Annotated in this window: 95 protein-coding genes, 3 tRNA genes and 10 pseudogenes (1 of these 108 running past the window's edge); 63 read left to right on the top strand and 45 right to left on the bottom strand. The window is 32.7% G+C overall.

The window, feature by feature from the left end:
- The first annotated feature begins 7 nt into the window (after nt 1-7).
- Nucleotides 8-658 (top strand): endonuclease III, encoded by a 651-nt coding sequence (locus AD998_19090; protein ID KOY87960.1) that lies wholly within the window; start codon nt 8-10, stop codon nt 656-658.
- Between the two features lie 11 nt (nt 659-669).
- Here the strand turns inward: AD998_19090 and AD998_19085 are convergent, their stop codons facing one another.
- Both AD998_19085 and AD998_19080 read right to left on the bottom strand, forming a co-directional pair.
- Nucleotides 670-1,368, bottom strand: coding sequence for a hypothetical protein (locus AD998_19085; protein ID KOY88283.1), 699 nt, complete (start codon nt 1,366-1,368; stop codon nt 670-672).
- A 103-nt stretch (nt 1,369-1,471) separates the two neighbouring features.
- Nucleotides 1,472-2,395 carry a hypothetical protein gene (locus AD998_19080; protein KOY87959.1) on the bottom strand — a complete coding sequence of 308 codons (924 nt, stop codon included), beginning with the start codon at nt 2,393-2,395 and terminating at the stop codon, nt 1,472-1,474.
- Between the two features lie 53 nt (nt 2,396-2,448).
- Between AD998_19080 and AD998_19075 the strand changes: the two genes are divergently transcribed.
- Nucleotides 2,449-3,783 (top strand): dihydroorotase, encoded by a 1,335-nt coding sequence (locus tag AD998_19075; protein KOY87958.1) that lies wholly within the window; start codon nt 2,449-2,451, stop codon nt 3,781-3,783.
- Nucleotides 3,784-3,869: 86 nt separating this feature from the next.
- Here AD998_19075 and AD998_19070 read toward each other — a convergent pair.
- Together AD998_19070 and AD998_19065 are read right to left on the bottom strand one after the other, a co-directional pair.
- Nucleotides 3,870-4,430: pseudogene (locus AD998_19070) on the bottom strand (hypothetical protein).
- Between the two features lie 661 nt (nt 4,431-5,091).
- Nucleotides 5,092-6,276 carry a 2-amino-3-ketobutyrate CoA ligase gene (locus AD998_19065; protein ID KOY87957.1) on the bottom strand — a complete coding sequence of 395 codons (1,185 nt, stop codon included), beginning with the start codon at nt 6,274-6,276 and terminating at the stop codon, nt 5,092-5,094.
- Between the two features lie 121 nt (nt 6,277-6,397).
- Between AD998_19065 and AD998_19060 the strand changes: the two genes are divergently transcribed.
- The 3 genes from AD998_19060 (at nt 6,398) to AD998_19050 (ending at nt 12,905) form a co-directional block, all read left to right on the top strand.
- Complete coding sequence (locus AD998_19060; GenBank protein KOY87956.1) at nt 6,398-10,630, top strand: hypothetical protein; 4,233 nt, start codon at nt 6,398-6,400, stop codon at nt 10,628-10,630.
- 95 nt (nt 10,631-10,725) lie between these two features.
- Entirely contained in the window at nt 10,726-11,670 is a 945-nt protein-coding gene (locus AD998_19055) for a hypothetical protein (GenBank protein ID KOY87955.1), read from the top strand.
- A 284-nt stretch (nt 11,671-11,954) separates the two neighbouring features.
- On the top strand, nt 11,955-12,905 hold the full coding sequence (locus tag AD998_19050; protein ID KOY87954.1) for a hypothetical protein: 951 nt from the start codon (nt 11,955-11,957) through the stop codon (nt 12,903-12,905).
- 38 nt (nt 12,906-12,943) lie between these two features.
- Here AD998_19050 and rocD read toward each other — a convergent pair whose 3' ends face one another.
- Nucleotides 12,944-14,179 carry an ornithine--oxo-acid aminotransferase gene (rocD, locus tag AD998_19045; GenBank protein KOY87953.1) on the bottom strand — a complete coding sequence of 412 codons (1,236 nt, stop codon included), beginning with the start codon at nt 14,177-14,179 and terminating at the stop codon, nt 12,944-12,946.
- Between the two features lie 65 nt (nt 14,180-14,244).
- On the opposite strand from rocD, the gene AD998_19040 reads away from it, so the two are divergent.
- The 4 genes from AD998_19040 to AD998_19025 all read left to right on the top strand — a co-directional run bounded on the left by AD998_19040 (nt 14,245) and on the right by AD998_19025 (nt 16,797).
- The gene (locus tag AD998_19040; GenBank protein KOY87952.1) at nt 14,245-14,430 is read left to right on the top strand and encodes a hypothetical protein; all 186 of its coding nucleotides are present in this window, start codon (nt 14,245-14,247) and stop codon (nt 14,428-14,430) included.
- Nucleotides 14,431-14,505: 75 nt separating this feature from the next.
- Nucleotides 14,506-14,745 (top strand): 50S ribosomal protein L28, encoded by a 240-nt coding sequence (locus tag AD998_19035; GenBank protein ID KOY87951.1) that lies wholly within the window; start codon nt 14,506-14,508, stop codon nt 14,743-14,745.
- Between the two features lie 98 nt (nt 14,746-14,843).
- Nucleotides 14,844-15,023 (top strand): hypothetical protein, encoded by a 180-nt coding sequence (locus AD998_19030; protein KOY87950.1) that lies wholly within the window; start codon nt 14,844-14,846, stop codon nt 15,021-15,023.
- A 121-nt stretch (nt 15,024-15,144) separates the two neighbouring features.
- The gene (locus AD998_19025; protein KOY88282.1) at nt 15,145-16,797 is read left to right on the top strand and encodes a peptidase S41; all 1,653 of its coding nucleotides are present in this window, start codon (nt 15,145-15,147) and stop codon (nt 16,795-16,797) included.
- A 360-nt stretch (nt 16,798-17,157) separates the two neighbouring features.
- Here the strand turns inward: AD998_19025 and AD998_19020 are convergent.
- Nucleotides 17,158-18,216 (bottom strand): annotated as a pseudogene (locus tag AD998_19020) (hypothetical protein).
- 61 nt (nt 18,217-18,277) lie between these two features.
- On the opposite strand from AD998_19020, the gene AD998_19015 reads away from it, so the two are divergent.
- Both AD998_19015 and AD998_19010 read left to right on the top strand, forming a co-directional pair.
- On the top strand, nt 18,278-21,250 hold the full coding sequence (locus AD998_19015; protein ID KOY87949.1) for a hypothetical protein: 2,973 nt from the start codon (nt 18,278-18,280) through the stop codon (nt 21,248-21,250).
- A 32-nt stretch (nt 21,251-21,282) separates the two neighbouring features.
- Nucleotides 21,283-22,041 carry a hypothetical protein gene (locus AD998_19010; GenBank protein KOY87948.1) on the top strand — a complete coding sequence of 253 codons (759 nt, stop codon included), beginning with the start codon at nt 21,283-21,285 and terminating at the stop codon, nt 22,039-22,041.
- Nucleotides 22,042-22,638: 597 nt separating this feature from the next.
- Here the strand turns inward: AD998_19010 and AD998_19005 are convergent.
- Nucleotides 22,639-22,715, bottom strand: a tRNA-Arg gene (locus AD998_19005).
- A gap of 144 nt (nt 22,716-22,859) precedes the next feature.
- Here AD998_19005 and AD998_19000 point away from each other — a divergent pair.
- The 6 genes and pseudogenes from AD998_19000 to AD998_18975 all read left to right on the top strand — a co-directional run bounded on the left by AD998_19000 (nt 22,860) and on the right by AD998_18975 (nt 26,924).
- Nucleotides 22,860-23,630: a hypothetical protein gene (locus tag AD998_19000; protein ID KOY87947.1), complete on the top strand. Its 771-nt coding sequence runs from the start codon at nt 22,860-22,862 to the stop codon at nt 23,628-23,630.
- A 370-nt stretch (nt 23,631-24,000) separates the two neighbouring features.
- Nucleotides 24,001-24,258: pseudogene (locus AD998_18995) on the top strand (hypothetical protein).
- Complete coding sequence (locus AD998_18990; GenBank protein ID KOY87946.1) at nt 24,251-24,955, top strand: hypothetical protein; 705 nt, start codon at nt 24,251-24,253, stop codon at nt 24,953-24,955. Before AD998_18995 ends, AD998_18990 begins: the two are co-directional and overlap by 8 nt.
- Before the next feature lie 51 nt (nt 24,956-25,006).
- The gene (locus tag AD998_18985; protein KOY87945.1) at nt 25,007-25,474 is read left to right on the top strand and encodes a YHS domain protein; all 468 of its coding nucleotides are present in this window, start codon (nt 25,007-25,009) and stop codon (nt 25,472-25,474) included.
- A 19-nt stretch (nt 25,475-25,493) separates the two neighbouring features.
- The gene (locus AD998_18980; GenBank protein ID KOY87944.1) at nt 25,494-25,886 is read left to right on the top strand and encodes a DoxX family protein; all 393 of its coding nucleotides are present in this window, start codon (nt 25,494-25,496) and stop codon (nt 25,884-25,886) included.
- Between the two features lie 9 nt (nt 25,887-25,895).
- Nucleotides 25,896-26,924: a hypothetical protein gene (locus tag AD998_18975; GenBank protein ID KOY87943.1), complete on the top strand. Its 1,029-nt coding sequence runs from the start codon at nt 25,896-25,898 to the stop codon at nt 26,922-26,924.
- Here AD998_18975 and AD998_18970 read toward each other — a convergent pair whose 3' ends face one another.
- The 3 genes from AD998_18970 to AD998_18960 are packed head-to-tail and all read right to left on the bottom strand — an operon-like array spanning nt 26,925 to nt 29,175.
- Nucleotides 26,925-27,293 carry a hypothetical protein gene (locus tag AD998_18970; protein ID KOY87942.1) on the bottom strand — a complete coding sequence of 123 codons (369 nt, stop codon included), beginning with the start codon at nt 27,291-27,293 and terminating at the stop codon, nt 26,925-26,927.
- 3 nt (nt 27,294-27,296) lie between these two features.
- On the bottom strand, nt 27,297-28,217 hold the full coding sequence (locus AD998_18965; GenBank protein KOY87941.1) for a hypothetical protein: 921 nt from the start codon (nt 28,215-28,217) through the stop codon (nt 27,297-27,299).
- A 7-nt stretch (nt 28,218-28,224) separates the two neighbouring features.
- Entirely contained in the window at nt 28,225-29,175 is a 951-nt protein-coding gene (locus tag AD998_18960; GenBank protein KOY87940.1) for a hypothetical protein, read from the bottom strand.
- Between the two features lie 93 nt (nt 29,176-29,268).
- On the opposite strand from AD998_18960, the gene AD998_18955 reads away from it, so the two are divergent.
- The 4 genes and pseudogenes from AD998_18955 (at nt 29,269) to AD998_18940 (ending at nt 38,618) form a co-directional block, all read left to right on the top strand.
- Nucleotides 29,269-30,297, top strand: coding sequence for a phenylalanyl-tRNA synthetase subunit alpha (locus AD998_18955; protein KOY87939.1), 1,029 nt, complete (start codon nt 29,269-29,271; stop codon nt 30,295-30,297).
- Between the two features lie 376 nt (nt 30,298-30,673).
- Nucleotides 30,674-31,648: a hypothetical protein gene (locus AD998_18950; protein ID KOY87938.1), complete on the top strand. Its 975-nt coding sequence runs from the start codon at nt 30,674-30,676 to the stop codon at nt 31,646-31,648.
- An 828-nt stretch (nt 31,649-32,476) separates the two neighbouring features.
- Nucleotides 32,477-33,526 (top strand): annotated as a pseudogene (locus AD998_18945) (hypothetical protein).
- A gap of 2,992 nt (nt 33,527-36,518) precedes the next feature.
- Entirely contained in the window at nt 36,519-38,618 is a 2,100-nt protein-coding gene (locus AD998_18940) for an ATP-dependent DNA helicase RecG (protein KOY87937.1), read from the top strand.
- Between the two features lie 40 nt (nt 38,619-38,658).
- Here the strand turns inward: AD998_18940 and AD998_18935 are convergent, their stop codons facing one another.
- Genes AD998_18935 through AD998_18925 form a run of 3 tightly spaced genes read right to left on the bottom strand, consistent with a single transcriptional unit; the run spans nt 38,659 to nt 41,135 of the window.
- Nucleotides 38,659-39,132, bottom strand: a complete 474-nt coding sequence (locus tag AD998_18935; protein KOY87936.1) for a hypothetical protein — start codon at nt 39,130-39,132, stop codon at nt 38,659-38,661.
- Between the two features lie 5 nt (nt 39,133-39,137).
- The gene (locus AD998_18930) at nt 39,138-40,553 is read right to left on the bottom strand and encodes a hypothetical protein (protein KOY87935.1); all 1,416 of its coding nucleotides are present in this window, start codon (nt 40,551-40,553) and stop codon (nt 39,138-39,140) included.
- A 24-nt stretch (nt 40,554-40,577) separates the two neighbouring features.
- Nucleotides 40,578-41,135 carry a hypothetical protein gene (locus AD998_18925; GenBank protein ID KOY87934.1) on the bottom strand — a complete coding sequence of 186 codons (558 nt, stop codon included), beginning with the start codon at nt 41,133-41,135 and terminating at the stop codon, nt 40,578-40,580.
- A gap of 142 nt (nt 41,136-41,277) precedes the next feature.
- Between AD998_18925 and AD998_18920 the strand changes: the two genes are divergently transcribed.
- The 9 genes and pseudogenes from AD998_18920 to AD998_18880 all read left to right on the top strand — a co-directional run bounded on the left by AD998_18920 (nt 41,278) and on the right by AD998_18880 (nt 51,593).
- Nucleotides 41,278-41,352 (top strand) — tRNA-Glu (locus AD998_18920).
- Between the two features lie 98 nt (nt 41,353-41,450).
- Nucleotides 41,451-42,230, top strand: coding sequence for a hypothetical protein (locus AD998_18915; GenBank protein ID KOY87933.1), 780 nt, complete (start codon nt 41,451-41,453; stop codon nt 42,228-42,230).
- 50 nt (nt 42,231-42,280) lie between these two features.
- Nucleotides 42,281-43,558 carry an enolase gene (gene eno / locus AD998_18910; protein ID KOY87932.1) on the top strand — a complete coding sequence of 426 codons (1,278 nt, stop codon included), beginning with the start codon at nt 42,281-42,283 and terminating at the stop codon, nt 43,556-43,558.
- A gap of 250 nt (nt 43,559-43,808) precedes the next feature.
- Complete coding sequence (locus AD998_18905; GenBank protein ID KOY87931.1) at nt 43,809-44,363, top strand: hypothetical protein; 555 nt, start codon at nt 43,809-43,811, stop codon at nt 44,361-44,363.
- Between the two features lie 281 nt (nt 44,364-44,644).
- Nucleotides 44,645-48,439, top strand: coding sequence for a hypothetical protein (locus AD998_18900; GenBank protein ID KOY87930.1), 3,795 nt, complete (start codon nt 44,645-44,647; stop codon nt 48,437-48,439).
- A 14-nt stretch (nt 48,440-48,453) separates the two neighbouring features.
- On the top strand, nt 48,454-49,161 hold the full coding sequence (locus AD998_18895) for a DNA-binding transcriptional regulator (GenBank protein ID KOY87929.1): 708 nt from the start codon (nt 48,454-48,456) through the stop codon (nt 49,159-49,161).
- A gap of 48 nt (nt 49,162-49,209) precedes the next feature.
- On the top strand, nt 49,210-49,671 hold the full coding sequence (locus AD998_18890; protein KOY87928.1) for a transcriptional regulator: 462 nt from the start codon (nt 49,210-49,212) through the stop codon (nt 49,669-49,671).
- 6 nt (nt 49,672-49,677) lie between these two features.
- Entirely contained in the window at nt 49,678-50,187 is a 510-nt protein-coding gene (locus AD998_18885; GenBank protein KOY87927.1) for a hypothetical protein, read from the top strand.
- An 803-nt stretch (nt 50,188-50,990) separates the two neighbouring features.
- A pseudogene (locus tag AD998_18880) lies at nt 50,991-51,593 on the top strand (hypothetical protein).
- A gap of 158 nt (nt 51,594-51,751) precedes the next feature.
- On the opposite strand, the gene AD998_18875 reads toward AD998_18880, so the two are convergent.
- Nucleotides 51,752-51,828 (bottom strand) — tRNA-Asp (locus AD998_18875).
- 78 nt (nt 51,829-51,906) lie between these two features.
- On the opposite strand from AD998_18875, the gene aroE reads away from it, so the two are divergent.
- The 9 genes and pseudogenes from aroE to AD998_18830 all read left to right on the top strand — a co-directional run bounded on the left by aroE (nt 51,907) and on the right by AD998_18830 (nt 59,647).
- Nucleotides 51,907-52,644, top strand: a complete 738-nt coding sequence (gene aroE, locus AD998_18870) for a shikimate dehydrogenase (protein KOY87926.1) — start codon at nt 51,907-51,909, stop codon at nt 52,642-52,644.
- Nucleotides 52,645-52,710: 66 nt separating this feature from the next.
- Nucleotides 52,711-53,145, top strand: a complete 435-nt coding sequence (locus AD998_18865; protein ID KOY87925.1) for a hypothetical protein — start codon at nt 52,711-52,713, stop codon at nt 53,143-53,145.
- Between the two features lie 23 nt (nt 53,146-53,168).
- Nucleotides 53,169-54,809, top strand: a complete 1,641-nt coding sequence (locus AD998_18860) for a hypothetical protein (protein ID KOY88281.1) — start codon at nt 53,169-53,171, stop codon at nt 54,807-54,809.
- A gap of 33 nt (nt 54,810-54,842) precedes the next feature.
- The gene (locus AD998_18855; protein KOY87924.1) at nt 54,843-55,301 is read left to right on the top strand and encodes a hypothetical protein; all 459 of its coding nucleotides are present in this window, start codon (nt 54,843-54,845) and stop codon (nt 55,299-55,301) included.
- A gap of 183 nt (nt 55,302-55,484) precedes the next feature.
- Nucleotides 55,485-55,742 carry a hypothetical protein gene (locus AD998_18850; protein KOY87923.1) on the top strand — a complete coding sequence of 86 codons (258 nt, stop codon included), beginning with the start codon at nt 55,485-55,487 and terminating at the stop codon, nt 55,740-55,742.
- A 57-nt stretch (nt 55,743-55,799) separates the two neighbouring features.
- On the top strand, nt 55,800-56,936 hold the full coding sequence (locus tag AD998_18845) for a hypothetical protein (GenBank protein ID KOY87922.1): 1,137 nt from the start codon (nt 55,800-55,802) through the stop codon (nt 56,934-56,936).
- 173 nt (nt 56,937-57,109) lie between these two features.
- Nucleotides 57,110-57,526, top strand: a pseudogene (locus AD998_18840) (hypothetical protein).
- Nucleotides 57,527-57,971: 445 nt separating this feature from the next.
- On the top strand, nt 57,972-59,084 hold the full coding sequence (locus tag AD998_18835) for a hypothetical protein (GenBank protein KOY87921.1): 1,113 nt from the start codon (nt 57,972-57,974) through the stop codon (nt 59,082-59,084).
- Complete coding sequence (locus AD998_18830; GenBank protein ID KOY87920.1) at nt 59,081-59,647, top strand: hypothetical protein; 567 nt, start codon at nt 59,081-59,083, stop codon at nt 59,645-59,647. The genes AD998_18835 and AD998_18830 overlap by 4 nt, the downstream gene beginning before the upstream one ends.
- A 234-nt stretch (nt 59,648-59,881) precedes the next feature.
- Here AD998_18830 and AD998_18825 read toward each other — a convergent pair whose 3' ends face one another.
- Nucleotides 59,882-60,712: a 2-dehydro-3-deoxyphosphooctonate aldolase gene (locus tag AD998_18825; GenBank protein ID KOY87919.1), complete on the bottom strand. Its 831-nt coding sequence runs from the start codon at nt 60,710-60,712 to the stop codon at nt 59,882-59,884.
- Between the two features lie 212 nt (nt 60,713-60,924).
- On the opposite strand from AD998_18825, the gene AD998_18820 reads away from it, so the two are divergent.
- From AD998_18820 to AD998_18805, 4 genes are all read left to right on the top strand, one after another.
- On the top strand, nt 60,925-62,376 hold the full coding sequence (locus AD998_18820; GenBank protein KOY87918.1) for a hypothetical protein: 1,452 nt from the start codon (nt 60,925-60,927) through the stop codon (nt 62,374-62,376).
- Nucleotides 62,377-62,442: 66 nt separating this feature from the next.
- Complete coding sequence (locus AD998_18815) at nt 62,443-63,639, top strand: hypothetical protein (protein KOY87917.1); 1,197 nt, start codon at nt 62,443-62,445, stop codon at nt 63,637-63,639.
- Between the two features lie 50 nt (nt 63,640-63,689).
- Nucleotides 63,690-64,436, top strand: a complete 747-nt coding sequence (locus AD998_18810; protein ID KOY87916.1) for a hypothetical protein — start codon at nt 63,690-63,692, stop codon at nt 64,434-64,436.
- On the top strand, nt 64,436-65,206 hold the full coding sequence (locus AD998_18805; protein KOY87915.1) for an alpha/beta hydrolase: 771 nt from the start codon (nt 64,436-64,438) through the stop codon (nt 65,204-65,206). The genes AD998_18810 and AD998_18805 overlap by 1 nt, the downstream gene beginning before the upstream one ends.
- Nucleotides 65,207-65,227: 21 nt before the next feature.
- On the opposite strand, the gene AD998_18800 is transcribed toward AD998_18805, so the two are convergent.
- The 3 genes from AD998_18800 to AD998_18790 are packed head-to-tail and all read right to left on the bottom strand — an operon-like array spanning nt 65,228 to nt 66,832.
- Nucleotides 65,228-65,647 (bottom strand): hypothetical protein, encoded by a 420-nt coding sequence (locus tag AD998_18800; GenBank protein KOY87914.1) that lies wholly within the window; start codon nt 65,645-65,647, stop codon nt 65,228-65,230.
- A 14-nt stretch (nt 65,648-65,661) separates the two neighbouring features.
- Entirely contained in the window at nt 65,662-66,279 is a 618-nt protein-coding gene (locus tag AD998_18795; protein ID KOY87913.1) for a hypothetical protein, read from the bottom strand.
- Nucleotides 66,280-66,292: 13 nt separating this feature from the next.
- On the bottom strand, nt 66,293-66,832 hold the full coding sequence (locus tag AD998_18790; protein ID KOY87912.1) for an RNA polymerase subunit sigma: 540 nt from the start codon (nt 66,830-66,832) through the stop codon (nt 66,293-66,295).
- A gap of 171 nt (nt 66,833-67,003) precedes the next feature.
- On the opposite strand from AD998_18790, the gene AD998_18785 reads away from it, so the two are divergent.
- Nucleotides 67,004-68,434, top strand: a complete 1,431-nt coding sequence (locus tag AD998_18785) for an MBL fold metallo-hydrolase (GenBank protein KOY87911.1) — start codon at nt 67,004-67,006, stop codon at nt 68,432-68,434.
- A gap of 22 nt (nt 68,435-68,456) precedes the next feature.
- Complete coding sequence (locus AD998_18780; protein ID KOY87910.1) at nt 68,457-69,407, top strand: hypothetical protein; 951 nt, start codon at nt 68,457-68,459, stop codon at nt 69,405-69,407.
- Here AD998_18780 and AD998_18775 read toward each other — a convergent pair.
- From AD998_18775 to AD998_18765, 3 genes are read right to left on the bottom strand one after another with little or no spacing between them, the layout of a single operon-like run.
- Nucleotides 69,398-69,808 (bottom strand): thioesterase, encoded by a 411-nt coding sequence (locus tag AD998_18775; protein ID KOY87909.1) that lies wholly within the window; start codon nt 69,806-69,808, stop codon nt 69,398-69,400. The two genes, AD998_18780 and AD998_18775, sit on opposite strands and share 10 nt — an antisense overlap.
- A gap of 42 nt (nt 69,809-69,850) precedes the next feature.
- The gene (locus AD998_18770) at nt 69,851-70,456 is read right to left on the bottom strand and encodes a hypothetical protein (GenBank protein ID KOY87908.1); all 606 of its coding nucleotides are present in this window, start codon (nt 70,454-70,456) and stop codon (nt 69,851-69,853) included.
- Nucleotides 70,453-71,022, bottom strand: coding sequence for a phosphoribosylglycinamide formyltransferase (locus AD998_18765; GenBank protein KOY87907.1), 570 nt, complete (start codon nt 71,020-71,022; stop codon nt 70,453-70,455). The genes AD998_18770 and AD998_18765 overlap by 4 nt, the downstream gene beginning before the upstream one ends.
- A 105-nt stretch (nt 71,023-71,127) precedes the next feature.
- Between AD998_18765 and AD998_18760 the strand changes: the two genes are divergently transcribed.
- Nucleotides 71,128-72,195: a hypothetical protein gene (locus AD998_18760; GenBank protein KOY87906.1), complete on the top strand. Its 1,068-nt coding sequence runs from the start codon at nt 71,128-71,130 to the stop codon at nt 72,193-72,195.
- A gap of 65 nt (nt 72,196-72,260) precedes the next feature.
- The gene (locus AD998_18755; protein ID KOY87905.1) at nt 72,261-73,106 is read left to right on the top strand and encodes a hypothetical protein; all 846 of its coding nucleotides are present in this window, start codon (nt 72,261-72,263) and stop codon (nt 73,104-73,106) included.
- Here AD998_18755 and AD998_18750 read toward each other — a convergent pair.
- Both AD998_18750 and AD998_18745 read right to left on the bottom strand, forming a co-directional pair.
- A complete protein-coding gene (locus AD998_18750; protein ID KOY87904.1) occupies nt 73,081-73,533 on the bottom strand; it encodes a hypothetical protein in 453 nt (150 codons plus the stop codon). The genes AD998_18755 and AD998_18750 overlap by 26 nt on opposite strands.
- 61 nt (nt 73,534-73,594) lie before the next feature.
- Nucleotides 73,595-74,473, bottom strand: coding sequence for a GTPase Era (locus tag AD998_18745; GenBank protein KOY87903.1), 879 nt, complete (start codon nt 74,471-74,473; stop codon nt 73,595-73,597).
- Between the two features lie 98 nt (nt 74,474-74,571).
- Between AD998_18745 and AD998_18740 the strand changes: the two are divergent.
- The 3 genes and pseudogenes from AD998_18740 to AD998_18730 all read left to right on the top strand — a co-directional run bounded on the left by AD998_18740 (nt 74,572) and on the right by AD998_18730 (nt 77,112).
- Nucleotides 74,572-75,339 (top strand): annotated as a pseudogene (locus AD998_18740) (tryptophan synthase subunit alpha).
- Nucleotides 75,340-75,435: 96 nt separating this feature from the next.
- The gene (locus AD998_18735) at nt 75,436-76,212 is read left to right on the top strand and encodes a stationary phase survival protein SurE (GenBank protein ID KOY87902.1); all 777 of its coding nucleotides are present in this window, start codon (nt 75,436-75,438) and stop codon (nt 76,210-76,212) included.
- A 138-nt stretch (nt 76,213-76,350) separates the two neighbouring features.
- The gene (locus AD998_18730) at nt 76,351-77,112 is read left to right on the top strand and encodes a pseudouridine synthase (GenBank protein ID KOY87901.1); all 762 of its coding nucleotides are present in this window, start codon (nt 76,351-76,353) and stop codon (nt 77,110-77,112) included.
- A gap of 117 nt (nt 77,113-77,229) precedes the next feature.
- On the opposite strand, the gene AD998_18725 is transcribed toward AD998_18730, so the two are convergent.
- From AD998_18725 to AD998_18715, 3 genes are all read right to left on the bottom strand, one after another.
- On the bottom strand, nt 77,230-78,462 hold the full coding sequence (locus AD998_18725; protein ID KOY87900.1) for a hypothetical protein: 1,233 nt from the start codon (nt 78,460-78,462) through the stop codon (nt 77,230-77,232).
- An 89-nt stretch (nt 78,463-78,551) separates the two neighbouring features.
- Nucleotides 78,552-79,565, bottom strand: coding sequence for a UDP-galactose-4-epimerase (locus AD998_18720; protein ID KOY87899.1), 1,014 nt, complete (start codon nt 79,563-79,565; stop codon nt 78,552-78,554).
- Between the two features lie 6 nt (nt 79,566-79,571).
- Complete coding sequence (locus AD998_18715; GenBank protein KOY87898.1) at nt 79,572-80,180, bottom strand: hypothetical protein; 609 nt, start codon at nt 80,178-80,180, stop codon at nt 79,572-79,574.
- Between the two features lie 309 nt (nt 80,181-80,489).
- Between AD998_18715 and AD998_18710 the strand changes: the two genes are divergently transcribed.
- Nucleotides 80,490-82,643: a peptidase S9 gene (locus AD998_18710; GenBank protein ID KOY87897.1), complete on the top strand. Its 2,154-nt coding sequence runs from the start codon at nt 80,490-80,492 to the stop codon at nt 82,641-82,643.
- A 100-nt stretch (nt 82,644-82,743) separates the two neighbouring features.
- Entirely contained in the window at nt 82,744-83,670 is a 927-nt protein-coding gene (locus AD998_18705) for a hypothetical protein (protein KOY87896.1), read from the top strand.
- Nucleotides 83,671-83,679: 9 nt separating this feature from the next.
- Here the strand turns inward: AD998_18705 and AD998_18700 are convergent, their stop codons facing one another.
- The 8 genes from AD998_18700 to AD998_18665 all read right to left on the bottom strand — a co-directional run bounded on the left by AD998_18700 (nt 83,680) and on the right by AD998_18665 (nt 91,394).
- Entirely contained in the window at nt 83,680-84,627 is a 948-nt protein-coding gene (locus AD998_18700; GenBank protein ID KOY87895.1) for a hypothetical protein, read from the bottom strand.
- A gap of 66 nt (nt 84,628-84,693) precedes the next feature.
- Nucleotides 84,694-84,936 (bottom strand): hypothetical protein, encoded by a 243-nt coding sequence (locus AD998_18695; protein KOY87894.1) that lies wholly within the window; start codon nt 84,934-84,936, stop codon nt 84,694-84,696.
- Nucleotides 84,937-84,985: 49 nt separating this feature from the next.
- A complete protein-coding gene (locus tag AD998_18690) occupies nt 84,986-86,194 on the bottom strand; it encodes an intradiol ring-cleavage dioxygenase (GenBank protein ID KOY87893.1) in 1,209 nt (402 codons plus the stop codon).
- An 86-nt stretch (nt 86,195-86,280) separates the two neighbouring features.
- Nucleotides 86,281-86,853: a hypothetical protein gene (locus tag AD998_18685; protein KOY87892.1), complete on the bottom strand. Its 573-nt coding sequence runs from the start codon at nt 86,851-86,853 to the stop codon at nt 86,281-86,283.
- A gap of 345 nt (nt 86,854-87,198) precedes the next feature.
- Entirely contained in the window at nt 87,199-88,257 is a 1,059-nt protein-coding gene (locus AD998_18680; protein ID KOY87891.1) for a fructose-bisphosphate aldolase, read from the bottom strand.
- An 82-nt stretch (nt 88,258-88,339) separates the two neighbouring features.
- Entirely contained in the window at nt 88,340-89,593 is a 1,254-nt protein-coding gene (locus AD998_18675; GenBank protein ID KOY87890.1) for a hypothetical protein, read from the bottom strand.
- A 5-nt stretch (nt 89,594-89,598) separates the two neighbouring features.
- On the bottom strand, nt 89,599-90,366 hold the full coding sequence (locus AD998_18670) for a hypothetical protein (GenBank protein ID KOY87889.1): 768 nt from the start codon (nt 90,364-90,366) through the stop codon (nt 89,599-89,601).
- Nucleotides 90,367-90,422: 56 nt separating this feature from the next.
- Complete coding sequence (locus AD998_18665) at nt 90,423-91,394, bottom strand: biotin synthase (protein KOY87888.1); 972 nt, start codon at nt 91,392-91,394, stop codon at nt 90,423-90,425.
- Nucleotides 91,395-91,490: 96 nt separating this feature from the next.
- On the opposite strand from AD998_18665, the pseudogene AD998_18660 reads away from it, so the two are divergent.
- From AD998_18660 to AD998_18635, 6 genes and pseudogenes are all read left to right on the top strand, one after another.
- Nucleotides 91,491-92,057 (top strand): annotated as a pseudogene (locus tag AD998_18660) (hypothetical protein).
- A 116-nt stretch (nt 92,058-92,173) separates the two neighbouring features.
- Nucleotides 92,174-92,716, top strand: coding sequence for a hypothetical protein (locus AD998_18655; protein KOY87887.1), 543 nt, complete (start codon nt 92,174-92,176; stop codon nt 92,714-92,716).
- Between the two features lie 280 nt (nt 92,717-92,996).
- Entirely contained in the window at nt 92,997-93,350 is a 354-nt protein-coding gene (locus tag AD998_18650) for a hypothetical protein (protein ID KOY87886.1), read from the top strand.
- Between the two features lie 81 nt (nt 93,351-93,431).
- The gene (locus tag AD998_18645; GenBank protein KOY87885.1) at nt 93,432-93,800 is read left to right on the top strand and encodes a hypothetical protein; all 369 of its coding nucleotides are present in this window, start codon (nt 93,432-93,434) and stop codon (nt 93,798-93,800) included.
- Between the two features lie 61 nt (nt 93,801-93,861).
- Nucleotides 93,862-94,578 carry a hypothetical protein gene (locus tag AD998_18640; protein ID KOY87884.1) on the top strand — a complete coding sequence of 239 codons (717 nt, stop codon included), beginning with the start codon at nt 93,862-93,864 and terminating at the stop codon, nt 94,576-94,578.
- On the top strand, nt 94,575-96,905 hold the full coding sequence (locus AD998_18635; GenBank protein ID KOY87883.1) for a penicillin-binding protein 1C: 2,331 nt from the start codon (nt 94,575-94,577) through the stop codon (nt 96,903-96,905). The genes AD998_18640 and AD998_18635 overlap by 4 nt, the downstream gene beginning before the upstream one ends.
- Here AD998_18635 and AD998_18630 read toward each other — a convergent pair whose 3' ends face one another.
- From AD998_18630 to AD998_18605, 6 genes are all read right to left on the bottom strand, one after another.
- Complete coding sequence (locus tag AD998_18630; protein KOY87882.1) at nt 96,906-97,382, bottom strand: hypothetical protein; 477 nt, start codon at nt 97,380-97,382, stop codon at nt 96,906-96,908. It lies immediately after the preceding gene.
- A 3-nt stretch (nt 97,383-97,385) separates the two neighbouring features.
- Nucleotides 97,386-98,189: a hypothetical protein gene (locus tag AD998_18625; protein ID KOY87881.1), complete on the bottom strand. Its 804-nt coding sequence runs from the start codon at nt 98,187-98,189 to the stop codon at nt 97,386-97,388.
- Nucleotides 98,179-99,573 (bottom strand): UDP-3-O-[3-hydroxymyristoyl] N-acetylglucosamine deacetylase, encoded by a 1,395-nt coding sequence (locus tag AD998_18620; protein ID KOY87880.1) that lies wholly within the window; start codon nt 99,571-99,573, stop codon nt 98,179-98,181. Before AD998_18620 ends, AD998_18625 begins: the two co-directional genes overlap by 11 nt.
- A 7-nt stretch (nt 99,574-99,580) precedes the next feature.
- Nucleotides 99,581-100,630 (bottom strand): UDP-3-O-(3-hydroxymyristoyl) glucosamine N-acyltransferase, encoded by a 1,050-nt coding sequence (locus tag AD998_18615; protein KOY87879.1) that lies wholly within the window; start codon nt 100,628-100,630, stop codon nt 99,581-99,583.
- A gap of 81 nt (nt 100,631-100,711) precedes the next feature.
- Nucleotides 100,712-102,550 carry a hypothetical protein gene (locus AD998_18610; protein ID KOY87878.1) on the bottom strand — a complete coding sequence of 613 codons (1,839 nt, stop codon included), beginning with the start codon at nt 102,548-102,550 and terminating at the stop codon, nt 100,712-100,714.
- 50 nt (nt 102,551-102,600) lie between these two features.
- Nucleotides 102,601-103,116 (bottom strand): hypothetical protein, encoded by a 516-nt coding sequence (locus AD998_18605; protein KOY87877.1) that lies wholly within the window; start codon nt 103,114-103,116, stop codon nt 102,601-102,603.
- A 118-nt stretch (nt 103,117-103,234) separates the two neighbouring features.
- Between AD998_18605 and AD998_18600 the strand changes: the two genes are divergently transcribed.
- Nucleotides 103,235-104,134, top strand: coding sequence for a hypothetical protein (locus tag AD998_18600; GenBank protein ID KOY87876.1), 900 nt, complete (start codon nt 103,235-103,237; stop codon nt 104,132-104,134).
- Here AD998_18600 and AD998_18595 read toward each other — a convergent pair.
- The 3 genes from AD998_18595 to AD998_18585 all read right to left on the bottom strand — a co-directional run bounded on the left by AD998_18595 (nt 104,126) and on the right by AD998_18585 (nt 108,253).
- The gene (locus AD998_18595) at nt 104,126-104,911 is read right to left on the bottom strand and encodes a hypothetical protein (protein KOY87875.1); all 786 of its coding nucleotides are present in this window, start codon (nt 104,909-104,911) and stop codon (nt 104,126-104,128) included. The genes AD998_18600 and AD998_18595 overlap by 9 nt on opposite strands.
- 83 nt (nt 104,912-104,994) lie before the next feature.
- A complete protein-coding gene (locus AD998_18590; GenBank protein KOY87874.1) occupies nt 104,995-107,250 on the bottom strand; it encodes an aconitate hydratase in 2,256 nt (751 codons plus the stop codon).
- A 124-nt stretch (nt 107,251-107,374) separates the two neighbouring features.
- Nucleotides 107,375-108,253 (bottom strand): hypothetical protein, encoded by an 879-nt coding sequence (locus AD998_18585; GenBank protein KOY87873.1) that lies wholly within the window; start codon nt 108,251-108,253, stop codon nt 107,375-107,377.
- 231 nt (nt 108,254-108,484) lie between these two features.
- Here AD998_18585 and AD998_18580 point away from each other — a divergent pair.
- From AD998_18580 to AD998_18565, 4 genes and pseudogenes are all read left to right on the top strand, one after another.
- Nucleotides 108,485-108,907, top strand: a pseudogene (locus AD998_18580) (hypothetical protein).
- A 654-nt stretch (nt 108,908-109,561) separates the two neighbouring features.
- Nucleotides 109,562-110,467 (top strand): annotated as a pseudogene (locus tag AD998_18575) (hypothetical protein).
- A gap of 106 nt (nt 110,468-110,573) precedes the next feature.
- Complete coding sequence (locus tag AD998_18570) at nt 110,574-111,299, top strand: hypothetical protein (GenBank protein KOY87872.1); 726 nt, start codon at nt 110,574-110,576, stop codon at nt 111,297-111,299.
- Nucleotides 111,300-111,383: 84 nt separating this feature from the next.
- Nucleotides 111,384-112,355, top strand: a complete 972-nt coding sequence (locus AD998_18565; protein KOY87871.1) for a hypothetical protein — start codon at nt 111,384-111,386, stop codon at nt 112,353-112,355.
- Nucleotides 112,356-112,375: 20 nt separating this feature from the next.
- Here the strand turns inward: AD998_18565 and AD998_18560 are convergent, their stop codons facing one another.
- Together AD998_18560 and AD998_18555 are read right to left on the bottom strand one after the other, a co-directional pair.
- Nucleotides 112,376-114,487, bottom strand: a complete 2,112-nt coding sequence (locus AD998_18560; GenBank protein KOY87870.1) for a hypothetical protein — start codon at nt 114,485-114,487, stop codon at nt 112,376-112,378.
- Between the two features lie 21 nt (nt 114,488-114,508).
- Nucleotides 114,509-115,343 carry the 3' portion of a hypothetical protein gene (locus tag AD998_18555; protein ID KOY87869.1) on the bottom strand. Its footprint extends 29 nt past the window's final position, so only the last 835 of its 864 coding nucleotides appear in the window; its start codon lies beyond the right edge, outside the window; it ends in the stop codon at nt 114,509-114,511.

Raw genomic sequence — 115,343 nt, 5'->3', positions numbered from 1 at the left:
ACCAGCTATGACAAAGAAACAACGCTATCAATTTTTAATGGATTATTTCACAGAAAATTTTCCTGAGCCACAAACAGAACTTGCTTACGAAAACCCTTTTCAGTTACTTGTAGCAGTGGTTCTTTCTGCACAATGTACCGATAAAAGAGTCAATTTAGTTACTCCAACACTTTTTGAAGCTTTTCCAACTCCCCAAGATTTAGCCAAAACAACCTTTGATGAGCTTTTTCCTTATATCAAAAGCATTTCTTATCCCAATAACAAAACCAAACACCTGATTGAAGCAGCCAAAAGGCTTGTAGAAGTCTATAACAGTGAAGTTCCGAGTACCATCGAAGAACTCCAAACACTTCAAGGTGTGGGTAGAAAAACAGCCAATGTGATAGTTTCAGTGATTTATAATCAGCCTGCTATGGCAGTAGATACACATGTTTTCAGGGTTTCGCATCGTCTGGGACTTGTAGGCAAAAAAGCAACCACTCCTTTGGCAGTAGAAAAAGAACTGGTAAAATACATTCCAGAGGAATTGATACCCAAAGCACATCATTGGCTTATTTTGCATGGCAGATATATTTGTGTGGCTCGTAAACCCAAATGTAAAACCTGTGCATTACAAGAGGCTTGTCATTATTTCAATACAGAGCACGAAGAAGATTAAAATACTATTGTTTAAAAAATAATTTCACAATTTGGCAAAAGCATCTTGATTTCAGAAATGTTATCAATATGATTGTATTCTAAATGCAAACGTCGCAGATTTTTTAGTTCTCCAATTTCTACTGGGAGATTTGTAATAAAATTACTACTCAATCGTAATTTTATCAGGTTTTTGAGTTTTCTAATCTCTTTTGGTACTTCTTGGATTATGTTATTGCGTAAATCCAATTCCTGTAAATTTTTGAGTTCAGTAATTTCTACTGGAACTTCTTGAATGCGAGTGTTTTCTAAACTTAAATATAGCAAGTTTTTAAGCTTTACGATTTCTTTGGGCAATTCTTCTATAAGATTTACAAATAAGCATAGTGTTTTTAGATTTGTAAGTTCGCCAATTTCTTTTGGAATCTCTTGAATTTCGTTACAACCTAAAAATAATAATTGTAAATTCTTCAATTCAAAAACTCCTGTAGGAATATGTTGGATTTGATTTTCCTCTAAATTTAAGGTGTGTAGATTTTTGAGCAAGCTAACCCCCTTTGGAATATTTGTAATATGTTTATGATTTAAATCTAATTCCTGAATTTCCAACAAAGGCATTTTTAAATCCAAAACTTCATTTGCCAATAAAAAGTCTATCAACTCTGTGGTATTTTTGTTGTATTCAAAACCAAAATGACTTTCAAATTCCTCTTTGTAGTGTTGAAATTGCAGGAAAGCTAATGCCCTATTTTGTTCATCTTTGCTTTCTAAAAGCAAAAGAAGGTTTTGAAACTCTGGTATCATGGATTATAAAAAATGATTTCAATTTTTATAGCTAAAAATACAACCAATGCCATTTAACTTTATCTATTTTATTAAATTCTAAAGCAGGAGCAGGTAAACGAATAGTGCCTAAAGTCCAAAAAACTTTCTTCAAGAATTTACTTCTTGTTCTGATGTTGGGTAAATGAATATCAAAACTCAAATAATATTGACGATAAGAGCTGTATCCATTCAGATTATTTTCAGGTTCTCTAGCAAATACCATTCTGTTGGCACCTGTACCCACAGCCAAATTGAGCCAGCGTGGGAATTTTTCTTTTCTTAAAAAATGGTGTAAATCTACAGATAACCAATAAGTTTGACCATTATAATCTTTAAGCAACTGTTCTCTCAAGTTTTTACCTAAAACATTAGGACGAAATTGTGCATAAGGGCTTTGCTGAAATGAGTATTTGAAATGAATGTGTGGCTCATTCCAAATCTGGTGTTGTCCCCACCAAAGCAACCCACCCGAAAAGTTAGCCACCACATCGCCCCAAGAAGCCCCATATTCAGCCGAGAAACCATCAAAAATCTCAATGGGTGTCATCATGAGTTGGCTGGTGATCGCTCCCCACAGCACAGCATTTTTGGGTTTTAAGCCAGACCATCTGAAAAGCTCTGTACTCAACCTACTAACGTGATAAGCTGAATAAGCATGCCCGATTTTATCAATTTGTCGCCATTGAGCATTGTCATTAAAAAAATGAAAGGAGGTTCTGGGACTGTTTTTATACCAAAGCTCATTTAAACCAACTAAAGTTCCACTATACAATACTGTGGAAGTACCAACTACCCAAAATAATCGTTTTTTGTTGAGGGTATCTTTGTGGGTAGTAGAATCTTGTTGAGCATATAAAGTATTAGAAAACACAAACAAAAACACAAATAAAAGAGTTGTGGTTAAAATCTGTATTTTTTTTCTGTGCATTTTCATAGTCTTGTTCTAACTTTACGACTGCTAATCTACCTAAAAATCTTCAAAAATATATGAGCTTACTATTAACCAATTGTCAAATTGTAAACGAAAATAAAATTTCGCAAGCTGACATCCTGATTAAAAACGGACGAATTGAAAAAATTGCTCCTCAAATTGCTGCTTCTGAAGCTCAAAAAGTTTTGGATTTGAGTGGAAAAATGGTGTTACCTGGGGTGATAGATGACCAAGTACATTTCAGAGAACCAGGGCTTACACACAAGGCAACTATCTACTCCGAAGCCAAGGCTGCTGTGGCAGGTGGAGTAACAAGCTTCATGGAAATGCCCAATACTGTACCCAATGCCCTCACGCAAGAACTTTTAGCAGATAAATATGCCATTGGAGCAAGAACATCTCTTGCCAATTATTCATTTTATATGGGTGTATCGAATGATAATTTGGAGGAGGTACTCAAAACCAACAGAAGAGATGTGTGTGGAATTAAGATTTTTATGGGAAGTTCTACAGGAAATATGCTTGTGGATAATGCCAGTATTTTAGAGAAGGTTTTTAGCCAAACGCCTATGCTTATTGCCACTCATTGCGAAGATGAAGCAACTATCAAGGCTCAAGTGGCTATTTATAAAGAACGTTTTGGAGATGATGTTCCTGCGTATTGTCATCCCGAAATCAGAGATGAAGTAGCTTGTCTCAAATCTTCTTCGTTTGCAGCAGAATTAGCTAAAAAATACAAAACTCGTTTACACATTTTGCATATTTCAAGTTCTGAAGAAATTAAGGTGTTTCAAAATGATATTCCTTTGAAGCAGAAACATATTACTTCGGAGGTGTGTGTACACCATTTGTGGTTTAATAAAAATGATTATGAACGTTTGGGACATAATATTAAATGTAACCCTGCCATCAAAGATGCTAGACATCAGCCCTTGTTGTTTCAGGCTCTTTTAGACGACCATTTTGATGTAATAGCCACTGACCATGCTCCTCATACTGCTCAAGAAAAATCTCAAAAATACTGGCAAGCACCTGCTGGTCTGCCACTTATCCAGCATCCGTTGCTTATGATGCTCGATTTCTACAAACAGGGCAAAATTTCTTTAGAGAAAATTGTACAAAAAATGGCCCATAATGTGGCTATCTGCTTTAAAATTGAGAATAGAGGCTACATCAGAGAAGGATACTGGGCAGATTTGGCAGTAGTAGATTTGAACACGCCTTTACAGGTAAATAAAAGTAATATTTTATACCAGTGTGGCTGGTCGCCTCTGGAGGGGCATACTTTTGGAGCAAGTATTTATGCTACAATTGTCTCAGGGCATTTGGCATACCACAATGGTGTTTTTGATGAAAGCAAAAAAGGCGAAAGAATGTTGTTTGAGAGGTAAAAAAGTAAGGCTGAGAATTTTCTCAGCCTTGTTTTTTATGGAGTATATTCCCAAAAATCGTATATGTTATAATAGGGTTGAGGGCTTCCTATAGGGGTTTTAGCAGTTCCACCAAATATATACCCTTTCCCATTTATGCTAAATGAACCAGCCCAAATACGAGCTATACTAGGAAAATCAGTTTTACGAATCCAAGTATCTGTTGTGGTGTTGTATTCCCAGAAATCTTTGAGAAAACCAGCCCCAATATTATCTCTTTGTTCCCCACAACCCATAAAACCTCTATTACCAATAGTAAAAGCAAATGCATCACCTCTTTTTGTACCAGGAAAATCAGATTTTTTACGCCAAGTATTATCTTCGGGGGTGTACTCCCATGTATCTTGAGTACCTTCTAAGGCTGTTATATATGCTTTTCCATTGCTTATAAAATTAATACCTCTTCTTGTGTAACCTACTGGAAAATTTGCTTTACGTATCCACTGATTTGTAATTGGGTCATATTCCCAAAAACTAGTAATAGATTCTGGTGGTACAGTTGAATCACCTAAACCGACATATCCTTTATTTCCAATAGAAAAAGCAATAGGAATGTTTCTACATGAACCTGCAAAACTTGTTTTTTGAATCCATAAATTAGTATCAATATTATATTCCCAAAAACTGCCTACATTATTACAGTTTCCTGCGATTATTTCTTTGTTTCCTACATATAATTTATTACCAATTAAAAAACTAAAAGTATGCCAAGAAGCCAAAGAAGTTGGAAGAGATGTTTCTTCTTCCCAAATATTTGAAACAGGAGTATATTCCATTATTTTACTTTGAGTGACTATATATCCTTTTCCATTATATTCATAGAATATGTTCATATGAGTTATACTGGCTAATGGGATATTTGTTAAATTATCATTTTTCAACACCCATTTATCTTGGATAACTCTAAACTCTGTTGGACTATTGGCTACATTAGAAGCATCCGTACTTACAGAAATTAAACCTGTAGTAGCTCCTATGGGTACAATAGCTTTAAGTTGGGTCGTATTTGCCTCAACAACAATGGAAGACTCTCCATTAAATTTTACTACATTTTGAGAAAGCAGATTACTGAAGTTTTCTCCTACAATAGTAATGGTATCACCTATTTTTCCCTCAATAGGAGAAAAACTTGTAACAACTGGAGGTAGTATGGGTTCATCTAACTCTTCAGGGGTATTTTTTACACAAGAAAATACCCCCATACCCATCCAAATGAAAACAAAAACTTTTTTTAGAGTTTTCATAGAGAATTTATGTTTAGATTTTCAATTATTTCAAAACTCCCAACTCTTTGCCAACTTCGGTAAATGCTGCGATGGCTTTATCGAGGTGGTGTCTGTCGTGTCCTGCTGAGATTTGTACACGAATACGGGCTTGCCCTTTGGGTACAACAGGGTAGAAGAAACCAACCACATAAATACCTTTATCCAAAAGTTTTTCAGCCATTTTCTGAGCAAGTACAGCATCATAGAGCATAATAGGTACAATGGCATGTTCACCTGGTTTTATATCAAAACCTGCTTCTGTAATTTTGCTACGGAAATATTTGGTGTTTTCTTCAAGTTTATCTCTGAGGGTTGTCGTTTCAGAAAGCATATCCAATACAGCAATCGAAGCACCTACAATGGCAGGAGCAAGGGCATTCGAGAACAAATAAGGTCTTGAACGCTGGCGTAAAAGCTCAATCATTTCTTTTTTACCACTTGTAAAACCACCCATCGCTCCACCCAAAGCCTTACCCAAAGTACCTGTAATGATGTCAATTTTACCCATCACGCCTCTGTGTTCGTGTGTACCTCTGCCTGTTTTTCCCATAAAACCAGAAGCATGGCATTCGTCAATCATCACAAGGGCTTGGTATTTTTCGGCTAATTCTACAATTTTATCTAATTGGGCAATCGTTCCATCCATCGAGAAAACGCCATCTGTTACAATAATCTTGTTTCTTGTATTTTTAGCTTCTTGGAGTTTGGCTTCCAAATCTGCCATATCGTTATGTTTGTAACGGAAGCGTTGAGCTTTACAAAGTCTTACACCATCAATGATAGAAGCATGATTGAGTTCATCGGAAATAATAGCATCCTGTTCGTTGAACAAAGGCTCAAAAACACCTCCATTGGCATCGAAGGCAGCAGCATACAAAATGGTATCTTCTGTACCCAAAAACTCAGAAATCTTCTTTTCGAGGGTTTTATGAATATCTTGTGTTCCACAAATAAAACGAACAGATGACATTCCAAAACCATGAGAGTCAATGGCTGCTTTGGCTGCTTCAACTACTTTTGGGTGTGATGAAAGCCCCAAATAGTTGTTTGCACAAAAATTAATCACTTCTTTACCATTGGCTTCAATATCAGCTCCTTGTGGAGTAGTAATAATTCTTTCTTTTTTGAAAAGACCATTGTTTTCAATGTCTTGCAACTCTTGTGCTAAGGTACTTTGATTGGTGTACATATCAATAAGTGAGTTTAAATTTGCGTATGTCCGAAAGGCTTGTAAATATCAGAAAAATCATGTAAAAGACAAAATATCAGAAACTTTTGTAAATTGCATTAAACAAAACTACACTGAATTTATGAAATGGATTTACACCCTTTTCTTCGTTAGTTTATTGGGTACTTCTTTTGCCCAAACTTACGAAAATGCCTATGCCAAGACGCTTAAAAATTATCAATCGGGTAAGTACGACAAAGCTCTTGCAAGTTTAGAAAAAGAATTGAAAGAAAATACCAAAGAAAAATTGCCAGAATCGTGGTATTGGATTCTGAAATCTATGATTTATGAATCTCAAAAGAACTTTGTGGGATTTGAAAAATCTTTTTCGAAAATTAAGTTAGATGATAAAGAGCCTTATCTGGCAAGTATGACGGCTTTGCGTTATGCTGATATGCTCATGAAAGCTAATAAATACAAAGATGCCTCTTTGTTGCTAGAAAAGCCGATGAAACTTCCTGCTCAAGATTCTTTGTTACTCGCAGATGCACGTACTCGTTATGTGAAAATTTGTTTGGCAACAGGGAAACTCAATGAAGCAGAAAAACAAATTGCTTGGCTGATTCCTTTTTGGGAAAAAGCTCAGAATAAAAAAGTAAACTATTTGGGTAATAAAGAAAAAACCTCTAAAAATGATATCAATTACAGGGAGCAACAATTTGTTGAATTGCAAATAATTAAATTACAGATAATTGCAGAGAAAGGTGATTATCTGCTTGCAGATTCTTTGTTTAAAAAAGATGCTGAAAGAATTAAAAAACTGGCGGGAAAAAGTAGCCCTGAACTGGCTCAATATAATTTTTGGATAGCTCAAAACTACGAAAACCTTTCAGAACCTCAAAAGGCTATCCCATTTTATAAATTAGTTGCACAAAGCCTAAATCCTACTCACACACTTAGTTTAGAGGCACAACTGAAAGTTTTACAACTTCAAAAAAATAATAAAAAACTAAGCAGTTCGGAAGTTACAGATAAAGATGAACCTGATAATGATAAAGATGATGATACAGACACATTAGAAGTAAAACAAAATGTAGATACAACTATCACACAACCACTTGAAACAAAAGAGAAAAAAGATAAAATAGCTGCATTATTCCAAAAAACGATGGATAAATACTATCCTCAAAAAAATCATTATTACAGAATTAAAAAAGAATTTCAGGAAGCTGAAAATCTTTTTGTAGCCCAAAAATCAGATAAAGCCAAACCTGTTTTTCAAAATATTATCAGCCTTTCGGATAGCTTACTACCTCAAAAACACGCTTTACGTATAACAGGCTACGAATACTTATCTCAAATACATGATTTGAAAACAGAGCAAGACATCAGTCAAGCTGATGAAGAGTTAAAAGGAGCATATTTGGGGTATTTAGAAAATTTTGGAGAAGATGCTTTGAATACAAATCTGGCTCGTATTCGTTGGGCTGATTTCCAAATTTCTCATACATCGGCATTACCAGAAGTAAAAGAATATTATGCCAAAAAGCAGTATTTATTTTTTGTGGAAGAGTGGTTGCCATCACATAAAAATTATATTGAGGTAAACGACCATTTGCAACGTTATTTGGACATTACTGAAAGTTATGAAGAGGCGGGTAAATATCTTGCTTTTGTAGAAAATGAGATACTTAAAAGATATGGAGAAAAGGGAGCAGCTTTTGGAGAACACCTTCTGAAAAAAGCAGGCTTGTTGCTTAGAAAACATAATTATACTGAAGCAGAAGAAAACGCTCAAAAAGCAGGAGTTTTACTTCGTAAAAAATATGGAAAACGTTCAGTTCAGTATGCCAATGCTCTTTCCCTAAAAGCAAGAGTATATGCTAAAATGGGTTTGTACGAAGAATCTGAAGACCTTTTGCGTCAGGCAGGGCGTATTTATCAACGTAAAAAAGAAAAAGCACTTACTGAATCAACCAAATCAATGGAAGATTTAGCTCAGATTTATATGGTAAAAGCAGATTTTAAGAAAGCTGAAAATTTACTTCGTCAAGCCATTAACAATTATGAATTGCGTTATGGCAAAAAAACGCCTAAACTAATCGCACCACTCAATTTGTTAGCTAAACTGTATTTAATTCAAGGGAAATATGATGCAGTAGAGAAACAGATGAGAGTTTCGGAAGAAATCACAGAAAAAGTATATGGCAAGAATACACTCATTTATGCTGATTATTTGGAGCAAATGACAGAGTTTTATCAAAATGTATTTAGTTTATACAAAGCTGAAAAAGCACTTTTAGACATTTCTACTATCAAAAAAAATACACTTGGAGAAGAAAGTGTAGCCATGATTCCAACACTTACAAGTTTGGCAAATGTTAGGTTCTTGCTTAAAAAAACACCTAAAGAAGAAATTATAAACCTTTTAGAAAAAAGTAAAGAAATAGCTCTGAAAAAACTTGGAGAGAAACACCAACTTTATGCCGAAACACTCAAAAATTTGGCTGTTATCTATGCTGATGCAGATAGTTTGACAAAAGCAGATGCATTACTGGCACAAGCTTCTGCTATTTGGGTAGAAAAAACAAGTAAACGAAACATAGAAAAAGCTGAAATAGATTTATTGAGAGGTGATATTGCTCTTAAAAATAAGAAAAATACAGATGCTGAACGTTATTACACACAAGCAGGAGAAATTTACAAAAAAGCTTTTGATAAATCACATCCCTCTTTTGTAAAGGCTCAAAGCAAAATAGCCCGATTGGCATTTAGCAATCAGGATTATGCAAAAGCCAATCAAATTACACTTGAAAATCTTAAAAAATATCAGGGTTTTGTGCAAAGTTATTTCCCTGCTCTTAGCGAACAAGAAAAAGAACGTTACTGGCAAGAAATTCAAAGTGACTTTGAGTTCTTCCATAGTTTGGCTTTTGCTCAGGCAAAAACAAATCCAGAGCTTTTGGGAGAATTATACAACAATACTTTGGCAAACAAGGGTTTACTTTTAAAATACTCAAATAAACTTCGTCAGAGCATTAATCAAACAGAAAATGATTCTGTAAAGGTTGTTTATCAGCAATGGATTGACCAAAAAGAGGAATTAGCATCTTTGATGGCAAATGTAAAAGAAGAAGATAAAGAAGTCGAGAAATTAATTATATCAGTTGAAAAGCTTGAAAAACAGCTTCTTGAAAAATCTACAACGTTCAAAAATAGTTTCCAGAAAAATGTGGTAAAATGGCAAGATGTTCAGAAAAACCTGAAAAAAAATGAAGTGGCAGTAGAAATTGTACGTTTCAGATGGTTTGAAAATGGATTTACAGATTCGGTGCATTATGCAGCCTTAATTTTAACACCTAATACACAAAAAGCTCCTGAATATGTATTGTTATCCAATGGAAATGAATTAGAAAAAGAAGCTTTGAATTTTTATCGAAATTCCATTCGTTTCAAGAAAAATGATAAAAACTCTTACAATAAACTTTGGAAAAATATTGAAGAAAAAACAGGAAAAAACAAGAAAATTTATTTTTCTCCTGATGGTATTTACAATGAATTGAATGTAGCGACATTACTCAATGGAAAAGTATATGTTTTTGATTATCAGGATATTTGGTATTTAAGTTCAACAGAAGAATCTCTGAAGCCCGAATCGCCTATCAACAAAGAAAATCAAAGAGCATTTTTAGTAGGCAATCCAAGTTATTATTCCAAAATAAAAGGTTCAAAAGTGGTAGATTTGAAAGGTACAGAAAAAGAAGTAAAACAAATTGGAAATATTTTGAAAGGTAAAAAGATTGATTTTGAGCTCTTTACTGGTAAAGATGCTTCTGAACAAAAAGTAAAAAGTGTACAAAATCCTACTATTTTACATTTGGCTACACATGGTTTTTTTGAAGAAAATACACCCGAATCAGATGAATTTGGTTTACAGAAAAACCAAACAAGTCAGAATCCTTTATTGAGAGCAGGTTTGCTTCTAGAAGGAGCAGGAGATTTAATGGAGTCTGAAAAAACAGATTATCATACAAAAGAGGGCGTTTTGACAGCCTACGAAGTAATTGATTTACCTCTTTCCAAAACAGAATTGGTAATTATTTCGGCATGCGAAACAGGTGTAGGACAAAATAAAGTAGGAGAGGGCGTTTACGGTTTGCAACGTTCATTTATGATTGCAGGAGCTAAAACGGTTATTTTCAGTTTGTTTAAAGTAGATGATGAAGCCACAGCCAATATGATGATAGCATTTTATCAGAAATGGGCAAAAACAGGTAATAAACGAGAGGCTTTCAGAGAAGCTCAAAAAGTGATAAAACTCAAATATAAAAACCCATTGTATTGGGGAGCATTCAATATGATAGGGATGAACTAAAGTACAAAAAGCCAGCTAAAAGCTGGCTTTGTTGTTTTATAAAACTTAATTTTGTAAGATAGCTATAAATCAACATATTTATAAAAATATGGTCTATGCGAAAATCTCAATTATACACTTTTTATAATGAGAAAATGGTTTTGAAAGAGAGTGAAAAAAACTTTTCTAAATCGCCTCAAAAACCTAAGTGGTTTCTCGACTTCCTTGAAAAAAATGAACTTCTCAAATATCTTGAAATCCATCAAAACTTTGAGTCTTTCACAAAAGAAGAGTTTTATATAGCTCATACTCAGAATTATGTAGATAGTTTCTTTGTAGGTAAAAAGCCTTTGGCGGAAAGTAATAATTTGGAATGGTCACCTCAATTTGTAGAAACCGTTCAATACACCAATGCGAGTTTATATGAGGCAATTAAGTTTGCCTTAAAAAATCCAGAAAGTGTTTGTTTTAGTCCTGTGAGTGGTTTCCACCATGCTCAACCCATGTATGGTATGGGGTATTGTACTTTTTCAGGACAGGTGATAGCTTCTATAAAAATATTCAGGGAAACAGGTATGAAAGGAGCTTATATAGATTTAGACGGGCATTTTGGTAATAGTATTGAAGATTCTAGAAATTTTGTAGAAGATTTGAATGAGGCTATTCCCAAAGGTTTTGGAAATATCAATCCTTCTGGAAGCCACGAGAGATACATTGATAATTTTAAGAGAGAGTTGAACATTCTTGAAACAGCTATTTTAGAAGATCAAATTAACTATCTTGTTTTTTGTCATGGTGCTGATAGTCATGAAGATGATGATACTAGAGGACAATGTAATACGCAAGAATGGATAATGTGTGCTGAGATATTCTATGATTTTGTCAAGAAAATAGATGAAAAGCTGAACAAGTCTATTCCGCTTGTATTATGCTTGTTTGGAGGCTACCGTAAAGACGATTATGATTCAGTTTTGGGTTTACATGTCAAAGATTTAGTAATTTGTCTCAATACACTTTGTGGGCAAGAAATTAAATTTGAGCCTGTTTTGATGCCTAAGTAGATTGCTAATAATAACAAAATAATTTGTAGATAATTGAGAAAGCAATTATCTTTGCAACATAAAAGTGTATAACTATGAAACAGTTTTGTATTATTCTCGGCTTTGCCCGTCTTTTTCCACCCGATAGTTCAAACAAATAGTACCTTGTTTGAGCATTTCATTTTCTTTTAAGTAATTTTTATCACTGACAGATTTTAGCTGTTTCAGGCAAGGTATTTCATTTTTTCATCTCTATATGCTTATGGAGATGTATTTCCTATTTGAGATATTTAAACCTGAAAATCATGCGAAATGCACAAATATATACCTTCTACCATGAAAATATGGTATTGAAGAATAATGGGAAGAATGTGTCCAAATCTCCCCAAAAGCCTAAATTGTTACTGAACTTTCTTGAAAGAAACAAACTATCTGGGCATTTTACCATCAAAGACGATTTCAAACCCTTCTCACAAGAAGAGTTTTATTTAGCTCATACAAGAGAGTATGTAGATGGTTTCTTTGCAGGAAAACGTCTTTGGACTAAAAGTAGCAATCTGGACTGGTCGCCACAATTCGCCGAAACTATTCGATACACCAATGCCAGTTTGTATCATGCTATTAAATTTGCTTTGGAAAACCCAGAAAAAGTAACTTTTAACCCTGCTTGTGGTTTCCACCATGCCTTACCAGAGCATGGTTTGGGATATTGTACTTTTTCGGGGCAGGTAATTGCTTCTGTCAAAGTTTTTAGGGAAACTGGCAAACGAGGTGCTTATATAGACCTTGATGGGCATTTCGGAAACAGCATCGAAGATGCTCGAAAGTTTGTTTCTGATTTGAATTTGGCTATTCCCAAAGGAATTGGTAATATCAATCCTGAAGACAAACACCAAAAGTTTATCAGCAATTTAAGGCGTGAGTTGGGTTTGTTGAGAGATGCTATCAACGAAAAACGCATTGAATATGTGGTTTTTTGTCATGGAGCTGATAGCCATGAAGATGATGATACCAAAGGGCAGTGTACCACAGCCGAATGGATAGAATGTGCCCATATTGTCTATGACTTTGTCAAGAAATTGGATGAAAAGCGACAAAAACCTCTTCCCTTGATACTTGGTCTGTTTGGAGGCTATCGAAAAGATGATTACAATTCAGTTTTGGGCTTACATACCAAAAACTTGGTAACTTGCTTAAATACTCTTTGTGGACAGAATATAGTTTATGAGCCTGTTTTGAAGCCTAAAAAGAGATAGTCAATAAAAAAGCCAGCTAAAAGCTGGCTTTTTGTAGTTTAGTAATTTGCAATGATTGTTTCAATAATACTACAAGCTTCATCCATTTGGCTTTCAGTAATGATAAGAGGAGGAGCAAAACGAATTTTATCTCCATGAGTCGGTTTGGCAAGCAAACCGACTTCTTTCATAGCCAAACAAACATCCCAAGCTGTTTTTCCATCTTTTTCTTTGATATCAATGGCATTGAGCAAACCTTTTCCACGAACAGCTGATACTTTTTCAGGGTAACGTTGCATCAAAGCTCTCATTCTGCCTCTAAATATCTCACCCATTTTATCTGCATTCTCTATAAGTTTCTCATCCTTAATCACTTCTAAGGCAGCCATGGCTACAGCACAAGCAATTGGGTTACCGCCAAATGTAGAACCATGTTCACCAGGTTTGATACAAAGCATCACTTCATCATTTGCCAAAACTGCTGAAACAGGATAGGTTCCTCCAGAAAGAGCTTTTCCTAAAATAAGCATATCGGGTTGTACATTTTCATGATGAGAAGCAATCAGTTTTCCTGTTCTGCCTACACCAGTTTGTACTTCATCTACCATGAATAAAACATTATGTTTCTTACATAATTCGGCAGATTTAGCCAAATATCCATCATCTGGTACAAAAACTCCTGCTTCACCTTGAATAGGTTCTACCCAAAAACCACAAACATGAGGATTTTGGAGAGCTGTTTCAAGAGCTGTGATGTCATTATATTCAATTACTTGGAAACCATCCATAAAAGGACCAAAATCTTTGGTAGCAGTCTTGTCAGTAGAAGCAGAAATAATAGCAAGCGTTCTACCATGAAAATTGCGTTTTACAGCCAAAATAATGGCTTTGTTTTCAGGAATACCTTTTTTCTGATAACCCCATTTACGAGCTAACTTTAAAGCTGTTTCATTGGCTTCAGCACCAGAGTTCATCATCAGAACTTTGTCGTAACCAAAATATTCTGTGATATATTTTTCAAAAACGCCTAACTTGTCATTATGAAATGCTCTTGAAGTAAGGGTAAGTGTTTGAGCTTGCTCTATAAGAGCCTGAATAATACGAGGATGACAATGACCTTGATTGACAGCACTATATGCCGAAAGAAAATCGAAATAACGTTTTCCTTCTACATCCCAAAGAAAAACACCCTCTCCTTTAGAAAGCACCACAGGCAATGGGTGATAGTTGTGAGCTCCATAACGGTCTTCTAAAGCAATAGCCTCTTGTGTCGAAATGTGTGTAGTCGTTGTCATAAAATTTTAAACTTTTGCGTTGTATTTTGTGTTAGACACAAAACGTTCACAAAGATACAAAAATTATGGATTTTTTATATTCGGGCAAGAAAAAGTCCAATAATAACCCAGTGGCTGAGGAGGGAGATTTCTATTTTAATGAACAAGGTTTCATGGTCTTTACAGAACAATATCACCTGAAAAGGGGATATTGCTGTCAGAATGGATGTAAGCACTGTCCTTATGGATTTAAGAGAAAAGAAAAAAAATAATATTTTTTTGTAATTTCCAAAACAAAGACTATATTTGCACTCCAATTTGTAAAAACATTTATTAATTATAAGGTTATGGCGAGAGTTTGTCAATTATCAGGAAAAAAGCCTAGGGTAGGGAATAACGTTTCTCACGCTAACAATAAAACAAAAAGAAGGTTTGATATCAACCTTAAAACTAAAAAGTTTTATTTAGCAGATGAAGACCTTTGGATAACTCTTAGAGTTTCTGCCAAAGCACTTCGTACTATCAATAAAAAAGGCATTGAACAAGCAATCAGAGATGCTGCGAAAAAAGGTACTTTACACGCATAATTTGATTCTTAAAAAGCATTGAAAAGGCAAGAATTTGTATAAATTCTTGCCTTTTTGTTTCAAATTTATCATATTCAAAAAGAAAATTTAAAACAAATATGCTTATGAAAAAATTAGCTCCTATTCTTGCTGGTGTATGTTTCTTTGCTTCAGCAGCCATGTACCAAATTGGTTCAACCAATAGCAATCTCACAGAACTAAAAGATACTTTTTGGATACCCTTACCTTTAGGGATTGTATTTGCTTTTTTAGCTTTTAAGAATAGAAAACCCTCATAATCTTTAAAAAATCATTATTGTACATCACCAGTGGTAAAACTTACTGCTGGTGATGTACTTTTTGATACAATAAATTTATTATATTTGAGTTATTCTGAAAAACATAAAGCCTATGAAAACTATTAGGAGAAATCTAACTACTTTGGTGCTATTAGCACTGGCTGTTACTACTTTTTTAGCATTTAAAAAAGACCCACAAGACAATGCCTTCGAAATAGCCAAAAACATTGATATTTTCACAACACTCTACAAAGAAGTGAACAATTATTATGTGGATGAAGTGAATCCCAATAAAATTATGCGTACTGGCTTGGATGCCATGCTCAAATCTTTAGACCCTTATACGGTCTATATTTCTGAAGACCAAATAGAAGATTACAGGACCATGACCACAGGCGAATATGGAGGTATTGGGGCAACTGTAGGCACACGAAATGGAAAAGTAACAGTTATTATGCCTATGGAAAACTCTCCAGCTCTCAAAAGTGGATTAAAAATTGGAGACGAAATATTGCAAATCGGCGAAGTAAAAGTAACTGGTAAAAATCAAAGTGATATTAGCCGTTTGCTCAAAGGGCAACCTGATACTGAAATAGAATTGCTTATCAGACATTATGGTTCTACACAAACAGAGAAAATCAAAATAAAAAGAGAAAGAATTAAAGTTGATAATATTCCTTTTCATGGAATAATAGAAGATGGTATAGGATATGTCTATTTAAGTGAATTTACACAAGGTGCAGCAGAGAGTATTCGTAAAAGTGTAGAAGAATTAAAAAGTAAAGGAGCCAAAAGTATTATTTTAGATTTGAGAGGAAACCCTGGAGGACTTTTAAATGAATCTGTAAATATATGTAATTTATTCTTACCCAAAGATTTAGATGTTGTTTTCACGAAAGGGAAAATTGCAGAATGGAATAAAACTTACAAATCACTTAGGCAACCCATTGATACAGATATTCCATTAGTAGTACTTGTAAACGGCAGAAGTGCATCTGCATCCGAGATTGTTTCAGGAGTAATTCAAGATTACGATAGAGGAGTACTTGTGGGACAACGTTCTTTCGGAAAAGGCTTGGTACAAAGTACAAGACCACTTACTTATAATTCGCAAGTAAAAATAACAGTAGCTAAATATTATGTGCCTAGTGGCAGATGTATTCAGGCTTTGGATTATAGCAACAGAGATGACCAAGGTAAAGTAGCTAAAATACCTGATTCATTACGAAGAGCTTTCAAAACTAAAGGTGGAAGAACAGTTTATGATGGTGCTGGTTTGGAGCCAGATGTAATTATTGAGAAAGAAAATCTAAGCCCCATTGCTCAAAGTCTTGTAACTAAAAACCTTATTTTTGAATATGCCAATGAGTATGCTCTTAAAAATAGTCAAATCAAACCTGCAAGAGAGTTTGCTCTTTCAGATGCAGAATATCAGGCATTTGTAACATGGGTAAAAAATAAAGATTATGCTTATACCACCGAAATGGAAAAAAGCTATAAAGATTTGATAGATGCAGCTAAAAAAGATAAAACTTATGATTTAATACAAAACGACTTGAATACGCTTAAAGGACGTATTTCTAAAAATAAAGAAGTTGATTTGATAACTTTCAAAAATGAAATTAGAGAGCTTCTGGAAGAGGAGATTTGTACAAGATATTATTTAGAAAAAGGAGAAACTGAAGCTAAATTTGATAATGACAAAGAACTACAAGAAGCTGTTAAAATATTAAAAAACCCTGCTAAGTATAAAGAAATTTTAAAGAAGAAATAACAAAAGCCTCGTTTAAACGAGGCTTTTGTTTTACACAATAATATCTTTCCACATAGGAAGGCTTAGTTCCTTACAAATGGCTGTAACATCATGATAACCCTTGCCCTGAGCAATGTAGAAGTTTCTCAGTGTCCTATAAAATTTTTCTCTGTCAAATACATAAGCTTTGTCTGTTGTATCTTCTAAAGCTTGAACTTTACAATAACGAGCAAAACTCTTTATCCAAGCTCCATTCATATCTTTGAGTTTTTCTGCTGTATACTCCATGGGTACATTGTTGAAATAAAATTCCTCAAATGCCTTTGCCCATATTTCAAAACGAATAGAAGAAAAGGGCTGACTAAACTCAAATCTCAAATGAAAACGTCTTTTGAAAGCCTCATCCAAATTATCTCTTTTGTTGGTACACAAAAACAAAATCCCATCAAAATCTTCCATTCTTTGAAGTAAATAGGCAATTTCTTGGTTTCCATAACGGTCATTGGCTGATTTGTTATCAGTTCTTTTACCCAATAAAGCATCTCCTTCATCAAAAAATAAAATCCAATCTTTGTTTTGAGCCAAATCAAACACATATTTAAGGTTTTTCTCTGTTTCTCCCACATATTTAGACACAATTTGAGAAAGGTCAATTCTATACACATCTTTACCAACTTCTTTTCCCAAAATACCCACACTGACAGTTTTCCCAGTTCCAGATTCACCCCAAAAAAGAGCCTTGAAACCTTTAGAACCTTTGTAGTTTTCATCTTTATTGAGAGTGGGATAATGTTTCATCCAAGCCTTTACATCCATCAAACATTCTCTCACAGAAGGGTTGAGAATCAAATCATCCCAAGTTTCTTCTGTAGTGTATAGGCTGGCAGGGAACTCTTGTGAGTATTTTGGAGAAAAGGGTTCATTGGAGGCAATAAGATGTAAAATTTCAATAGAAATTACTAATCTACCATGAATTAAAGAATTGTTAGATGGGTTACTTGGATTTTTTTCTAAATTGATAAATCCTCTATCAAGCAGTTTTTTGATGATTGGGTAATTATAAAAATAAGCTTCTCCCATGTCTTGAGGGTTATTGGCTAATAGAAATAAAGCAGTATAACCAGAAGGAATAAAGCCTAACTTTGAGTTATCTTGGTATCTTCCCAATGCTGTTAAATTCTCTGAAAGTAAAAAATCTAATAAATCAGGTTGTATTTCAGGAATAATCGCTAACATTAAAACAAGCCTCTCTTGTTCAGTTAGGCTGTTTTTTATAATAAATTGATTATAGAGTGTTTGAAAACTAGATAATTCTGGACTTGGTAATATAGATAAATCCTCTTGGGATTTAAGTAAAAATAATTGTCTCTTTATAACACTAAAAAACCAAAAGCTTTCTTGCTTGAAAAAATTATAAAAATTCTCTAAATTGTCAGTCATAAATAAGTATGTAAAATTGGAGTAATTTTAGAACAAATTTATAGAAAATAATTTAAGGAATATGTACTCTTTAGATACCAAACAAAATATTGTTGATAGTGGGGTAGTTAATAACCAAGAACAAAAAGTTCCAATGGTTACTAACAATATGGATAAACAATTAGCAACAGCTTTAAAACAGCAAGAACAAACCACAAAAACTTTAAAAGGACAAGAATTACCTAAAAAAGAAATTGAAAAAGGAAAGGAAAATGAATATTTTGCAAAATACGAACAGGTTGCTCAAAATCAGTTAAATATATGGTATTCAAAAAAAAATATAAATGCTGATTTACAACTAAAAGGTTCACATTTTGCGAATGCAGCAAGAAAAGTATATGACAAATATGGAGATTTGAATTATGTTGTTCCCGTTGAAATAGCTCTTGCTCAAGCATATTTAGAGGGTGGTGTTTATAGGCATGAACGTGGAAGTTCTGGTAATATTTTCCATATGGGTGCTACTGATGCAGGTGATAATAAAACAGCTAAAAGTATTAAAACGATTGAAGATGGATTTGATGTATATTATCTGGGTATGGCAAAAGGATGGCTTGGAGGAAAGCAAACAGGAAATGATATTATCAAAAATAATGGTATGCTCCGACATGATAACAAAGGAGTTTTTGCCTCAAACCCTCATTATGAAACACATATTAAATCTGAAGTAGGTAGAATGAATAGAGATTTTTCTTTAAAAGGAAGTGTTGGTAAGGGAGGTAAAAATTTTCTTGAAGATGTAAAAAAAGTTGGCTCAATGCTTGTAAAACTTGGGTATCTTAAAAAAACAGAAATAGAAGATGTGGATAAAGTATCAGAAGCTATACAAACTTTTCAAGATACTGAACTTGCTCCTGTTACAGCAGAATGGTATAAAAAGAGAATAAAAATTATAGAAGATGCTGGAAAATCTCATCCTTCTGCTACTAAAAAATCATTAGAAGATATTGAAATACAAAGAAAAGGTTTAACAGATGGAGTTGTAGGTAAAAATGGAACAACACTTAATATTCTGTACTTTTTGGCAGAAATGGGAGGTACTATCCCTGACTTAATGTCTAATCAGAAATACAGTAATCTTAAACCAGAAACTACTACACCAAATACTAACTCACAAACCATTACGCAAAATAAAAGAGGAATTGTTCAAAAGGGAGAAAACATAGATAAACTATCAGATAAATATGGTGTAAGTGCTCAAGATTTGACAAATGCTAATAAAACAAAACTTAAAGAAAAAGATGGAAAAAGTTATTTTGAGTCAGGGACAAAACTAAATATGCCTGAAATATTGACAAGCCCTCCAGCTAAATCAAGATGGGGCTTTTCAGTAGGTTTACCTAATGGTACATATAAAGAGGATATGATAAATTTTACAGAAGATGTACTTGTAATACAAGAAAAACTTTACGAAATAGGTTTATTATCAGAAGCAGATTATCAAAAAGAACAACCTGTTAAAAATATTGAATTAGAAGAAGTTCATTTGCCACCTATTATAAATACTCCAGAAATAGTTGATGAAAAACAAGTAGACCCAAATACAACTACTGATATCCCAAAAGAAGAAAAAAAAGAGCAATTATATAGTTATAAAACGTCTGAATATGAACGAAGAATGCTATTGATGTATGGAAAAGTTCCTTCTTTTCCTAAAGATAAAGTAACATCTAAAGATATTCCCAAAACCATTGAGGCTATTAAGATATTTCAGTTGGAAGTGAATAGAAAAGGGGTAGATGGACGAATTGACCCTGACGGAAGTACACTTCAAAAATTAATGAATTCAATCAAAGAAAGTGTAACAAAGGCTCGACAAGAATATGCCTTAGAGCAAAAAAGAAAATTGGAAGAGGAAAGAAAAAGATTACAACTAGAACAAGAAAGAAAAAAGCAAGAACAACAAAAACAAAAAGATAAAGAAAAAACAAAAATAGCAGATGATATATGGGGCGAGTTAAAAAAGTATGGATTAGAAGCTTTTAATTATCTTTTTGAGGGGTTGGGGGTTACAAAACAATATGAAATGCTAAAAGCTTTAATGAAGTATTTTGGGTTTAACAATATTGACAAAAAGCAAACCCAAAAAACAGATGATAGATATGTTGGAGAACAGATTAGTGATAGTGTAGGCAAAAAAGGAAAAAATGTTACAAAAGATGTAAAAATTATACAAAATAAGTTAATAGCCATAAACTATTTGGACAATAATGAAGAAACAATTTATGTAAGTTCTTTAAAGGATACCGATATTATACCTGTTAAGCAATTAACTAAAACTATTCAAGCAATAGAAAAATTTCAAGATGAGCTTATTATGTTAGAAGAAAAAGCTTATATATCAAAAGATGGAACTTTTAGTAAAGGAGGAAGTGGGTATAATGTTTTAAATAAAATATCTACACTATCTATAAACAAAATACAAACAAAGAGTATAAATGCTGTGATGTCTCCTGATGATTTTATTTCTCAATTCCCTGCTTTAGTAAAGGGAACTTCTGGGAGAGGATTATATGAGTCTGAAAAAACATATGCAGGGAAGAAAAATGTAGTTTGTTGTTATGATGCTGCTAGAGCCATGATGAAACAAAAAGGAGGGAAATTAGATATTGCTAATGCTGAGGCTCAGGCAAGTATACAAATAATGGAGCAAATAAATGGAAAAAATCATTATAGAAATCTTGAAATAGGAATTAAATTTATTGATGATGAGTTAAATAATGGACACCCTGTATTTGTAGGAGTTGATGACGGTCGTACAGAAATGTATAATAGAGATAAAACTACTGAACATTTTGTGGTAATTATGGAGAAAATAGTAAAAGAAAATAAAGTTTATTACAGATATTTTGACCCTGCTTGGACAAATTCACAAGGTTATCATGCGGAAAATTTATTTATGATTGATGGAGAAAAATTATTAGGAGACAAAAGATGGGGTGGAGTTAAAAATGCTAAATTTACAGTTGCAGAAATACGAATACCTATTTTTTAATAATTGATACATGAAGATATAATTGTAAAATTATGAACAAAACAATAATACCAATTTTCCTAACTTTATATGCATTTTCTTGTACAAATCAAGAAAATAAAAAACAAATACAAAATACTGATAATGAAAATATGATGAAATCTGAAATTGTATATCAAAAACTTAATAAAAATGGTATTTTATTAGGAGATAATATTAAAATTTTAATAAATGATAGTAATGATAGCAAAGATATATCTTATTTGAATAAGCATAGTGTAGATATATTAGGTGTTAGTGAAAGCTTTTATAAATTAAACTCAAATGATGATACTTGTAAAAGCTTCAAGTATGTGAAAATTAAAGTAGGTAATTTAGAAGGTGTTGTAAATGGAGATTTAGTTTACGAATTAGACATAAATAACAAGCAAAATAAACAATTGAATACAATTCACAATGATATAGAACTCATATTTTCACATAATTATGTAATGAAAGCGTTTGATAATCAAATGCCAACTGGATGTACCAATTTCAATCCAGTCGTATTGAAAAATAAGAAAAAAAACGATATAACACCCATAAAATTAATAAACACTAATGAATACTATAGAAACTTTGATTATTTACACTTTATAGACACTGATGTAGCTTATGATGAAATAGACAAAGTTTATGAAGAAAATGACAAAATAAATTTAATTTGGAAAAGATATGCTCAAGATGGTAGTTATGTTGAGATGCTGATAGCTATTTATAAAAAAGATAACGAATATATTGGAGAAATTATTTATAATAAGAAAAAGGAGTAAAATTTATTATTATGGAATTAAGGTTATCATGATAGTTAGCAGAGTCAAAGTTAAAAAAAGACTTTTTATAATGAAAACGATGTTATAGGACTTTATTTATTTTTTGTATCATGTAAAAATGATAAGACTAGTTCTGTTCAGCAAAGTGAGAAAATAAAAAAGCCTCAAGATACTATACCAAAGCAAAATACAGAAAAAGAAGATACTTATGATACTGTAAGATATACTTACACAGGTAGAGTCGGGAAACTTCCAATTAACTGTACTTCATTTTTTTAAAAAATCAAAAAAAAGAAGAATTTAAAGATTTCTCTCCTATTAGAATAAACATTCAAGAGTACACAAATCAAAAAGAAACAGCTAATATAAGTTTGTTTTATAAAACTGATATGAGTTATATGAAGGGACAGATGGTTAATACAGAAGATGGAAAGGTTTTTGATATTATTTTAGAAAAAAAATAATTAGTCTATATTTTTTATTCCTTCCGTTTTGGTTTTGCATTCTTTTGATTGGAAATATTAATAAGAATCAGAGAGAATATTAGATGAAAGTAAAGAAAAATAAAAAGCCCCAATTCTTAGAATTGGGGCTTTTTCGTGATTCCGATTGGATTCGAACCAATGACCTACTGCTTAGAAGGCAGTTGCTCTATCCAGCTGAGCTACGGAACCAGCTACTATCAGACGATAGTAATTTAGTGGGTGCAAATGTAGATATATATTTTTGTTTTTACAAAAATATTTTCACAAAAATTTGTAAGGAAATAAGAAAAAAACGTCTATTTTAATATAAACTCCAATTAAACGAATAATTATATGCCCAAATTATCTCAAAAACGAATTAAAGAATTGAAATTAGGTTATAATTCTGAGCGTTATACCTTAAAAGGATTAGTAACAGAGTTTTTGAATTCTATTTATCATTTAGGACAAAAAAAAATAGTTCATACAGCTATAGAGCTTACTATCAGACCAGCCAAGGCAATAAAGAATGTACTACGAGGTTTTCGGCAATATTTATATAACTCTTTGGAATACCTGATTGTAATAGCTACACTTATTTCATTACTTAATAATCGTTATCACTTTTTCTCTAATGAGGCAACAGCGATTATGAATAATAATACTCAAACAGGTATTTATCAGATAAGTTTTTTCAATGAATACAAACAATTTTTTAATGATTTTTTTAAATATTCAGAGAATTATCCTTCAATGGTAAATATTGTGGCTATTCCTGTTTTTGCATTTTATACGTATGTTTTTTTTAGAAGATATGGTATTCTTTTAGGCGAAAGTATTGTACTCAACACGTTTATTACAGCCCAACAATTGTTGTTTTTAGTTTTTTTAGTCCCTTTTGATGAATTTTTGCCTACCAGTAAAGAAATTCTTTTAGGAGTTTATACTTTTTCAACGATTCTTTTCAATATTTGGGTTTATATTACTTTTTTTGATGGAAAATTATTACCCAAGTTATTTAGGGCAATTGCAGTTGTATTTGTAAGTTATTTCTTACAATTTGGTCTAAATGCTTTAGTTTACTATATTTTCAGACCAATATTTGATATTTTTTCTACTTTATAAAATGATTTTATTATTTTCGATTATAGCAAGTTTTATTGGTTCATTACAATTAGGACCTGTCAATTTATCTGTGATTGATACTGCTATTCATCAAAATCGAAAAAATGCTTTTTGGGTGGCAGTAGGAGGTAGCTTGCCAGAGTTCATATATTGCTTTTTGGCAGTATTTGCAGGCTCATTTCTGATTAGCAATCCAACATTTTTTAAAACACTTAAAATTATAATAGCCATTATTCTTATTGTATTAGCATTTTTTTACTTCTTTAAGAAAAATAAAGCACCAGAAGCACCAAAAGAAAATAAATACCATCAAAATTTACTGAAAAATCTTTCAAAAGGTTTTTCTTTGGGAATGTTAAATCCACAACTTATGCCTTTTTGGTTATCTGTGCAAGTGGTTTTTAATTCATATAGTTTTTTAGTGATTGATGAAAAAATTGATTATTTTTTCTTTATCTTAGGAGCAGGTTTAGGGGCGTTTTTACTTTTAATATCTATCGTCTTTACCATTACACGATATAAAAATATAATTCTTAAATTCTTAAGTAATAATCTCTATAATAGAATCTTAGCTATCTTATTTCTATTGATAGGACTACAACAAATCTATTCATTATACCATGACTGAAAATATAAAATATTGGTATTTAAGAAATCATAAGTTATTTGAGATGCTCAACGACTCAGAGGTAAAAGATTTGTGTATTATCTCCAATTACAAAAATGCTCAAAAAGAGGAAACTATCAATTTTTCTGATACAGACTCAAAACGCTTGTATATTGTAAAAGAAGGAATAGTGAAGGTTTGTTATCAGGATGATGAAGGAAAAGAAATTATCACAGAAATACTGCAAGACCACGATATATTCGGTTGTATTCACTTCTCAAACATGCACCAAAAGTCTCAACGTTACGAATATGCAAAGGCGTTGAGTAAAACTATTTCTTTATGTAGCTTTGAAATCAATCACTTTAAGCAGGTTTTAGAAAAAAATCCTTGTTTAATGCTCAAATATACATCTTTTATAGGCGAAAAGCTTATATCTTTCCAGCAAAAATACAGTGATATTGTATTTAAAGATGTAGAAACAAGGCTGATGAATTTTTTTCAAGAATATGCCTTCAAACATGGAAAAGAACGCATAGATGGAAGTACCGAAATGTCTATGTTGCTTACACATCAGGAAATTGCTGAATACATAGCCTCTTCAAGGCAATCCGTTACCTCTGCTATCAACAAATTAGAAGAAGAAGGTAAAATATTATGTAAAAGTAGAAAAATGATGGTTATTCCTAATTTAAAAATATTTGATAATGTCAGATAGCTGACAAAAAGATATTTTATAAACCCATAATTTTGTTAAAAAAACAAAATTATGAAGAATATCTTATTGTTAATCATGCTGTTATTGGCTTCAAATAGTATTATAGCCCAAGACGAAACAGCAAAAAGAAAGAAACATTACAATGTTTCAAAAAGTAGTCTGGCTTTAGAAGGTTATGATGTAGTGAGTTATTTCACTCTAACAAAACCTGTAAAAGGAGATTCAAAGTATAGCACCTTTTATCAGGGTGTTACATATTATTTTAGTTCTCAGGCTAACCTTACAGCTTTTAAGGCAAATCCATCTAAATATGAACCTGCTTATGGTGGCTGGTGTGCTTATGCGATGGGAGCAAAAGGAACAAAAGTAGAAGTAGATATAAAAAACTACAAAGTAAAAAATGGACGTTTATTTCTGTTTTATAAAGACTTTTTCAGTAATACTTTAGACGATTGGAATGAGGATGAAACAAATCTGAAAACAAAAGCAGATAAAAACTGGCAAAACGTATATAGATAAGCTTAAAATCTTAAAAATTATGAAAAAATACTTGCCTTGGGTACTTTCTTTAGTAGCTGCCATTATTATGCTACAAACCCTTTATTTTAAATTTACGGCTAATCCTGAAAGTGTCTATATTTTTACAGCAGTAGGTATGGAACCATGGGGTAGAATTGGAACAGGAGTTGCCGAATTGATAGCATCTATTCTACTCCTAATACCTTCTGTAAGATATATAGGTGCTTTTCTAAGTGCTGGTATTATGGCAGGAGCAATAGCTTCACACATATTTTTATTGGGAATAGAAATTCAAGGAGATGGCGGTTATTTGTTTATTTTGGCTTTTGTTGTACTTTTGAGTTCTGGTATTTTACTTTTATTGGATAAAGAAAAAATACTAATGATTATCAAGAGTAAATTAAATAAATAACCCAATATAATGCGTTTACCCTTATTTTTAGTAAAGATACTTAAATTTGAATATTGGACTTGGTGGGCATTTTATTTGCCTATGTTGCCCTATTGGGTATATTGGTCTTTGCGTACACGCTCATTTGCTTATTTTAGTGTAGTAAACCCTGGTATAGAATTAGGAGGCTTTTTTGGCGAAAGTAAAAGAGATATTCTAGATAAAATAGACAAAAATTATTTGCCGAAATATTTATATGTTGAAAATCTTACTTTCGAAAACCTTAAAGAAATTCTTGAAAAAGAACAAATAGAGTTTCCTATTATAGCCAAACCTGATGTAGGAGAAAGAGGCTTTCATGTGGCTAAAATTACAAGTATAGAAGAATTAGAAGAATATCACAGAACGAATACAAATCCATATATTATTCAAGAATACATTTCTTTTGAGGTAGAATTAGGTGTTTTGTACAACAAAATGCCTAACTCTACCAAGGGAAAAGTTACATCCCTCACTGGTAAAGAGTTTCTTTCTGTAGTAGGAGATGGTGTTTCTCCTGTTGCCAAACTGATGGAAAAAGACCCCAGAAGTCAAATGCAAATACCTCGTCTATGGGAAGAAAAAAAGGATTTGATGAGTTTAATTCCTCAAAAAGATGAAAAAATATTGCTTGAGCCTATCGGAAATCATTGTAAAGGTACTCGATTTATCAATTACAATCATTTTATCAACGAAGATGTACATCAGGTTTTTGATAAAATCGCCGAATCCATAGATGGTTTTTACTATGGAAGATTCGATTTGAGAGTAAAAAGTATTGAAGATCTATACGAAGGTAAAAATATCAAGATTTTAGAATTGAATGGCGTAAGTTCTGAACCGGGGCATATTTATGACATCTCTTATACAGTTTTTAGAGCCTATCGCGATTTGATTCGTCATTGGCGTATTATTGGAAAAATTGCTATAGAAAATATTAAAAATGGTATAAAACCAGTACCCTTTTCAGTAATTATCAAAACCTATTGGAAACATTTTACAGTAAGTGTAAAAAAATAGCTATCTATCACCTGCAAGTAACCAAATGCCTTCTAAATGAACTTTGTATCTTGTAGGCTGAAACTCTCCAAAACTAACAATGATAAGGAAACTGTGAAGAGTTGCTTTATCAAGGCGAATATAATAATGCAAACTTAGAGAGTCACTTCCTTTTAGAGGTGAGTATAAATTTTTGTAATAGGTTCTAAGGTATTCAAAAATATCTACTCCAAGCTTTTCTGGAAGAGAATTAAAAGATACTAATTCTGCTAAAGAGAAGTCGAACAGAGTATTTTCTGGCAATAAAACAATTTTTTGATTCCAATCATCAGGCTCTCTACCATCAAAAATATGAAGTTTTTTCTCTAAAATAAAAGGCTGAATTTGCATATTTTAGAGAGTTTTCATTTTTCTATCTGGGTTGTTGGTATCCATCAGGCTTTGTTGTTTTTTTATTTCATCAAAAAGAGTGTTCAAAGAATCATTGTCTCCTGAAACTTGATGATAAAGCGTTTGAATAGGCTCTAAAAATCTGTGATAAGCTACAATTTGAACACAACTATTGACAACACTTTTTTGTGGGTGTTGTAATAAACGATATAAAATATTGATAAATAAATCTTTATCTCTTTTTAAAACTTCCCAAAACCACATCCAAATTAAGTGCATTCTATAACTCACATCTTTTGGAAAATGCTCCATATCAAGACTTTGAGATTCATAGTCTAATACATCAAAATACCATTTTTCAAGAGCTTCATGATTATAAATTACTTCATCAGTGATAGGTGAAGTATGAAAATATATTTTTTGAGTAAGAAGATGCTCTTGATTGGGAGCATAATACTCTTTTACACAAATTTGAAGATTTGTAAACTGCTTAAATTTTAAACCTCCATCAGTAAAATAAAAGAACTCTTCAGATGCTTCTGTATCAGGGTCTACATATTTTTCATAAATCAAAGAACCCTTTTCATCCCATGTTTTAGCTGTATATCTTTCCCAAACAGACTCCTGATGACCATTTTCATACCATGTTTTGCCATGTGTTTCATAGCCATAGTCATAAAATACTTCGGAAAGTAGCATATTATTAGAGAAAAGACAATTTTTGCCTTCCATCAAACCATTCACATATTCTATAACTCTATAACTTTCACCATCTTGATGAATGGTAGATCCAGTAAAATGTATATCTTTATAAAATAGAGGTATGCGATTATAATTGATATTTAAGCCATCATTGTAATTAAGATTTTCATCATTTTCATGAATAATAGGCTTTCTAAAATCTTCTAAATTTAAGTTTGTCATAAAATATTTAAAACCTGATTTCGTAACTGATGTTATTTACATACTCTCGACTCAAACCATCAGGGTTTCGTTCCTTAGTAGTTAATTTACGCCCAAAAAGTACTTTGATTGCAGAATGAGCAGAAAGACGATAGCCTGCTCCAATCAAACCATTGACTGTGAGTCCTTTGCTTTCAGCAATCTCTATTCTTTGTCCTTTAAAATTAGTGGCTTCATCATTAGCCAATCTGTAAATATTTAAAATACCAAGATGTGCATTGAACCGACCCACCCTAAAATTACGTTCCACACGCAACATCACATCAGGTTTACGCTGTAGTTCTTTTGAATTTGCATAGGCATTTCCTTCTTCAGCAAATTCTGTACCATCAAACGAATTATGCAACACACCATTCTCAGTATATCTTAAAAACTGATTTTTCATACGATTAAATGCCATTTGATAACCTGTTGAAAAAAGCCAATCTTTATAACTAACCCCCAAACCAGCTACCAAATCGTAAGTACCCAAACTGGTTTGGTAATAGCTTGGCAAAGGAATACCATTATGGCTTAAGTCGCTTCCATTGGTGGGTATTTTGCCCCCTAATGTACCAGCAATTTGGAAATTTTCTTTTTGTACTAATAATTTGGTTGCACTCAACGAAATATCTCCAATTCCATGAACAGTAGGCATTTTGTTAAAAACAAAAGTATAGGGAAGCTTTAAATGAAGAGTTACCTTTGGGCTTATCTTAAAATCTACATCGGCAATGTATGAAAGGATATAATCGCCAAATTTTGTATATCCAAAGTGTTGTGTAAATTCTAACGAATTTAATTTTAGGTTGATAAACTTACTTCTGTGTTGGTCTGGTCGCATAGCACCCATAGTACAAAAACCAGCATCACTACATCCTTGTCCAAAACTTTTTAGTGATAGAATAAGAGCAAAAAAGAGAGATAATAAAGTTTTCATAAAACTAAAGTTTGAGTTTTCTACAAACAAATAAACATTTTTTTAGTAAAATTGCAAAATGATAATTTAGGAATTTTTTATTGATTGACAGTTATGAATCTTTTTGAACAAATAAGCCAGCTCACGGAAGAAGTACAAAACTATAAAATAGAAACCAAAGATTCGTTGGAGGCATTCAGATTGGAGTTTATTGCCAAAAAAGGTAAAGTTCCAGCCTTGATGGAAGAAATGAAAAACATTGAACCTCAAGACCGTAAGAATTTTGGAATGGAGGTAAATAAGTTAAAACAACTTGCAGAAGGGAAATTTAAAGAACGTCAAGAATACTTTGAAAACACACCCACCAGTGTAGAAGTAAAAGTTGATTTGACATTGCCTGTAATTCCTTATGAGCAAGGCAATGCTCATCCTCTTACAATTGTAAAAAATAGAATTGTTCAGATTTTTGAAAGAATGGGTTTCAACCAATCTGAAGGACCTGAAATCGAAGACGATTTTCATAATTTTACAGGACTCAACTTCCCTGAAAATCATCCTGCTAGAGAAATGCAGGATACTTTTTTCCTAGAAAAGAATCCTGATATAGCTTTGCGTACCCACACATCATCTGTGCAGATTCGTGTAATGAGTACTCAAAAACCTCCTATGCGTACCTTCTCGGTAGGTAGAGTATTTAGAAATGAAGCCATTTCTGCAAGAGCTCATTGCATTTTTCATCAGATAGAAGGTTTTTTTATAGATGAAAATGTAAGTTTTGCAGACTTAAAACAAACTTTGTATCATTTTGTAAAAGAAATGTTTGGAACGGAAACCAAAATTCGTTTCCGCCCTTCTTATTTCCCTTTTACAGAGCCAAGTGCCGAAATAGATATTTCGTGTTTAATTTGTAAAGGAAAAGGCTGTAATGTGTGCAAACAAACAGGCTGGGTAGAAATTGGTGGCTCTGGCATGATTGACCCCAATGTATTTGAGAATTGTAATATAGATTCCCAAAAATATACAGGCTTTGCGTTTGGAATGGGTTTAGAGAGAATTACGATGCTCAAATACCAAATCAAAGATTTGAGGCTATTTACAGAAAATGATGTTCGTTTTTTAAGACAATTTGAGGGTTTGGTGTAATAGATAGAATCATAAAATATATCAAATAAAACACTAAAAAAGAGTATGCTTTTGGGCATACTCTTTATGTATCGATATTTTTACGAGTCAGGTTGCATTGGCTGTTAAGCCGACTAAGTAAAGACTCCCTATTTATTCCCAAAAGGAGAGCCAAATGGATTACCAAAAGGTGTGTTCATGATATTTAAAGAGTTTAAGTTCTTTTGCAAAGATAATAAGTTTTTTTTGAATTAAACCAAATTTTATCTTTTATTTTTTATAAACGCCAATGATTATTACGTGGATGAGATTTTTGTGTTTTTAAAAAAAAAGAATTTAGCCTTCAAATTTTGTTTTATGTTCTTTTTGTAATAGATTTTCACAAAAAATTAAAAATATGGATGAAACTTTAATATTTTTAGGAGCGGGGATTGTAGGCTTCTTCATTTTTCTCTACTTTGTTCCTGTCAATTTATGGGTAACGGCTCTTTTTTCGGGTGTTCAGATTGGACTCTTCCGTCTGATATTCATGCGTATTCGTCGTGTACCACCCAGAGCTATTGTAGAATCGTTGATTACAGCTCATAAAGCAGGGTTAAAACTCACAGCTGATGATTTAGAAACACACTTTTTGGCAGGAGGAAATGTACAAGGTGTTATCAGAGCATTAATTTCTGCTGATAAGGCAAGTTTATCTCTTTCGTTCAGACAAGCTACAGCCATTGACCTTGCTGGACGTGATGTGTCTGATGCTGTGCAAATGTCTGTAAATCCACGTGTTATCAATACACCTAATGTAACAGCTGTTTCTAAAGATGGTATCCAACTTGTCGTAAAAGCTCGTATTACGGTAAGAGCAAACTTAGAGCAATTGGTAGGTGGTGCTGGCGAAGAAACTATCTTGGCTCGTGTAGGTGAGGGTATTGTTACTTCGATTGGTTCAGCTCATAATCATCAAGCCGTTTTAGAAAATCCAGATGCGATTTCTAAAGTGGTGCTTTCCAGAGGATTAGATGCTGGAACAGCCTTCAAAATTCTTTCTATTGATATTGCTGATATTGATGTAGGTGAAAATATTGGTGCAAAACTTCAAATAGACAAAGCTGCTGCCGATTTAAAAGTAGCAGAAGCTAAAGCTGAAGAGCGTAGAGCAATGGCTGTTGCCTTAGAGCAAGAAATGAAAGCAAAAGCTCAAGAAGCGAGAGCCAAAGTAATTGAGGCAGAAGCAGAAATACCAAAAGCTATTTCTGATGCATTCAAATTAGGAAATTTGGGTATTATGGATTACTATAAAATGAAAAATGTAATTGCAGATACTAAAATGAGAGATTCTATTTCAGGCAATTCAGATACAGTTTCGGATAGTGATTAGAAAAAAATAAAATATTAAAACTCTTTTATTTATAAAACTTTATAAAAAAACACAAGAAAATGCTTTCTTGTGTTTTTTAGTTATAAGATTTTCTTTTTTGTAAAAAAAAAAAATCTTAGATTTGATAATTACAATCCTATTTTTAGGAATTATTCTATTCATTTTAATTAGTTTATAGCGATGAGTAAAAATAAAGCGTGGAACATTAAAGCTATTACAGGCTTTTTCTTCTTTTCAGCAATAGCTTTAGTACTGCTTAGCTACATCTTGGTATATATTTCAGGGGTATCATTGCGTAGAGATGCAGCACGTGTTGAAGTCTCAAGAAAAGCTGAAAAAATTTTAGGACAAATCCCTTACAAAGCTGGACTCGTAATAGATGGAGATAAAGAAAATAAAAAGGAACTATATGCTTTTGTATTAGACTATGATGACCACTTAGATATTTTAACTCAAGGAAGAACACTTGTTATTCTTACAAACGAAATATCAATTCAAGCTACAAAAAATACTAAAGCTCTCTTAAAACTAAATAAATTAAAAGATGATTGGGGCTTATACAGAAAAAACCTCAACATTATCATGAATGAGGTAGTGCAGTTAGATACTTTACTACAAACCACCCAAACTCAGATACAAAAAGTAGGTGATACTTTAGAAAAAGAAGTTCCTGTTATTCAGAAAAAGCTTGAAAAAATCGATAATCCTGTTGTTCAAAAAGCCTATGTCAATCTTATTGAAACAACCAAAGGTATACAGGCTTTACACAACGAACTAACCACTCTGTATATTGCTGAATATACAAGTACACAAACGGGTATTCAAATCCTCATTTTCTTTACAATTTTAATACTAATTGTATTTTTAATCGTTGGCTATGTCTATCTAAATAACAGATTTATCAGACCATTAGACAAGGTAGCAGTTATTACACAAGAAATAGCAGAGGGAGACGTAAGTCAGAAAGTGTTGTATGATAGAAAAGATGAGATAGGGATATTAGCCAATAATATCAACCTTTTGGTAAATAACCTTAAAAAAACATCAGAATTTGCTAAAAATATTGGAGAAGGTAAGTTTGAATATCCATATCAGGTTCGTAGTCAGAAAGATGTATTAGGATATGCACTCTTAGGTATGAGAGAAAACTTACTCAAAGTAGCAGAAGAAGATCGAAGACGTAACTGGGCTAACGAAGGTTTTAACTTGTTTGTAAATATTCTTCGTTCTAATTATGATAGCATCAACGATTTAGGATATAATATCATATCCAACCTTGTAAAATACTTAAAAGCAAATCAAGGTGGTTTATTTGTATTGGTAGAAGATAATAAAAACAATCTATACTTGGATTTGAAAGCCTCTTTTGCCTATGATAGACGTAAATTTCAAGAAACAAGAGTAGAAATAGGGCAAGGGCTTGTTGGACAAGCAGTTTTAGAAAAAGACATTCTACATTTAGATAAAATACCAACAGACTATATCCAAATTGGTTCGGGTCTTGGAGATTCTACACCTCGACATTTACTCATTGTTCCTCTTTTGGATAATACAGAAGTCTATGGAGCAGTTGAGATAGCATCTTTTAAACCCTTTGAAGATTATGAGATAGCTTTCGTTGAAAAACTATCAGAAAACGTAGCATCTACATTAGCTTCAGTAAAAAATAATGAAAAAACCAAAGTACTTCTTTTGGAATCGCAACTAGTAACAGAACAGTTGAAAGCTCAAGAAGAAGTGATGAGGGATAATATGGAGAGTTTGGCATTGGCTCAAACAGAAATGGAACGTAGCCAAAAAGAACTTGAAAAAATGCGTGACAATCTTGAGCAACAGGTAAAAGATCGAACGCTTGAACTAAGAGAAAAAGAATCTCAACTTTCTGAGGCTTTACAATTAGCATCATTGGCTGCATGGAAATTGGATGTAAAAAATAAAGTAATCTTTGCTAATGAAGAGCTGTACGGCTTGCTTAAAACTAGTAAGGAATTAGAAAATGGCTATCAAATGCCTTCTAAAAAGTTTGCAGAACATTTTATTGCAGAAAAAGATATAGAATTGGTAAATTCAAAAATTGCTGAAGCTATCAAATCGCATGATCCTAACTACGAAAGTAGTTTTGAATACCAAATGAAAAGGCAAAATGGAGATATCAGAGAAGTGGTTATTTCCATAAAAAGAATCTCTGAAATAAATTCTGAGAGAACCGCCTTCGTTTATGGTACAATGCAAGATATTACAAGGCAAAAACGTATTGAAGAGCAAATTCGTATTCAAAGAGATGCCTTAGAAAAACAACAAATAGAACAACAAAAGTTTGTAGCAATGGTTGAAAATGCGACAGACTTTGTAATTATGATGAACCCAAATCAAGAAATTATCTATGCAAATAAAGTTGGGCAACAACTTTTTGGAGCAGATGACTATATATCTAAAAGACTTTACCTCAAAAACTTCTTTAATGATAACAATTGGCAGAAAGTACAATCAGAAGTATTACCCAATGTAACACAAAATGGCTATTGGGAAGGGGAGTTGGAAATGATAAATCTAAAAACCCAAGAAATAGCTTATATGAGTGGTAACATTGTTGCCATTAAAAATGCTCAAGGAGAGATAACAGCAGTTGCCACCATCATGCGAGATGTAACTGACAAACAGAAGATCTTGCACGAGATGGAAGAAAGTAATATCCGTATGAAAACTATCTTGGATAGTACTTCAGATGAGATAGTTTCTATTGATATGAAATACAATATTCTTTCTTATAATGAAAAATGGGCAAGTTTTATGATGGCAGAAAGTGGCAAACATCCTGAAGTTGGGATGAATTTATTGTCTGATTTTCAATATAGTCGTCAAGAACTTTCTAATGTTTTAAAAGAACAATTTGATAAAGTATTTAATGAAGGAGCGTATTCTTTTGTAGAAAATTTTCAACAAATAGAAAAACAGAAAATAAAAGTAGGCGGAAAAGAAAAAGAAAAAGAAGTAATAGTTGGTGATTATTTCTTTCAGCGTTTCTATAATCCTATTTATGATACAGAAGGTAGAAAAGTTGGGGCTGTATCTTTTACACAAGATATATCAGACCAAAAGAAAATTGAACGAACAATACAAAGAAGTGAAAACCGTTCAAAAGCAATTTCTGATTCAACTTCTGAGGCTATTATTATTCACGAAAAAGGTTATATTCAAGAAGTAAACACAGCTTTTACACAAATTACGGGTTATCAGGCGGATGAAGTAAAAGAGCAGTATTTATTTAATATATTTTCTCCTGAAACAAAAGCTGTTTCCATTATCAACATGCAATTAGGCTATGATAAAGCTTATGAAGGTGTTTTGTTGAAAAAAGATGGTACTGAGGTACAGATTGAAATACATGGTAGAGTTGTTCGATTTGAGGAGCAAAGAATCCGTATTTTTGCTATACGAGATATTACAACACAAAAAGAAAATCAAATTGATTTGCAAAAATCAAAAGACGTTTTACAGAAAATTATAGATGCTCTACCACAAAGTGTATTCTGGAAAGATAAAAACTCTGTATTCTTAGGTTGTAATCGTAGATTCTTGAAATTGGTAGGATTAGATAAAGTTGAGGATGTAGTTGGAAAAACTGACTTTGAAATTTGGAAAAACCAAGAAGATGCTGAGTATTATGTAAGTGTAGATAAAAAGGTAATGGATAATAATTTACCTGAATTAGATGCTCTACAAACAAGAATTCAACCAAATGGGCAATTCTCTTGGATTAGAGTAAGTAAAGTGCCTTTCCACGATACAGAAGGTAATGTAATAGGGGTAATTGGTACATACCAAGATGTAACAGACCAAAAAAGAAATGAAGAGAATATTTTAGCAAGTAAAGAAAGATTGCGTAAGCAAATAGAAACAATTACTCTTTTAGGTTCTCAAAAACTTTATGAGGGTAATGTAAAAGAATATGTAGAAGAAATCAACTCCTCTGTTGCAAGTAATTTGGATATTCCAAGAGTAAGTGTTTGGGAGTTTAAAGATGGAGCACTAAAATGTATCGATTTATACAATCAGGAAGAGAACACACACACTGATGGTTTGGTAATAGGGCAGGCAGAACATCCTATATTTTTCGAGGCTCTTTATAAGCAAAGCTTTATCAATGCAAATCCTGCTCAAATTGGAGAATTTACAAAAGAGCTAACTCCTAGCTATTTATCAGCGGGAAGTGTTACATCAATGCTTGTATATCCTATCCGAATGGGAACAAAACTAAAAGGTATGATGACCTGCGAACATACCAGAACCCCAAGAGAGTGGAGCATTGAAGAGCAAAGTTTCATTACGTCTATGCTCGATTTGGTAACGCTTAAAATGGAAGAAACAGAGAAAAATACCATTGAAGACAATTTGGAGCGTAATCATGTTATTACAGAGCAAATTATAGAAAAGTCAAAAGAAAGTATTTTGGCAGTAGATGAAAATGAAAAAATCATTGTGTTTAATACAAAAATGCAATTAATCTTCCAAAATCTGTATGGCATTGATATCAAAAAAGGCATGAATTGGTTTGAATTGTTTGCCAGCAACGAAGATGATTCCAATAAAATTCGTAAAGATTGGTACACAGCTATTGAAAAGCAAGAGCCTTTTGAAACAGAACAAATGTTTGGAGCTGCTGATAGAAGAAGTAAATTAAGATATATGATAGAACCCATTGTTTCTGAGGGTAAAGTGGCTGGAGTAGCATTTTATGTACGAAGAGGAAGTGCTTTACTAACCATTGAAAGATAAAAATATCAAAGGCTTGTGAACGCTTTATTTCATAAGCCTTTATAATAGGCTAAAAAATAACTTTGAATAATATTTACGAGATAAGCAAATAGATATGAATAACAATTTTTTTGACACCAAAGTAGAATTCCTAAAAGGGATAGGACCTATCAAAGCTACTGTACTGAATAAGGAAATCAATGTGTTTACGTATGCCGACCTTATTCAACGGTATCCATTCCGACACGAAGACAGAACCCAATTTCACCAAATTTCTGATGTAGTGGCAGATATGCCTTATATCCAACTCAAAGGAAAAATCAAATTCATAGAAACAGTAGGAGAGGGTAGCAAAGAACGATTTATTGCTTACCTTAGAGATAGTACAGGCGATATTGAACTCGTTTGGTTTAAAGGTGTCAATTACATTAAAAAGTTTATACAGCTCAATCAAGAGTATATTATTTATGGAAAGCCATCAGAGTTCAATAATAAGATAAACATCAGTCATCCAGAAATAGAATTGTATAACCCCCAAGAAGCCAAAGAGCAAGGGGCTTTGTTTCCTGTGTATAATACCACAGAAACCATGAAAAAGAAAATGCTTGATAGCAAGGCTTTAGCCAAAGCCATCAAGCAACTTGTGCCATTAGCTCTACCACATATCAGAGAAACACTTCCTGATGATGTTCTTCAGGAAAATCAATTTTTAGCAAAGAAAGAAGCCATTGCCAATATTCATTTTCCAAAAAATTTGGAAATGCTTCAGAAAGCTAAGAACAGACTCAAATTTGAAGAATTATTTTATACACAAATTAGACTTCTACAACAAAATTTATATAGGAAAGTAACTTATCAGGGTTTTGTATTCAAAAGTACTCTACTGCTTACAGAGTTTTACAAAAACCATTTAGAATTTGATTTGACCAATGCTCAAAAAAGAGTAATCAAAGAAATTCATAAAGACATGACTTGTGGTAGGCAAATGAATAGGCTTTTACAAGGTGATGTAGGAAGCGGAAAAACGATTGTAGCTTTCATTTCCATGCTCATGGCAATTGATAATGGCTTTCAGGTATGCTTGATGGCTCCTACCGAAATTTTAGCTGAACAGCACTATCAAGGTCTTAAAAAATATGCTGATAGTCTTGGGCTTACCATTGATATTTTAACGGGTTCAAGCTCTTTGGGAGGGAGAAAACTCATACACGATTATTTAGAAACTGGAGATTTAAAGATTCTGATAGGAACGCATGCTCTTTTAGAAGAAAAAGTAAAATTTAAAAATTTGGGATTAGCCATTATTGATGAGCAACATCGTTTTGGAGTAGAACAACGCTCTAAATTGTGGCACAAAAATGCTGATACTTTTCCGCATGTACTTGTAATGACAGCAACGCCCATTCCAAGAACACTTGCCATGACACTTTATGGCGATTTGGATGTTTCGATTATAGATGAACTCCCTCCAGGGCGTAAACCTATCAAAACAGTTCATCGTTACGACTCGCATAGACTCAAAGTTTTTGGTTTTATCAGAGAAGAAATTGAAAAAGGAAGACAAGTTTATATTGTTTATCCACTCATAGAAGAATCTGAAAAACTCAATCTGAAAAACTTAATGGATGGCTACGAAAGCATAGCAAGAGCTTTTCCCGAATACCAAACGAGTGTAGTACATGGGCAGATGAAACCGAAGGAAAAGGATTTTGAAATGCAAAGGTTTGCCAAGAATGAAACCCAAATCATGATTGCAACAACGGTAATTGAAGTAGGTGTGAACGTTCCCAATGCTTCAATCATGATTATTGAAAATGCTGAACGTTTCGGACTTTCACAATTACATCAATTGCGTGGGCGTGTGGGACGTGGTTCGGAGCAGTCTTTTTGTATTTTAATGACCAAATACGAACTGACCAAAGAAGCTAAAGAAAGAATAAAAGTAATGGTTGAAACCAATGATGGTTTTGAAATAGCTAATACCGATTTGCGTTTGCGTGGACCAGGTGATTTGATGGGAACACAACAAAGTGGCATAACCGATTTATTGATAGCAGATTTGGCAAAAGATGGAGCTATTTTGGAACATGCTCGAAATGTAGCCCATAAAATACTGACAGAAGACCCTAATTTGCAGGCTTATAAAAATGCCTGTATCAAACATCAACTTTCTACAATTTCTAAAAATACAACTAATTGGGCAAGAATTAGTTAAAAAAGAAGGCTTTGAAATCTCAAAGCCTTCTTTTATGTCTTTATTTATCCGAACTACCCGTTATTTTTTCGAGTGTCTGGTGGATACTATTGGGTGCAGCTAAATCATGAAATTGCTTGTTCACGCTTTTTTCCGAAGAAAAAACAGAAACTTTTTCACAAGTATTGGACGAAACAATCAAAGCGATATAATGCTTATCTTTGGCAAATTTGATAGCATATTTGCCAAGCATGGGGCATGTTTTTTTGTCTTTGATATAGTTTTTTTCGTCTAACACTACACTTTTAAGGTTTTGAGCATCATCAGAAGTGATTTTTAAGGCTTTAAGAACTTCATAATCACCGATATACTCAACGTCTTTTTTGTGTTGTTTGGAAGCAATTGGTTGCTCCGAAACTTCATACAAAAATACATCTTTGGCTTCTTGGATGATATTTTGATGCTTTTGAAAAATAGGATGACTATCTTTTAAAGCGAAAAAACTCATCAGAAATAAAAAACTAAGAATTTTCATAAAGACTATTTTTGAGTAACACGAACTGATGAAACAGGATTTTGAGGCTTGCAACCATTACAGCTTTTTGCTTTGTACTGAGTGCTTTTTACAGCATTCTGAGCAATATGATCCCAAGTAGGAGCTTCTGTACGCATATAACCAATTTCCTCTTTAAGAGCTTGAATAAAGCTTAAAGTAAAGAAACCTCCGTTTGCATTACACCAAGAGTATTCACCAGGGGAACTACCTGTGATAATAATATTTCCAGAGCTATTGACAAATAGTTTTTTTAGTTTTTCTATTTCTGCACCTTGGAAAGAACGACCTGCCATAAAAGTTTGGCTAGTAACCTGATTTCTACCTACATCTGAGTTACAACAATCACTCAATACAATATTCAATCTACCACCTTTCGATGTAATTTTGGTAAATACAGAAGATAGTGGTAAAGCTGTTTTTTCACTAATAGGAGTATATTCTGATGCTCGCATGTCAAGTTGTGGGTATTTATCTGTTTGGTCAGACCAACGGAAACCATGCCCACTATAATAAAACACAACCACATCATTTTTGCCAACTTTCATGTTACCAAGTGTTTGCTCTGCATTGTCTTTGGTAAATTTCTCTCCATTTACAATGTATTTTTCAAATGGAATGCCAACAGCTTTTGCAATCTCTCTAAACTCTACTTCCATAGCTCTTTGGTCAACACTACAACTTTGTCCAATATCGCTAATCTCGGTATTGATACACAATACCAAATGCAATTTAGCTCCTGCTGTAGTTGCAGTAGAGTTGTTATTATTATTGTTGTTGTTATTGTTATTATTATTGTTGTTATTGTTATTATTATTGTTGTTGTTGTTATTATTGTTGTTGTTGTTATTATTGTTGTTATTGTTTGCATTGGTATTTACACCCAAAGCTGCATCTCTCATTTTTTGAAGAGATTTATATTGAGCTTCATCTGTACGGAAAAATTGTTTTAAATAGCTATCTGTTAGGCTTTTAGCAGTAATTTCTGTATATGTTTTACAGACATGTAGTTTGGTTTCATCAAAATTGGGGTCTTCAGTTACATAAGGTAAACTGGCATTTTCCTTATCATTCCAAATCCATAAAAAATGGTCTGGGTTGTAAGACTGTTGTTCTGCTTTAGTAGTGATAAAGGTAGGATTAGACCCTGCCATAACAAAATAATTATATCCATCTTCTTGTCCTGTGGCAGAAGTATATTGGACGTTTACTACATTATATTTACCTTCATTGGTGTATCCTATACGCATATAGGCATCTTGCTCGTTGAAATACACCAAAAAACATTTGTAGTTTACTTTATCTACCTCGAAGGTAAGTTCATACAGCGACTGAGCCTGTAAATTGAAAGAGAGCATGGCAAATAGTATTGCAAAATGCCAATAAGTACTAATTTTTTTCATAATGTTTGCATTTTTGGTAAAAACTTAATTGGAAAGATTTTCTAATATACTTTTGTTGCGTTCTGTAAGAGCATTGGTTTTTTGTAAAATCATTTTAATTACATTTAATTCTTCATCTGATATGCGTTCTTTTTGGCTTATAGCATCCTCAACAACCAAATCTATCATTTTTTTTGATAATTTCAAACGACTATCAGATTCTCCATACAAAGTTTTTGCTTGCCAAGATTCATAACTCACTTTAGCAGCTGAAAGCATCATATCCATCAATTCATGAGCCAAACCATCTTTTTCTACCAAAATTTTTAAAGCTCCCAACATCAATGGCGACAGTTCCTCAAGATTTTGAGTAATATAACGTACTTCCTCTTTGAGCAATGTTAAGTTTAATTTTTCGTTTTGGTGAACTTTCCTTTGGATTTCTTCCAAATAGAACTCTTTTTCAGCCCCATCAATGTTGTGGTCGGCTGCTACTACAGCCAATATTGGAAATAGGATTGTCAAAGTTTCAAATGATTTTAAATCAACAGGATTAAAACGATTAAAATTATACTCTTCCCAATAGTTTTGTAACTCTTCCATAATATACAATAAAAAGTAAATGTTTTAGTAATGTTATGAAACATACACAAAAACTATGCGAAAAAAAAATAATTATTTTTTTTGTTTTTTATTTGGAGGTTATAAAAAAACATTATACCTTTGCACCACCAAATCTGAAAATGCTCCGTTCGTCTAGGGGTTAGGACACCAGATTTTCATTCTGGTAACAGGGGTTCGATTCCCCTACGGAGTACCAAAAGCCTGATAAGTACGCTTATCAGGCTTTATTTTTTGCTAAAAACTTTTTTTGCTAAATCTGTTTTTTTATCTTCGATAATAAAATAGTTGAAAACCGTGGATGGAGTTTATTTTCAGGTAGATAAAATGCAATGCCTTCGGATTGGTGAAGGCGAAAGAAACCTGTTTGCTTTTCATGGTTTTGGACAAAACCCAGAGGTATTTAACTGCCTGCGTACATTATTACCCAATTATACTATTTACAGTTTCGATTTATTGAGTTTTGGGAAAACACCTCAAAAAGATGATATAAACGAGCTTATTCAGACTTTTTGCAAAAATTACCAAATAAAAAAGTTTTCTGTGGTAGCTTTTAGTATTGGGGCAAAAATGGCATTGAGTATTGTAGAAAAATTGGCATCTCAAATCGAAAAAATTTGCTTGGTTGCTCCTGATGGCTTTAAAAAAACGTTTTGGTACGAATTTGCTGTTTCGTGGATAGGTAAGCCTCTTTTTTGGCGATTTATCCAAAAACCTCATCAAATCTTTAAAATTGCTTATTATCTCCAATCTGTCAAACTGATTAAAAATGAGCAAATCCGAATGGCTCAAAAATATACTGAATCTGCACCCAAACGTTTTTTATTGTGGCGTACATGGCTTGCAAACCAATATTTATATCCCAGTCACAAAAATCTTCAGAAAATATTTGCTACCCAAGAGTTACCTACTCAAATTTTTTTAGCTGAACAAGATGAATTAATCGCTTCAAAGCCTATTCTCCATTTTGCTCAAAAGCATAATTGTATCCAAACTACTCATAAAAACTGCTCTCATTTCAGAGTTTTGGCAGAAGTATTAAAAAGTCAGGAGTTTTTAGACTTTTTCAAAAGTTAATTGCTTACATTTGCCAAAATTTTTTTCATTATAAAAAATCTTTTAAGTATATGACACTTATAGAGCATATTCAGGCTAGACAAATTCTTGATTCTAGAGGTAACCCTACCGTAGAAGTAGATGTAATTACAACAGATGGCTTTTTAGGAAGAGCTGCTGTACCTTCAGGGGCATCTACGGGTACACACGAGGCAGTAGAATTGCGTGATGGAGATAAGAAAAAATATCTAGGAAAAGGAGTTTTGAAAGCTGTAGAACATGTAAATGAAATATTAGGGAGAGAACTCGCTGGTTATAATGTATTTGAGCAAAACCTAATTGATAAGGTAATGCTTGAAATAGATGGAACTGCAAACAAGAAAAAAATAGGAGCAAATGCTATTTTGGGTGTTTCTTTGGCAGTAGCCAAAGCAGCAGCAGCAAGCCTGAATTTGCCTTTATACCGTTATATTGGTGGTGTAAATGCCAATACATTGCCCGTTCCTATGATGAATATCTTGAATGGTGGTAGCCATGCCGATAACTCTATTGATTTTCAGGAATTTATGATTATGCCTGTAAAAGCATCTTCTTTTGCTGAGGCTCTTAGAATGGGAACAGAGGTATTCCATACACTCAAAAAAGTATTGAAAGATAAAAATCACTCTACCAACGTAGGTGATGAAGGTGGATTTGCTCCAAACCTGAAATCGAACGAAGAAGCCATAGAAGTAGTTCTACAAGCAATCGAAAAGGCTGGTTATAAAGCAGGTGAAGATATTTTTATAGCGATGGATGCTGCAAGCTCTGAGTTTTATGATACCAAAACTAAAAAATATCACTTCAAAAAATCTACTGGCGATAAACTGACCTCTTCGGAAATGGCAAGCTACTGGGCTGATTGGGTGAAAAAATATCCTATTCTTTCTATTGAGGATGGTATGGCAGAAGACGACTGGAAAGGCTGGAAACAACTTACAGATGCAGTTGGTAAAAAAATCCAGCTTGTTGGAGATGATTTGTTTGTAACAAACGTAGATTTCTTACAAAAAGGTATCAAAGAGGGTGTGGCGAACGCTATTCTTGTAAAAGTAAACCAAATTGGCTCACTTACAGAAACCATCAATGCTGTGAATTTGGCACACCGTAATCGTTATAAGAGTGTGATGTCGCACCGTTCTGGCGAAACAGAAGACACGACCATTGCAGATTTGGCTGTGGCTCTCAATACTGGTCAGATTAAGACTGGTTCGGCTTCTCGTTCTGATAGAATGGCTAAATACAACCAATTGTTACGTATCGAAGAAATGCTTGGCGAAACAGCTTATTACCCTGGGCTTTCTTTCTAAAAAATAACGAATTATTGTCAGACGATAGTCAGACAACAAATATAAAAAGCATGGCTAACTACCATGCTTTTTTGTTTGTCATTGCGAATGTAATGAAGCAATCTCAAAGGCTTAATGGAGTTAATTTGGTATTATTATTGAGGACTTTATTAAAAGGGGTAAATAGTGACTTGCCCATCATCAAAATATTGAATTTAAAGTTACTTATATACACAAAAACGTATAAATTTAAAAAATTGGAACACGCAATATGCCAACATCACTAAACAAAGGAAAACTACTGATTGCAAGCCCTTTTTTACAGGATGATAATTTTAAACAGACCATTATACTCATTGTAGAACATAACGAAGAAGGAAGTGTGGGTTTTGTGTTGAATAAAGTTTTGGATTTTCATTTGCAAGAAGCAGTAAGCGGAATTATTCTCTACGATTCGCCTATTTATTATGGTGGACCTGTGGGCGAAAATTCTTTGTTTTATATTCATCGTTTCCCTGAAATAAGTGGAGCAATACCCATTACGGATACGCTTTATTGGGGTGGCGATTTTGAAGAAATAAAGCATTTACTGAATACTTCGCCTCCTACAACTGATAGTATTCGTTTTTTTGCAGGCTATGCAGGCTGGGCAGAGGGGCAACTCGATGAAGAACTTGAGGATAAATCTTGGATTGTGCAGTCTATTAGCCATGCTGAGGTAATGAAAGAAAATCTTTTTAATACTTTATGGCAGAAACGAATACGCAAAATGGACGAAGAATACTCTTATTGGGCGAATATGCCCAAAGACCCAACCCATAACTAAATACTCTCTCTCCTCAACCCAAAAAGTTGAGGTTTTTTGATGGCTTTTCTTTTTTATTTCTTACCTCTAAAATAGAAAAAGTAAATTTCTATTTAAAAACTTACATGGTTTTTATTGCTTTTTTCCTTTGTCCACTCTCGTAGAGCGTCTAAAAAAAGCTATTGAATACCTAAAAAAGTGCATAAAAATTATTTTATTACACCACTGCAAAATCAGGGATTCCCTGATGTGTGGTGTTTTTTTATTTTGTAGGTTGGGAAGAAAAATAAAATACAAAAACTATGTGGATAGAACCTGTTTTGAGAAAATTTAAAGATTTTGATGAACTCAGTCAAAATAAAAATAGTACAATCTATGGCTATTTGAATCAGGATAAGATTATCCCATTTGATAAACTTCTTGAGCTAGAAAATATTTTTATAGTAGGAGAACCAGGAGTTGGAAAATCAAGGTTAATGGAAGAAATCAAAATATTAAAAAATGCTACGAAAGTTTATGATTTAAAGAATGGCTTTAATAATATAGACATTAAGGATAATACATTATTATTGGATGGGCTAGATGAGGTAAATACTTTATATTTCAATGAAATAATTAATAAATTATATCATCTAAAAACAGAAAACCCTTCTATAAACTTTATAATCTCTTGCAGACAACATTATATTGAATCAGAACTATATGCTTTTCAGAGATTTAAAGATTTCAGTATAGTTCGTATTGAGCCATTTGGTACCAAAGAAATAAGAGAATATTTGCAAAATACAGGTATAGAAGAAAATATAAGTGCTTCTCTTATTAATAAAACCACGAAATACTTTAAAAACTCTATTTTAAGCATTCCTCGATATTTAGAAATAGCCACCAATTTGATTAAAGAAAAGAAACTATCAAATGTTGATAATTTAACAAGAGTGGAGTTGTTTAACTTATTCATCAATGAAAATCTGAAAAAAGAAAAACAAAAGGGCAATCATAAAAAGATAGTTTTAAATGATGTTGTATTGGTAAAAAGAGTTTTGGAAAAACTTGCTTTGATTATGGAAATTTATCAAACAAACCAAATTAAGAAAGATGAATTAGTTGATTTCTTAGATGCAGTAGAATCCAATATTAATTTGATATTCCTGAATAATTATGATATAGATTCTTTTATAGAAAGAACCCTTAAAAGTATTGGTAATGATATCACATTTGAAAATACAGAGTTTCAAGAATGTCTTGCAGCCCAAGAGTTTTTAAGACTTGGTAATAAAGAACAACTTCTTTTTGATTTAATTTTTGATGCAAAATTCAAACATATTTTTCCAAGTTGGTATAATGTATTGAGTTTTGTAATAGAAATAGAACCTAAAATTATTTTTACTATTTTGGGTTATTTAAAACAAAAACAAGATGATAGAGTTTTTAATGACTTTTATAGTTTTATAAATCAATCATCATTTTATAAATTCTCCTCAGAAGATAAAGCAAAAATATTTGAATCTCTATACACTTATCTCCAAACCACAAGACATTTTGTTAGGGTTATCAATGATACAAAATGGATAGATTTTTACCAAGAGAACAATTATTGCCTATTCAAAGAGCATGAAATAACGCAACAAAATGAGATGTTAATAGCCAATCAAGCTTATATTATGGCTCTATTGATTGAAAATAATAAACTTAATAATGCACAAAAAGAAAAATGGAAAAATTATTTTATTCAAGGAGTAAGATATTTTCAAAGCCCTGCTATTGAAATGCAATCACTAAATGCGTTGGAAGCTTATAAAAATTTATCTTTAATAACTCTAAAAGATTTAAAAAATAGCCAAAGAGGAACAACTGATTTATATTTGGTGTATTGCAAAGGTGCTGACCCAAATAATCAAAAATCTATAGATTTATTTTTAAACTATATACTTAAAAAGAATAGAAGGGCTAAAGATGGATTGAATATGGTTAGTAGTTCCAAGGGGGTGGAATACCTAATAAATCAATTTATTAAAAATATAGAATATCTCGAAAAATATATAGAAACTGATAATTACACCTATACAGAAATACACTTCTGGTATAATTTGGATGTAAATTGGTCTGATAATATTAAAAATAAAATATATCAACTTTTAGAATTAATGTTAAAACGTGTGATTCTTTATGAAACAAAGTTCGAAAAAAATATTTTAAAGTTGTTAAAGGTGCTTAATACTCATAATGAGGACTTTATTCTAGATTATTTGCAAATATTAGAAGAGCATAAAGATGAAATACAATACCATATTTCTTTTTTATCAAAAAGCTTTAAAGAATTATTGGAACAAAAGCCAAATAATATATTTTGGGATGAGTTTAAGAAATCTGATTTAGGAAATATATCTATTATCAAACATGGACTTGTTAGTCAAAGTATAATAGGTAAACAAAATAAAGATAAACATAAAAATAAGATTTATACAGAATTCAAAGAGCTATTGTATCCACCAAAGAATACAATTAAATTTAACGTATTTACCCATTTTTTTTCAGATAGAGAGTATATAAAGAACAAACTAAAAGATAAGGATAAGGAGAAATTAAAGGAGGTCATATTACAGACCTTGGGAAATATCTCAATAGAAAATTTTAATTATAATGCTTGGCTTGTGCTTGCATTGGCTGTGGGTATAGAGTTAGAGTTACAAAATGAGTTTCTACCTTTTAGAGAAAAGATGGTTAAATATTTTGTTTTTGCGTCTAAATACAATGGGGCAGTAAAAGAAATTAATGAAATAGAATTCCTTCTAAAGTTTCTAGATGGTTTGAATGATAAAGATATAACTATACTTATTGATTATTGTAATGAATTGATTGATAATGGGATGGTAGCTCATATAACTAACTTTATTGAGTATATAGGATATAGCAGATTAATTAAATTTACGGCTTTTTTAGAAAAATTATTACAAAAAAAACTCTCAGAAAAGGAAAATTTTATTCAAGAAGAAGCTTTTGATACTTTATATAGAAAATTAAAACATAGCAATAGCGAATTGTTGAATGTGATATATAATGATATATCTGAAAAATATCCAGTGTTTTTGAAAGTAGAGGTTCAAAAATACTTGATAGAGGTTTTACATGACAAAACAGCATTTAATGATAAAATTAAAGAAATCAAGGATACAAAAAAGAAATTTAAAAAAGAGATAAGTTTTGATAAAATGCATCATTCCAGCTATGAAAAAATAGATATTTTACTTTTTGAAAAAATAGGAAAAAATGTATTTGAAAAAGAAATGTTAGATTTATTGGAGGAAGCATTAATATCTCTGAAGGAAGATGTTGAATATGAAGATTATAGTAAGTTTTTGCAAGATATAATAAAGAAATATTATTTGGGTATTGTTGATAAAAGGGAATCTGATTTGAAGAAAATTAGAAATGTACTAAATAAAGATACCTATAAAAATGTAGCTTATAACTTCAAAGAATTGCTAAAAGAAATGGAACTTGGATATTCTAAAGAATTAGGCAAACCTAGCAATATTTTATCTTGTATAAACAAATATACTGAATTGAAGAAAAAACAATACTTACCTATTTATGATTCTAAAGACTTAAAAAGTACTATAAGAGATATTATAGAGGAGTTAAAAGAGAGCATAGAATTAGAGCAACTTTATAAAGTAATAACTGATGAAAAAATGAGTCCTACTGGAGAAACAATTATTCAAAAAACCTTAAAATCTCAACTGGAATTAATAATGCATAAAAGGGGATTTAGAGGCATTGATATTTATAGAGAAGTTGAAATCTATTCTGGTGAAGAAATCGACTTTGTTATAAAATATGGATTTATTTCTCCTGTATTTATAGAAATAAAATTGCTACACAATACAGAAATATCAAGACCTTCCAAAAGAAGCCAATACAAAGAAAAATTGAAAAGCTATTTAGCAGGAATAAAAGCTGAGTATGGGTTTTATGTCATTTTTCGAGTAAAGGAAGAATCGATGGAATCTAAAAAGAAATGGTTTACAGATACTCAAAGTTTGTATAGTGATATGGAAAATATAGAAGTAATTCTAATAGATTGTATAGATTTATAATAACTAAAATAAAAATGCAAGAAAACACCACCAAACGCTTATCTCGACTTACGGCTATACTTACTCAATTACAAGCCAAAAGACTCGTAACAGCTAAAATGCTTGCAGATAAGTTTGGTGTCAATATCCGAACCATTTACCGAGATATGAGGGCATTGGAAGATGCTGGCGTTCCCATTGTCGTAGAGGAAGGCAAGGGCTACAAACTCATGGAAGATTACAGAGTTCCGCCTGTGATGTTTACAGAAAGTGAGGCTTATGCTCTCATCACTGCTGAGCAACTCATCCTTAAAAACAAAGATATATCGTTTGCCAAAGAGTATTCGGAGGCGATTACAAAAATAAAATCGGTACTCCGAAACAGCACCAAAGAAAAAGCAGATTTACTCTCCGACCGTATTTTGTTCAGGCAGAACATCAACAACGATAAAACAAGTGGGTATCTGTCTGTTTTACAAGGAGCTATCACCAATTTTAATATCCTAAAACTCACTTATACTTCTGAAAGTAATGAAACCACTCAAAGAGATATTGAGCCTTTTGCCATGTACAACACCCAAGAAAACTGGCTTCTCATTGCATTTTGCCGTTTGAGAAAAGATTTTAGGGCTTTCAGGTTGGATAGAATTCAGCAATTGGAGGTACTGACAGATAAATTTGAGTCACACAACATGACACTCCCAGAATATTTTGAAATGTGTAAACAAAAAACAAACCCCTGACATAAGGCTGTCGCAAGTGTGTTTTAGATTTGTGAAAAAACTAATCAAATGACACACACAACCACCATCCAAACATTCCACATCATTGGCATTGCTGTCAGAACCACCAACGAAAACGGTCAGATGGGGCAAGACCTTGCGAATCTTTGGGCTAAATTTATGACAGAAGGGATATTGGAAAAAATTCCCAATAAAATAGATAATGCCATTTATAGCATCTATACAGACTACGAAAAAGACCATACAAAGCCCTACACAGCTATTTTGGGCTGTAGAGTAGAAAGCCTTGAAAACATTCCTGATGGAATGGTAGGAAAAACCATCGAATCGACTCATTATAAGCAATATACAGCCAAAGGAAGTATGCAAGAGGGCATAGTATTTGAGGCATGGAATCGTATTTGGTCTGATGATATAGAAAGAGCTTACACTGCTGACTTTGAGGTATATGGTGAAAAAGCCCAAAATCCTGCTGATGCAGAAGTAGATATTTTTGTGGCAATTAGATAAAACAACATGGATGAAAAACCATTGGTAGATAAAGAAATTGTACTCAAGAAATTTCAGGGAAAAGGAGGCTGGGTATATGCCGAAATCCCTGAAATTCTCCAAAATAAACACACTCCTTTTGGTTGGGTACGAGTAAAAGGTTTCATAGACGATTATGAAATTAAAGGATATAATCTGATGCCTATGGGCAAGGGAAGGCTATTTTTGCCTGTAAAAGCTCAAATCAGAAAAGTGATTAAAAAAGAAGAAGGCGACACCATTTGGGTAAAATTATATGCAGACAATGCCCCAACTGAAATTCCTGAAGAGCTTAAAGAATGCCTAATTTTAGAACCAAATGCTTACGAAAAGTTTTTAGAATGTTCTAATAGCGAACAAAAAGCCTTTATTGAGTGGGTGTATAGTGCCAAAACAGATAAAACCAAAGTAGAACGAATCGCAAAAATGATAGATATGGTTTTAAGTGGTGAAAAAATGTATAAAAACTTGATGAAAAACACAGAAGAAATGATATAAACCTGTTGTAAGTCAAAGAGAATCGGATTATATTTGATCATATAAACTGAAAAACTTTGGAGCTAAAATATCTGATATCATCACAACAAAAAAATGAAATACTTCCATTACTAAGAAGCCGACTCATTGATAATCAAGTCAAAGGGGTGTTGTTGTGTGAAAAAATATTTCCGTTGGAATATCATTGCCGAAAAAATGTACTTTTAGAACAGCAAGCAAACTATTGGCGAGTCATGCTCAAAGATGATGAAACTTCACAAACATGGTTTCAAACATTGGATTTGAGTGAAAATTTTTTCAAAGACATCTCTTTAGAAAACATTAAAAAGTTTTTTAGAGGAGGTTTTAATATTATCATGAAAAAAAATGGTTTGAAAGAATTTCCAGCCAATATAAAAGAAATTTTTCCTCACTTGTACTCTTTGGATATATCTGATAATCAGATACAAAATCTCCAAATCGAACTTTCTTTAAATTATCTCAATGCAAACAATAACCAAATAACAGAACTCCAACAAAATGCTGAAAATAACTACCTGACTCGATTGGAACTTTCAAATAATAAAATAGTAGATGTTTCATCTGATTTTTGGATAAAATTTACCAAACTACAATACCTCAATATATCTCATAATCGAATAGAGTATTTTCCTATTGTTCTAAATTGGGTAAATGCCTCGTGGCGATATACAGGACGAAGAGAAGCTCATTTGGTTAGCCTTAATGCAAGCCATAATCAGATGGCATATTTTGATATTATTCATCATGAAAATCAGAATGGAGATAATTATTATTCAAAAAAGAAGGATTTACCTGTATTTTATAATTTTAAGAGATTGTTGTTGCAACACAATTTCTTAAATATGCTTCCACATGAGTTTTTTAGTGATAGATTCAACCAAAATCTACAAATACTCAATTTATCGCATAATCAGTTTAGGACTTTACCCGAAAAATTTAGTACCTTGCCTAAGCTCAAATGGCTCAATATCAGTTATAATCAATTAGAGAATTTGGTTTTGCCCCTTGAATCGCCCATGAAAACTCTTTTGGCTACCCATAATTTTTTGGAGAGTTTGCCCACTGAAATCGGAGATCTGAAAACTCTTGAAAAAATTCATTTACAAAACAATAAAATAACAGAATTGCCCATGAGTATTGGCAATTTGAAAGCACTCAAGGAGCTTCGTTTGTATAATAATCAGTTGCAATATCTACCTGATACTTTTCAAAATTTACAGAATTTGGAGCATTTGAGTTTGGGAAAAAATAATTTTGAAGAAGTTCCTCATGTGTTATCCAAACTTAAAAAGCTTAAAACATTGGATATCGGTGAAAATCCTTTGCCTCAAAAAGAAATAGAAAAAATACAGAAACTTTTACCTAATACTAAAATAAACACATAAAACAGCTTGATACACAAATGTTTATTTTATATTTGTGTTCATCCTTCGTTAGTTTATTGGAAAAACACTGCCCCATCATGGCAGAGTACTGAGTTCGAATCTCAGACGAAGAACTCATAAAAAGCAAAAAGGAGCTTTAAAAGCTCCTTTTATATTTGTTGCGGAATGGACGGGATTCGAACCCGCGACCTCCTGCGTGACAGGCAGGCATTCTAACCAGCTGAACTACCACTCCGTCTTTTGTGTTTGCAAAGGTAGTAATGTTTTATTTACTTGCAAAAAAAACTGCAAAAATTTTCAAAAAAATATTTTTATGAACAAACTCGGACTCATTGGTTATCCTATATCTCACTCATTTTCAAAAAAATACTTTCAATCAAAATTTGAAAAAGAAAATATTACAAACTACGAGTATGAACTTTATCCACTCGAAAAAATAGAAGAATTTCCATTACTTCTCCAAAAAAATCCTGAATTGATAGGACTCAATGTTACCATTCCTCACAAACAAAATATAATTTCTTATTTAGATGAAGTGGATGATTTTGCTCAAAAGATAGGAGCAGTTAATACAATCAAAATTCAAAATGGCAAAACCAAAGGTTATAACACTGATTATGTTGGCTTTATGGAATCGTTAAAAAATTGGACAGGAGAATATAATTCTTTAGAAGCATTGGTTTTGGGTACAGGAGGAGCAAGCAAGGCTGTTCAGGTGGCTCTCCAAACTCTCCAAATTCCTTTTCAACTGGTTTCGAGAAATGGAGATGAGCAAAATATTTTGAGTTATGAAGCTCTGAATGAGGAAATAATACAAAAATACCATCTCATCATCAACACCACGCCTATAGGTATGTACCCTCATGTAGATGATTTTCCAAAAATTCCATACGATTATCTCAATCAGGAACATTTTTTGTATGATTTAGTGTATAATCCTGAAGAAACCATGTTCTTAAAAAAAGGTTCAACACAAAAATCGAAAACCAAAAACGGCTTGGAAATGTTGTATCTGCAAGCAGAAGCAGCTTGGAATATTTGGAACAAATAAGAAAGTATTAGAAATAATTTTTAACTTTCTGCGTTTTTTATTGATGAAATTGAACTAATATTAGTTATGGAAGACTTTGAATTACTAGAGAAGATAGGAGAAAGATTGGTAGATGAACACTTAAGTATCAAGGAAGAAAATTTTCGTCTTAGAGAAATTATAAATAATGAGCATGTAGTACCTTTTGTAATTGACAAAAAAGGCTTCTTTATTCTTCCTAATAAGTACGCCCTCAAAGCAATGGGCATACAAGCCAGAAAGCTCAAAACCAAAAATGCGTATGAGTTTTTTGAGAAAAATCCAAAAGCTATTGAAAATATTCGAAAAGCTTTGAGAGGGGAAAGTGTTGTAGATGTTTTAAAGCTTGATGGAAAGTACTGGAAAGTTTCATATCAGCCTACTTATGACGAACACAATCAGATTATAGGTATCACAGGACTCAGTATAGACGTAACTGATATCATCGAAAATGCTGCCAAAATAAAAAAAGAGAATCCTTAAAACTTACAATTTTGAAAAAATTATTGTTATCACTATTCTTATGTACTTTTTGGGCATATCAATGTCAAGCTCAAACCGTTTCCAAAGAAGATAAGCTTTTGGGAGAACTCACACCTGAGCGTATCTGTTATGATGCCAAACATTATGCTTTAAAGCTTAGAGTAGAGCCTGATAAGCAATTTATCAAAGGTTCAAACACCATCAGATATCAAGTAAATCAGGATTCTAAAATATTTCAAATAGATTTACACCCCAATTTGAAAATTACAGCCATCAAACAAGGGAAAACTTCGTTGAAGTTTAAAAGAGAAGAAAGAGCTGTTTTTGTAAGTTTCAAAAAAACACAAAAAAAAGGCACATCAAGTGAAATAACAGTTTTCTATGAAGGAAACCCAGTTGTAGCTAAAAATGCTCCTTGGGATGGTGGCGTTGTTTGGAAAAAAGATGCTCAAGGCAGACCTTGGGTGGGTGTAGCCTGCCAAGGAGCAGGAGCAAGTATGTGGTATCCTAACAAAGACCACTGGTCAGATAAACCAGATAGTGTTTCGGTGGCTTTAGAAGTACCAAACCCTCTGATGGCTGTTTCTAATGGCAATTTAAAAAATACAGAAAAACTCAACGACAATTTTACTCGTTATACTTGGGCAACCAGTTATCCCATCAATAATTATAATGTAACACTCAATATTGCAGCGTATAAGCATTTTTCAGACACTTATACATCTACAACAGATGGCAGTAAACTGGATTTGGATTATTATGTGCTTGAAGCCAATGAACAACTTGCAAGAAAACAATTTGAACAGGTAAAGCCCATGCTTGCTTGTTACGAGAAACTTTTTGGAAAATACCCTTTTTGGAATGATGGTTATGCCCTTGTCGAAACACCTTATTTGGGTATGGAGCATCAGGGAGCTGTAGCTTATGGAAATAAATACAAGCAAGGCTACTCTGGTACTGATTTGACAGGTACAGGTATAGGTTTACTTTTCGATTTTATTATTATCCATGAAACAGGACACGAATATTGGGGAAATAGTGTGTCAGCAGATGATAAAGCAGATATGTGGATACACGAAGCATTTTGTACTTATGGCGAGGCTTTATATGTAGAATGTTTGTATGGAAAAGAAAAGGCCTATACATACTCAAATGGTTGGAAAAAAATAGTCAGTAATGATAAACCTATTGTTGCTACTCGAAATACCAACACAGAAGGTAGTGGGGATATGTATTTTAAAGGAGCTTTGATGCTTCATACCATCCGTAATATTGTGGATAATGATGAAAAATGGTTAAACACCATGAAATCATTTGCCCAAGATTTTAAAGGAAAAGTTACACAGACAGATGATGTAATCAAATACTTTAATGATAAAGCAGGTAGAGATTTAACATCTGTATTTGAGCAATATCTAAAAACTACCAAAATTCCTGTGTTTGAGTATAAAATTGAAGATGGGAAATTTAAATATCGTTTTGATAATGTTGTTGATAAATTTGCTATGCCTATGGTAGTAGAGTTTGGCACAACCAAGATGCGTTTAGAGGCTTCTAATCAGTGGGAAACACTAGTTTTTGATGCAAGAGGGGGAAATGACAAATTACTTTCTGAGCCTATCAAGGTAAGAACAGATTTGTTTTATGTGAATGTTAAAAAATAAGAAAAAAGTTATTAATCATCATATTAGATATTTATGTTTACAGAAAGACTTTGGGATTTAATCAAGGCTTATATCAATGAAGCTGTAGATTCTGCTTTGGACGAAAGAGGTTATACAAAAAATGATACCCACGAAGAAAAAAAACAAAAAAATCAGAAAACTGGCTTCGATGAGTTTCATGAGAAATACGAAAAATATCGTCAGTATCAGAAACAAAGTAGCTATCAGCAATCTTATCAGAATAATTATAAATCTTCTTATAACAACACCAATACATCTAAAAACACTGACGAAGATAAATATTATAAATGGTTAGAACTACCCAATGGTAGCTCCTTTGACGAGGTGAAGAAATCTTACAAGACTCTGATGAAGAAATATCACCCTGATAACTTCCATAATAACGAAACCAAAAGGCAAACTGCTGAAAAGCTTTCACAGAAACTCAATGAAGCCTATCAATATTTCGAAAAAAAATATTCAAAAAAGTAATATTTCTTAGCACAAAAATATAATTATAAAATTTGTAAAACTCTATCTGTTTTTAATAGATAGAGTTTTTGTTTGTTGTACAAAGAAATGTTGAGCGAAAACTTACATGAGTTATTTGTGTAATGCAATTACACTAAAAGTTATATTTTTTCCTTATACCTTTGCAATACCAAAATTAATGAAATGCTTATGATCGCCAGAAGAAAACACATAGCAGGCTTACACAATTCGCCAAGTGATACAGCTAAACAAGAAATTTTAATGATGTCTTATCGTTTGGCTTGTGTTATGATGAAAAATACTCGTTATGAGCAAGAAAAGGTTTTAAAACTTTTTGATTTCTTCTCAGATGTAGAAGGTAAAAAGCAACCTCCTAAAGTGAATCAGGCAATAGCTGATAAACGTCGTTCTTTTTTAGAGAACCTTAAAAATACTGACTAAATAAGCCATAAAATAGAAAGCTTTGTATAACTTGCTGACCTAATCAGCAAGTTATTTATGTTTATAAGAGTGTTCCTATTGTGTTTTGTGCTTTTCTGGAGTAACTGCAAACAAACACCAAATGAAAAGACAACTATTAATACAAAAAATCAAAAACCCGAATATGCCAAAGGTTTTTTGATAGAAGACTTCAAACAATATCAAGTTCTTTATATCCTACAACCTTATACAGATAAAAAAGATACTATTCGATACATTTTAAGCAAAGACAAATCGCAAGTTCCAAATACTTTGCAGAAACTACCTTTCATCAAAACACCTATCCAAAAAATAATAACAACATCTACAACTCATTTAGCTCTTTTAGAGGCTTTGGAGAGTTTGGATGTACTCGTTGGAGCAAATAGTTTAGATTATATATTTTCAAAAAAAATACAACAAAAAGTATTGGAGAACAATGTCGTAAAACTTGCAGACCAAACTGTGGAAGTAGAAAAAATATTGGCTCTCAAGCCCGATTTAGTGATGATTTCGGGTATGGAATCCTCAAGAATGCCGAATTATCAGAAAATTATAGATGCAGGAATACCTGTTTTTATCAATTCGGAGTGGCTCGAGCAACATCCTTTAGGAAAAGCAGAATGGATAAAAGTCATGGGATTTTTATTGCAAAAAGAGGCACAAGCCGATAATTTTTTCAAAGAAGTATCAAGTAAATATCTTACTATCAGAGAAAAAGCAAATAAGGTTCAAAATAAAAAAAGTATTGCAGCAGGCGTTCCCTATAAAGATACATGGTATGTGCCAGCAGGCGAAAGTTTTGGAACTGTTTTCTTGAGAGATGCAGGTGCTAAATATGTTTTTTCTGACACCAAAGGAACAGGAAGCCTTCAAATGACAAAAGAGGCAGTTTTTGATAAATTTGCAAATGCAGATATTTGGCTCAATGCCGAACCTCCTGCCCAAATTGGAAACACATTTTTTTGTGAATATCAACAGTTCAATTCGGTAAAGCAAAAACAAATTTATGATAGACAAAATCGTTTGAGTACTAGTGGTGGCAACGATTATTGGGAAAGTGGCGTTATTCATCCCGAATGGGTACTTTCTGATTTAGTTAAAATATTATATCCAGAAATATTACCCCAAGAACCTTTCTATTACTATCGAAAAATAGAGGTAAACTGTAAATAATAAATAGGCTATGAGTTTGTAAAATCACTTAGAAATATGTAAGTTTCGTTTCTAAGCGAAAAAATATGCCATTACGAAAAGAACAGTTAGTAGATAGAGAAATTCTGCATCTGCTTTCCTCAAAAAATGATGTTGATGAGAAACTTTTAAAAGAAGCTTTCACAGAATCTCAAGTTTATCATACCAAAGAAAAATGGGCATTGTGGATAGAAAGATTTGTATTAGGGATAGGTATTGCCTTTTTTCTATCAGGAATTTGCTTCTTTTTGGCTTACAACTGGACAGACCTTCATAAGTTTGCTAAACTGGGTTTAGTGCAGGGCATTTTATTGGGCTTATTTGTGACTGTTATTTTTCGTAAAAATATAGATTACATCACACAACTACTCTTGGTTGCAGTTGTCATCATGATAGGCATTTCCTTTGCCGTATTTGGGCAAATCTATCAGACAGGTGCTGATGCTTATGATTTATTTTTAGTTTGGACACTTGCAGCAATTCCTTTTGCTATAATTAGTAAATATCCAACTCTTTGGCTTATTTGGATGATATTGCTAAATACAACCACTATATTGTGGAAAGAGCAAATTTTAGGGTATAAAGAAGATGATAGAGTGATGCTTTTGCTTTTTGTTTTAAATTTACTACCCGTAATTATTTGGGAAATAGGAGTTAGAAAACTAAAATGGTCATTTTCTCTTCGCTGGTTTCCTAGACTTTTGATGGCATTAGCTTTGTTCCATATTACAATGCTTATAGTTATAGGAATGACACGTGGCTCTCACCATGAAAATCAGGGGTATTATGCTATAAGTTATTTAATAGGAGCTGTTTTATATCCAACTACCATCTATTTGTACCTCAAAAACTTTAAAGATTTGATATTTGTATCATTTTCAGTGATTAGTATTTTAGTAATCATTTGTACATTTATTTTAAGATTTGTAGATGATGATTTGGGTGGCTTCTTCCTGACAGGTACATTGTGTATCGCTGTAACTATTTATATGGTAAAAACACTTGTAAAAATACACAGTGAATGGAAAAAACAGGCAAACATCTCTGAAAACTAAAAGCAAGAAACGTATGTATTTAAGTGAATTACTCGCAAAATGGAAAAGTGAACGTCCAGAAATGCTCCCTTACGATTCTGAAGCATTTGAAACATCATTATTTCCCGAAAATAGAAATAAATACACTTTAGCAATTAAATTGCTTGCCTTTGTAGGAGCTTTTATAGGAGCAATTATGTTCTTGGGTGTCCTATTTATTTTAGAATTTTTTAAGAGTGAAGAAACTGTATTATTTATTGGGGTTGCATGTTTGGTTGCTTCTTTGTTGTTTTCAAGAAATAGGCATGTTGAAAATGTTATGTTTGAGCCTATTACTTTGGTTTTGGGTATTATGGGGCAACTCATAACTCCTTGGGGAATTGTGGCTGTTTTTGAACTAAAATTTTCGTCTTTTTATCCCTTTTTTTCAATAACTCTTATCATGGCATCAGTCGTATTGGTTGTATCTAAAAACATAATTCTTCGATACTTTGCCTCCCTAACAGTATGTTTGAGTATTTTAGGTATGATTTGGCAATCTAAACAATTCGATTTGGTTCATATATTGATGGCTTTTGTAAGTGCCTTATTTATAGGAATGTGGTTGAAAGAACCGAAAATTTTATCTCGATATAATTTCTTGTCCGATTATTTTAACCCTGTAGGTTTTGGTTTACTCACAGCCATGATACTTATTTTGTCCATTACAGTCAATAGAGAGTTTTCCCAGCAATATTTTACACATTGGTGGATTTCCTCTATTATATTCTTGGTATTGCTTTTATATGTTACATGGGATACACTTCAACAATTAGATTTACAAAAGTGGTTTTGGCTTGTTTGTGTGGTTATATTATTACTTTTATTGCCAACTATTTCAGCTCCAGGTATTGTAGCAAGTGTAGTTATATTAGTTTTGGGTTTTCGAGTAGGACATTCCTATATTTCAATGATTGGAATAGTTTCTATTACTTATTTTATGATAGCTTTCTATTATAATCTCAATACGACATTACTACTCAAATCTATTTATCTAATGGTTTCTGGAGCATTTTTTATTGCGAGTTTCTTTATTCTTAAAAAACAATTGAAATGATAAAATATTGGAAATATGTTTTTATAGGAGCATTTTTATTGGTATTGGGTGCTTTTAATTATCAGATTTTTCATAAAGAAGAAACACTCAAAAATGGGGATTTGATATTTTTAGAATTAGCACCTGTAGATCCCCAATCCTTAATGCAGGGATATTATATGATGCTCAATTATAGAATAACAAGTGCTGAATGGGATTCTCTAAATAAACATGAAAGTTTACCTAAAAGAGGCTACTTAATTGTTTCAGTAGATGATAAAAAAATTGGGCAAGGAAAGCGTTTTCAGCAAACCCTGAAAGGTTTGAAAAATAATGAATATGCTCTTAAATATTTCAAAAAAGAATTTGGTTTTAATATTGGAGCAGAGTCTTTTTTATTTCAAGAAGGCAAAGGTTATGCTTTAAATAATGCCCATTATGGAGGGCTAAGAGTTGATAAACAAGGAAATAGCCTGATAGTCGGTCTTTATGACAAAGACTTAAAACTTATAGATTTGGAAAAAGTAAAAGTTCAAGAAAAAAATATAGAGCCTCAAGAAGCTATAGAAGTTCCTATACAATAAAATAAAAGAGAGAAGTGTACTTCTCTCTTTTATTTAACAACGAGTATCTTGTTTTTGCTTACTATCATCTTTCAGATATGTAGGGCAAGTATATCTTCTGGTACAAGCAGAAGTAGCAACCAAAGCTACAATGGCTAAAATCGCCATTACTGATTTCAACTTTTTCATAAGGTATTATTTTAAAATGCCAAGTTAGAAATAATTATTCAAAAATCAAGCCAATAGAAATGTTTTTTATCTATACTTCACTTCTATGTTGTGTATTTCAATCAAAGGCTTTAAAAACTCTTCCAAATCATAAACAGATAACTGACTTGCTGCGTCACATAGTGCTTTAGCAGGTTCAGGATGCGTTTCTATGAATATACCATCTACACCAGCAGCTACACCAGCTTTTGAAATAGTAGGCAAAAACTCTCTGGCTCCACCATTAGGGTCTGCACTTGGAATACCATACTTACGAATAGAATGGGTAATATCAAACACTACAGGATAACCAATTTTATTGAGATGGTAGAAACTTCTTGGATCGACAATTAAGTCGTTGTAACCAAAAGTATAACCTCTCTCTGTTAGAATAATTTGGTCATTTCCACTTTCTACGGCTTTTTGGGTAGGTTTATCCATGTTTTCAGGAGCTAAAAATTGTCCATGCTTAATATTGATAACCTTGCCCGTTTTGGCAATAGAAACAATCAAATCAGTTTGCATACACAAGTAGGCAGGAATTTGAAGAACATCCAAAATTTCGGCAGCAGCAGGAACTTGTTCAGGATAATGTACATCAGAAAGTAAGGGAAATCCAAATTCTTTCTTTATCTTTGCTAAAAGTTCTAAACCTTTTTCGAGTCCAGGACCAGTATAATATTTCAAAGAGCTTCTGTTATCTTTTTGGTAAGATGACTTGAATATTACGGGAATGTTTAGTTTTTCAGAAACCTTCTTTAAAGTTTCGGCAGTTTTGAACATGATGCTCTCATCTTCTATCACACAAGGTCCAGAAATTAAAAACAAATTATCAGTTCCGCAGGTAATATTTCCAACCTGAACTATCTTTTTTTTCATACAGATATTTAATAATAAATGGCTTTACTCTTCAAATAGAGATTTTTTTTACAAAAATAATCAATATATAAACTTTTTCAAATGATTTACGTTAGAAAACACAAGAAAAAAAAAAGTATAATTTATTTTTATTTTTTTTTCTTTTATGCAACTTTGCACCAAAGCATTAAAATTAAACCATTCAGCATTTTAATTTAACTAAATTAATCTTTATGAAGAGAATCAAATTACTCTATCTTTTTTTGGTTGCTTGTCTTATAGGCAGCAATGCAAACGCTCAAGATAAGTGGACTGTAGGATTCCATTACTCTGCAATGGACTTCATTCTTCCTTATGCTAAAGAGAAAAAACCTTTTAAGCCAAGTAATTGGAATGAAGGTATTGGTGTTACGGCAGGTTACAGAGTACATCCTTTTGTAAACCTATCTGCTAACTACACTTTAAGCCGTATTGAAAAATTATCAGGCACTACTGTTTTAAATGGTGATTTATCTCACTTCGCTACATTGAACGTAGAAGGGCACCCTCTTGGAAACAAAGAAGGTTTCTGGTTTGACCCATATTTAATTGCTGGTGGTGGTCTTCACAGATTAGGTGAAAACAGCTTTGGTTCAGTAGGTGGTGGTTTAGGTCTAAACTTCTGGTTAAACTCAAGTGTATCTATCAGCTTACAAAGTACTTACAATGCAATGCCTTTAGGTTCTGAAAAAACTACTTTTGGTGGTAACGGTCCTGGTGTTTATTGGAATCATAATGCTGGCTTGAAATTCAAATTAGGCAAAGCTAAAGATACTGATAATGATGGTGTACCTGATAGAAAAGACAAATGTCCAGATGTAGCTGGTAAAAAAGAATTAAACGGTTGTCCTGATGCTGATAATGATAATATCATTGACTCTGAGGATGCTTGTCCTAATGATGCTGGTACTGCTGAGTTCAAAGGTTGTCCTGATAAAGACGGTGACAAAGTAATTGACAAAGATGATGCTTGTCCTGAAGTTGCTGGTTTAGCTGCTCTACAAGGTTGTCCTGACAAAGATGGTGATGGTATCGCTGACAAAGATGATGCTTGTCCTGATGCTGCTGGTAAAGCTGAATTACAAGGTTGTCCTGATAAAGATGGTGATGGTATCGCTGACAAAGATGATGCGTGTCCTGATGCTGCTGGTAAAAAAGAATTGAACGGTTGTCCTGATAAAGATGGTGACAATATCGCTGACAAAGATGACAAGTGTCCAGATGTTCCAGGTGTTCCTGAAGAGCAAGGTTGTCCTAAGAAAGTGATTTCTGAAGATAAATTAGGCGAAATTGCTAAGAAAATCAGTTTTGCTACAGGTAAAGCAACTATCTTGAAAACTTCACTTACTCAATTAGACGAGTTAGCGAAATTGATGGCTGAGTTCCCTGAAACTAAAATTGAAATTGACGGACACACTGATAACGTAGGTAATGCTGCTGCTAACAAAAAACTTTCTCAGCAAAGAGCTGATGCTATCAAGAAATACTTGGTAGGTAAGAAAGTAGCTGCTGATCGTATGACTGCTATTGGTTATGGTTCTGAGAAACCTGCTGATGGAAGCACAGACGTAAAAGCTGCTAACAAAACTAAAGAGCAACAAGCTGCTAACCGTCGTGTTGAAATTCACGGTACACAAAAAAAATAATTAGTAAAATAAACTAATCTACAAAACCACCCTTGCAACTAAGGGTGGTTTTTAGTTTTATAGCCTATGCAACTCTCTCAAGAAATACTAGACTTAGTTGAAAAATATACATTTCTGCCACTCTCAGAAGTTGCTTTAAAATTGCAAAAGTTTCCTATTGCAACAAGAACAATGGTATTAGACCAAATACATGGTGGTCAAAAAGCTAAAACAAAACTACCTTCTTATTTTCAGCAAAAAGAAATTATATATCCACCTAAATTAAATTTAGAACAATGTTCTTCGGAGCAGACAGCTACATTCAAGGCTGGTTTGGTATCAGGCAAATCGTTGGTAGACCTTACGGGTGGTTTTGGAGTGGACTCTTGGGCTTTTAGTAAAAGGTTTGAAGAAGTATGCTATGTAGAGCAAAACGAGAGCTTGGTGGATATTGTGAACCATAATTTTGAAAAACTAAAAAGCCATAATATTCAAATATATAAAGACAACGCTCAACATTTTTTAGAAAACTTTACAAAAACTGTTGATTGGATATATTTAGACCCTGCCCGAAGAGATAGCCAGAATAAAGCTGTTGCTCAAATTAAAGAAACAGAACCTAATGTGATAGAATTAATGACTTTGATGTTTCAAAAAGCAGAAAACATTTTACTCAAAACCTCTCCCATGTTCGATATTGGGCAAGCCATAGAACATTTGAGCTTTGTTAAAAAAGTCTGGGTCGTTAGTCTTGAAAATGAGTGTAAAGAAGTATTGTATTGGCTAAAAAAAGATTGTAATGAGTATCAAGATATTGAAATAGAAGCTGTTAATATTCTGTCTAATCAAAAAAATGATATTTTAAAAGGTACTAAATTAAAAGAAGAAACCGTAACTATTACTTATTCTGAGCCTCAAAAATACATTTATGAGCCTAATGCTTCTATTATGAAAGCTGGTTTTTTTAAAACTGTAGCTCAAATATTTGATTTATCAAAATTGCATCCCAATACTCATATTTATACTTCAGATATTTTGAAGAAAGATTTTCAAGGGAGAATATTTGAAATGATAAAAGTATTTCAAGGAAATACGGCCATGAAAGAACTTCAAACCTACCTGCCTGATAAAAAAGCAAATATTGCCGTAAGAAACTATCCTTTGTCTGTGGAACAAATTCGTAAGCAAACTAAAATACAAGAAGGTGGTGAAGAATGGATTTTGGGAGTAACATTACACAACGAATCGAGAGTTTTGATCCTTGCCAAAAGAATTTTGATTTGAAAAGTAAGGTTTTTGCTATACTTTTGCATTTTCAAAATAAAAATTAAGATATGTCTTTCCAAAAAGTTGATATATTTTCTATTCCTTATGCTGTAGTAAATTATGATAGTGCAGCCTTAGAAATTATTGAACAAGCTAAAAACAAAACAAGTTATGCTGTATATGCTTTGCCTGTTCATGGAGTTGTAGAAAACAAGCAAAACCCAAGTTTTGCAGAAGCAGTCAAAAAAGCTGATATGATTGTTCCTGACGGACAACCTATCCGTTGGGCTATGAATAATTTTCATAAAGTAGGCCTAAAAGATAGAGTTTATGGACCATTACTGACATTGAGAGTTTTAGCTGAAGCAAATGATTTGGGTTTAAATGTGTATGTATATGGAGGAGCAACAGAAGAAACACTTGAAAAATTTGTGGCTTTTATCCAAAATCACTATCCCAACGTTAAAATATGTGGTAAATACAGAGAAGACAAACCTGATGATAATACACTTACTCCAGAAATGGTCAATGATGCAGGAACACATATTTTATTGGTTGGTAGAGGATGTCCCAAACAAGAAATCTGGGTAGCAAGCAATAAAGGCAAAATCAATGCTGTAATGATGGCAGTAGGAGCTGCTTTTGCGTTTCATGCAGGTACTATCAAACAAGCACCCAAATGGATGCAAAAAAATGGTTTAGAATGGCTTTACAGGCTTATTCAAGAACCCAAAAGATTATTTAAAAGATATTTTACAACCAATAGCTATTTTATTTGGTTAGTCATTCAGTATAAACTCTTTGGAAAAAAATAATGCAATTATATCATCAAAAAGTAGGCTCACAAGGGCAAGAGATTGTCATTATACATGGATTGTTTGGTTCTTCGGACAATTGGCTCACAGTTGGAAGAGTTTTAGCAGAAAAAAACCAAGTATATCTGATAGACCAACGCAATCATGGGAAATCGCCACATAGCAATGAGTGGGATTATCAGGTAATGGCAGAAGATTTAGATGAATTTATCAAATCTCAAAATATTCAGAATCCAATTATTTTAGGACACTCTATGGGCGGAAAAACAGCTATGCAATACGCTTGTTCTTTTTTTCCTTCTTCAATTAAAAAACTGATTGTAGCAGATATTGCTCCCAAAGAATATCCACTACATCATCAGAAAATATTGACAGGCTTAAAAGCAATTGACCTTAATACACTTACTTCTCGTAAACAAGCGGAAGATATTTTAGGTGAATATGTAAAAGAATTGGATACAAAGGCTTTCCTTTTGAAGAACTTGTATAGAGATGAACATCAAAAATGGGCTTGGCGTATCAATTTATCTGTTATAGATGCTCAAATAGAAAATGTAGGAGAAGGTTTACTTACCAATTTATCATTTGATGAACCCACTCTTTTTGTAAGGGGAGCAAAATCAGATTATATTTTAGATGAAGATTTTGAGTTAATTCAACATTATTTCCAAAATGTACAAATAGAAACCATTGAAGGGGCTGGACATTGGCTACATGCAGAGAAACCCCAAGAGTTTTTAGAAATTATACAAAAATTTATAGAGCCATAATATGATGGCTCTATTTTTTACTTATCCTTTGTCTCTCAATCCTTTTAACACAACTCGAACAAAATCTTTTTCTGCTTTATACATTTCAACTACTTGTTTGATGTTCAGAATCGTTTTGAATTTATTTAAATACTCTTTTTCTAAATCCAAATCTTTTTGTTTAAGCTCAAGCAGTTTATCTACATCAGCACTAAGCTCTGCATCAGAAAGAGCTAAACTGTTTGCTTCAAAACGAAGTTGCCTAATTTGTTTTTGCAATTCGTGCTGTTTTTTTGAGTATTCATCATATAAAGGTACAAACTTTTTTTCTTGCTCTGCTGTAAGCCCTAGGCGTTTGATAACATATTCTTTTCGAGCTTGTTGTATTCTTTGTCCAGGTTGAGCTAATAAATCTGTATGTCCTATAATTATTGAGCAAATAAATAATAAAATGTATCTCATAAGTGTATTATATTTTAAGGATTTATAATATCTTCTAAATCTTCAGCCTCTAATTCTTCTTCTAAAATTTTTTCTAATTCTTTTCTGTCCGATTCGTTTTCAAGAAGCTCTTCAGTAGTAATGTTTTTTTGTATTTTAGGTGTAGTAGTATCTTGGATAACTTCTACTTTTTGTTGATAAACCTCTTGATTGATAGGCATTTCTTGAGCCTGAGCCAATGCTTCTTGTGGCGTATGATACGCCAAATATTGAATCAGCTCTTCTTTAGAAATAGTTTTTAGGTTTTCAGCAAGTTCTTTATCTGCTTGATGAGCAAAATTCTCTGTTCTGAAAAAATTAAACCATACAAATACACAAACTACAGCTAAATTAGTTCCTGCAAATGCCCATTTGAAACTTGGTTGTTTATACCAAACTTTTGGTAAAAGAGTTTCTATTCTTTTGGCAATATATTGAGGTAATAACTCAAAATAGTTTTCTGGTACTCCAAAAGGTAGTTTTTTGGTAGCTTTTTTAGGGACTGTTTCGCCTTGTATTCGATCTTCTAATTTTCCTATAAAAGCTTCAAAATATCCATCAGGTGTTCCAAATGGAGGTTGTTTTTTATTGTTTTCTAAATCAAACTTTTTCATAATCTTCTCTTCATTAATCTTGTTGCATATATTCTTCTATTTTTTTGACTGCATGGTGATAAGAAGCTTTTAAAGCACCTACACTTGTCCCTAAAACTTCCGAGATTTCTTCATACTTCATATCATCATAATATTTCATATTAAAAACCAAACGTTGTTTTTCAGGGAGTTTTAATAATGCTTTTTGTAATTTTATAGCAATCTCATCCCCTGATATATAATCACTAGTTTCTAATTTTCTTAAAAGCTCTTTACTTACATCTCCGATAGGTAAAAAAAACTTTGTTTTCTTTCTTTTCAAAAATGTAAGACATTCGTTGGTGGCAATTCTATAAATCCATGTAAACAACTGAGAATCACCTTTAAATTTATCTAAGTTTTGCCAAACTTTTACAAAAGTTTCTTGTGTAAGGTCATTGGCATCATCATGATCAATAACCATTTTACGTACATGCCAATAGACTTTTTGTTGATACTTTCGTACCATTTGATTAAATGCATAGTTTTTAGTATCAGGCTGACTAAACTTTTCTAAAAATTCTTTATCTTCCATTTACTCGATATATCTATTAGGCTTTTGAACTTAGATGCAATTTCAAATAAAAGGTTTAATAAACCACAAAAAAAAATGATAAAATCTTGAACCCTTGAATAAAACTTGGTATTTCCATTTTTTTTTCCTTTTTTGCATGTTACATTTTTAGAAAGCTATAATTAATTTAAAATGAAATTAACTTTTTGGGGAGCTGCTCGCCAAGTTACGGGTAGCATGTATTTGTTAGAATTGGAGGATGACTATCGTATTTTGATAGATTGTGGCTTTGATATGGAAAAAGGAAGAAAAAAAGTGGAGGAGGATGAAGAAACAGAATATTCAGGCAATATTTTTCCTTTTGAGGCATCCATGATAAATGTAGTAATACTCACACATGCTCATATAGACCATTCTGGAAACTTACCAAACTTGATTCGTGAAGGCTTTGAAGGGCAAATTATTTGTACTTCTGCAACACAAACTCTTACAAGACTTCTTTTGCAAGACTCAGCACAATTGCATCAAAGAAGACTAAAAAAAATGCAAGGGAAACAGAAAAAAACTAAAAATAAATATACTACAGATACATCTGAGTGGTATTTACCTAAGCATGTAGATGATACAGAAGAGTATTTCTTTCCGTTACAATTTAACAGAAGATTTCAAATTGTAAAAGGTGTTTGGGTTACACTCATTCCCACAGGACATTTATTGGGTGCTGCAAATGCATTTTTAGAAATAGAGGAGAATGGTACAATCAAAAAAACGCTTTTTTCAGGAGATATAGGTCGAAAAAACTATCCATTACTTCAAGACCCACAAACACCCCCACAAGCAGACTATGTACTTTGTGAAACTACTTATGGGAATCGTTTACACAAATCGCAGGGCTCTGCTGAAGACGAAATTTTTGAAATTATTAATGAAGCATGTGTACAAATACCAGGTAGACTGATTATTCCTGCTTTCAGTGTAGGCAGAACACAAGCACTTTTGTTTACATTACATAAATTAAGTATTGAAAACAGATTACCTCCTATCAAAATATTTTCGGATAGTCCTTTGGCTCACCATAGTACAAGAGCTTATGAGACTTATTCAGGGCTTTTGAATGAAGAAGCTCAACAATTCTATGCAGAACATAAAAACCTATTTGATTTTGAGAATCTGATTTATGTAGAAGATTTAAAAACAAGTAAACTCATTTCGAATCATTCGGAGCCTTGTATTATTATTTCTTCTTCTGGAATGATTCAAGGTGGCAGAATAGAACACCACGTAAAAGCTAATATTCAAAATCCTTATGCAACTATCTTAATGATAGGTTTTGCTGCTGAAGGTACATTGGGGCATCAATTGTTATATGGTGATAAAACACTTGATATAGGTGATAAAAAGTTTGCCGTTTTAGCCAATATTCGTTCTATTGATATTTTTAGTGGGCATGGAGACCAAAATGATTTGCTGGAATTTATGAAAGCTCAAAATCCTGAGACTCTGAAGCAAACCTTCTTAATTCATGGAGAAGAAAGTTCTATGCAAGATTTTAAAAAGCTTTTAGAAAGTCATCAGTACAAAAATGTAACAATTCCTGCCAAAGGAGATTTTTTTGAACTTTGATAAAAGAGACATAAAACATGAGATGTTAGATATTAGATTTTTAATGATAATATGGATAAAATTACTTTGTCCTCTAATCTTTTCTCTTTTATCTCTTTTTTTACCTCAAATTTGCCAAGCTCAAAACTGGGCTATACAAGGAGGTATTTGTACTACTTTAGGCACACACCAAAAAAACTTAGGATTTACGCTTAGAGGCTACGTTCAAGCTTCTCCATTTGTACAGTTTAATGGAGAGGTAACAGGTTTGTATCATTACAAACATTATTCAGGAAAAAAAGGCATTGGTTTTAGAACCAGTCTAGGAGCTTTGTATGGCTTTGGAAAAACTGATATATCAAACAAAAACTTTTTAAGTGTAATAAATCACCAAATGTCCAATGCATATGCATTGGGCTATGCTTTTCATTATTATGGAAATAATTTTCAGACTTCTCAATGCTCAGGAAGTGTAACAGCCCATTTTAAAAACTGGCTGATAAGCCTTGAAAATGATGTATTTGGAGGAGGTGGAAAAGATAGATTCAGAACTAGTGCATTGAGTACTACTTTTCAGAAAGACAATTTTCAATATAGTTTTCAAAATATTTTGTGGACAGGTGATACTCAAGGAGCTATGCGAGTAAAAGATAGTTTGTATCCTGCTCGTTTTGGGTATTTGGATATGGAAAATCAGCCTTTTGGAAAAACTTCGGCAGGTATTATCGCTTTTAAAGTCAATTATGCGTGGAATTTTGGGCAAACTTTTCAGACAAGTGTGGGCATAGACAGTGAAAAAATTAGAAATTTCTTTCAAAATGCACTTTTACATGATATGTACTTTGTCCCACAAAGTTGGATTCGTTCAGAAAATGCTCATGTACCCATGATTGATGATAAAAACGAAATCTATTTATACAAATCTCACCAAAAAATACGACCTGCCCGATTCTATGGAGGGATAAGCATCAATCAAACAAGTACTTATGAATAAAAAGGCTTCAGAATGTTTAAAAATACATCAGGGCAAGGGACAGGTTTTAGGGTTTGAGTGTGGACAAATGCCAAAACTGTATGAGCTTTGTGGATAAGCGTATTACTCTGATTGTAAATTTCGTACTCAAAACGAATACGAGTATTGGGCAATTCTGCAATAGAAGTTTTGATAGTAAGCATATCATCGTACATGGCAGGGCGAATATATTTAGAATACTGTTCCAAAACAGGCATCATGACATGATGTACATCTTCCAACGTTTTGTATTCCAAACCCAAATTTCGTAAACATTCTACACGAGCTACTTCAAAATAAATAGCATAATTTCCATAGTAAACATACTTCATTTGGTCGGTTTCTGCGTAACGAACCCTTATTTGTATATCTGATTGAAACATGGTGAGTGATGAGTTATAAATTATAAGTGATGAATGATTTTATTATTTTGCTTCTTGTTCTAAACAAATATCTAGACCTTTAAAATAATTTTTTTTATCTCTACCAAAAAAAGTAAATAAAGTATCTTTATAAATAGGTTGAAAGGTTTTATAATCAGCATTTTCAATTATCTGCCCCATATAATAAACATTATTTCTATGAATTAAAAAATGAGATTTTGGAAAAATGTGTAATGTTTTATATTCTAAACTATCTAAAATATAGAAATGCCCTCCATCACTATTCATGAAAAAATAGAACAAATGATTTTTGTCTGAATAATAACTATTTTGTAAAGGACTAAATGTTGCAATATCAATTTTATTTTTTAATTCATACTGTTGATAATTTAGAGAATCTTCTTTACATCCATAATAAATATTTTTGATAAGTAGTACTTTATTATCTTCCGGATTATAGCTCTTAAAATAAATATTTTTATGAGTATCTTCAAATAAACTATATCCTACTGGTTGAATATCAAGTGTATCTAAGAAAGTATGACATCCTTCATAAATCCAATAAGAATGGTATTGACTGTAGGGCTTTTTAGTTTGAAAGCAACTTTGTAAAGTAAGGCATATAATCAAATAGCAAAATCTCATCATGAACCTAAAACCGTTTTTTCTATGACTTTTGGGAAATGCTCATACTCCAAAGCATGTACTTTTTTTGCAATGGTTTCAGGGGTATCTTGGTCATTGAGAGTTGTAATAGCCTGAAAAATTATTTTTCCTTTGTCGTAATGAGGATTTACATAATGAATAGTAATGCCTGTTTCTTTCTCTTGAGCCTGCCAGACTGCTTCATGTACTTTTTCTCCATACATACCTTTTCCACCATATTTGGGCAATAAGGCAGGATGAATGTTGATAATTTTATTCTCATAAGCTTCTACTAAATTTTCAGGAATGAGCCATAAAAAACCAGCCAAAACAACCCAATCTACTTTTTCTTTTTTCAAAATATTAAGAACAGCGGAAGATTCATAAAAGTCTACTCTATTGAAAGTATAAGTTGTAATCTGAAGATTTTTAGCTCTTTCAAGAGCATAAGCATCTTTTTTATTAGAGAGCAAACAGGCTACTTCAATGGATGCATGATTTTGAAAATAGCGTATGATATTTTCGGCATTGGAACCACTTCCTGAAGCAAATAAGGCAATACGAGGCATAATGAAGTTTTTAATTATGAGGCAAATTTGCAAAAAATACGATAAAAAAAATTTTTTTGAAACAAATTTACTTTTTAATAGTATTACTATTAAATTAAAATATAAATGCGTTCTATTTTCTTTTTTTGGTTATTGTTTTGTACTGCATCAGCTCAAGATAGTTTACAGAACAACATTTTGAGAATAGGTGGGCAGATTCATTATGGAAGTATTTTTGCTCATTCTCCTGCTGTTGAGAATACAGCCAATTCATTCCCTTGGGGTTTGCAAATGGAAATGAACTGGCAGAGAACAAGTCAAAAAGTTTGGGATAACTGTCATTGTTATCCACAAATGGGTTTTTTAGCAAGCTACTATAATTATGACAATATTATTTTAGGAAAAAGTGTTCAGTTGGCATATTTTCTAGAGCCTACATTTAGGCTAACCAAACGGACTTCTTTTTCGGTAAGAGGAATCGTAGGGCTTTCTTATCTTACCAATCCTTATGATTCCATTCAAAATCCAAATAATCGTTCGTATAGCTTGCCTGTAAGTGCTTATCTTACAGTGGCTAGTGGCTTACAAATACAATTAAATAAAAAATGGTATTTGAATAGTCATATCAACTATCAGCATGTTTCCAATGGGGGAATTAAAGACCCTAATAAAGGAATTAACTGGATTACAGGCTCTTTGGGTGTTTTATATACAATCAATCCCATAGATTTGCCATCAAGAAGTAAAAAAACATTTGTAAGAGAAAAGGAACTACAATGGGAAAGTACTGCTTTCCTTTCTAACAAAGGGGCAGGAGTGGGTCAAAAGCGAAGGTTTATGATAGGAGGATTTTCTTTACAAGCTAACAGACAAATTAATCCTCTTCATGCTTTTAGTATAGCAACAGAATTTTATTGGGATGGTGCTTTGGCAGAACGTCTAAGGCAAGATAGTTTGAGTGCAAGTAATTTTCGGTGGGGTTGGATGCTTGGACATGCTTTTCTGCTAGGGAAGTTTCGATTTACACAACAAGTAGGTATATATGCATACAGCGATAGCCCTTATTTTAGTCGATGGTACCATCGGTGGGGTGTGATGTACGATATTCATAAAAATTGGGGAATTGGCTTCAATATGAAAGCTCATGGACAAACTGCCAATTTTCTTGATTTACGAGCTACCTGGAAGTTTTAAACTATTTTTTTTGGTGTTTATAAATTTAGTATATAGTATTGAGTTGATAAACACTTCTAAATAACATGATTTTAATTGCAGATAGTGGCTCATCCAAAACAGACTGGACAGTTTTAGAGAACAAACAAGTACAAGCATGCTTCCAAACTGTAGGCATTAATCCATATTTTTGGACAACAGAACAAATAGTTGAAGAACTTTGGGCAAATGTGGTAGGGCATGTAAACGAACAACACATTACAGAAATTTACTTTTATGGTGCAGGTTGCTCAACTGAATCCAAAAGAAATATTGTTAAAGCTGCTTTTTTGGAGATTTTTAAAAAAGCTCACATCATACAAATAGAACATGATTTGCAAGCTGCTGCTGTGGCTTTGTGTGGAAAAAATTCAGGTGTAGCTTGTATTTTGGGTACAGGCTCAAATGCTTGTGTTTTTGATGGGGAGAAAATTACGAATCAACCTATCAATTTGGGTTTTTGGCTTGGTGATGAAGGTAGTGGGGGCTTTCTAGGAAAAGAGCTAATTAAAGCATATTTGCACAAAGAAATGCCTGAGACTCTGTGGCAAGATTTGAAAAATACTTATAATATAGGCTTAGAAGAGGTTTTAGAAAACGCCTATCAGAAAAAAAGCCCAAATCGCTACTTTGCCTCTTTTTCACCTTTTTTGAGTAAACATATCCAAAATGAGTTTATTCAAAACATGCTTATTCAAAATTTTAATTCATTTTTAGAAAAATATATACTCAAAATGTCTGATGTGCAGACTCTACCTATTCATTTTGTAGGTTCGGTGGCTTTTTATTTTCAAGAAATATTGGGAGAATGTTTAAAACAAAAAGGACTCCAAATGGGTAAAATTATCAAAAGCCCTATGGAAGGACTTATTGAGTTTTATCAAAAGGACTAAAAATTTCAATTTCTTGTTTAAAATTTTCTATTTGATTGTAAAACAACAAAGTTTCAAGTCGCTTTTTTTGCTCTTCAGGAATAGATAGGGTTTCTATTTTTTCATAAAATCTATTAGAGTCATCTAAAAGCTGAATAGTTGATAAGTTAAATCTGATATAATGACTTGTACAACAATCTGTTACTTCTCGAGCTACTTCGGAACTGCAAGCATTACAAACTAAATTTGGCAAACCATATACATAAGGACCACAACACCCAATCATTCTTGAGGTATCTTGATGGTATGGCAGATTCCATTTATCCCATAAAGAAATATACAAATACTTGTCCTCTAAAATGGTGTAGCAATACTTTTCAAGCAAAGGTTGTTCTGTGTATAAATCAACATTTTTAAAATCAATCTCTTTACTCAAAAGCCTACTCAATTTATTGCCACAATTTTTACAAGAAATAAATTTCTTTATCATATAAAACTTCCATAAACACTTAACTCAGAATATATCCAAACCTTGAGAGCTGGCGTTCTTGTTTACGCCAATCTTTTTCTACTTTTACAAATTGTTCTAAATGAACTTGTTTGCCGAAAAATGCTTCCATATCTTTTCGGGCTTCCACACCTACTTTTTTAAGTGATTTGCCACCTTTGCCAATCAAGATACCTTTTTGGCTATCTCGTTCCACAATGATTTCAGCCTGAATTCTGATGATGGTTTCAGTTTCTTTGAAAGAAGTTATTACAGTTTCTGTACTATAAGGTATTTCTTGGTCGTAGTACAAGAAAATTTTCTCTCGGATAATCTCCGAAGCAAAAAAGCGTTCTGATTTATCTGTTAGAGTATCGTTATCATAATATGCAGGATGTTCGGGCAAAGCATCTTTAATTTTTTCTAATAAAACATCTGTATTGAACTTATTAAGAGCTGAAATAGGTACAATAGACATATTCGGGAACTCTTTTTGCCAAAAAGACATAATTTCTTGTGCTTTCTCTTGGGCTACTAAATCTATTTTATTGAGACCAATTACCAAATTGGTATTAGCTCGTTTTATTTTTTCTATGACTAAATCTTGAGCTTCTGGGTCAGTGGCATCAATCACCCACAGCAAAATATCAGCATCTTCTAAAGACTGTTGAACAAAATTCATCATGGCTTTTTGGAGTGGATATTTGGGATCTATGATGCCAGGGGTATCAGAATACACAATTTGGTAATCTTCGCCTGTGAGTACGCCTGTAATTCTGTGGCGTGTAGTTTGTGCTTTGGAGGTGATGATAGAAAGTTTTTCACCCATCAAAGCATTCATCAGGGTAGATTTCCCTGCGTTGGGTTTTCCGATAATATTAACAAAACCAGCCTTATGCATCAAGAATAAATTAAAAATGAAAATAAAAAATACCCGTTCTGAAATTTTTATAACTTTGTGAACTCATTTTTTGGCTCAAATCAAACAGTTATTGCCCTGTGAACCGTATCGAACAATTATTTCAGTCCAAAGATAAGGAAATTCTGACTATTTATTTTACAGCGGGCTTTCCTAATTTACATGATACTACTCAAATCATTCGCCTTTTGGCTCAAAATGGAGTTGATTTGATAGAAATAGGTATGCCATTCTCCGACCCACTTGCCGATGGCGAAGTCATTCAGAAAAGTAGTGAGGTAGCATTAGAAAATGGAATGACCATTGAGTTACTTTTTGAACAACTCAAAGATATTCGTAAGGAAACCCAAATTCCTTTGGTTCTAATGGGATATTTGAATCCTGTTTTACAATTTGGAATAGAAAACTTTTGTAAAGCTTGTGCAGAAGTAGGAGTCGATGGTGTTATTCTGCCTGATTTGCCTCTACAAGAGTATATAGACGAATATAAAACCACATTTGAACAATATGGATTGTTCAATATTTTTTTAATTACTCCACAAACATCAGAGGCTCGAATCCAAAAAATAGATGAAGTATCCAAAGGCTTTATTTATTTAGTAGCTCAGGCAACTACAACAGGTACAAAATCAGGAGTTTCTGAAGAACAAGAAACTTATTTTAAGCGTATTGTAGCCATGAATCTCCAAAATCCAACACAAATAGGTTTTGGAATTTCGGATGCAGAAAGTTTTCAAAAGGCTTGCAAATATGCTAAAGGAGCTATTATTGGTAGTGCATTTATCAAACATATTGCTCAAACAAAAGATTTAGATAAAAGTGTAGTGGAGTTTGTAGAAAGAATAAAAGGTAAAGAAACTCAAAGTAAAGGACTTTTGAGTAATACAATAGATTTAGTAATAAATGGTTTAGATACATTAAACTAAACCTACAAAAATAAAAATATGAAAAAGAAACCTTTAATACTTATTTCTAATGATGATGGCATTACCTCTAAAGGCATCAGAACGCTTACAGAGATTATGGCAGAATTGGGTGAGGTGGTAGTAGTTGCTCCAGATAGCCCTCAGTCAGGTATGGGACATGCTATTACAGTCAATAATATGTTGCGTTTGGATAAATCGGATGTGTTTGAAGATATTGGTGTAGAGGCTTATGAGTGTTCGGGTACACCAGCCGATTGCGTGAAATTAGCCAAACATCATGTTTTAAAAGATAGAAAACCCGATTTGGTAGTAAGCGGAGTAAATCATGGAAGTAATTCTTCTGTGAGTGTTTTGTATTCTGGAACAATGTCAGCGGCGATTGAGGCAGCTATTGAAGGCTTGCCTGCGATAGGCTTTTCATTATGTGATTATGCTCATAATGCAGATTTTTCGCATATCAGACATTACATTAAGAAAATTACTATAGAAGCCATTGAAAAAGGAATTCCTGCTAATGTAGCCTTGAATGTAAATTTCCCTTCAATTATACATGGTGATATTCAGGGTATTAAGATTTGCAGACAAGCAAAAGCTCGTTGGCAAGAAAATTTTGAAGAACGCAAAGACCCTTATGGTAGAGTGTATTATTGGCTGGTAGGTGATTTTATCAATGAAGATTCAGGCATAGATACAGATGTTTGGGCTTTGGATAATGGATTTATTTCTATTGTTCCTTGTAGATACGATATGACTGCTTACGAAAGTTTTCCAGCTATTGCTCAGTGGGATATTTAGTTTAGACATTAGACAAGAGATGTGAGACTTTTTTCAGAAAAGAGAAAGGAAAAAAGAACAACGCTAAAATCTTTTCTCTAGGCTCTTTTTTCTATCAATATTCTAAATACTTACCACTAAAATCTCTATACTATCTCCATGCGTTACTTTATTGAAATAGCCTACAAAGGCACTCACTATGCAGGCTGGCAGATTCAGGAGAATGCTTTGAGTGTACAAGAAAAAGTGGAATATGCTCTTAGGACAATTTTGCGGGAGCCTGTTAGTATTACAGGAAGTGGCAGAACGGATACAGGCGTACACGCAAGCCAACAATTTGCTCATTTTGATACAGAAAAGCCTCTAAGCTCACAAATGCTAAGGGCTTGGAATGCCTTATTGCCCAAAGACATTAGCATTTTGGGGATTTATGAAGTTCCAGAAAATGCTCATACTCGTTTTGATGCTTTCAAAAGAACCTATCAGTATAAAATTGTTACAAAGAAAAACCCTTATCTTGAGAATTTAGCTCTTTTGGTTTCTCGTACTTTGGATGTGGAATTGATGGAACAAGCAGCCCAAAAGCTATTACTTTACGAAGATTTTGAGTCATTTAGCAAGGTAAGAGCCAATGTAAAAACATTCAAATGTAAAATACATGAAGCCTTTTGGTTTGAAACAATTGAGCCTTTTAGCAACCAAAAAATGCTTGTTTTTCAGATTTCTGCCAATCGTTTTTTGTGGGGAATGGTAAGGGCTATTGTAGGGACATTATTGGATGTAGGAAAAGGCAAGATGAGTATTTCAGATTTTGAGCAAATTATAAAAGCCAGAGACCGTAGCAAAGCCTCAGCAGCAGCCAGCCCTGATGGTTTGTATTTGTGTAAAGTAGAATATCCCTATAAGTTAATAGAATTGTAGTAAATATACTACGCTATTCGTGATTTTTTTTCGCCCTTGTTGGTGTTTTAGCATAGCGACACCAACAAGCAATTTATTTTCGTTGGTGAAGAACACCAATGAAGGCATAAAATTTTATTAATTATTTGATACAGTATCATTGTTTTCAGTTTTTGCGTTTTCTGTTTCACTTCTTTCTTTCAATATTCTTCGTCTCTGATTTGCAGTAATTATACTTGTCAAATTTGCTTCCCAATTTACATTATGAACGAATGTACCAAAGGACAGGTATTCAATTAACCTTTCAGCAAAAGAGTCAACCCAATTATGGTAGTTCCATTTTGAGCGATAAAAAAGTGCTAATGGCTTTATCTTGTATCTTAATGTGATATCAAGTTTTCGTGTGTCCAAGTCACGAATGTCTAACCCAAGATAATTTTGTTCAAATCCTTTGGGAAGAGCTGAAGCAAAACCTCCATACTTAATTTCTATTTGTAGAAAAATTCTATTGTTCTCAACTGTTAAGATACCGTCACTTGGTCGTTTAATTGTAGAACCTTTAGGTAAAACAAGGTCAAATCTTGTGAATCGTGAACCATCATTTCCATAAATTGAAATAATCTCTCCTTCTGGTGGATTCTTTGTCATACCAGCCTTTACAAAAATAGCTCTGTCTTCAAAAGGTGTTGAAAGTAAATTCACAATACGATTTTGTAATAATATTTCAGGAAAATCTGTTCTTGTATATTCTTTAATAAATTTGTCTTGCCCATAATTATTGAAATAGGTAGAAAGATGCATTGATAGTTGTTCAATGATTAAGTACTCAACAGTTTCTTCAAGAATTTTATCTGCTTTCTTTTTTTCTTTACTAGATTTATCATCTATGACACGAATGATTGCATAATATCCAGTATCTTCTTTTTTTTGCTCATTGGATTCGCTATTGTTATTGACTTTTTCCTTTTTCTCGTCGTTTGTTTTTTTATTTTTAAAATCCTCTTCCCAATATTGCTTGAGGGCTTCATTTTCTAGAAAGACTGCACTCATTGTATCTGCAAGGTTTTCAGAAAACTCATATCTCAAAATTGGGCATACATTCTTACTTTTTTTCTCAATGGCAATTAATCCTTCAATTTCAATTTCTTTTTCGGCTTCACTAATTATAGTATAAATGAAATATACGACCACCACAATAATTAATATTCCCCCTAAAATTAAAGAAACTATCATCTTGGCTTTAAAATATTCAGTTAAGAAGTTTGCAATTAAACTTGTTCCCATTGCAAGAATGCACGCAGCAAGCAGAAGTTTTATTAATTCCGTTCGTTTGGAAAGAGTAAGGTCAAGTATTCCTGTTTTTTTATCCATATTTTATGAATTTATTATTGTTGCTGGTAATTTTATAGGACCTATTCTCGAAATTTCAGTTAATATAAGTGATATTTTTTAAGAAGAGACTATTCAGAATTCAACTTCTTTTGCCAGTTCCAAGCATCTAAAAGAGCTTGACGAAGAGGTCTTTTAGCTTCCCAATGAAGCATCTGCTTTGATTTGGTGGCATCTGCATAAATTTCAGTAATATCGCCTTCTCTGCGTGGTGCAATGGTATAATTGAGCGTTACACCAGAAACTTCTTCAAATGTTTTTATAATCTCCATCACAGAAACACCATTTCCAGTTCCTACATTTATAAAATCTATCAGACCATTTTGTTGTTTCTGGAGATATTCTAAGGCTTTTACATGAGCTTCTGCCAAATCGCAAACATGGATAAAATCCCTGATGCAAGTGCCATCTGACGTGGGATAATCGTTGCCAAAAACTTGGAGCTGTTTACGTAAACCAATGGCTGTTTGTGTAATATAAGGAATAAGATTGTTAGGAATACCTTTAGGTAGTTCACCTATTAAGCCAGAAGAATGTGAGCCAATCGGATTGAAATATCGCAATGCAATGGCTTTGAGTGTTTTTTGAGCAAAAACTGTATCTTTTATAATTTGTTCGCAAACTTGCTTTGTATAGCCATAAGGAGAAAAAGCAGGTAAAATAGGGGCTTGCTCATTGACAGGAAGCATTTCTGTTTGTCCATACACCGTACACGAAGAAGAAAATACAAAGTTTTCTACTTGATACTTGGGCATGATTTTGAGCAAATGAATCAACGAAAGCAAATTGTTTTCGTAATACCTCAAAGGCTCAGAAACAGACTCACCAACAGCTTTATAAGCAGCAAAATGAATAACACCTTGAATATTATTTTCTTGAAAAACTTTTTCGAGATTTGGATAATCTAAACAATCAATTTTGTAAAACTTGATTGTTTTTTTGGTAATTTCTTGAACTCTATCTAAAATAAAAAGTTCGGAATTACTCAAATTATCTAATATAATAGGCTCATAACCAGCTTCTACCAGTGCAACAACTGTATGAGAACCAATAAAACCCAAACCACCTGTTACTAATACTTGCATATTTTTTTATTTGCTAAAAATGTCAAAAATAAATTCAAATGATTGTCCTATGAGATAACGTAAATGATTTTTTTCATGCATAGGCAACCTTTTTCTAATCAGTAAAGCACACTGCCCATGAATATATGACCAAAAAGTAAAAGCTACTACTTGATGATCTTTGCCTTTAATTTTATCCAAAACCATACAAGCTCCAACAATTTCTTCAATGGTTTTATAAAGTTTGATACCCTGTTCCCATGTTTTCTCTTCATTTAATACCTCCATAGGAGAACGTAAAATAAACATCAAATCGTAATATTGTGGATTGTCGAAGGCAAAGTTAAGATAAACTTTTCCGATAGCTTTGAGTCGCTCAAAAGGATTCATGATAGATTGGGAATCTTTCAAACGTTCATTGAGCAAATCAAATGCTTTGCATTGCATTTGCCAGAAAATATCATTTTTATCCTTAAAATAAAGGTAAATAGTTGCAGGGCTATACTCTATGGCATCTGATATAGTTCGGATGCTTGTACCTTCATATCCTTTTTCTAAAAATAACTCTGTAGCTACTTCTAAAATTTTTGAACGAATAGATTCTTTTTCTCGTTGTTTGCGTTCTGAGATACCCATAATTTTTGTGGCAAAATAATAATGCAACAAGGTAATAAATTCTTATTTTAGACACAAAATTAAAAGAGAAAACCCCAAATCAAAGATTTGGGGTTTTCTGTAAACAATTAAACAACATAAACAAACAAAACTTATATGCTTTGATAGTCTTTTTCTTATTTTGAGAATCTATTATAATTAAAACAATTTTTATGCCAATTTTGCAACTATATCTAAAAAAATGTTTTATTTTAATAACTTATAAGAAAGACAATTTATTGTCGTTAATTCATAAAATATTTTATCTATCTAAAAACATAAAGATTTCTTATGCAGAAAAAAAGCTATTTATGGAGCCTATGGCTGATACTTTGTCTTGTAGGGCAAGTAAAAGCTCAAAAGAAAAATGTAACGATTGAAGATGTTTGGCAAACTTACTCATTTTATCCGAGTGCTGCCGATGGCTTCAATTATATGCAAAATAGCCAATTCTATACCATTTCAGAAGGCAATAAAATTTATAAATATGAAACTAAAACCAATAAAAATGTTGGTTTGATTGCTGAAGTACCAATAAAGTTCGATTCGTACGAATTAAATGCTACTGAGGATAAAATCTTATTGTTAAATTCTCGTGAAGCCATTTACAGGCGTTCTTTTAAGGCTGAGTATTATATTTATGATATCAAAACTAAAAACAACATCAAGGTTTCTAATAATGGAAAACAATCTTATGTTACACTTTCACCTGATGGCTCAAAAGTAGCTTTTGCAAGAGATAACAACTTGTTTATGGTAGATTTGAAAACCATGAATGAAACAGCAATTACTACTAATGGCAAATCCAATTCGATTATCAACGGTTCTACAGACTGGGTTTATGAAGAAGAGTTTGGATTCGCTCAGGCATTTTTCTGGTCGCCTGATAGTAAAAAAATAGCTTTCTATACATCTGATGAAAGTGCTGTGAAAGAGTATAATATGCAGGTTTGGAAAGGCTTATATCCTCAAGATTATAAATTCAAATATCCCAAAGCTGGTGAGAAAAATTCAGTAGTAAATCTTTCAGTATATAATCTGGATAGCAAACAAACTCAACCTATCAATTTGGGTTCAGAAACAGATATGTACATTGCTCGTGTGAAATGGACTCAAAATGCTGATGTACTTTCTATCAGAAAATTAAATCGCCTTCAAAATAAATTAGAATTAATCCATGCTAATGTAGTTAAAAACACAACAGAAACTGTTTATACTGAAGAGAATAAAGCTTACGTAGATGTAGAGTTTAATGAGGATTTACATTATTTGGCAAATGGAAAAGAAATGATTTTGGCTTCTGAAAAAGATGGGTTCAAGCATTTTTATTTATATGATTTGAAAGGAAAACTTATCAGACAAATTACGAAAGGAAGCTGGGAGGCAAGCAAACTAATAGGTTTAGACGAGAAAAAAAGAACTTTGTATTTTACTTCAACCAAAGAATCACCATTAGAAAGATATTTATATTCTATTTCTTTGGACAAAGGTGCTGAAAAACAGATTTTGAATGCAAAAGGCTATCATGAAATAACCATGAGCCAAGATTGCCAATTTTTTATGGATGAGTACAGTACAGCCAATACACCTGCTGTGTTTAGTTTATATGAAATTTCAGGTAAAAAAATCAAGGATTTAGAAACCAATGAGAAGCTAAAAAACACACTAGCAGGCTATCAAATTTCACAAAAAGAATTTTTTCCAGTTCCAGTACCTAATGCAACACTCAATGCATGGATGATAAAACCTCATAACTTTGACTCTAAAAAAGCATATCCAACACTCATGTTTGTATATGGAGGTCCTGGTTCTCAAGAAGTTGAAAATAAATGGGATTATTTTGATTATTTCTGGTATCAACATTTGGCTTCAAAAGGTTATTTGGTGGTTTGTGTGGATAACAGAGGAACAGGAGGAAGAGGAGAGGCTTTCCGTAAGGCTACTTATGGGCAATTGGGTAAATTGGAGGTTCAAGACCAAATAGAAGCAGCTAAATATTTAGCCAAACAAAGCTATGTGGATAAAAGCAGAATAGCGATTTGGGGCTGGAGTTATGGAGGTTATATGTCATCCAATTGTATTTTGCAGGGTGCAGATGTATTCAAGGCTGCTGTAGCAGTGGCTCCTGTCACCAACTGGCGTTTTTATGATACTATTTATACAGAAAGATATTTGGGTTTACCACAAAATAATGCAAGTGGCTACGATGATAACTCACCCATTACACATGTGAAAAATCTAAAAGGCAAATATCTTTTAATTCATGGAACTGGTGATGATAATGTGCATTTTCAGAATGCAGTAGAAATGCAAAATGCTTTGATAAGAGCTGGTAAACAATTTGAAACTTTTTATTACCCCAACAAAAATCATGGAATTGCAGGTGGAAATACACGCCTACACTTATATAACATGATTACCAATTTCTTAGATAAAAACCTATAAAACAAAAAGCCTCTAAATTTTAGAGGCTTTTTGTTTTTAGAACTAAAACTATTACATTTCAGTTCTATCAAAAAAATCATACATATATTGTCAATAATCTATGGCAGCACAGCATGTACAAGACCCTGGTTTTGGGCAAAAATATAGTCAAAAAACCCAAAGAATGATAAATGATGATGGTTCATATAATATAAAGCGTTTGGGTAGTAATTTTGCTGTAAAGGATTTTTATTCATATTTAGTAAGTGCCACAACATGGCAGTTTACAGTTTTTTTTATAGGTTCTTTTTTAATTTTAAATGCTATTTTTGGCTTTTTGTATCTAATGTTGGGAGAAGGGGCATTAAAAGGTACAGAAAGTTACAGTTGGGAGAATGACTATATTCATGGATTTTTCTTTAGCATTCAGACTTTTACAACAGTAGGGTATGGAGGGGTAGCTCCTCATAGTATTACAGCTAATTGGATAGCCTCTGCGAATGCTTTCTTAGGTATTTCTTGGGCTGCACTCATGGCTGGTTTGTTATTTGGACGTTTTTCTAAGCCTTTTCCACGTATCGCCTTTAGTGATAAAATGTTGATTACAGATCTTAGGGATAAGCCTATTACTACTTTACAATTTAGAGTAGTCAATGAAAGAAGTAATGTAATGATGGATACTGAGACTGAGGTAGTTATATCATTTTTGGAGCTAAATAATCAGAAACAATATAGAAGAGAGTACTATGGATTGAAATTAGAGGTTAATAAAATTCGTTTTTTTCCTCTAAACTGGACAATTGTACATTATATTAATGAAGATAGTCCTCTGTTTGGTAAAACAGCTCAAGATTTAGAAGAATTAGATACAGAAATATTAGTGATGATTAAAGGATTTGATAATACTTTTCATCAAACAGTTTATTCTATACACTCTTACCAATATAAAGATATTGAATGGTATCAAAAATTTGAACCTATGTTCAGCCCTGATGAAGATGGAAGAATTGTACTAGACTTAGATAAACTCAATGCATTACAAAACTAACCCAACGGGTTAGTTTTGTTTTTCTACAAACTCTTTGATAATGGAAAAATCAATAGAGTAAATATTGCCTCCTCCATTTAAAATACTTGAGTGTAAGTCCTTAAAAGATTGGTAATTAGTAGCAACGGCTAATTTATTTTTTGGTAAAGCTCCTTTTTCATTAGTAAAATAAAGTGTTTTTCCATCTAGGCTTACAAAAGGACAATAATCCAAACTTTCGGTATTGATGATAGAAAGATTTACAGCTTTTTTCCATTTTCCATTAGCATCTTTGATGCTCATATATAAGTCGCCTTTTCCTTTATCGTCTTTACGCCCGTACGAAGAAAAAATAATGTAACTCTCATCTGAAGCTACAAAAGCATTGAACTCGTATGTTTTGGTATTGACTTCTGTATCTAAAAGAGTAATATTCTGGTATTTTCCATTCTTCCACTCAGCTTTGTAGATGTCTTCTTTACCAACACTCAAGGAGTCTTTGGTAGCAGTAAAATACAAATCTCCTTTTTTTGAAATAGATGGGTAAAATTCATTAGATGAGGTATTTACAGGGCTACCGACATTAACAGGCTCAGACCATTTTTCACCTGTTTTTTCAATATACCAAATATCAAAATCTTTGTGATTGGTGCCTGTTAGAGGTCGATTGGAAACAAAAAATAATTTTTTACCATCAGGGCTGAAGGCAGGTTCTAAATCGCTGTACATGCCAGAGAAAGGAGCAATCTCTGGCTTTGTCCATTGCCCTTTTTTATCTTTTGTACAAACTGCAATACTTTGAAAACCAGAAGATAATTGTAGGGTAAAATACATGGTTTTTCCATCAGGGGAAATAGCCATATCTCGTTCATACAAATGAGTAGAAACATGGTTTGATAAAAACAATTCAGGTGTTTTTTGAGCAAAAGCAACCATACTTGCTAAAAAAGCAAAAGACAGTAGTAATAGTTTTTTCATACATGATAATTTTGGTTTCGTTCAATACGTACAAAACCAATTTATAGTATGTGTATTGAAAAATTATTAAACAGTTTCTTTCTTAGTTTCTAATTCTTCAATAAATTCATCTATAGATGGAAAATCATGATACCAATCATGGTGTTTTGACCATTTATTGCAAGCAAGACATTGAGTATCATGCCATACATGCTTACACTTTGGACAAACACCTTGCGTATCAAAAGTATTCCAAATACATCCACAGGTACATCCCCACAAAGAATGAGCATCAGGTTTCCATTCACATTTAGGACAATAAATTTCCATAATCTTAAATGATTTTAATACCCGAATATATCAATAAAATGCTTAAAAATCAATAATTTACTCCTAAAAGATGATTGTAAGGACTTTTATTTTTATCTAAAAAGTCAGATAGGCTCTGAAAGTTTTTTTGAGTAGCTTCAAAATTAATGAACTTTTGAATAATTTTTCGGTGGTGATATATGATAAAAGTATTTTTTACATCAGGATTGATTTTATTCAGATTTACTTCGCTTTCTGCGTCTTGCAGAGAAGGCACAAAAGTAAGAGCTATATGTCTTAAACTTAACTCCAAACCCAAATTTTCAAGCTCTTTTCTACGATTTTGAGCATGATAATTTTTACTATTTCCATAGACAAAATATACTTTTAATTCCTTAGCTCTTTTTTCACTTTCTTTTTCTAAAAATGTGAGCCATTTTTTTATATCCAGCCAATCAGGGCTTTCACCTACAAATAGAAGAATACCCTGATAACGATCATATTTGCATACAGGACAAGTTCTTGTGGCTTTATCGGCTCCCCATGCATGAAATGGAATAAAAGAAGGGCTATCTTCGCCTATAGAAAGACCTGAACTAACTTTCTGCTCAACTTTTTTTGGATAATTTGGAATATGAAGCCCCAAAATAATATTGTGTTCAGCAATTTGAACATCTTTAGAAATAAGCACTCGAAGTACACCACTTCCTCCTCTATTTTCAGGCTTTTTGCCTGCTTTGTTTTTCTTATATAAAATAGGGTCATCATCAAATACCAAATCGTCAATGTAATATTCTTGCTGTATATCAGGCTCTTTGATAGAAATGTGAATATGTTGTGGCTCTGACTTATCAGGGTATGCAGTTGGTCGGTTGGTATAAATGGTATAATTACCTTGCTCATCTGTTTTTATCCAGCCTCTTAGATTCCCATGCCTTTTGGTTGTACCATTCCAATTAGAATAATACCCATTAACATCTGTATGCCAATAATATAGAACCACATTAGGGGCAGGAGTTGTGCCATCCAGTTGAAATACTTTTCCTCTAATAAGCAATTTTTGAGCATTTGAAGCATGCCAACCCATACTGGTGTCTATGGCATTGATATATTTAGGCATACCTACATACATCAGTTCACAACCATCACAGCCACCACCCACAATTTTGGGAGTTTCTTTCTTGGGTGGTTCGGAATTTGAAAAAGAAGTCTGATGTTTTTGACCTTGACAGCTCCAAAAACATAACAAAAATAAACACAAAAACTTAGAAGAGTTCATAAGACTTAAAATTTGGTTTGTCCCAAATCTCAAGAGTTATGCTTTTATAATCAATGTTTTATATGTTAAGCTGAGGATAAAATATATCAAGATGAGGACTTTGAAAAATACTTCTTGAAAGGTTCTGCATAATTTCTACTCATTCTGAGAACTTCATGGTTTTGCAGAGTGATGTCATAGTCACCATTGAGTCTAGACTGGTATGATAAAATTTTTTTTACATTCAGAATGGTTGATTTATGAATGCGTAAAAAAGTATCAGGATTCAGTTTAGAATGAATCTCTTTCAACGAAGAATTATACAAATATTGATTATCAGATGTTTGAATATTTACATAAGGGCTTGAAGCACAAATACATAAAATATCTTGAGTTTTAATTACTACGTTTTTTCTGCCTAAACTTACACTTAGAGTATCTAAATAGGTGGGTGAAGATGGCAATGTATTGAGATTCTGAGTTCGATTTTCTTTGCTGTTTTTTTGTTTTAAATATTTGTAAACAACTGTAAAAAAGGTGTATATAATCAAGTATAAATAAAAATGTTCTGTAAAAGTTTCTTTAAAAATAACTTGTAAGCCATAGGTATGGTCAAAAAATAGCCAAGAATTTGCAAAAACAGCGAAAGCAAAACTAAAAATGTGAGCAACTGAAATCAAAAATATACTCAGGATGATGAAAAGTATTCTATTTTCTAAAAAATGTAATAGCTTCAGAAACAAGGGAATAAAGAGAATAAAAAGTATCCAAGAAGACTTAAATAATAAGGATTCAGAAAAGTAGAAACTATGTTGATAATGATAAGCATGAATAAAATCTTGTAGAACATGCAAACACACAATTAGAATCACAAAAATTGTGATAAACTTTATATTTAAAAATTTATGGTCTGGACTGAAAGCAAACATATTCATCAGAAAATAAAGCTAATATACTTGAAAATGATGTAAAAAACAAAGCCCCGAATATTCGGGGCTTTGACATAATAATATGTGTATAATGAATTAAGCTAAATCAATTTCTTTAGCTAAATATACATCTTGTACTGCATTTAATAATTCAACACCTTCATTCATAGGTCTTTGGAAAGCTTTACGTCCCATAATTAAGCCTGTACCACCAGCTCTCTTATTGATAACAGATGTTCTTACAGCTTCTGCCATATCTGAAGCACCTTTCGACTCACCACCAGAATTGATAAGACCAATTCTACCCATATAGCAGTTTGCTACTTGGTAACGGCACAAATCAATAGGGTGTTCAGAGCTTAATTGCTCATACATTTTCTTGTGTGATTTTGCAAAATTTATAGCTGTAAAACCACCATTGTTTTCAGGAAGTTTTTGCTTGATAATATCTGCTTGGATTGTTACACCCAAGTGGTTTGCTTGTCCTGTAATATCAGCAGCTACATGGTAGTCAACACCATCTTTTTTGAAAGCATTGTTACGAGCATAGCACCAAAGTACAGTAGCCATACCCAACTGATGAGCTTCCTCAAATGCAGCAGCTACTTCTATAATTTGTCTTGAAGATTCTTCAGAACCAAAATAAATAGTTGCTCCTACTGCCACAGCTCCTAAGTTCCAAGCCTCACGAACTGAACCAAACATAATTTGGTCAAATTTGTTGGGATAAGTTAAAAGCTCATTATGATTGATTTTTACCAAGAAAGGAATTTTGTGAGCATACTTTCTTGACATGATAGCCAAATTGCCGAAAGTAGTAGCCACTGCACTGCAACCACCCTCAATAGCCAATTTGATAATATTTTCAGGGTCAAAGTAAATAGGATTTGGAGCAAAAGAAGCACCTGCTGTATGTTCAATACCTTGGTCAACGGGTAAAATAGATAAAAAACCTGTGTTTGCCAATCTACCATTTCCAAACATTGTTTGTAAACTACGCAAAACAGGAATGTTTCTGTTCGATTTTGCATAAATATCATCTACAAAAGATGAACTTGGAGCATGTAAAAGACTTTTGTCAATAGTTTTTGATTGGTACTTGAGTAAATTATCAGCTTCAGAACCAAGTAATTCAACAATTTTATTGTAAGACATCGTAATGAGGGTTTGATGAAAATAAAACTGGCACAAATATAATAGAATTGTATAAATCTCTGAATGTGAACCAGAGGAAATTTTATTTATTAAAATGTAAAGTTACTCTAGTACCTTTTCCAAGCTCACTATCAATAAAAATATCTCCATGTAACATTTCTACAAATTTGGCCACAATATGTAATCCTAGACCTGTACCTTTGATATTAATAGCATTTTCGGCTCTAAAAAATCTTTCAAAAAGATGTTTTTGGTCTTTCTCAGAAATACCTATGCCTTCATCAGATACCTGAATTATTAAGCCTTGCTCATCTAATATACTTTTTATATGAATATTGCTGTTTTCGGGAGAAAACTTAATAGCATTGGATAAAAGATTGATAAGCACTTTTTTCAAAATAGAGCAATCAGTTACTACAATTTTATCACCTGTATGAGAAAATATAATTTTTTGTCCCTGCTGTGCAATATTTTGCATTTCATTGGTAACTTCATTGAAGCAAATCTCTAAATCGTGTTGAGCAAAATTAGCTTTAATTTTTCCTTCTTCAAGCCTGCCAACAGATAAAAACTCCTCTAAAATGTCATTCAAATGATTTACAGAGCCAATAATTCTCTGAATATGTTTCTCTCTTTTCTCTTGTTGTTCAGTCAAATTATATTTGGAAATGAGTTGTATAGAAGAAAGAATAGTACTTAGAGGTGTTCTAAATTCGTGAGATGCCACTGAAACAAAACGAGATTTCAATTCTCCTAATTCTTTTTCTTTGGATAAAGCTTTTTCTAATTCTTTCTTGGAGGTTTCTAAGTGTTGTAGGGTTTCTAAAAGAGCTTTGGTTCTGTTTTTGATTTGCTCTTCTAAGTTTTCGTTCAAAGCCTTGATTTCAGCAGAGTATTGTTCAATGGCTTTATTTCTTTCTAAAATTTCTAATTCTGCATATTTCTGATTACTTACATCATAAACAAAAGCCATAACGTAGGTATTATCTTGAGTTTTGAAAAAACCAAGACTAACCTCTATATAAAACTTACTCCCATCTTTTTTTACACCTTGTAAATCCAAGTTATTCCCCATTGTTCGTACATGAGGGTCTTCATTAAATTTTTTTCTATGTTGGATATGTTTATTTCTAACTTCTTGAGGAATGAGAACTTCAATATCATTGCCTTCTAATTCTTGAATTCCATATCCAAAAAGCTTTTCAGCATACTGATTAGCTAAAAGTATCTTTCCACTCTGATTGGAAACAATAATTCCAATAGCAGCAAAGTCGAAAATCGAGATAAAAATATCTTTTTCTGAAGAATTAGAAACTTTTTCAATATACTTTCCCATACATACTATCTACAAAATAATAATAATGCTTCTAATGTTTCTTGAGGACGTTCAAACATACCCATGTGTGCTGTTTCTTCTAAAATTAGAGTTTGTATCAAAGGATTACACTGTATTTGTTCTTGATAACTCTCAAAAGTAACTGCACCATCATTTTTGCCGATAATATACAAAATTGGGAAATTTGCATTTTGTATAATATCCAAACGATTTTTTCTATCTCGCATAGCTGCTACTACACTCGTAATGGTTTGTAATGGAGTAGTTTTACCCACTTTTTCTACAACTAAAATACTTTCTTTGAGTTCCTCAAGGCGAGGTTGATAAAAAAGTGGACTTACAAAAGAGTCAATATAACGCTCTACACCAACTTTTTGTACGAACTCAATCACTTTGTTTCTTATATCTTTTTTTTCTGGAGTATCTGCCAAAACTGTTGAATGAAACAAACACATTTTACTTACAATAGAAGAGTACTTTTCTGCCAATGCAAGACTTACATAACCACCCAACGAATGTCCTACAAAAATAGCTTTTTCTATCTTTAGAAAATCTAAAAGATTCTTGACTTGCTCTGCCAAAGCTTCTATACTGCAAGGATTGGGCAATAAATGAGAACTTTTCCCAAAACCTCCCAAATCCAAACTAATAACCTGATTTTTTTTAGCTAACTCAGGTATAAAGTCATTCCAAACAGTCTCGTTTTCACAAAAACCATGAATTAGAACAACAGGATTACCTGAACCAACAATAGAATGATGAAGAATTTCCATAAAGTTAATATCTAAAACTGAAACAAAAAAGTCTTCATTTACGAAGACTTTTTTTGTTATACTGTTTCCAATTCGTTTTTGTAAGCTTGTCTTGGTACAATATTTAATATCTGGAACATTTCTTTATCTGCTACATACGCAGGGTTAGGCGTAGTTAGTAACTTATCTCCTGCAAAAATAGAGTTAGCTCCTGCCATGAAACACAAAGCTTGTTCTTCAATAGTCATTCTGACTCTACCTGCCGAAAGTCTTACCATAGCTTTAGGCATCAATATTCTCGCTGTGGCAATCATACGAACCATTTCCCAAACTGATACTTTTTCTTGGTCTTCAAGAGGAGTACCTTCTACAGGCACTAAAGCATTTACAGGTACAGATTCAGGATGTTGAGGTAGCGTAGCAAGTGTATAAAGCATTCCAATTCTATCTTCAACTTTTTCACCCATACCAATAATACCACCAGAACAAACAGAAATTTTAGCCTTACTCACATTCTCTAAGGTATCTAATCTGTCTTTATAAGTTCTGGTACTGATAATATCATCGTAAAATTCTTCGCTCGTATCTAAATTATGGTTATAAGCATATAAACCAGCGTCTTTGAGTTTTTGGGCTTGGTCTTCAGTAAGCATACCCAATGTACAGCAAACTTCTAAACCCATTGTAGAAACCCCTTTTACCATTTCTAAAACTCTGTCAAAGTCTTTGTTGTCTCTTACTTCTCGCCATGCTGCTCCCATACAAAAGCGTGTACTACCAGCTTCTTTAGCTTCTAAAGCCTTCTGAAGTACCTCTTGAGAGCTCATAAGCTTTTCTACTTTTACATCAGTCTGATAACGAGCAGCTTGAGGGCAATAAGCACAATCTTCTGGACAACCACCAGTTTTAATAGACAATAAAGTACATACTTGTACCTCATTAGGGTCATTATATTGACGGTGTACAGTTGCTGCTTGATAGATGAGTTCTAAAACAGGCTGATGATAAATTTTAGCAATTTCCTCGCGAGTCCAATTGTTTCTTATCATAATATTGTAAATTTGGACGGGCAAATTGCTAATACTTTCGCAAAAAAACAAATTCAAATGGAAGAAAACCTTTCAAAACGCACCCTCTGGGAAGAGATAAAAAATAAACCCTATTTTTTTGTTTTACTTCTTATCTACTGGTTATTTGGTGGTATTTTACTTACAATTTTTTCTAAAAAAGAGATTCATTTAACCTTAAACGAATTGCACACAACTTTTGGAGACTTGGTATTTCCTTGGCTTACTCATCTTGGAGAAGAGTGGGTGTATTTAGTTGTAGCAGGTATCTTTATCTACAAAAAAAAATATAGAGAATTGATAGCTACTGCTATAATAGTTTTATTGCAAATAATTATTGTACAAGGTATTAAACATTTTGTTTTCCCAAGCCAACCAAGACCTAAAACTTTTTTTGAAGGAATTGCCAAACTTAATTTTGTAGAAGGAGTGGATGTACATGGATATCTGAGCTTTCCGTCTGGACATACAGCAACAGCATTTTCAGCATTTAGTTGGATTGTATTTTTTCATAAACACCCTCTTTGGCAATTTATCGGTTTTATAGCATGTCTTTCTGTGGCTATGTCAAGAATGTATCTTCAACAACACTTTTTTATAGATACCTTTGCAGGGTCTATAATAGGAACATTATGTTCTCTATTAGGATATTATTACTATCTTGAAAAAAAGTAAGATTTTTTTTTATTTTTTCATATATTGTTTTATATTGAATTCATAAACTAAACACAAATTAATATATGAAAAAATTATCTTTATTAATGGCATTTTTCATGCTAACGAACATCATTTTTGCTCAAAGCGAAAAGAAGAACATTGTGAAAACAAATGTATTAAGCCCTTTATTTAGAACGTTTCATTTAAATTACGAAAGAGCGTTTACTGAAAAGGTAAGTGGACAATTAGGATTGATGTATTTTGCAGGTCTTGATAGAAATGATACCAAATTCAATGGCTTTGCAATAACACCTGAAGTAAGATTATACCCCAAAGGAACAGCTTTGGAGGGTTTCTTCTTAGGACTTTCTCCAAGATATCAAAGCTTTAAACTAGAATCACAAACAACAGATTTCAATGGTAATACAGTTACAGACAAAGCAACATTATCTTCAATAGGTGCTGGTTTGGTATTAGGAGGACAATGGATATTTGGTGATATTGTGTCTTTTGAAATATATGGTGGACCATCATTTAACTCTTCTACCATCAAAGTAGAATCTGGTACAGAAGATAATTTTAATACATCTGGTGTAGGAAGTGGTTTTGGATTCAGATTTGGTGCAACAGTTGGTGTAGCCTTCTAGGCTAAATAAGAAAAGCCCTGCAAATATTGCAGGGCTTTTCTATAACCAAAATTATGAAAAAACAACTTCTAATAGAAACTATTCTTTAAATAGTCGTTTCTATTATAGTAAACAATAAACAATAAAAAAAGTTTTAAAAACTATCTAAAATAATAGTAAAACTTTTAAAATATTTTTTTAAAAAAAAATATAAAAAATTGAAAGTCAATTATTCACAAACTATATATTGGCACTGTTATTGCTTAAAATAATTTTACAAACCTTTAAAAATTCAAATCACATGCAAAAAATCATGAACAAAATTCTCGGTCTATTCGTAGTCGCTTTCTTATTAGTAGGCTTAGGTAGTGCTTCTGCACAAGACAAATGGACATACTCTATGCAGTCTGGTGGAGCAACTTATAAAGTGCATTTCCAACAGGAAAGAGGAACTCTTACAATTCAATTGTATGATTCTAAAAGTAACAAATGGGGATTTGCTACAATCTTAGAGCAAAAACCTTCTGATGGGGATGGTGGATACTACAAAATTAAAGCGGGTAATGGTAATATTTATGAGATATGGACTTATGCTTCAAGTAGCAGCATTGTTGTAAAAACGAATGGAGGTCAGTGGACTTATTCTTTAGAATAATAAAAAACTAAGAAACATAAAAAGGGCTTTTGAGCCCTTTTTATGTTTAAAAAAGTTTAGATTCTTCACAAAAAATATTATATGAAAAAAATGATAAACAAAATTTTTGGACTATTTGCAATTGTCTTTTTATTAGTAGGCTTAGGTAGTGTTTCTGCACAAACTAAATTTACATACGCTATGCAATCGGGTGGGGTAACTTATAAAGTATATATCCACTATGGAAGTACAGTTACAATTCAAATGTATGATTCTCAGAATAATAAATGGGGATTAGTCACCATCTTGGAAAAGAGAGAGCCAGAAGAAGATGAGGCTGGTGCAGGTACATCATACAAAGTTAAAACAAGTAATGGAAGTATTTATGAAATAAGTACTTATACAAGAAGCGTTATTGTAAGCAACAGTAATGGGGGACAGTGGACATACAATTTAGAAAGCTCCCAATAATAAAAAATATTGAAAAATTTGAAAAAAGGGCTAAAAAGCCCTTTTTTTGTGCAAAAAAGTTATGGCTCAACTCTTTTATGCTCCTGATCTAGAAAAAAATAAGTTATTGCCTGAAGATGAAGCTCGTCATTGTTTACAGGTTTTAAGACATCAAAAAAATGATGTTATTACAATTATTGATGGTAAAGGATGCTTTTTTGAAGGACAAATATTAACAGATAATGCTAAAAAGTGTGAAATAAACATTCTAAAGAAAGTAAAAGATATAAATAGCCAAAGAAATTACTACTTGCATTTGGCAATAGCTCCCACCAAAAATATTGATAGGGTAGAGTGGTTACTCGAAAAATGTACAGAAATAGGTATTGATGAAATTAGTTTTATTCAATGTAATCGTTCAGAAAGAAAAGAAATAAAAATAGATAGACTTGAGAAAATTTGTATTCAAGCTATTAAACAATCTCAAAAAGCTCTACTTCCAAAAATAAATCCTATTGTATCTTTTTCGAAATTTTTGGAGCAAAATTTGAAGGATTACTCCCAGAAATTGATAGCTCACTTGGTTGATGAAGATAGAAAAGAATTGAATTCTGTTTTAGAATCTAAATCAAAATATTGTATTTTAATTGGTCCAGAAGGCGATTTTGATGCAAAGGAAGTAGCTATAGCTATTCAAAAAGAATTTCTGCCCGTTACATTAGGAAAATCTATTTTGCGTACAGAAACAGCAGGCATCATGGCTTGTTGTAATGTTGCTATCAAAAATATAGAATCATGAAAACTATAAAATTGAATAAGGAAAAAGTAAAAAAAATATTTAAAAAAAGTAGTATTATTTTGATTGCCATAATTATTTTATTCATTTTTTTAGATATAATATTTCCTTTCAAAATAAATACATCATATTCACAACTCATATTAGATAAAGATGGAAAGGTTTTAGGAGCATTTTTGAGCAGAGATGACAAATGGAGAATGAAAACAGAACTCTCTGAAATTAGTCCTGAATTGAAAAGTGCATTTTTAGAAAAAGAAGATAAATACTTTCATTATCATTTTGGAGTGAATCCTATTTCACTTACAAGAGCCTTATTTAATAATATTGTATCTGGTAAACGAACATCAGGAGCTTCTACCATTACCATGCAGGTAGCAAGGCTTTTAGAACCTAAAAAAAGGACATACTTTAATAAACTTATAGAAGTTTTTAGAGCTTTTCAATTGGAGTTGCATTATTCTAAAGATGAAATACTCCAAATGTATATCAATTTAGTTCCTTATGGAGGTAATATTGAGGGCGTAAAATCTGCTTCTGTAATTTATTTTGGTTCGTTACCACAAAAATTAAGTCCAGCTCAAATCACAACTTTAGCTCTTATACCTAATAGACCTACTACTTTGGCTTTAGGTAAAGATAATCCTGAAATATTAAAAGAACGAAATAAATGGCTTAAAAGACTTGGTAAAGCAGATGTTTTTAGTAAAGAAGAACTAGAAAGTGCCTTAATAGAACCCCTTGGAGTAAAAAGACAGGATATACCTAAAATGGCCCCACACTTATCACAACGGATTATCAAAAGCTATCCACAAAAAGAAAATATATATACAACTATACAAGCCAATACACAAATAAAAATTCAAAATTTGGCTTCTAATTATAGCAAAAGGATAAGCAAACTGAATATTTATAATGTAGCTGTTTTGGTTGTAAAAAATAGTACTTTGGAAGTTGAAGCTTATGTAGGTTCTCAAGATTTTAATGATAAAGCTCATCAGGGACAAGTAGATGGTATCACAGCCATTCGCTCCCCAGGTAGTACGCTCAAACCTTTGGTATATGCTTTAGGAATGGACTTAGGAAAGCTAACACCCAAAACAACTGTTGCTGATATACCTACCAATTGGCAAGGTTATGCCCCTGACAATTTTGATAAAAAATTTAGAGGAAAAATAAGTATTGAAGAAGCTCTATCACATTCATTAAATATCCCTGCTGTTGACATACTTAATCAAATAACTGTTCCTGTTTTTGTAGAAAAACTCTCAAAAGCTGGATTTAAGAGTATCTCTAAAAAGAAAAAAGATATGGGTCTTTCTATGATTTTGGGAGGCTGTGGAGTGAATTTGGAGGAGATAGCTGGCTTATACACTATTTTTTCACATGAAGGTGATTATCAGCCTTTGCGTTTTCTTAAAAATGATACAACTAAAATTAAAACAACCATTGTATCACCAATATCTGCCTATAGCATTGCTCAAACACTCACACTTGCCACTCGTCCCGACTTGCCCAAAGCCTATGAGCAGTCTTTGCAAAAACCTTCAATTGCATGGAAAACAGGAACTTCTTATGGAAGACGAGATGCTTGGAGCGTTGGCTTCAATCAAGATTATACTGTAGCTGTTTGGGTTGGAAATTTTACAGGAGAGGGAGTTCCTGAACTAACAGGTAGCGAGATAGCTACCCCACTTTTGTTTGATGTATTCAATAATTTACCCAATACAAATACTAAATTATTAGTTTCTCCCAAAGATATTCAATTTAGATTGGTATGTGTAGAATCAGGTTTGCCCCCTAATGAGTTTTGTAAAAATCAAGTAACAGATTATTATATACCTTTGATCTCTCCTTCACAAACTTGCCAACACATGAAAGAATACTATATTTCGGCAGATGAGAAATTTATGTATCTACCTGATTGTCTGCCTCAAAGTGGCTACAAAAAGAAAATGTTTCCTAATTTATCAGCCAATCTTCTAACTTATTATGAGGCTGAAAAAATGCCTTACGAAAAAACACCTAATATACATCCTGAATGTGAGCAATATATCGAAAATGGAGGTACTAATGCTCCTCAAATTATATCGCCATTAGATAAAAAAACATACATCGTTCCAGAGAAAAATATACCCGATTTGCTACTTAAAGCATATATTTACAACGATTCTAAAAAGATCTACTGGTATTTAGATGATAAACTCTACAAAGAAGTTTCTCCTCAAGAAAACGCTTTCTTTAAGCCTTCTTTAGGAAAAACAAAAATTACTTGCATTGATGAAAAGGGGAGAAGTAGCAGTATAGAAATTAAAATAGAATATGAATGATTATTTGCGTTTATCAAGTTCCTCGTTGAGTAAAACTATTTGATTTTTTAAATCCTCATTTTCTTTTTCTAAAAAAGCAATTTTAATGTCTTTATTGGCTCTATATTGAAACAAAGTCAAAGCTTCGTCTATAATTATTTTAAAGTCTTCTCTATTCCAAGGCTTTGTTACATATTTATAGATATTAGCTTTATTAACAGCTCTGACAATAGCTTCAATATCAGAGAATCCCGTCAAAATAATTCTAATTACATCTGGATGGTCAGGTAGTGTTTTTTCTAAAAACTCTGTACCTGTCATTTCAGGCATCTTCTGGTCTGTAACAATAAGTTGAATGGGATTATGCTTTAAGACTTCAATAGCTTCTAAGCCTGATATTGCTGTAAAGATATCATAATCTCGTTTAAAAGTCATTTTGAAAATACGTAGATTACTTTCTTCGTCATCTACGTATAAGATTTTATATTTTTCTGTCATAGATTACAATTCAAAAGAATACTTATCGCTATTACTGCTACCCTTAATAATACCTCTCTCAGATGTTTCTATAAAATTAATAATCAAATCCCTTTCTACTGAAGGTATAAAATCTTCTTTAATATGTTTAAGAGCGTCTGAGGTATTGTAACCTTTTTGAAAAACAATTCTAAATATATCTTGTATCAAGACTATTTGCTCATTTGTAAAGCCACGTCTTCTTAATCCTAAAGAATTTACACCAGCATAACTTACAGGTTCTCTGCCTGCTTTAACAAATGGTGGAACATCTTTACGAACCAATGAACCCCCAGCCACCATAGCATGAGCACCTACACGAGTAAATTGATGCAAAGCACTAGTTCCTCCAATAATGGCAAAATCATCCATTATAACATGCCCAGCCATTTGTACAGAGTTTACTAAAATACAATAGTCTCCAATTACACAATCATGTGCTATATGAACATAAGCCATAATCAAAGTATTGCTTCCTACCACTGTTTTACCTGTATGTGATGTTCCTCTGTTTAAGGTAACACACTCTCTGATAGTAGTATCATCACCTATTTCGGCTGTGGTATGTTCACCATTAAACTTTAAATCTTGAGGAATTGCAGCAATCACTGCTCCTGGAAAAATTCTACAATTTTTGCCAATTCTAGCACCATTCATAATGGTAGTATTAGGTCCTATCCATGTATTGTCTCCAATAACAACATCTTCATAAATAGTAGCAAAAGGCTCAATGGTTACATTGTTACCTATTTTGGCTTTGGGGTGTACGTATGCTAAATTACTTACCATCTTTCTTCGTAATACTTGCAGTGAGTTTTGCTTCACAAACTAATTTACCATTAACAAAAGCTTGTCCTTCCATTTTTACAATACTTCTTCTGATGGGTGTTGTAAGCATACAATGATACAAAACTATATCACCGGGAACAACTTTTTGATGAAAACGACATTCATCTATTCGTAAAAAATATGTCCAGTAGTTTTCAGGATCAGGAACAGTACTCAATGCAAAAATACCTCCTGCTTGAGCCAAACCTTCTACTTGCAATACACCTGGCATGACTGGATTTTTAGGGAAATGCCCTTGAAAATACCATTCATTCATAGAAACATTCTTAATTGCAACCACAGAATGTTCATCTAAGTGAGCAATCTTATCTATTAATAAAAACGGGAATCTATGAGGAAGCGTTGCTTCTATTTGCATTGCATCCATAACTACAGGAGCATCTGGATTGTAAATCATACCTTGTTTTTCTTTTTTATTCATGTAGGACTTTATCTTCTTAGCTAGTTCTACATTGGCAGCATGTCCTGGGCGTAAACCTTTGATATGTCCAATAAGAGGTCTTCCTACTAATGCTAAATCTCCTACCAAATCTAATAATTTATGACGAGCAGGCTCATTTGTATAACGCAACTCTATATTATCTAAGATACCTTCAGCTTTTACTTCTACGGAAGGCTTACCTAAAAGTTTGGCTAATTCATTAAGCTCTTCAGGAGGCATCACTTTATCCACAATAACAATAGCATTACTCAAATCTCCTCCTTTAATAAGCCCACCTTTATAAAGCATTTCTAATTCATGTAAAAAACAGAATGTACGGCAAGAAGCTATTTCTCTTTCAAAATTAGAAAGTTTTTTTAAAGAAGCTTCCTGTACTCCTAATACAGACGAATTATAATCAACGGTGACAGATAACTCATAAGAGTAACCAGGTTTTGCTACAAGTTCTACACCTCTTTTTGTATCTTGATATGAGATATTTTCAGAAATATAGAAAAAATTTCTACGAGCATCTTGTTCTTGTAAGCCAGCTTCCTTAAGTGTATTCAAAAATTGTATGGAGCTACCATCCAAAATAGGAGGTTCAGGTCCATCAATTTCAATTAATACATTATCTATTTCTAAACCTGTAAGAGCAGCTAAAGTATGTTCTACTGTATAAACTCTTGCTCCATTTTGCTCAATGGTCGTACCTCTTGAAACATCGACTACTAAATCTGCGTCAGCTAAAATAGTAGGTCTTCCTTCTAAATCAATTCTTTGGAATCGAATACCATGTCCAATAGGAGCGGGTAAAAAATTCATGGTTGATATTTTGCCTGTATGCAGACCAACACCTGATACAGTAACAGATTTTTGGATAGTATGTTGTTTATAATACATGGAGCGTTTATTCCTTATCTTTTGTGAGCAAATTTAAAACTTTTTTCTCAAGTTCATTGAGTTGCCTAAAAATTTCAGGTAATTTTTTGAAAATAGCAGTAGCTCTATAAAAAGATTTTAACTCAAATGCAGGAGAACCTTGCCAATTTGTTCCTTCTTCTGTGATATTACTACCTAAACCTGACTGAGCTCCAATATTTGTTTTAGAGGCAATTTTTAAATGTCCTGCAATTCCAACTTGTCCTCCCAACATACAATTATCACCAATTTCTGAAGAACCTGCTATACCAACCTGAGCAGCAACAACAGTATTTTTGCCTACAATTGCATTGTGAGCAATTTGTACCAAATTATCTATTTTCGCACCTTGTCTGATAATTGTTGAACCCATGGTAGCTCTATCAATGGTTGTGTTTGCTCCAATACTTACGTAGTCTTCAATCACAACATTTCCAATTTGAGGTACAGTTTTGTAAGTACCATCAGTTTGTGGAGCAAAACCAAATCCATCACTACCTATGACAACCCCAGCATGCAACACACAATTATTGCCAATCATACAATCTTTATAGATTTTTACACCTGCATAAATAATTGTATTATCGCCAATTTTTACATTATCACCTATATAACTATTAGGATAAATCTTACAGTTATCTCCAATTTGTACATTTGAACCAATATATGCAAAAGCTCCTAAATATAAGTCTTTTCCTGTTTTTGCTGATTCGCTGATAAATGAAGGGTTTTCAATGCCTTTTTTTGAAAAAGATACAAGTTTTTCATATTCTTCTAATAATTTTGAAAAGGCACTATATGCATCATCAACAATAATTAAAGTAGCATGAATGGCTTGTCTAGCCTCAAAATCTTTACCAACAATAACAGCAGTTGCTTGGGTTGTATAAATATAAGGCTCATACTTAGGATTTGCCAAAAAAGCAATGTCACCTTGTTTGGCATCTTGAATTTTCCCCAAATTACTGATTTCTAAATCGGGATTGCCTTGTATTTTCCCATTCAGCATCAGAGCTATTTGTTGTATACTAAACTTCATAAAATTGAATCAATACTATAAACAATACAAACTTGGCAAGGTTTTTCCTTGCCAAGTTCTTTAAAGGTTATTTATGTTTTATTAATGTTCTTTTTTCTTCTTTTTCTTTTTACCAGTTTCAGGTTTTTCTACCACAGCCTCAGTTTTCGCATATTCAGTACGTCTTTCTTTTACAAATCTGTTAAATAAGCGAACTAAAGCAGGCAAAGCATTTTCTTTTTTATTATTTAATAAAAGAGTACCTTCTGAATTAAAAGTTTTTCCTTGTAGAAGTGGACCTGTCATTTGGAATTCACCAAGGTCTTTTTTCATTTCCAATAAATCTTTTTTCTCTTCAGCACTTAATTCTTTTGAATTAGAAAGAATAGCATCTACTACATTTTGAGTGTTGATATACACAAGCATAGGATTATCTTGTGTTAGCTTTTGAATACGACTATCTACTGATTTCTTTCTTGCTTTTTGTAAGTTTTTAGAAATAAGTTCCTCATCATTAGATACAATCAAGACGTTGTTATCTATTGCAAAAAAGTTTCTAACTTTTCCAGCTTCCTGAACTTCATAATAACCATCCAATTGCTTAAAACCTCCCAAAACATTACCAAGTTTTATAAACTTCTGAAAGTTTTCAGCATTTCCAATTGTCATTGCCATCACATACATAGGAGTTATCTCCTTGCGAGTTTTCTTTACTGGGCCTAAATATACATCACCATCATACTGATAATCTGTATATTGAACTTCCAACTCTTTTACACTTGTAAAAGCAATCATGAAATCACCTTTCATGACGCTTAAAATATCATTTTCATCTAAGAATATACTTGCCACATCCATGGAAGCAGCAACTATTCTACCTTCTTTACTTAAATCTTCACTAAAGTTTTTATAAAGCTCTATCAATCCATTTCCTAAAACTTTCAAATCGCCTGATGCAGCATACATGCCAAGCAATTTTTCTCCTTCTACATATTTATAAAAATCAGGATTAATACGAGTATTGAAGGCATTACCAAAGATTTGATAAATTTTTTCACTCAAGTAAGTCTGATAAGTAACTTTTGCATCTCCTTTATTGACAGTGAAGATAATATGATCGTAATAGTCTTTATAGAAAGATTTTAAACGAGTAGCAAAACGTTCAGTAGCTCCATAACTCAATTCTGGAATATTTTTTAATATACCATTCATAGAATTATTGAACTGTTCATAGTTTATCCAAATACCCACATCATGAGCCTTAGAAGAAAATAATTTGAAATTTTCGTTGTTATTGATAGGGTTAGAAGTATTACCTTTCAACATCTCAGCGATTTCTTTTTTAATCAGGTCTAATTTTTTTACCTTATTTGCTTTTTCTAATTCTTCTACTTTTGTTTCATAATTGGGATCATCATAGTTGATATTACGGTAAGGGTTGGTAGTGCTATTAATAAAAGTAATGACACCACAATTACCACTCCAAGCCACAGCTTCATCATTTCTTATAAAAGTATTGAAACCTTCCACTTGTATTTGTTGGTATTCACCGTCACCTTCCCAAGCTGTTTTTACCCAAGTTTCAAATTTTTTGGCATCAGTAATGTTGAAAATTAAGCCACCCATGATGGCGTTGCTATCTAAAGTATTTACAAAAATATAAGATTTGGGAAATGCATTGATACCCGCATCTTCAGGGTTTTTGTAAATAGAAGAAATGATTTTGTATTGTTTAGATTTATCTCTTTTGAAATTTTCATCTAATTTCTTGATAAAATCTAACTCTAACAATGTTTGGAATTTCCCTTTGGTTTTATAGTTTTCTGCATTGAGCGAAACTAAGAAAGCTGTTTTATTTGTGGAAAGTCTGCTTTCAAGACTTTGAGCCATTACTAAGCCAGAAAGCAAAGTAAAACAGGCTATAAAAATAGATTTCATCATTTTATATTCAATTTTGAATATGCAAGGTAATAAAATTAAGATTGTAAAATTTAAAATGCAGGTTTTTTCTTTTGCATAATGGCTGCAACTATCAGAGATACGATAGCTCCTACTACAAGAGACCATAAAATTGAGCTTAAAAAACCTTTGTTTTTGCCATTTTTAAGTTCTTCTATCCCTTTTTCCATTTCTGGATTGCTACCCAAACCTTGCTTGTCTGCCCATTCTTGCATGCCATCAGCCATTCTTTCAAAATAGGTTGCGTCAATATAATTGACATAAACAGATGAAAAAACTGCCGTTAAGATAGATGAAATGCCAATTACAGCAATACCAATAATAAAAGCATCTTGAAATGAAATAAAGCCTTCTTGCTGGTTTCTAAACTCCCTGATAGGAATAACCATACAAACAATGGTGATAATCATTCCAACAAGAAGGATAAGCATAGGCAAAAATATGCTAAAACCTGCATTAAAATTTACTAGGTTTAAAATAATAGAGCAAATTAAACAAATAAGTCCCCATTTTAAGGCTGTTTGAATAGGTGTTTTGGTGTCAGTCATAATTTTATCAGTTTTAATTGATGCCACCAATATACAAATATTTTAATGATAGAGTTGAGTAGCTTCATAAAAATCTATAACTTGCAAGCCAATTCAGAAAACACAGATTTATTCAGTTATGGCAGAGCATAAAGAAATGACTTTTATAGAACATTTGGACGAACTACGAAAACATCTCATGCGTTCAGTTATTGTCGTAGTTGTTTTTATGATTGTTGCATTTGCTTTTACTGAATTTATTTTTGAAGAAATCTTGTTTGGTCCTGCAAAAGCGGATTTCTGGACTTACAACAAAATGTGTGAATTGGGTAATTGGTTGGGTACAAAAGGACTTTGTGTAGGAGTAGATTTGAAATTAGTGAACTTTACAATTACAGGGCAATTCATGACTCACCTTACTTCTTCTATTATTTTGGGTTTGGTAATGGCTTTTCCATATATTGTTTGGGAAGTTTGGCGTTTTGTTCGTCCTGCTTTGTTGGATAAGGAAATACGAGCATCAAAAGGTATTATATTTTATATCGTTGTGCTTTTTGTAATAGGCATTTCATTTGGTTATTTTATTATTACTCCCATTTCTGTGAATTTTTTGGCTACTTATAAGATTACTCCACGTATCAATCCAGATAACCAATTTGATTTACATAGTTATATTTCAATGGTTTCTTGGCTAACGCTTATCAGTGCTTTGATGTTTCAGTTACCTATTGTTGCCTATTTTTTAGCCAAAGCAGGAATTCTTTCAGCTTCATTCATGAGAAGCTATAGAAGACACAGCATTGTAGTTATTTTAATAGCTTCTGCTATTATTACGCCTTCTGCTGATATATTTTCACAACTGATTGTAGCCCTTCCTTTATATATACTCTATGAAATGAGTATATTTATTGTAGCTTATATAGAACGAAGAGAAGCTAAATTGGAAGTTTTGGAAAAACAAGAAGAGGAAATTCCTGTGAAAATCATTATCAAAGAACCTCCTCGTTTAGACCAAATGACAGATGAAGATTTAGATTAGCATAATGCCTGCTCCAAATCTGCCAGTTTTATTTTTATCTCTTCGTGCTGAAAAGAAAAGTTCAGGATGCTCATAAGTACATTTGTCAAGAAATTCTAAATGAGTTTCTTGAATACCTACTTGCAAAAGTTGATATTTATGAGCTTCATGTAAATGAAAATGATATTTTTGTGTAACATCATTCCATGTGAGAAGATTTTCTTTTGTTTTAAATATACTTTCTACTGCATCTACTACATCTTGCCCCACTTCGTACATTTTAGGACTGATACAAGCCCCTATGCCTACCAAAATATTTTTTGGTTCTGAACCATATTCTTTTTGCATTTCTAAAACAACTTTTTGAGGCAATTTCCCCACAGTTCCTCGCCAACCTGCGTGACAAGCTCCAATGACTTGTTTTATAGGGTCATAATAAACAGAACATACACAATCAGCAGACTGAACAAGCAAAGCAAGCCCTTTTTGATTGGTAATGAGGGCATCTGTATCTTGAATGGCAGTGTCTTTTGAAAAAACGCCTTTCCCTTTATCTGAAATATTTACAGAAAGTATATTGATGCTGTGGGTTTGTTGAGGTACACACCAATTTTCTAAAGGTATTTGGGCTTCTTCTGCCAATATTTTTCTGTTTTGGACTATATTTTCTGGGTTGTCATCTGTCCCAAAACCCAAATTTAAACCCTCATAAGGAGCAATACTTACTCCATTTTTCCTTGTAGAAATAAAATGACGAATATTTGAAAATTCTGAAAGGTTTTTAAAATGAAATAACATAATTTATTGTCTTGAGGATATTTATAAAAATAGGCTTCATAAAACTCTATGAAGCCTATTAAAAAATTATAGAAAATACAAAATTATTTACCCATCAAATTCAAAGCTGAACCAGCTTTGAACCATTCTATTTGAGGAGCATTGTAACTATGGTTTACTTTAAATTCTTCTTTGCTACCATCTTTGTGTGTAAGAGCTATTGTCAGTTGTACACCTGGTGCAAAGGTAGTTAAACCTAATACATCAATGTTATCATCTTCTTGAATCTTGTCATAATCTGAAGGGTTTGCAAAAGTAAGAGCCAACATACCTTGTTTTTTCAAGTTGGTTTCATGAATACGAGCAAATGATTTCACAAGTACCACCTTTACGCCCAAATGACGAGGCTCCATAGCTGCATGCTCACGAGAAGAACCTTCTCCATAGTTTTCATCTCCAACAACAATAGAACCAACACCTTGAGCTTTGTATTGACGTTGTACTACAGGTACACCCTCATAAGCACCAGTAAGCTGGTTTTTCACAGAATCAGTTTTGTCATTGAAAGCATTAACAGCTCCAATGAGTAAGTTATTAGAAATATTATCTAAATGTCCACGGAACTTTAACCAAGGTCCTGCCATAGAAATATGGTCAGTGGTACACTTGCCTTTTGCCTTGATAAGTAATTTCAAGCCTTTAAAATCTGCTCCATCCCATTTTATAAAGGGTTCTAAAAGTTGTAAACGCTTAGAAGTAGGAGAAACTAAAACTTCAACTTTGCTACCATCTTCGGCAGGAGCTTGATAACCAGCATCTTCTACTGCAAAGCCTTTGCTTGGCAATTCATCACCTGTTGGTGGGTCAAGTTTTACAGCTTCACCTTTTTCATTGATAAGTGTATCAGTCAAGGGGTTGAAACCTAAATCACCTGCAATAGCAAGTGCAGTTACAAGTTCAGGGGAAGTTACAAAAGCATAAGTATTGGGGTTTCCATCAGCTCGTTTAGCAAAATTACGATTGAAAGAGTGAACAATCGTATTTTTCTCTTGTTTTTCAGCACCTACTCTGTCCCACATACCAATACAAGGACCACAAGCATTTGTAAATACAATAGCACCTACTTCATCAAATACCTTTAAGAAACCATCACGCTCTATTGTATAACGAATTTGTTCTGAACCTGGGTTAATCATAAATTCTGCTTTTGCTTTTAATCCTTTTGCAGAAACTTGCTTTGCCAAAGACACAGCACGAGCAATATCTTCGTAAGAAGAGTTGGTACAAGAACCTATCAAACCTGCTTCTATTTTAAGAGGCCAACCATTTTTGATAGCTTCTTCTTTTAATTTAGAAATAGGTGTTGCCAAATCTGGAGTAAAAGGACCATTTACATGTGGCTCTAATTCTGACAAATTGATTTCGATAACTTCATCAAAATATTTTTTAGGGTCAGCATATACTTCAGGATCACCAGTCAAATGTTCTTTGATGACATCAGCTAAAGTTGCAACTTCTGCTCTGCCTGTAGCCTTTAAATAACGGCTCATGCTATCATCATAACCGAAAGTAGAAGTAGTAGCACCTACTTCTGCACCCATATTACAAATTGTACCTTTACCAGTTGCAGAAAGACTGATAGCTCCTTCACCAAAATATTCAATAATTTTATCTGTACCACCTTTCACAGTCAAGATGCCAGCTACTTTCAAAATCACATCTTTCGCTGAAGTCCAACCATTTAATTTACCTGTAAGCTTTACACCAATGAGTTTAGGCATTTTAAGCTCCCAAGGTAAACCAGCCATTACATCACAAGCATCAGCACCACCCACACCAATGGCTATCATACCCAAACCGCCTGCATTTACAGTATGAGAGTCTGTACCAATCATCATTCCACCAGGAAAAGCATAATTTTCCAATACAATTTGGTGAATAATACCAGCACCAGGTTTCCAAAAACCAATGCCATATTTATTAGAAACAGAAGAAAGGAAATCAAAAACTTCTTCACTTTCCTTGTTTGCTCTGTTCAAATCTTTTGCAGCACCTTCTTTCGCCTGAATTAAGTGATCGCAATGTACAGAAGAAGGTACAGCTACTTTCGTTTTACCTGCGGTCATAAATTGTAACAAAGCCATTTGAGCAGTTGCATCTTGCATAGCTACACGGTCAGGAGCGAAGTCCACATACGATTTTCCTCTTTCAAAAACCTCTTTTACTGGATTTTCATGCAGATGGGCATACAAAATTTTCTCCGCTAAAGTCATTGGGCGACCTAATACTTTGCGGGCTGCCTCTACACGCTCAGGCATACGAGCATATACCGACTTAATCATTTCAAAATCAAAAGCCATAATGAAGTCTTTTAAAAATTATTTATAATAATACTATATTAACAAAACAAACAAATTTAAAAAAAAATGAAATAGCACAAGGTTTTTTATAGCATATAGGTCTTATTTAGAAAAATTCTAAATATTACAAATTTGCATTGATTTCATCAATAAACTCTTGAAGTTTAATTGTAGCTTTTTCACTTGAAAATACAAAACTCTGCTCTAGACATGCCTCGACTGCCCAAACTTTTACGATTTCATCATAGGGAAGGATAAAAGGACCATAGATATGATTATCAGAATAACAAATAATACCCTTTTTTAATTTACTATTGATTTCAACTCTTTTTAAAACTAAACCTTCTGTTTTAGTAGCTATGAGGTGAATATTTCCACTGCGTATTTGATAGTTTTGCTCAAGCAAACGACAAATAACCCAGCTTCCATTATTTACACAACCCTGCATGGATTGTCCCACTACAGGAAAAGCAGCATAAATGCCTTTATGACGTAGAAAAGGCATAAAAAACCACTCTAAATGAGGTTCTTCTTCTTCTGTAATATAATGAGTAGGATAACTTGCCATAGCGGGTTCTGGGCTAATATAAACTTTAATACCACGAAGTCCTTCACTTTCAAGAGCTTGCAGAGCTTGTGTTTTAGAAATATCTTTTTGATATTCTGTGGGAACAGAGGGTTCTTTATATGTAAGAATAGCTTCTGTTTCGTCTTCGGACAATAGCCAATCAAAACTAATGCTAAATACACTTGCAATTTTTTGAACAACCTCTAAGGTTGGGGTGATTTTTGCAATTTCTATTTGCGAAAGAGTGGAGCGGCTAACACCAATTTTGAGAGCAAAATCTTGTTGTGTTAAACTTTTTTGCTCACGTAAGTACTTTATTTTCAAATGAATATTTTTCATAGTAATTATTTTTGCTAATATTTTGCAATTTTTATTTGCATTGCAATTGAAAATTGCTTTACTTTGTAACAGCAATTTAAACAAACATTGAAACATTGCCAAGAAAATTTTTAAAAAGCTTTAGGTCACACCGAAGTTCCTTCAAATACTCAGGTGGGAGATGCCAAAAACCCAAAAAGGAGGCTTTATATTAAACACTTAAAACTATGAAAACATGAAAAATGGATTAAGAAAAAATCCCAAAAACAGAACTGACCATAGCAGATAAATATGGGGAGAAATCTGAAAAGCCTCAAGAGTAAGAAAAATCTATAACTATACACAATTATGCCCAATTATCAATTAAATATCGTTTTTGATTCTTTTGATTTACAGACAGTTAAAGCTGCTGGAGAGAAAGTAACCCTTATGAAAAAAACAAACAATGGTACACCATTGGCTTGGGTTGCTTTCTTACCATTTCAAAAAAATACAGTAGCATGGGAAGAGGAATATGCATTGTATGCTTCTAAAGTAGCTACTCAAAGTGGAGCAACTATTTATAAACTATCAGATGTAGATGCAAATCCTATGGTATGTTATCCTTTTGAAGATTATGGAGCTTTTGGAGCACCTATACAAGACTCTAGCATTAAAAAAGGACAGTATAAAATAGTAAATAGCTATCAAGATGAGGCTATACTCACTTTTGGTTTGGCTCAGGGGGTACAAGTAAATGGAACGGCATTCCCCAATAAACCTATCAATGCCACAATTGTACCAAGAGAGCATGAAGCTACTTTTATTCCCCTCACTGAAGTAGTTATTTTTTTGGATAGTAAAATATCATCAGGAATGGTCATTACAGAGGTTTCTAGCCCATCAAGTACCTTGACTTTTGGTGGAGATGTTACAGAAATTACTGTAAAGTATGATTCTCATAGTGGATTATTCATCCAACAATAAATCTAAAACAAGCCCTTTTTTATAAAAGGGCTTGTTTTAAAAATGAAAACTTTTTAAATCTTTAAAACAATGGAACAAATAAAAAAAAGATATCTCATTACTTTAGAAAAGAGTATGGATATTAAAGTATTGGCAAGTAAAATACTCACAAGCCCATCTATACAACTGAAAGAAGGTGTGGAAATGATGGCTTCTGGAATACCACTGAGCAATGATGATGCTCTTTATTTTCAAAATTTGGGAATAGTGTCAGCAACATTAACATTACAAGAAGTTGAACGTATTTCAAAAGTAAGTGGTATCAAAGCTATTGAAGAGAACTCTGAAGTTTTTGTAGTGGAAGATAAAGATAGTGCTCACTTTGATGAGTTTGAAGATGGTTATAAACAAGCTTATTTGGATATTTTTGGAGCTATGTTGGATACTTACAGTGAGAATAATCGTACCAAGCAGAAAATCGTAGAAAAAGAAATAAAAGATGATTTCTCAGGGATTAATTTTACTTGGAATATGAAAATGATTAATGCTCCTCTTGCATGGGACAGAAACATCAATGGAACAGGAGTAAATGTTGCAGTTTTGGATACTGGAATTGCAAAGCATCCAAATTTGGCAATTAAAGGAGGTGTTTCATTTGTAGATGGTGGTAGCTATAATGATATAAATGGACATGGAACTCATTGTGCAGGAATTATTGCAGGTTTGGGAGCAGTGTATGATGGATTCAGTATGTATGGAGTAGCTCCTGCATGTAATTTATATGCTGTAAAAGTGCTTTCTAATGATGGTAAAGGCGATATTTTAAATATTATTGCAGGTATGGAGTGGTGCATTAAAAATAACATCAAAGTAATTAGCATGAGTTTAGCAAGTTACGATAAGCCTTTAGTTGCGTATAATCAAAGTGTGCAAAAGTGCCAAGATGCCAAAATTAGTGTAGTGGCTGCTTCAGGAAATTCATACGAAAAAGAGTTTAAGTGGGTAAATGCTCCTGCTAATTCTATTGATAGTAAATCAAAAAATGCAAGTCCATTGGCTGTAGGTGCTGTAGATGTTAATAAAATAATATCTATATTTTCTTCGAGAGGAGGTATGCCAAATATTGCTTGGAATCAAGTGTCTGTATCAGCACCAGGGGTAAATGTATTATCCACATCTTTGAATAATACCTACCAAGAATTGAGTGGAACAAGTATGGCATGCCCACATGTTGCTGGTTTAGTAGCTTTATTATATCAGAAAAACTCCAATTATACTCCTGATATGATAAAATCATTGATTATGAATAATTGTTTACCCAATTCTAATCCAAATCCAGAGGCTTATGGAAGTGGTATCATTGATTGTGATAAGGCAACAAAATAGTTTTTTAAACCAAAATAACTCTGAAAACAATTAAACAACTTAAATTTTATCTCAAACCTCATGGATGATTAAGTCCATGAGGTTCTTAAAACTTATCTCTTAAACTATGAAAAATCAGAATGTAAAATTTGCCATATTTTTGATATGGTGTACACTTTCTATTATTTCCATGATTGTTTCTCATTTTACTGAACCTGTAAAAAAACATAAAAAACAGGCAAAAATTTATTATGGAATCAATATAACAAAATGGAATGGAAATATTTTTAAAGAAGCAGAAATGCTTGACAATATCTCTTTTATGATTTGCAGAGCAACTATAGGAGAAAATGGCATGGATACTCTTTTTCATAAAAATTGGTTATTTATCAAGCAAAAAGGTTTTATAAAAGGAACATATCATGTTTATCAGATTGGTAGCAATCCCGATAAACAAGCTCACCATTTTTGGTCTGCAATTGAAAAGTTAGACTCTTTGAATATAGCACCTATTATAAATATAGAAGAAAGTGAAGACAATACCTATCAGGATTGTGTAGAAAAATTACAAATAAATCTTGTTAATTTTTTAGAAATAATTCAAAATAAAAGCAAAAGAACGCCCATTATTTATACAAATTATAATTTTGCAGAAGCCTATTTGACAAATCCATATTTTGCAAAATATCCTTTATGGTTGATAGAATACGAAGGCATTACAAAGCCTTTTTTACCAAAAATATGGCAAGAAAAGGGATGTAAAGTATGGGGAAAAAGTGCCAAATATGATATTCTTTCTGATGAAATGGATTATGATGTATTTTATGGTGCTAAAGAGGAACTATGTGAGTAAATTAACATCTAATTGGAATGAACTTTTTATTGTAAATCTTGTTTTGTATATCAGATTATTTATTCATATAAATCCAGTATTCTTATGTACACAAGATTAGTTATAATTGTTTTTTTATCATGTATTCACTTTCAAGGTTTTAGCCAAAAGTTAAATAGTAAAAAAGTTAAAGAATTAAAAAATAAAACTTTATTGGTTGGTTTGGAAGAAATTGATGAAAAAAGATCTAAAGGTCTTAAAGCCAAAGATTTAGAAATGTATAAAAATCAAATAGAAGGCAATAACAATGCTTTAAAGAGGGCTATAGAAAAGTATTGGAAATTTAGTTCAGATATTCAATACATTCCTTTTGATGAAGCTAAGGAATTAGTAAAAAAACAACCAGAAAAGTATTTTTTGATAAGATATAATAAATATACTGATTATTGGAGAAGTAGATCTGGAGCAGGTTGGAATAAAATCAATGGTGTTTTAGAATATGACTGGGGTGTTCGTTATAAAGAAATAGCAAATGAAATAATGACTTTAAACTTGGATATACCTTCAACAGCTCTTATGGTTAATCTACCTAATCTGTATGTCTCTAATTCTGATGCAGTATATGGTGTGATGCAAATGCAATATATTCTAACTCGTTTAAATGAAAGTGAAGATGATAAACTAGATTTTCGGGACATTGTTAAGGAATGTAATAGCAAAATATTGAAGGGGAAAACTCTACTCTTAGATAAAAACGATGTAGATAGTGATTTAAATTGGTCTGAAATCAAAGCTATTTATAAATATAACTTTAAAATAGTTACAAGTGCAGAAATTGAAAAAGCTATCATCAATTTAGATCCTAATTATGCTATTGTTCAAATAGTAAGTTTACAAGTAGGTAAAGGTAATGTAAATGCCCATATAATTCACGAAACACAAACAGGGAGAATTTTGGGTTATGTAGTGCCTACAGTAGCATTTGGAATACAAGGTACCAGTTTAATAACTTATAATTCAAAAATCAAAAAAAAGCAACTTAAAGAATATTTAGAAAGTGCTGAATGTGAAAAATAAAAATATATAAATTTTAATCTTTAAAACTTCACTCTTGCCTGTACACGAATTTCGGAAGATACATTGCCTTGAATTTCAGTAGAACCTGAGCCAATGCTATCCACACCCAACAAGCGTGTACGGGCATAACGAAACCAAAAAGTTAGTTTTTTAGAAAATTTATACTCCAAAACACCATACTGCCTGATGCCCTTACCAGCATATGCAGGAAAAGAGAAACTATACAATACATCATCTTCAAAGGCATATTGTCTGTTGTTAAAATCGTCTGTGTCAAACAAAGCCCAACGAGTTTTGAGCTCCCATTTACCAATATTAAAATCAACATCTTGCATGAGTGCTATACCTTGTGAAAACTCGCCACCAAAATTAAGATTGCTATATTGTACTCTGCTTCTAAAACCAATAAACTTTTCAGCTTTATAATCTATATTCAATACATAATTTCTACGTTTTCTATCAGTAATAAAATCTATAGGAGATGTGCTGTTGGGAGCGTTTTGTTGTTTCAATTCTTCTCTGATTTGCCCAAAAACGCTTATTTTTTTACTAAAGGCATAACTCAAACGAACTAAATACTCATATCCGTCGGATGGGGCGTCTGTTTGGAATCTCAGCCAAGGAAAACGAAATTTATCGTAATAAGCAGCAAAAGCAATTTTACGATTGGGTTGTACTTTGATACCCCAATAGATACCTTGTTCATTAATATCTCGGCTTCCTTCGTTGAGAGCAGCACCATAAAAACTATGAAAATCCTTATCGAAATTTCTGTATTGCATGGCAAACGAAATTTGTGGAGATAAGGAAGCTATTACACCACTGTTGTAACCCATTCCACCACTTTTAGAAATAGCCCATTCTCCAAAGAAATTAAAATTTTGAAACACATAACTATAATTAAAACCTGCATTATAATTTGTTTTTCCACTAAATTCAAATTGATTGTAGGTAGTGGGCGTTCTTTGTAGAGGCACACTAAACTGATTGTAAATAAAAGTTGTACCGATTTGTAAAGTTTCAGATGTATTTTTAAAACTTAAATTTCCACCAAAAGTACCTTCTTTGATGGTTGCTCTGTTATCTAATTCATTTTGAGTCCTATGAAAACCAGTTCTTTGAATACTGCTCACAAATAATTCACTGCCAGTATCATCATTATCTGTAGAATCTGGGGTATTGATGTTACCATCTCTTTTAGTAAGTGAACCAAATGCTAAAATATCCAATTCTCCATGCTTATTTTTGAGCAAATTGTAATTAACAGCCCCACCTCTCAAAAAACCAGCTTCTAAAAGTGAAGTAAATGGACGAATGCCTGTATTGGCTCTTCGGATACTTTGTACAGTTTCAGCTCCTTTTCCTACATTGAAGCCTGCTGCAAGTAAGAGACTTTGTCCTACTTGTACCTGATAATCACCAATTACAATTTGCTTAAAACGCCCTTTATTCTCAAAAAATGCATGATAAGAGAAGAAATCTGCTCCATAATGATTTTTAGAAGGTTGCCATTTTAATTGTTCTCCTTCATCTTTTTCCATCGTAAAGCCTAAACTGAAATCTTTGCTGTGGCTGGTACGAAAACGAGTATATAAACGAGGACGAGAACCTAAATATCGAGAACTAAGTGAATCTGGGACAGTAAAGCCTGCCTCTTTTTGTATTTGTGACTGATAACGCAATAATAAATATCGGTTTTCTTCCTCAAAAATACGTTTTAAAAGAGGCTTGTTATCAGTATTTCCGTTAGTTTCAACAGTTACAAAGGGAAGAATTTTATAAATAATATCTAAATCAAAGCCATCAATGGACTGCAATTCGTAAAGAGAAAGCAGTTTTCCGTTTTTTTGAATATGATTAAGTAAATTGGTAATTTGAGATTCCTTTAAAATAAAAAGCTGTGCTAGATCTTCTCTTGTGGCTTTATTGAGATTCAAAGGTTCGAGATATAACTGATACAGAGCTTCATACAAATCTTCGTAATTGGTATCAGAGTCTTGGTCTTGAACAGCAAACAAATCTTCAACAAATTGCTTGATATCAATTTCTTTACGTGGATAAGTTTGGGCATTTGCTCCAAAAATTACTAAAATAAAAAATATGCTAATGAAAGAGGTTTTAACAATCTGCATAAGTTATTTTTTTTGCATAAATTAATCAACAGTAACCACTTTCTTTTTGAAAACATAACGTAAAGAAAGCTGGTGAATCCAACCCAAAGCATTGTTATTGCTCAAAGCATAATCAAAACTTAAATTTTTAGGTTGAAAACCTATTCCAAAAGACGAATTGAAAGGTTTTGTAGAAATACCTGTTCTTACAAAGAAATTCTGATGAATTTGGTAATTGATACCAGCTCTTACAGTTGCATCATAATCTATATCTTTTTCAGTTTCCAAACTTAAAAAGAGCTTTTTATAAGGTTTATAACTCACACCAGCTTTCAAAATGACAGGTATTCTGTCTTCTCCTTCAGCAGCTTTGAGTTTTGATTGTGTAAAATTATATCCATAAATCCCTACTGCCCATTTTTCAGAAAGTTTTGCCAAACCACCCAATTCTACAAGTAAAGTGCTTCTTGTACTTTGAGTAAGCCCTATTTGGTCGTTTACAGCAACTTGATAATAATTGACTTTTGCCCCAACGCTTACCAAACTAACTTGATGACTATAACCCAAACCTACTTGTGTTTCGTTGTAATATTTATCTCCAAACCTATTGATAGTCAAGCCACCAACACCACCAAACGAAAAGGGATTGATTACACCGAAATGGTAAGAATTGAGAGCTTTTACATTAAAACGATTCTCAAAAGCCATCATAGCATTGAGTGAGAGGTCTTTGGTAGCTGATAATGCTCCAATGTTATTAAAAACAGCCCATTCATCAGCAAGTGCTGTACTAATTCCTGACATACCACCACTCACACTTCCACTTGTACCCGAAAGGGTTTTATTTTGTGAAAAAGCACAAAGAGAAATAAAAAAT

Source organism: bacterium 336/3, from assembly GCA_001281695.1.
GTDB lineage: Bacteria > Bacteroidota > Bacteroidia > Cytophagales > Thermonemataceae > Raineya.
The sequence above is the reverse complement of the archived record's forward strand: the minus strand, read 5'-3'. Positions and strand labels throughout refer to the sequence as shown.

What these genes read in the sequence shown, in the direction of transcription:
- AD998_18710 (KOY87897.1), top strand. Translation starts at nt 80,490, where the DNA reads ATGCAGAAAAAAAGCTATTTATGGAGCCTATGGCTGATACTTTGTCTT.
- AD998_18625 (KOY87881.1), bottom strand. Translation starts at nt 98,189, where the DNA reads ATGGTAAGTAATTTAGCATACGTACACCCCAAAGCCAAAATAGGTAAC.
- AD998_18680 (KOY87891.1), bottom strand. Translation starts at nt 88,257, where the DNA reads ATGTCTTACAATAAAATTGTTGAATTACTTGGTTCTGAAGCTGATAAT.
- AD998_18905 (KOY87931.1), top strand. Translation starts at nt 43,809, where the DNA reads ATGCCAACATCACTAAACAAAGGAAAACTACTGATTGCAAGCCCTTTT.
- AD998_18775 (KOY87909.1), bottom strand. Translation starts at nt 69,808, where the DNA reads ATGTTTCAATCAGATATACAAATAAGGGTTCGTTACGCAGAAACCGAC.
- AD998_18650 (KOY87886.1), top strand. Translation starts at nt 92,997, where the DNA reads ATGCAAAAAATCATGAACAAAATTCTCGGTCTATTCGTAGTCGCTTTC.
- AD998_18885 (KOY87927.1), top strand. Translation starts at nt 49,678, where the DNA reads ATGGATGAAAAACCATTGGTAGATAAAGAAATTGTACTCAAGAAATTT.
- AD998_18780 (KOY87910.1), top strand. Translation starts at nt 68,457, where the DNA reads ATGTTAGATATTAGATTTTTAATGATAATATGGATAAAATTACTTTGT.
- AD998_18690 (KOY87893.1), bottom strand. Translation starts at nt 86,194, where the DNA reads ATGAACTCTTCTAAGTTTTTGTGTTTATTTTTGTTATGTTTTTGGAGC.
- AD998_18635 (KOY87883.1), top strand. Translation starts at nt 94,575, where the DNA reads ATGAAAACTATAAAATTGAATAAGGAAAAAGTAAAAAAAATATTTAAA.
- AD998_18630 (KOY87882.1), bottom strand. Translation starts at nt 97,382, where the DNA reads ATGACAGAAAAATATAAAATCTTATACGTAGATGACGAAGAAAGTAAT.
- AD998_18890 (KOY87928.1), top strand. Translation starts at nt 49,210, where the DNA reads ATGACACACACAACCACCATCCAAACATTCCACATCATTGGCATTGCT.
- AD998_18980 (KOY87944.1), top strand. Translation starts at nt 25,494, where the DNA reads ATGAAAAAATACTTGCCTTGGGTACTTTCTTTAGTAGCTGCCATTATT.
- AD998_19000 (KOY87947.1), top strand. Translation starts at nt 22,860, where the DNA reads ATGCCCAAATTATCTCAAAAACGAATTAAAGAATTGAAATTAGGTTAT.
- AD998_18605 (KOY87877.1), bottom strand. Translation starts at nt 103,116, where the DNA reads ATGACTGACACCAAAACACCTATTCAAACAGCCTTAAAATGGGGACTT.
- AD998_19015 (KOY87949.1), top strand. Translation starts at nt 18,278, where the DNA reads ATGTACTCTTTAGATACCAAACAAAATATTGTTGATAGTGGGGTAGTT.
- AD998_18785 (KOY87911.1), top strand. Translation starts at nt 67,004, where the DNA reads ATGAAATTAACTTTTTGGGGAGCTGCTCGCCAAGTTACGGGTAGCATG.
- AD998_18965 (KOY87941.1), bottom strand. Translation starts at nt 28,217, where the DNA reads ATGACAAACTTAAATTTAGAAGATTTTAGAAAGCCTATTATTCATGAA.
- AD998_18645 (KOY87885.1), top strand. Translation starts at nt 93,432, where the DNA reads ATGAAAAAAATGATAAACAAAATTTTTGGACTATTTGCAATTGTCTTT.
- AD998_18675 (KOY87890.1), bottom strand. Translation starts at nt 89,593, where the DNA reads ATGGGAAAGTATATTGAAAAAGTTTCTAATTCTTCAGAAAAAGATATT.
- AD998_19030 (KOY87950.1), top strand. Translation starts at nt 14,844, where the DNA reads ATGCTTATGAAAAAATTAGCTCCTATTCTTGCTGGTGTATGTTTCTTT.
- aroE (KOY87926.1), top strand. Translation starts at nt 51,907, where the DNA reads ATGAACAAACTCGGACTCATTGGTTATCCTATATCTCACTCATTTTCA.
- AD998_18620 (KOY87880.1), bottom strand. Translation starts at nt 99,573, where the DNA reads ATGTATTATAAACAACATACTATCCAAAAATCTGTTACTGTATCAGGT.
- AD998_18730 (KOY87901.1), top strand. Translation starts at nt 76,351, where the DNA reads ATGCGTTACTTTATTGAAATAGCCTACAAAGGCACTCACTATGCAGGC.
- AD998_18725 (KOY87900.1), bottom strand. Translation starts at nt 78,462, where the DNA reads ATGGATAAAAAAACAGGAATACTTGACCTTACTCTTTCCAAACGAACG.
- AD998_18665 (KOY87888.1), bottom strand. Translation starts at nt 91,394, where the DNA reads ATGATAAGAAACAATTGGACTCGCGAGGAAATTGCTAAAATTTATCAT.
- AD998_19065 (KOY87957.1), bottom strand. Translation starts at nt 6,276, where the DNA reads ATGTACACCAATCAAAGTACCTTAGCACAAGAGTTGCAAGACATTGAA.
- AD998_18790 (KOY87912.1), bottom strand. Translation starts at nt 66,832, where the DNA reads ATGGAAGATAAAGAATTTTTAGAAAAGTTTAGTCAGCCTGATACTAAA.
- AD998_18950 (KOY87938.1), top strand. Translation starts at nt 30,674, where the DNA reads ATGGATGAAACTTTAATATTTTTAGGAGCGGGGATTGTAGGCTTCTTC.
- AD998_19040 (KOY87952.1), top strand. Translation starts at nt 14,245, where the DNA reads ATGGATTTTTTATATTCGGGCAAGAAAAAGTCCAATAATAACCCAGTG.
- AD998_18955 (KOY87939.1), top strand. Translation starts at nt 29,269, where the DNA reads ATGAATCTTTTTGAACAAATAAGCCAGCTCACGGAAGAAGTACAAAAC.
- AD998_18600 (KOY87876.1), top strand. Translation starts at nt 103,235, where the DNA reads ATGGCAGAGCATAAAGAAATGACTTTTATAGAACATTTGGACGAACTA.
- AD998_18895 (KOY87929.1), top strand. Translation starts at nt 48,454, where the DNA reads ATGCAAGAAAACACCACCAAACGCTTATCTCGACTTACGGCTATACTT.
- AD998_18930 (KOY87935.1), bottom strand. Translation starts at nt 40,553, where the DNA reads ATGAAAAAAATTAGTACTTATTGGCATTTTGCAATACTATTTGCCATG.
- AD998_18570 (KOY87872.1), top strand. Translation starts at nt 110,574, where the DNA reads ATGAAAAATCAGAATGTAAAATTTGCCATATTTTTGATATGGTGTACA.
- AD998_18745 (KOY87903.1), bottom strand. Translation starts at nt 74,473, where the DNA reads ATGCATAAGGCTGGTTTTGTTAATATTATCGGAAAACCCAACGCAGGG.
- AD998_19060 (KOY87956.1), top strand. Translation starts at nt 6,398, where the DNA reads ATGAAATGGATTTACACCCTTTTCTTCGTTAGTTTATTGGGTACTTCT.
- AD998_18715 (KOY87898.1), bottom strand. Translation starts at nt 80,180, where the DNA reads ATGGGTATCTCAGAACGCAAACAACGAGAAAAAGAATCTATTCGTTCA.
- AD998_18765 (KOY87907.1), bottom strand. Translation starts at nt 71,022, where the DNA reads ATGCCTCGTATTGCCTTATTTGCTTCAGGAAGTGGTTCCAATGCCGAA.
- AD998_18855 (KOY87924.1), top strand. Translation starts at nt 54,843, where the DNA reads ATGTTTACAGAAAGACTTTGGGATTTAATCAAGGCTTATATCAATGAA.
- AD998_19035 (KOY87951.1), top strand. Translation starts at nt 14,506, where the DNA reads ATGGCGAGAGTTTGTCAATTATCAGGAAAAAAGCCTAGGGTAGGGAAT.
- AD998_18825 (KOY87919.1), bottom strand. Translation starts at nt 60,712, where the DNA reads ATGAAAAAAAAGATAGTTCAGGTTGGAAATATTACCTGCGGAACTGAT.
- AD998_18720 (KOY87899.1), bottom strand. Translation starts at nt 79,565, where the DNA reads ATGCAAGTATTAGTAACAGGTGGTTTGGGTTTTATTGGTTCTCATACA.
- AD998_18810 (KOY87916.1), top strand. Translation starts at nt 63,690, where the DNA reads ATGTCTTTCCAAAAAGTTGATATATTTTCTATTCCTTATGCTGTAGTA.
- AD998_18595 (KOY87875.1), bottom strand. Translation starts at nt 104,911, where the DNA reads ATGTTATTTCATTTTAAAAACCTTTCAGAATTTTCAAATATTCGTCAT.
- AD998_18770 (KOY87908.1), bottom strand. Translation starts at nt 70,456, where the DNA reads ATGATGAGATTTTGCTATTTGATTATATGCCTTACTTTACAAAGTTGC.
- AD998_18960 (KOY87940.1), bottom strand. Translation starts at nt 29,175, where the DNA reads ATGAAAACTTTATTATCTCTCTTTTTTGCTCTTATTCTATCACTAAAA.
- AD998_18755 (KOY87905.1), top strand. Translation starts at nt 72,261, where the DNA reads ATGATTTTAATTGCAGATAGTGGCTCATCCAAAACAGACTGGACAGTT.
- AD998_18940 (KOY87937.1), top strand. Translation starts at nt 36,519, where the DNA reads ATGAATAACAATTTTTTTGACACCAAAGTAGAATTCCTAAAAGGGATA.
- AD998_18610 (KOY87878.1), bottom strand. Translation starts at nt 102,550, where the DNA reads ATGATGAAATCTATTTTTATAGCCTGTTTTACTTTGCTTTCTGGCTTA.
- AD998_18735 (KOY87902.1), top strand. Translation starts at nt 75,436, where the DNA reads ATGAAAAAGAAACCTTTAATACTTATTTCTAATGATGATGGCATTACC.
- AD998_18640 (KOY87884.1), top strand. Translation starts at nt 93,862, where the DNA reads ATGGCTCAACTCTTTTATGCTCCTGATCTAGAAAAAAATAAGTTATTG.
- AD998_18975 (KOY87943.1), top strand. Translation starts at nt 25,896, where the DNA reads ATGCGTTTACCCTTATTTTTAGTAAAGATACTTAAATTTGAATATTGG.
- AD998_18815 (KOY87917.1), top strand. Translation starts at nt 62,443, where the DNA reads ATGCAACTCTCTCAAGAAATACTAGACTTAGTTGAAAAATATACATTT.
- AD998_18565 (KOY87871.1), top strand. Translation starts at nt 111,384, where the DNA reads ATGTACACAAGATTAGTTATAATTGTTTTTTTATCATGTATTCACTTT.
- AD998_18705 (KOY87896.1), top strand. Translation starts at nt 82,744, where the DNA reads ATGGCAGCACAGCATGTACAAGACCCTGGTTTTGGGCAAAAATATAGT.
- AD998_18935 (KOY87936.1), bottom strand. Translation starts at nt 39,132, where the DNA reads ATGAAAATTCTTAGTTTTTTATTTCTGATGAGTTTTTTCGCTTTAAAA.
- AD998_18585 (KOY87873.1), bottom strand. Translation starts at nt 108,253, where the DNA reads ATGTTTCAATGTTTGTTTAAATTGCTGTTACAAAGTAAAGCAATTTTC.
- AD998_19080 (KOY87959.1), bottom strand. Translation starts at nt 2,395, where the DNA reads ATGAAAATGCACAGAAAAAAAATACAGATTTTAACCACAACTCTTTTA.
- AD998_18845 (KOY87922.1), top strand. Translation starts at nt 55,800, where the DNA reads ATGTTTATAAGAGTGTTCCTATTGTGTTTTGTGCTTTTCTGGAGTAAC.
- AD998_18615 (KOY87879.1), bottom strand. Translation starts at nt 100,630, where the DNA reads ATGAAGTTTAGTATACAACAAATAGCTCTGATGCTGAATGGGAAAATA.
- AD998_19055 (KOY87955.1), top strand. Translation starts at nt 10,726, where the DNA reads ATGCGAAAATCTCAATTATACACTTTTTATAATGAGAAAATGGTTTTG.
- AD998_18970 (KOY87942.1), bottom strand. Translation starts at nt 27,293, where the DNA reads ATGCAAATTCAGCCTTTTATTTTAGAGAAAAAACTTCATATTTTTGAT.
- AD998_18795 (KOY87913.1), bottom strand. Translation starts at nt 66,279, where the DNA reads ATGAAAAAGTTTGATTTAGAAAACAATAAAAAACAACCTCCATTTGGA.
- AD998_18695 (KOY87894.1), bottom strand. Translation starts at nt 84,936, where the DNA reads ATGGAAATTTATTGTCCTAAATGTGAATGGAAACCTGATGCTCATTCT.
- AD998_18925 (KOY87934.1), bottom strand. Translation starts at nt 41,135, where the DNA reads ATGGAAGAGTTACAAAACTATTGGGAAGAGTATAATTTTAATCGTTTT.
- AD998_18865 (KOY87925.1), top strand. Translation starts at nt 52,711, where the DNA reads ATGGAAGACTTTGAATTACTAGAGAAGATAGGAGAAAGATTGGTAGAT.
- AD998_18670 (KOY87889.1), bottom strand. Translation starts at nt 90,366, where the DNA reads ATGGAAATTCTTCATCATTCTATTGTTGGTTCAGGTAATCCTGTTGTT.
- AD998_19090 (KOY87960.1), top strand. Translation starts at nt 8, where the DNA reads ATGACAAAGAAACAACGCTATCAATTTTTAATGGATTATTTCACAGAA.
- AD998_18800 (KOY87914.1), bottom strand. Translation starts at nt 65,647, where the DNA reads ATGAGATACATTTTATTATTTATTTGCTCAATAATTATAGGACATACA.
- AD998_18900 (KOY87930.1), top strand. Translation starts at nt 44,645, where the DNA reads ATGTGGATAGAACCTGTTTTGAGAAAATTTAAAGATTTTGATGAACTC.
- AD998_18560 (KOY87870.1), bottom strand. Translation starts at nt 114,487, where the DNA reads ATGCAGATTGTTAAAACCTCTTTCATTAGCATATTTTTTATTTTAGTA.
- AD998_18805 (KOY87915.1), top strand. Translation starts at nt 64,436, where the DNA reads ATGCAATTATATCATCAAAAAGTAGGCTCACAAGGGCAAGAGATTGTC.
- AD998_19010 (KOY87948.1), top strand. Translation starts at nt 21,283, where the DNA reads ATGAACAAAACAATAATACCAATTTTCCTAACTTTATATGCATTTTCT.
- AD998_19075 (KOY87958.1), top strand. Translation starts at nt 2,449, where the DNA reads ATGAGCTTACTATTAACCAATTGTCAAATTGTAAACGAAAATAAAATT.
- AD998_18700 (KOY87895.1), bottom strand. Translation starts at nt 84,627, where the DNA reads ATGAAAAAACTATTACTACTGTCTTTTGCTTTTTTAGCAAGTATGGTT.
- AD998_18990 (KOY87946.1), top strand. Translation starts at nt 24,251, where the DNA reads ATGACTGAAAATATAAAATATTGGTATTTAAGAAATCATAAGTTATTT.
- AD998_18590 (KOY87874.1), bottom strand. Translation starts at nt 107,250, where the DNA reads ATGGCTTTTGATTTTGAAATGATTAAGTCGGTATATGCTCGTATGCCT.
- AD998_18820 (KOY87918.1), top strand. Translation starts at nt 60,925, where the DNA reads ATGAAGAGAATCAAATTACTCTATCTTTTTTTGGTTGCTTGTCTTATA.
- AD998_18830 (KOY87920.1), top strand. Translation starts at nt 59,081, where the DNA reads ATGATAAAATATTGGAAATATGTTTTTATAGGAGCATTTTTATTGGTA.
- AD998_18655 (KOY87887.1), top strand. Translation starts at nt 92,174, where the DNA reads ATGGCATTTTTCATGCTAACGAACATCATTTTTGCTCAAAGCGAAAAG.
- AD998_18760 (KOY87906.1), top strand. Translation starts at nt 71,128, where the DNA reads ATGCGTTCTATTTTCTTTTTTTGGTTATTGTTTTGTACTGCATCAGCT.
- AD998_19050 (KOY87954.1), top strand. Translation starts at nt 11,955, where the DNA reads ATGCGAAATGCACAAATATATACCTTCTACCATGAAAATATGGTATTG.
- eno (KOY87932.1), top strand. Translation starts at nt 42,281, where the DNA reads ATGACACTTATAGAGCATATTCAGGCTAGACAAATTCTTGATTCTAGA.
- AD998_18985 (KOY87945.1), top strand. Translation starts at nt 25,007, where the DNA reads ATGAAGAATATCTTATTGTTAATCATGCTGTTATTGGCTTCAAATAGT.
- AD998_18850 (KOY87923.1), top strand. Translation starts at nt 55,485, where the DNA reads ATGCTTATGATCGCCAGAAGAAAACACATAGCAGGCTTACACAATTCG.
- rocD (KOY87953.1), bottom strand. Translation starts at nt 14,179, where the DNA reads ATGACAACGACTACACACATTTCGACACAAGAGGCTATTGCTTTAGAA.